At 71.1% G+C, this 114708-nt stretch carries 102 protein-coding genes and 1 tRNA gene (2 of these 103 cut by a window edge); 43 read left to right on the top strand and 60 right to left on the bottom strand.

Going from position 1 to position 114708, the window contains the following annotated elements; translation table 11 throughout:
* Positions 1 to 993, top strand: the final stretch of a protein-coding gene (locus tag ABD371_RS03575; protein ID WP_344472560.1) for a M4 family metallopeptidase. The gene continues 1044 nt to the left of window position 1, outside the view; only the last 993 of its 2037 coding nucleotides appear in the window; its start codon lies off the left edge, out of view; its stop codon occupies positions 991 to 993.
* Positions 994 to 1106: 113 nt separating this feature from the next.
* Positions 1107 to 1649, top strand: a complete 543-nt coding sequence (locus ABD371_RS03570; RefSeq protein WP_344472557.1) for a hypothetical protein — start codon at positions 1107 to 1109, stop codon at positions 1647 to 1649.
* An 18-nt stretch (positions 1650 to 1667) separates the two neighbouring features.
* On the opposite strand, the gene cynR is transcribed toward ABD371_RS03570, so the two are convergent.
* Complete coding sequence (gene cynR, locus ABD371_RS03565) at positions 1668 to 2573, bottom strand: transcriptional regulator CynR (RefSeq protein ID WP_344472554.1); 906 nt, start codon at positions 2571 to 2573, stop codon at positions 1668 to 1670.
* A gap of 124 nt (positions 2574 to 2697) precedes the next feature.
* On the opposite strand from cynR, the gene ABD371_RS03560 reads away from it, so the two are divergent.
* On the top strand, positions 2698 to 3333 hold the full coding sequence (locus tag ABD371_RS03560) for a carbonic anhydrase (RefSeq protein WP_344472551.1): 636 nt from the start codon (positions 2698 to 2700) through the stop codon (positions 3331 to 3333).
* Positions 3330 to 3803, top strand: a complete 474-nt coding sequence (gene cynS / locus ABD371_RS03555) for a cyanase (protein ID WP_344472548.1) — start codon at positions 3330 to 3332, stop codon at positions 3801 to 3803. The genes ABD371_RS03560 and cynS overlap by 4 nt, the downstream gene beginning before the upstream one ends.
* Before the next feature lie 109 nt (positions 3804 to 3912).
* Here the strand turns inward: cynS and glgP are convergent, their stop codons facing one another.
* Complete coding sequence (glgP, locus tag ABD371_RS03550) at positions 3913 to 6576, bottom strand: alpha-glucan family phosphorylase (protein ID WP_344472545.1); 2664 nt, start codon at positions 6574 to 6576, stop codon at positions 3913 to 3915.
* Positions 6577 to 7096: 520 nt separating this feature from the next.
* Between glgP and ABD371_RS03545 the strand changes: the two genes are divergently transcribed.
* From ABD371_RS03545 to glgB, 4 genes are all read left to right on the top strand, one after another.
* A complete protein-coding gene (locus ABD371_RS03545; protein WP_344472542.1) occupies positions 7097 to 9085 on the top strand; it encodes an alpha-1,4-glucan--maltose-1-phosphate maltosyltransferase in 1989 nt (662 codons plus the stop codon).
* Positions 9082 to 10788, top strand: coding sequence for a maltose alpha-D-glucosyltransferase (treS, locus tag ABD371_RS03540; protein WP_344472539.1), 1707 nt, complete (start codon positions 9082 to 9084; stop codon positions 10786 to 10788). The genes ABD371_RS03545 and treS overlap by 4 nt, the downstream gene beginning before the upstream one ends.
* A gap of 217 nt (positions 10789 to 11005) precedes the next feature.
* Positions 11006 to 12409, top strand: a complete 1404-nt coding sequence (locus ABD371_RS03535) for a maltokinase N-terminal cap-like domain-containing protein (protein ID WP_344472536.1) — start codon at positions 11006 to 11008, stop codon at positions 12407 to 12409.
* 59 nt (positions 12410 to 12468) lie between these two features.
* Positions 12469 to 14790, top strand: coding sequence for a 1,4-alpha-glucan branching enzyme (gene glgB / locus ABD371_RS03530; RefSeq protein ID WP_344472534.1), 2322 nt, complete (start codon positions 12469 to 12471; stop codon positions 14788 to 14790).
* Positions 14791 to 14800: 10 nt separating this feature from the next.
* Here the strand turns inward: glgB and ABD371_RS03525 are convergent, their stop codons facing one another.
* Positions 14801 to 17080 (bottom strand): HelD family protein, encoded by a 2280-nt coding sequence (locus tag ABD371_RS03525; RefSeq protein ID WP_344473189.1) that lies wholly within the window; start codon positions 17078 to 17080, stop codon positions 14801 to 14803.
* 486 nt (positions 17081 to 17566) lie between these two features.
* On the opposite strand from ABD371_RS03525, the gene ABD371_RS03520 reads away from it, so the two are divergent.
* On the top strand, positions 17567 to 19423 hold the full coding sequence (locus tag ABD371_RS03520; RefSeq protein ID WP_344472531.1) for a stealth family protein: 1857 nt from the start codon (positions 17567 to 17569) through the stop codon (positions 19421 to 19423).
* Here the strand turns inward: ABD371_RS03520 and ABD371_RS03515 are convergent.
* The 5 genes from ABD371_RS03515 to ABD371_RS03495 form a co-directional block, all read right to left on the bottom strand.
* Positions 19413 to 19754, bottom strand: coding sequence for a thioredoxin family protein (locus ABD371_RS03515; protein ID WP_344472528.1), 342 nt, complete (start codon positions 19752 to 19754; stop codon positions 19413 to 19415). The genes ABD371_RS03520 and ABD371_RS03515 overlap by 11 nt on opposite strands.
* The gene (locus tag ABD371_RS03510; protein WP_344472526.1) at positions 19751 to 20149 is read right to left on the bottom strand and encodes a MerR family transcriptional regulator; all 399 of its coding nucleotides are present in this window, start codon (positions 20147 to 20149) and stop codon (positions 19751 to 19753) included. Before ABD371_RS03510 ends, ABD371_RS03515 begins: the two co-directional genes overlap by 4 nt.
* 90 nt (positions 20150 to 20239) lie before the next feature.
* On the bottom strand, positions 20240 to 21121 hold the full coding sequence (locus tag ABD371_RS03505; RefSeq protein ID WP_344472524.1) for an NAD(P)-dependent oxidoreductase: 882 nt from the start codon (positions 21119 to 21121) through the stop codon (positions 20240 to 20242).
* A gap of 98 nt (positions 21122 to 21219) precedes the next feature.
* Positions 21220 to 21672, bottom strand: a complete 453-nt coding sequence (locus tag ABD371_RS03500; protein WP_344472521.1) for a MarR family transcriptional regulator — start codon at positions 21670 to 21672, stop codon at positions 21220 to 21222.
* Between the two features lie 184 nt (positions 21673 to 21856).
* Positions 21857 to 23257: a cation:dicarboxylate symporter family transporter gene (locus ABD371_RS03495; protein WP_344472520.1), complete on the bottom strand. Its 1401-nt coding sequence runs from the start codon at positions 23255 to 23257 to the stop codon at positions 21857 to 21859.
* Positions 23258 to 23395: 138 nt separating this feature from the next.
* Between ABD371_RS03495 and ABD371_RS03490 the strand changes: the two genes are divergently transcribed.
* The 7 genes from ABD371_RS03490 (at position 23396) to ABD371_RS03460 (ending at position 29731) form a co-directional block, all read left to right on the top strand.
* Positions 23396 to 25078, top strand: coding sequence for a sensor histidine kinase (locus ABD371_RS03490; RefSeq protein ID WP_344472518.1), 1683 nt, complete (start codon positions 23396 to 23398; stop codon positions 25076 to 25078).
* Complete coding sequence (locus tag ABD371_RS03485; RefSeq protein WP_344472517.1) at positions 25075 to 25767, top strand: response regulator; 693 nt, start codon at positions 25075 to 25077, stop codon at positions 25765 to 25767. Before ABD371_RS03490 ends, ABD371_RS03485 begins: the two co-directional genes overlap by 4 nt.
* 149 nt (positions 25768 to 25916) lie before the next feature.
* Positions 25917 to 27278, top strand: coding sequence for an extracellular solute-binding protein (locus ABD371_RS03480; protein ID WP_344472516.1), 1362 nt, complete (start codon positions 25917 to 25919; stop codon positions 27276 to 27278).
* Entirely contained in the window at positions 27275 to 28141 is an 867-nt protein-coding gene (locus tag ABD371_RS03475; RefSeq protein ID WP_344472514.1) for a carbohydrate ABC transporter permease, read from the top strand. Before ABD371_RS03480 ends, ABD371_RS03475 begins: the two co-directional genes overlap by 4 nt.
* On the top strand, positions 28141 to 28965 hold the full coding sequence (locus ABD371_RS03470; protein WP_344472513.1) for a carbohydrate ABC transporter permease: 825 nt from the start codon (positions 28141 to 28143) through the stop codon (positions 28963 to 28965). The genes ABD371_RS03475 and ABD371_RS03470 overlap by 1 nt, the downstream gene beginning before the upstream one ends.
* Positions 28966 to 29097: 132 nt before the next feature.
* Entirely contained in the window at positions 29098 to 29391 is a 294-nt protein-coding gene (locus ABD371_RS03465) for an AbrB/MazE/SpoVT family DNA-binding domain-containing protein (protein WP_344472511.1), read from the top strand.
* A 22-nt stretch (positions 29392 to 29413) separates the two neighbouring features.
* Positions 29414 to 29731 carry a hypothetical protein gene (locus tag ABD371_RS03460; protein WP_344472510.1) on the top strand — a complete coding sequence of 106 codons (318 nt, stop codon included), beginning with the start codon at positions 29414 to 29416 and terminating at the stop codon, positions 29729 to 29731.
* Positions 29732 to 29800: 69 nt separating this feature from the next.
* On the opposite strand, the gene ABD371_RS03455 is transcribed toward ABD371_RS03460, so the two are convergent.
* Positions 29801 to 30826, bottom strand: a complete 1026-nt coding sequence (locus tag ABD371_RS03455; RefSeq protein WP_344472509.1) for an ATP-dependent 6-phosphofructokinase — start codon at positions 30824 to 30826, stop codon at positions 29801 to 29803.
* Positions 30827 to 31133: 307 nt separating this feature from the next.
* On the opposite strand from ABD371_RS03455, the gene pta reads away from it, so the two are divergent.
* From pta to pyk, 3 genes are all read left to right on the top strand, one after another.
* A complete protein-coding gene (pta, locus tag ABD371_RS03450; protein WP_344472507.1) occupies positions 31134 to 33224 on the top strand; it encodes a phosphate acetyltransferase in 2091 nt (696 codons plus the stop codon).
* A gap of 35 nt (positions 33225 to 33259) precedes the next feature.
* Complete coding sequence (locus ABD371_RS03445; protein WP_344472506.1) at positions 33260 to 34480, top strand: acetate kinase; 1221 nt, start codon at positions 33260 to 33262, stop codon at positions 34478 to 34480.
* 74 nt (positions 34481 to 34554) lie between these two features.
* A complete protein-coding gene (pyk, locus tag ABD371_RS03440) occupies positions 34555 to 35979 on the top strand; it encodes a pyruvate kinase (protein WP_190123337.1) in 1425 nt (474 codons plus the stop codon).
* 72 nt (positions 35980 to 36051) lie between these two features.
* Here pyk and ABD371_RS03435 read toward each other — a convergent pair whose 3' ends face one another.
* The 4 genes from ABD371_RS03435 to ABD371_RS03420 all read right to left on the bottom strand — a co-directional run bounded on the left by ABD371_RS03435 (position 36052) and on the right by ABD371_RS03420 (position 40310).
* Positions 36052 to 37374 carry a hypothetical protein gene (locus ABD371_RS03435; RefSeq protein ID WP_344472504.1) on the bottom strand — a complete coding sequence of 441 codons (1323 nt, stop codon included), beginning with the start codon at positions 37372 to 37374 and terminating at the stop codon, positions 36052 to 36054.
* Positions 37364 to 37897, bottom strand: coding sequence for a DUF6114 domain-containing protein (locus tag ABD371_RS03430; protein ID WP_344472502.1), 534 nt, complete (start codon positions 37895 to 37897; stop codon positions 37364 to 37366). The genes ABD371_RS03435 and ABD371_RS03430 overlap by 11 nt, the downstream gene beginning before the upstream one ends.
* A gap of 97 nt (positions 37898 to 37994) precedes the next feature.
* Complete coding sequence (locus tag ABD371_RS03425; RefSeq protein ID WP_344472500.1) at positions 37995 to 38675, bottom strand: DUF6230 family protein; 681 nt, start codon at positions 38673 to 38675, stop codon at positions 37995 to 37997.
* Between the two features lie 657 nt (positions 38676 to 39332).
* Positions 39333 to 40310, bottom strand: coding sequence for a tetratricopeptide repeat protein (locus ABD371_RS03420; RefSeq protein ID WP_344472498.1), 978 nt, complete (start codon positions 40308 to 40310; stop codon positions 39333 to 39335).
* A 268-nt stretch (positions 40311 to 40578) separates the two neighbouring features.
* Here ABD371_RS03420 and ABD371_RS03415 point away from each other — a divergent pair, with 268 nt between their 5' ends.
* On the top strand, positions 40579 to 41229 hold the full coding sequence (locus ABD371_RS03415) for a TetR/AcrR family transcriptional regulator (protein ID WP_344472496.1): 651 nt from the start codon (positions 40579 to 40581) through the stop codon (positions 41227 to 41229).
* Between the two features lie 37 nt (positions 41230 to 41266).
* Here the strand turns inward: ABD371_RS03415 and icmA are convergent, their stop codons facing one another.
* The 4 genes from icmA to ABD371_RS03395 form a co-directional block, all read right to left on the bottom strand.
* Positions 41267 to 42967 carry a coenzyme B12-dependent isobutyryl-CoA mutase large subunit gene (gene icmA, locus ABD371_RS03410; RefSeq protein ID WP_344472494.1) on the bottom strand — a complete coding sequence of 567 codons (1701 nt, stop codon included), beginning with the start codon at positions 42965 to 42967 and terminating at the stop codon, positions 41267 to 41269.
* Positions 42968 to 43084: 117 nt separating this feature from the next.
* Positions 43085 to 43414, bottom strand: coding sequence for a DUF3817 domain-containing protein (locus ABD371_RS03405; protein ID WP_344472493.1), 330 nt, complete (start codon positions 43412 to 43414; stop codon positions 43085 to 43087).
* A 98-nt stretch (positions 43415 to 43512) separates the two neighbouring features.
* Positions 43513 to 44022 carry a MarR family winged helix-turn-helix transcriptional regulator gene (locus ABD371_RS03400; RefSeq protein WP_344472491.1) on the bottom strand — a complete coding sequence of 170 codons (510 nt, stop codon included), beginning with the start codon at positions 44020 to 44022 and terminating at the stop codon, positions 43513 to 43515.
* A 156-nt stretch (positions 44023 to 44178) separates the two neighbouring features.
* Positions 44179 to 44523 carry a DUF3817 domain-containing protein gene (locus ABD371_RS03395; protein ID WP_344472489.1) on the bottom strand — a complete coding sequence of 115 codons (345 nt, stop codon included), beginning with the start codon at positions 44521 to 44523 and terminating at the stop codon, positions 44179 to 44181.
* A gap of 177 nt (positions 44524 to 44700) precedes the next feature.
* Between ABD371_RS03395 and ABD371_RS03390 the strand changes: the two genes are divergently transcribed.
* From ABD371_RS03390 to ABD371_RS03375, 4 genes are all read left to right on the top strand, one after another.
* On the top strand, positions 44701 to 45333 hold the full coding sequence (locus tag ABD371_RS03390; RefSeq protein WP_344473187.1) for an AIM24 family protein: 633 nt from the start codon (positions 44701 to 44703) through the stop codon (positions 45331 to 45333).
* Between the two features lies 1 nt (position 45334).
* Complete coding sequence (locus ABD371_RS03385; protein ID WP_344472487.1) at positions 45335 to 45985, top strand: AIM24 family protein; 651 nt, start codon at positions 45335 to 45337, stop codon at positions 45983 to 45985.
* A complete protein-coding gene (locus ABD371_RS03380; RefSeq protein WP_344472485.1) occupies positions 45982 to 46785 on the top strand; it encodes an AIM24 family protein in 804 nt (267 codons plus the stop codon). The genes ABD371_RS03385 and ABD371_RS03380 overlap by 4 nt, the downstream gene beginning before the upstream one ends.
* 164 nt (positions 46786 to 46949) lie before the next feature.
* Positions 46950 to 47426 (top strand): MarR family winged helix-turn-helix transcriptional regulator, encoded by a 477-nt coding sequence (locus tag ABD371_RS03375; protein ID WP_344472483.1) that lies wholly within the window; start codon positions 46950 to 46952, stop codon positions 47424 to 47426.
* Between the two features lies 1 nt (position 47427).
* Here the strand turns inward: ABD371_RS03375 and ABD371_RS03370 are convergent, their stop codons facing one another.
* Both ABD371_RS03370 and ABD371_RS03365 read right to left on the bottom strand, forming a co-directional pair.
* Positions 47428 to 48885 (bottom strand): sensor histidine kinase, encoded by a 1458-nt coding sequence (locus ABD371_RS03370; RefSeq protein WP_344472481.1) that lies wholly within the window; start codon positions 48883 to 48885, stop codon positions 47428 to 47430.
* Entirely contained in the window at positions 48882 to 49547 is a 666-nt protein-coding gene (locus tag ABD371_RS03365) for a response regulator transcription factor (protein WP_190123324.1), read from the bottom strand. The genes ABD371_RS03370 and ABD371_RS03365 overlap by 4 nt, the downstream gene beginning before the upstream one ends.
* Before the next feature lie 117 nt (positions 49548 to 49664).
* On the opposite strand from ABD371_RS03365, the gene ABD371_RS03360 reads away from it, so the two are divergent.
* On the top strand, positions 49665 to 50411 hold the full coding sequence (locus ABD371_RS03360; RefSeq protein ID WP_344472479.1) for a PepSY domain-containing protein: 747 nt from the start codon (positions 49665 to 49667) through the stop codon (positions 50409 to 50411).
* A gap of 88 nt (positions 50412 to 50499) precedes the next feature.
* On the opposite strand, the gene meaB is transcribed toward ABD371_RS03360, so the two are convergent.
* Positions 50500 to 51456 carry a methylmalonyl Co-A mutase-associated GTPase MeaB gene (gene meaB / locus ABD371_RS03355; RefSeq protein WP_344472477.1) on the bottom strand — a complete coding sequence of 319 codons (957 nt, stop codon included), beginning with the start codon at positions 51454 to 51456 and terminating at the stop codon, positions 50500 to 50502.
* Between the two features lie 158 nt (positions 51457 to 51614).
* Positions 51615 to 52820, bottom strand: coding sequence for an acetyl-CoA C-acetyltransferase (locus ABD371_RS03350; RefSeq protein ID WP_344472474.1), 1206 nt, complete (start codon positions 52818 to 52820; stop codon positions 51615 to 51617).
* 147 nt (positions 52821 to 52967) lie between these two features.
* Between ABD371_RS03350 and mce the strand changes: the two genes are divergently transcribed.
* The 7 genes from mce (at position 52968) to ABD371_RS03315 (ending at position 62763) form a co-directional block, all read left to right on the top strand.
* A complete protein-coding gene (gene mce, locus ABD371_RS03345) occupies positions 52968 to 53396 on the top strand; it encodes a methylmalonyl-CoA epimerase (RefSeq protein WP_190123320.1) in 429 nt (142 codons plus the stop codon).
* Positions 53397 to 53562: 166 nt separating this feature from the next.
* The gene (gene scy, locus ABD371_RS03340) at positions 53563 to 57696 is read left to right on the top strand and encodes a polarized growth protein Scy (protein ID WP_344472471.1); all 4134 of its coding nucleotides are present in this window, start codon (positions 53563 to 53565) and stop codon (positions 57694 to 57696) included.
* A gap of 114 nt (positions 57697 to 57810) precedes the next feature.
* The gene (locus tag ABD371_RS03335) at positions 57811 to 58749 is read left to right on the top strand and encodes a coiled-coil domain-containing protein (RefSeq protein WP_190123318.1); all 939 of its coding nucleotides are present in this window, start codon (positions 57811 to 57813) and stop codon (positions 58747 to 58749) included.
* Positions 58750 to 58864: 115 nt separating this feature from the next.
* On the top strand, positions 58865 to 59884 hold the full coding sequence (locus ABD371_RS03330) for an ABC transporter ATP-binding protein (protein WP_344472468.1): 1020 nt from the start codon (positions 58865 to 58867) through the stop codon (positions 59882 to 59884).
* 3 nt (positions 59885 to 59887) lie between these two features.
* Entirely contained in the window at positions 59888 to 60667 is a 780-nt protein-coding gene (locus ABD371_RS03325; RefSeq protein ID WP_344472466.1) for an ABC transporter permease, read from the top strand.
* Positions 60668 to 60811: 144 nt separating this feature from the next.
* Positions 60812 to 61936 carry an ABC transporter ATP-binding protein gene (locus ABD371_RS03320; protein ID WP_344472464.1) on the top strand — a complete coding sequence of 375 codons (1125 nt, stop codon included), beginning with the start codon at positions 60812 to 60814 and terminating at the stop codon, positions 61934 to 61936.
* Positions 61933 to 62763 carry an ABC transporter permease gene (locus ABD371_RS03315; RefSeq protein ID WP_344472462.1) on the top strand — a complete coding sequence of 277 codons (831 nt, stop codon included), beginning with the start codon at positions 61933 to 61935 and terminating at the stop codon, positions 62761 to 62763. The genes ABD371_RS03320 and ABD371_RS03315 overlap by 4 nt, the downstream gene beginning before the upstream one ends.
* An 18-nt stretch (positions 62764 to 62781) precedes the next feature.
* Here ABD371_RS03315 and ABD371_RS03310 read toward each other — a convergent pair whose 3' ends face one another.
* Positions 62782 to 63111, bottom strand: coding sequence for an ATP/GTP-binding protein (locus ABD371_RS03310; protein WP_190123313.1), 330 nt, complete (start codon positions 63109 to 63111; stop codon positions 62782 to 62784).
* 216 nt (positions 63112 to 63327) lie between these two features.
* Here ABD371_RS03310 and ABD371_RS03305 point away from each other — a divergent pair, with 216 nt between their 5' ends.
* Positions 63328 to 64356 (top strand): LLM class flavin-dependent oxidoreductase, encoded by a 1029-nt coding sequence (locus ABD371_RS03305; protein WP_344472459.1) that lies wholly within the window; start codon positions 63328 to 63330, stop codon positions 64354 to 64356.
* A gap of 94 nt (positions 64357 to 64450) precedes the next feature.
* Here the strand turns inward: ABD371_RS03305 and ABD371_RS03300 are convergent, their stop codons facing one another.
* Positions 64451 to 64843, bottom strand: a complete 393-nt coding sequence (locus ABD371_RS03300; RefSeq protein ID WP_190123311.1) for an SCO5389 family protein — start codon at positions 64841 to 64843, stop codon at positions 64451 to 64453.
* Between the two features lie 306 nt (positions 64844 to 65149).
* On the opposite strand from ABD371_RS03300, the gene nucS reads away from it, so the two are divergent.
* Positions 65150 to 65812: an endonuclease NucS gene (gene nucS, locus ABD371_RS03295; protein ID WP_190123310.1), complete on the top strand. Its 663-nt coding sequence runs from the start codon at positions 65150 to 65152 to the stop codon at positions 65810 to 65812.
* 84 nt (positions 65813 to 65896) lie between these two features.
* Here nucS and ABD371_RS03290 read toward each other — a convergent pair whose 3' ends face one another.
* The 3 genes from ABD371_RS03290 to ABD371_RS03280 all read right to left on the bottom strand — a co-directional run bounded on the left by ABD371_RS03290 (position 65897) and on the right by ABD371_RS03280 (position 70215).
* On the bottom strand, positions 65897 to 68485 hold the full coding sequence (locus tag ABD371_RS03290) for an ATP-binding protein (protein WP_344472456.1): 2589 nt from the start codon (positions 68483 to 68485) through the stop codon (positions 65897 to 65899).
* A gap of 356 nt (positions 68486 to 68841) precedes the next feature.
* Entirely contained in the window at positions 68842 to 69165 is a 324-nt protein-coding gene (locus ABD371_RS03285) for an STAS domain-containing protein (protein WP_190123308.1), read from the bottom strand.
* A gap of 201 nt (positions 69166 to 69366) precedes the next feature.
* Positions 69367 to 70215 carry a 3-hydroxyacyl-CoA dehydrogenase family protein gene (locus ABD371_RS03280; protein ID WP_344472453.1) on the bottom strand — a complete coding sequence of 283 codons (849 nt, stop codon included), beginning with the start codon at positions 70213 to 70215 and terminating at the stop codon, positions 69367 to 69369.
* Between the two features lie 200 nt (positions 70216 to 70415).
* On the opposite strand from ABD371_RS03280, the gene ABD371_RS03275 reads away from it, so the two are divergent.
* Entirely contained in the window at positions 70416 to 70988 is a 573-nt protein-coding gene (locus tag ABD371_RS03275) for a cob(I)yrinic acid a,c-diamide adenosyltransferase (RefSeq protein WP_344472452.1), read from the top strand.
* Between the two features lie 32 nt (positions 70989 to 71020).
* On the opposite strand, the gene ABD371_RS03270 is transcribed toward ABD371_RS03275, so the two are convergent.
* A complete protein-coding gene (locus ABD371_RS03270; protein WP_344472450.1) occupies positions 71021 to 71599 on the bottom strand; it encodes a hypothetical protein in 579 nt (192 codons plus the stop codon).
* 150 nt (positions 71600 to 71749) lie between these two features.
* Here ABD371_RS03270 and ABD371_RS03265 point away from each other — a divergent pair, with 150 nt between their 5' ends.
* The 3 genes from ABD371_RS03265 to ABD371_RS03255 all read left to right on the top strand — a co-directional run bounded on the left by ABD371_RS03265 (position 71750) and on the right by ABD371_RS03255 (position 75699).
* Positions 71750 to 72958, top strand: coding sequence for a sensor histidine kinase (locus ABD371_RS03265; protein WP_344472448.1), 1209 nt, complete (start codon positions 71750 to 71752; stop codon positions 72956 to 72958).
* Positions 72955 to 73647 carry a response regulator gene (locus ABD371_RS03260; protein ID WP_344472446.1) on the top strand — a complete coding sequence of 231 codons (693 nt, stop codon included), beginning with the start codon at positions 72955 to 72957 and terminating at the stop codon, positions 73645 to 73647. Before ABD371_RS03265 ends, ABD371_RS03260 begins: the two co-directional genes overlap by 4 nt.
* Positions 73648 to 73824: 177 nt before the next feature.
* Positions 73825 to 75699 (top strand): glycoside hydrolase family 18 chitinase, encoded by a 1875-nt coding sequence (locus ABD371_RS03255; RefSeq protein WP_465270020.1) that lies wholly within the window; start codon positions 73825 to 73827, stop codon positions 75697 to 75699.
* 169 nt (positions 75700 to 75868) lie between these two features.
* Here the strand turns inward: ABD371_RS03255 and ABD371_RS03250 are convergent, their stop codons facing one another.
* From ABD371_RS03250 to ABD371_RS03125, 26 genes are all read right to left on the bottom strand, one after another.
* Entirely contained in the window at positions 75869 to 76345 is a 477-nt protein-coding gene (locus tag ABD371_RS03250) for a DUF2550 domain-containing protein (RefSeq protein ID WP_344473183.1), read from the bottom strand.
* Positions 76346 to 76475: 130 nt separating this feature from the next.
* Positions 76476 to 76859, bottom strand: a complete 384-nt coding sequence (locus tag ABD371_RS03245) for a F0F1 ATP synthase subunit epsilon (protein WP_190123301.1) — start codon at positions 76857 to 76859, stop codon at positions 76476 to 76478.
* Between the two features lie 231 nt (positions 76860 to 77090).
* Positions 77091 to 78533, bottom strand: a complete 1443-nt coding sequence (atpD, locus tag ABD371_RS03240) for a F0F1 ATP synthase subunit beta (protein WP_344472444.1) — start codon at positions 78531 to 78533, stop codon at positions 77091 to 77093.
* Positions 78533 to 79450: a F0F1 ATP synthase subunit gamma gene (locus tag ABD371_RS03235; protein WP_190123299.1), complete on the bottom strand. Its 918-nt coding sequence runs from the start codon at positions 79448 to 79450 to the stop codon at positions 78533 to 78535. Before ABD371_RS03235 ends, atpD begins: the two co-directional genes overlap by 1 nt.
* 20 nt (positions 79451 to 79470) lie before the next feature.
* A complete protein-coding gene (gene atpA / locus ABD371_RS03230; RefSeq protein ID WP_344472441.1) occupies positions 79471 to 81063 on the bottom strand; it encodes a F0F1 ATP synthase subunit alpha in 1593 nt (530 codons plus the stop codon).
* A gap of 141 nt (positions 81064 to 81204) precedes the next feature.
* Positions 81205 to 82020, bottom strand: a complete 816-nt coding sequence (locus ABD371_RS03225; RefSeq protein WP_344472439.1) for a F0F1 ATP synthase subunit delta — start codon at positions 82018 to 82020, stop codon at positions 81205 to 81207.
* A complete protein-coding gene (locus ABD371_RS03220; RefSeq protein WP_344472437.1) occupies positions 82017 to 82559 on the bottom strand; it encodes a F0F1 ATP synthase subunit B in 543 nt (180 codons plus the stop codon). The genes ABD371_RS03225 and ABD371_RS03220 overlap by 4 nt, the downstream gene beginning before the upstream one ends.
* A 40-nt stretch (positions 82560 to 82599) precedes the next feature.
* Positions 82600 to 82842 (bottom strand): ATP synthase F0 subunit C, encoded by a 243-nt coding sequence (gene atpE / locus ABD371_RS03215; protein WP_344472436.1) that lies wholly within the window; start codon positions 82840 to 82842, stop codon positions 82600 to 82602.
* An 80-nt stretch (positions 82843 to 82922) separates the two neighbouring features.
* Entirely contained in the window at positions 82923 to 83735 is an 813-nt protein-coding gene (gene atpB, locus ABD371_RS03210) for a F0F1 ATP synthase subunit A (RefSeq protein ID WP_190123296.1), read from the bottom strand.
* A 228-nt stretch (positions 83736 to 83963) separates the two neighbouring features.
* Entirely contained in the window at positions 83964 to 84401 is a 438-nt protein-coding gene (locus tag ABD371_RS03205) for a Cg1360 family ATP-synthase-associated protein (protein ID WP_344472433.1), read from the bottom strand.
* A 268-nt stretch (positions 84402 to 84669) separates the two neighbouring features.
* Positions 84670 to 86034, bottom strand: a complete 1365-nt coding sequence (locus ABD371_RS03200) for an MraY family glycosyltransferase (protein WP_344472431.1) — start codon at positions 86032 to 86034, stop codon at positions 84670 to 84672.
* Between the two features lie 107 nt (positions 86035 to 86141).
* Positions 86142 to 87419, bottom strand: a complete 1278-nt coding sequence (locus ABD371_RS03195) for a serine hydroxymethyltransferase (RefSeq protein ID WP_344472429.1) — start codon at positions 87417 to 87419, stop codon at positions 86142 to 86144.
* Between the two features lie 200 nt (positions 87420 to 87619).
* Positions 87620 to 88264, bottom strand: coding sequence for an arsenate reductase/protein-tyrosine-phosphatase family protein (locus ABD371_RS03190; protein WP_344472427.1), 645 nt, complete (start codon positions 88262 to 88264; stop codon positions 87620 to 87622).
* Positions 88261 to 88908 carry an L-threonylcarbamoyladenylate synthase gene (locus tag ABD371_RS03185; protein ID WP_190123291.1) on the bottom strand — a complete coding sequence of 216 codons (648 nt, stop codon included), beginning with the start codon at positions 88906 to 88908 and terminating at the stop codon, positions 88261 to 88263. Before ABD371_RS03185 ends, ABD371_RS03190 begins: the two co-directional genes overlap by 4 nt.
* Positions 88909 to 88942: 34 nt before the next feature.
* Positions 88943 to 89788 (bottom strand): peptide chain release factor N(5)-glutamine methyltransferase, encoded by an 846-nt coding sequence (gene prmC, locus ABD371_RS03180; protein WP_190123290.1) that lies wholly within the window; start codon positions 89786 to 89788, stop codon positions 88943 to 88945.
* Positions 89789 to 89844: 56 nt separating this feature from the next.
* Positions 89845 to 90924: a peptide chain release factor 1 gene (gene prfA / locus ABD371_RS03175; RefSeq protein ID WP_190123289.1), complete on the bottom strand. Its 1080-nt coding sequence runs from the start codon at positions 90922 to 90924 to the stop codon at positions 89845 to 89847.
* A 155-nt stretch (positions 90925 to 91079) separates the two neighbouring features.
* Positions 91080 to 91301 (bottom strand): 50S ribosomal protein L31, encoded by a 222-nt coding sequence (rpmE, locus tag ABD371_RS03170; RefSeq protein ID WP_344472422.1) that lies wholly within the window; start codon positions 91299 to 91301, stop codon positions 91080 to 91082.
* A gap of 149 nt (positions 91302 to 91450) precedes the next feature.
* The gene (locus ABD371_RS03165) at positions 91451 to 92656 is read right to left on the bottom strand and encodes an LCP family protein (RefSeq protein WP_344472420.1); all 1206 of its coding nucleotides are present in this window, start codon (positions 92654 to 92656) and stop codon (positions 91451 to 91453) included.
* A 219-nt stretch (positions 92657 to 92875) separates the two neighbouring features.
* Complete coding sequence (locus ABD371_RS03160) at positions 92876 to 94636, bottom strand: trypsin-like serine protease (RefSeq protein WP_344472418.1); 1761 nt, start codon at positions 94634 to 94636, stop codon at positions 92876 to 92878.
* A gap of 313 nt (positions 94637 to 94949) precedes the next feature.
* Positions 94950 to 97025 carry a transcription termination factor Rho gene (gene rho, locus ABD371_RS03155; protein WP_344472416.1) on the bottom strand — a complete coding sequence of 692 codons (2076 nt, stop codon included), beginning with the start codon at positions 97023 to 97025 and terminating at the stop codon, positions 94950 to 94952.
* Positions 97026 to 97557: 532 nt separating this feature from the next.
* Positions 97558 to 98514 carry a homoserine kinase gene (thrB, locus tag ABD371_RS03150; protein ID WP_344472414.1) on the bottom strand — a complete coding sequence of 319 codons (957 nt, stop codon included), beginning with the start codon at positions 98512 to 98514 and terminating at the stop codon, positions 97558 to 97560.
* 489 nt (positions 98515 to 99003) lie between these two features.
* Complete coding sequence (thrC, locus tag ABD371_RS03145; protein ID WP_190123285.1) at positions 99004 to 100074, bottom strand: threonine synthase; 1071 nt, start codon at positions 100072 to 100074, stop codon at positions 99004 to 99006.
* 7 nt (positions 100075 to 100081) lie between these two features.
* Positions 100082 to 101383, bottom strand: a complete 1302-nt coding sequence (locus ABD371_RS03140) for a homoserine dehydrogenase (RefSeq protein ID WP_344472412.1) — start codon at positions 101381 to 101383, stop codon at positions 100082 to 100084.
* Positions 101384 to 101479: 96 nt separating this feature from the next.
* Positions 101480 to 102871 carry a diaminopimelate decarboxylase gene (lysA, locus tag ABD371_RS03135; RefSeq protein ID WP_344472410.1) on the bottom strand — a complete coding sequence of 464 codons (1392 nt, stop codon included), beginning with the start codon at positions 102869 to 102871 and terminating at the stop codon, positions 101480 to 101482.
* Positions 102872 to 102881: 10 nt separating this feature from the next.
* Complete coding sequence (gene nrtL / locus ABD371_RS03130) at positions 102882 to 103832, bottom strand: ArgS-related anticodon-binding protein NrtL (RefSeq protein WP_344472408.1); 951 nt, start codon at positions 103830 to 103832, stop codon at positions 102882 to 102884.
* Positions 103833 to 103909: 77 nt separating this feature from the next.
* Positions 103910 to 104392 (bottom strand): response regulator, encoded by a 483-nt coding sequence (locus ABD371_RS03125; RefSeq protein WP_344473181.1) that lies wholly within the window; start codon positions 104390 to 104392, stop codon positions 103910 to 103912.
* A gap of 138 nt (positions 104393 to 104530) precedes the next feature.
* On the opposite strand from ABD371_RS03125, the gene ABD371_RS03120 reads away from it, so the two are divergent.
* Positions 104531 to 104602 (top strand) — tRNA-Arg (locus tag ABD371_RS03120).
* Positions 104603 to 104751: 149 nt separating this feature from the next.
* Here the strand turns inward: ABD371_RS03120 and ABD371_RS03115 are convergent.
* From ABD371_RS03115 to ABD371_RS03105, 3 genes are all read right to left on the bottom strand, one after another.
* Entirely contained in the window at positions 104752 to 106245 is a 1494-nt protein-coding gene (locus ABD371_RS03115) for an HNH endonuclease (protein ID WP_344472407.1), read from the bottom strand.
* A 145-nt stretch (positions 106246 to 106390) separates the two neighbouring features.
* Positions 106391 to 107368 carry a quinone oxidoreductase family protein gene (locus tag ABD371_RS03110; protein WP_344472405.1) on the bottom strand — a complete coding sequence of 326 codons (978 nt, stop codon included), beginning with the start codon at positions 107366 to 107368 and terminating at the stop codon, positions 106391 to 106393.
* A gap of 25 nt (positions 107369 to 107393) precedes the next feature.
* Positions 107394 to 108221 carry an enoyl-CoA hydratase-related protein gene (locus tag ABD371_RS03105; protein WP_344472402.1) on the bottom strand — a complete coding sequence of 276 codons (828 nt, stop codon included), beginning with the start codon at positions 108219 to 108221 and terminating at the stop codon, positions 107394 to 107396.
* 77 nt (positions 108222 to 108298) lie between these two features.
* Here ABD371_RS03105 and ABD371_RS03100 point away from each other — a divergent pair, with 77 nt between their 5' ends.
* A complete protein-coding gene (locus ABD371_RS03100; RefSeq protein ID WP_344472399.1) occupies positions 108299 to 109372 on the top strand; it encodes a 3-oxoacyl-[acyl-carrier-protein] synthase III C-terminal domain-containing protein in 1074 nt (357 codons plus the stop codon).
* An 88-nt stretch (positions 109373 to 109460) separates the two neighbouring features.
* On the opposite strand, the gene ABD371_RS35825 is transcribed toward ABD371_RS03100, so the two are convergent.
* From ABD371_RS35825 to ABD371_RS03085, 3 genes are all read right to left on the bottom strand, one after another.
* Positions 109461 to 110276, bottom strand: coding sequence for an AfsR/SARP family transcriptional regulator (locus ABD371_RS35825; protein WP_381732907.1), 816 nt, complete (start codon positions 110274 to 110276; stop codon positions 109461 to 109463).
* Positions 110277 to 110731: 455 nt separating this feature from the next.
* Positions 110732 to 111211 (bottom strand): MarR family winged helix-turn-helix transcriptional regulator, encoded by a 480-nt coding sequence (locus tag ABD371_RS03090; protein WP_344472397.1) that lies wholly within the window; start codon positions 111209 to 111211, stop codon positions 110732 to 110734.
* 44 nt (positions 111212 to 111255) lie between these two features.
* Positions 111256 to 111696 (bottom strand): hotdog fold thioesterase, encoded by a 441-nt coding sequence (locus ABD371_RS03085; RefSeq protein WP_344472395.1) that lies wholly within the window; start codon positions 111694 to 111696, stop codon positions 111256 to 111258.
* A 145-nt stretch (positions 111697 to 111841) separates the two neighbouring features.
* Between ABD371_RS03085 and ABD371_RS03080 the strand changes: the two genes are divergently transcribed.
* Entirely contained in the window at positions 111842 to 112801 is a 960-nt protein-coding gene (locus ABD371_RS03080; RefSeq protein WP_344472393.1) for an aldo/keto reductase, read from the top strand.
* An 8-nt stretch (positions 112802 to 112809) separates the two neighbouring features.
* Positions 112810 to 113502: an MBL fold metallo-hydrolase gene (locus ABD371_RS03075; RefSeq protein WP_344472391.1), complete on the top strand. Its 693-nt coding sequence runs from the start codon at positions 112810 to 112812 to the stop codon at positions 113500 to 113502.
* A gap of 77 nt (positions 113503 to 113579) precedes the next feature.
* Here the strand turns inward: ABD371_RS03075 and ABD371_RS03070 are convergent, their stop codons facing one another.
* On the bottom strand, positions 113580 to 114458 hold the full coding sequence (locus tag ABD371_RS03070) for a helix-turn-helix transcriptional regulator (protein WP_344472389.1): 879 nt from the start codon (positions 114456 to 114458) through the stop codon (positions 113580 to 113582).
* A 57-nt stretch (positions 114459 to 114515) separates the two neighbouring features.
* On the opposite strand from ABD371_RS03070, the gene ABD371_RS03065 reads away from it, so the two are divergent.
* A protein-coding gene (locus tag ABD371_RS03065) for an MFS transporter (RefSeq protein WP_344472387.1) crosses the window boundary here: on the top strand, positions 114516 to 114708 show its 5' portion. The gene runs 1298 nt beyond the window's last position; 193 of the gene's 1491 nt are visible here — the first part of the coding sequence; its start codon is at positions 114516 to 114518; the stop codon falls past the right edge of the window.

Here is a 114708-nt window from a genome sequence, read left to right as displayed (position 1 = left end):
TACGGCGACGGCGCGGGCAACGCCAAGCCGCTCACCTCGATCGACGTGGCCGCGCACGAGATGACGCACGGCATCACCTCGGTGACGGCGGGCCTGGTCTACAGCGGTGAGTCCGGCGGTCTCAACGAGGCGACGTCCGACATCTTCGCGGCGGCCGTGGAGTTCCACGCCAACAACGCGCAGGACCTGGGCGACTACCTCGTCGGCGAGAAGATCGACATCCGGGGCAACGGCACCCCGCTGCGGTACATGGACAAGCCCAGCCGCGACGGCTCCTCCAAGGACGCCTGGTACTCGGGCATCGGCGGCATCGACGTGCACTACTCCTCGGGCCCGGCGAACCACTGGTTCTATCTCGCCTCCGAGGGCAGCGGCGCGAAGACCCTCAACGGCGTGAGCTACGACTCGCCGACCTCCGACGGGCTCCCGGTCACCGCCATCGGCCGCGAGAAGGCCGCGCTGATCTGGTACAAGGCGCTGACCACGAAGTTCACCTCGACCACCAACTACGCCGCCGCGCGCACCGGCACCATCGCGGTGGCGACGGAGCTGTACGGGGCGAACAGCGCCGAGGTCGCGGGCGTCACCAACGCCTGGGCCGGCGTCAATGTCGGCGCCCGTCCCGGCGGCGGCAACCCCGACCCGGGTACCAGCTTCGAGAACACCACGGACGTCTCCATCCCGGACAACGGCGCGGCCGTCACCTCCTCGGTGACCGTCACCGGCGTCGCGGGCAACGCCCCCTCGAACCTGCGCGCGGCCGTGGACATCGTCCACACCTGGCGCGGTGACCTGGTGGTGGATCTGGTCGCACCGGACGGGAGCGTCTACTCGCTGAAGCCGTTCAACTCCTCGGACTCGGCCGACAACGTCCAGGAGACCTATGTGGTCGACGCCTCCTCGGAGGTCGCGAACGGCGTCTGGAGGCTGCGGGTCCAGGACCGGGCCTCGCAGGACACCGGCTATGTGAACAACTTCAAGCTCACCTTCTGATCCTCCGGTTCTCCGGCTCCGCCCGGGAGGGGCTTCGGCCCCTCCCGGGCGGAGCCGCCGCTTGTGCGTAATCACCGTGCGGGCGGCGGTCCTTGTCGGGCAGACTCCCGGGGGTGAGCAACGATCCCGTGTCCCCGGCGAACCCGGCCGCCGAGCACTACACGTACCGCGTCAGGAAGACCCCCGCGGAGCTGACCCTGATCTGGCGCGGCGGGAAGGGCGAGGACCCCGACGAGCTCGCCGTCGACGGCTCGGGACGGCTGCTCGCCTTCCGTGAGACGGCCGCCGCGCGGAAGTACTGCGAGCGCGCCGGCCTCGTCCTGGGCCACGAGGACGAGGCCGAGGACGAGGCCTTCCTCGATCTGGACCCGGCCGCCGAGTGGGCCGCCCGTGGCGGCCCCGTGGCGGAAGTCCTGCTGCTGGACGCCTGGAACCTCTTCACCGATCTCGCCCAGACCCTGCCGGACGGCCCCCGGCTCCCCCCTCGGGACCCGGTCCAGGACAGCGCCTACGACAAGTTCTTCGGTCTCGCGGCGCTCGACCCGGACGGCGGGGACGACGCCTGGAACCCGCGGGAGACGGAGTCCGTGCGCGAGGTTCTGAACGCGGGGCTGCGCCTCTGGGAGACGGCCCTCGCCGACGCGGTGATCCTGTAGCACCGGCCCGGCCCGGCGTCAGGCGGGCAGATAGCCCCGGTCCCGGACCACGTCCTCGACGAGCCGGGTGAAGGCGCGCGCGGCGGCGCTGCGGTAGCCGCTCTCCCGGCGCAGCAGCACGACCGTGCGGGCCGGCAGCGCCGGTTCCAGGGGGATCGGGCTCAGCCGGGGGTGGTCATGGGTGACGGCGTCCGGCAGCACCGTGGCGAGCGGGGTGCGGCGCACGATCTCGATGAGCGCCTGGATCGAGTTCGCCTCCACCATGATGCGCGGGGTGACCCGGTGCCGCGCGAAGTAGGCGTCCGTGTGCCCCCGGGTGGCGAAGTCGCCGCTGAGCAGCGCCAGTTCCCGGTCGGCCACCTCCGCCACGGGCAGCGCCCGCGCCGCCGCCGCTTCGGGGCGGTGCGCTCCGACGACCAGGCTGAGGGTCTCGGTGAACAGGGCGGCGGCGGTGATGCCGGGCAGATGGGAGCCCGCGAAGGCGATCCCGATGTCCAGCTCGTCGGCGAGCAGCCCCGCCTCGACACGGTCCTGGGTCATCTCCTCCACGTCCAGGGTGATGCCGGGGTGGCGGGTGCGCAGCTCGGCGATGAGCGGCCCGATGAGATAGGCGGTGAAGGTCGGGGTCACCGCGAGCCGCAGACTGCCCCGGGAGAGATCGGCGACGTCGAGCACCGCCCGCTCGGCTGCCGCCAGGTCCCGCAGGGCGCGCCGGGCGTACCGCACATATGTCTCACCGGCGTCGGTCAGCCGTACGCTGCGGCCCGTGCGGTCCAGCAGCTGTACGCCCACCGCCCGCTCCAGCTGTTTGATCTGCTGGGACAGGGTGGGCTGGGAGATCCGCAGATCCTCGGCGGCGCGGGTGAAGTTGCCGTGTTCGGCGACGGCGAGCAGATAGCGCAGATGACGCAGTTCCAGGGCCATGGAACCAACCATAGATCAGATCAATAGAAGTCATGGCTATTGCGTCTTGGACGCTATGGACGCAGCTCATGCATGGTGGATTTCGTCAGCCCAACGGGGCCGGCCCCACCGAGAGGAGTGACCCATGCATGACCTCGCCCACGGTCTCGCGCGTTTCCGGCGGGAGGTCTTCCCGGCCAAGGCGGAACTCTTCGCCCGGCTGGCCGCCGTCCACCGGCCGACCACCCTTTTCATCGGCTGCTCCGACGCCCGGGTGGTGCCGGAGCTGATCACCCAGAGCGAGCCGGGCGAGCTGTTCGTCATCCGTACGCCCGGCAATCTGGTCCCCGCCCACTCCCCCGGCGTGGACGGCATCGCCGCCGGGGTGGAGTACGCGGTCGCCGTGCTCGGCGTCTCCGACATCGTCGTCTGCGGGCACTCCGCCTGCGGCGCGATGACCGCCCTGGCCGAGAAGCACGATCTGAGCGGCGCGCCCGCGACCGCCGACTGGCTGCGCCACGCGGACACCTCCCGCGCCCTCGCCGCCACCGGCACCGGCACCGGCACCGCCGCCGCCGAAGACCCGGTGGGCGTCCTGGTGCGGCAGAACGTGCTCGCACAGCTGACCAACCTCACCACCCACCCCTCCGTGGCCCGGGCCCTGGCCAACGCCTCGGTCACCCTCCACGGCTGGGTCTTCGACATCCCCTCCGGCACCGTCGAGCCCCTCGACCGCGCCGGCCGCCCCCACCTCTCCCAGAACGAAGGAATCCCCTCATGATCCACTCGCAGTCCGACCCCACCGCCCGCCAGGCCCTCGCCGTCGCCGCCGTCGACGCCAAGACCCGCAAAGACCTGACCTGGCAGCAGATCGCCGACGTCACCGGCCTCTCCGTCGCCTTCGTCACCGCCGCCCTCCTCGGCCAGCACCCCCTCCCCAAGCCCGCCGCCCTCGCCGTCACCGACCTCCTCGGCCTCGGCCCCGACGCCGCCCTCCTCCTCCAGACCATCCCCACCCGCGGCCCCGCCACCGGCAACGCCCTCCCCACCGACCCCACCATCTACCGCTTCCACGAGATGCTGCTCGTCTACGGCACCACCCTCAAGGCCCTCATCCACGAGCAGTTCGGCGACGGCATCATCAGCGCGATCAACTTCAAGCTCGACGTCCAGAAGACCGCCGACCCCGAGGGCGGCGAGCGCGCCGTCATCACCCTCGACGGCAAGTACCTCCCGACCAGGCCCTTCTGACCCGACCCGCCCACGCCGAGGGCCGGGGGCCGCACGCCCCCGGCCCAGCCGGTCGTTCGCGACAGCGGACGCCTGCGCCCGCGCCGCCGGTGACCGGGGCCGTACCGGCTCACCGGGCCGGTGGCGGGCCCGCCCCCTCTCCGGGGAGGGCGACCAGGCCGAGGTCCGCGCTGGTGGCGAGGAGGGGATGGGTGGGGAGGACGCGGACGGTGTAGCCGAAGGGGCCGGTGCGGTCGAGGGAGAGGGTGCCCTCGAAGAGGCGGCGGCCGTCGAGGTCGGGGCCGCCGGACTCCTTGAGGGGGGAGGTGCGGGCCTCGGCGATGACGTCGTGGCCGTCGACACGGCCGGCCACGGCCTGGACCTCGACGTCCTCGGGGTGGAGGTCGCCGAGGGCGACCCGGGCCCGCAGGGCGAGTGTCGCGCCGAGTTCGGCGGTGACATCGGCGGGGGGCTGTTCCAGGGCCGGCTGTTCCAGGGTCTCGACATGGTCGACGGCGACCTCGGGCCAGGCCGCGCGGACGCGGGACTTCCAGGAGGCGACCTCGCGGGCGGTCTCCGGGTCGAGTGAGCGGTGGGCGCGGGCGGCGGGGGCGTAGAGGTGCTCGACGTACTCCCGGACCATCCGGCCGGCCAGCACTTTGGGGGCGAGGGTGGCCAGGGTCCGGCGGACCATCTCGATCCAGCGGTGGGGCAGCCCGTGGGGGCCCCGCTCGTAGAAGCGCGGTGCGACGCGGTTCTCGATCAGCTCGTAGAGGGCGGCCGCCTCCAGTTCGTCGCGGCGGGTCTCGGCGGTGGCGGAGCCGTCGGCGGTGGGGATCGCCCAGCCGTAGTCGGGTTCGTACCACTCGTCCCACCAGCCGTCGAGCACGGAGAGATTGAGGCCGCCGTTGAGGGCGGACTTCATTCCGCTGGTGCCGCAGGCCTCCAGCGGGCGGAGGGGGTTGTTGAGCCAGACGTCGCAGCCGGGGTAGAGCTTCTGCGCCATGCCCATGCCGTAGTCGGGCAGGAAGACGATCCGGTGCCGCACCCGGGGGTCGTCGGCGAAGCGGACCAGCTCCTGCACGAGGCGTTTGCCGCCGTCGTCGGCGGGGTGCGCCTTGCCCGCCACGACGATCTGCACCGGGCGGGTGGGGTGGAGCAGCAGTTCCCGCAGCCGGTCGGGGTCGCGGAGCATGAGGGTGAGCCGTTTGTACGAGGGGACGCGGCGGGCGAAGCCGATGGTGAGGATGTCGGGGTCGAGGACGCCGTCCACCCAGCCCAGTTCGGCCGCGCCCGCGCCGCGCTGCCGCCAGGAGGCGCGGAGCCGGGAGCGCACCTCGCCGACGAGCTGTTCGCGCAGTTCGCGGCGGAGTTCCCAGATCTCGGTGTCGGGGATCTTCCCCACGGCGTTCCAGAGGTCGGAGCCGCCGACGGTGAGGGCGTCCTCGGCGCGCCCCGCGCCGATCTGGCGCGCGCCGAGGCGGAAGACCTCGGGGGCGATCCAGGTGGGGGCGTGGACGCCGTTGGTGATGGAGGTGATGGGCACTTCTTCGGGGTCGAAGCCGGGCCAGAGGCCGGCGAACATGCCCCGGCTGACGGCTCCGTGGAGGGTGGAGACGCCGTTGGCGCGCTGGGCGAGGCGCAGTCCCATGGCGGCCATGTTGAAGAGGTGGGGTTCGCCGCCGGGGTAGTCCTCCCTGCCGAGGCGGAGGATCTTCTCGACGGGGACGGTGGGGAGTTCGGCGCGTTCGCCGAAGTGGCGGGCGACCAGTTCGCGGTCGAAGCGGTCGATTCCGGCGGGCACGGGGGTGTGGGTGGTGAAGACGGTCCCGGCGCGGACCGCTTCGAGGGCGGCGTCGAACTCCAGTGCGTCAGCGCCCTGGCCGAGTTCGCGGATGCGCTCCAGGCCGAGGAAGCCCGCGTGGCCCTCGTTGGTGTGGAAGACCTCGGGGGCGCGGTGGCCGGTGAGCCGGCAGTACGCCCGGACGGCCCGTACGCCGCCGATGCCCAGCAGCATCTCCTGGAGCAGCCGGTGTTCGCTGCCGCCGCCGTAGAGCCGGTCGGTGACCTCGCGTTCGCCGCTCTCGTTCTCCTCGACGTCGGAGTCGAGCATCAGCAGGGGCACCCGGCCGACCCGGGCGATCCAGATGTGGGCGCGGAGCGCGCGCCCGGCGGGCAGGGCCAGTGAGATCCGGGCGGGGGTGCCGTCCGCCTCCCGCATGAGGGTGACGGGGAGTTCGTTGGGGTCGAGCACCGGATAGTGCTCCAGCTGCCAGCCCTCGGGGGAGAGCGACTGGCGGAAGTAGCCGTGGCGGTAGAGCAGACCGACGCCGATCAGCGGCACACCGAGGTCGCTGGCGGCCTTGAGGTGGTCCCCGGCGAGGATGCCGAGGCCGCCGGAGTACTGCGGGAGGGCGGCGGTGACGCCGAACTCGGGGGAGAAGTAGGCGACGGCGGAGGGGAAGGGCGGGGCGTCGGCGGCGGTGGCCGCCGGGTCGTGGGTCTGGTACCACCTGCGGCCGTGCAGATAGTCGTCCAGGTCGGCGGCGGCGGCGGTCAGCCGGCGCAGAAAGCGCCGGTCCTCGGCGAGTTCGGCCAGCCGGGCGGCGGAGACGGAGCCGAGCAGCCGTACCGGGTCGGCTCCGGCCGCCCGCCATCCGTCGGGGTCGACGGCCTGGAAGAGTTCACGGGTCTCGGGATGCCAGGACCAGCGGAGATTGCGGGCGAGATCGCTGAGTGGGCGGAGTGGCTCGGGGAGGACGGGACGGACGGTGAATCGACGAATGGCCTTCACGGGTCCCACCTTCGCAGGGGAGGCGCGCATCCCAGGGGACGCACGGCGGTGTGCGCGTCTCCGCGTCACCCGGTGAGGAGAAGGACGGGGAGGGGCGGGGAGGGGACGGCGGGTGGCCGGAAGTCGAAGGGGCCTCGCGGGATCCGTTGGACAATCCTTCAATCTCCCGCCCGGTTCGCCGACCGATCCGCCGAAGCCGCCGGCCCGCGAGCCGCCGCCGGACGGGCGGGCGGGCGGGGCGAGGGACGGCTGCGAACGGAGGGACAGGGATGCGCCGCCGCGACGACGAGCCCAGCTGGGGCGCGTAGCGCGTACACCGGGCGCGGGAACGACCGCCCGCGCCCGGTGTCATTCGGCCCAGTCCGCCCGCCGTTTCCGCCCACCCGGGTGACGCGTACGGGAGCGGTCGTGCCTGGCGGGCCGTCAACCGCCGTTCAAGCGGTTACAAATATCGGGTAAACCGTTCAAACAACGACATTCTCCTCACCCTGCCCCACCCGTACAGCCCTCAGGTGAGCCCATGATCGGTCGCATTCCCGTCCTGGACGTCAGCCCTCAAATCGACTGCGGGAGGAGACCCGCCAAAGCGGTCGTCGGCGAGACCTTCCGGGTCGCCGCCACCGTCTTCCGGGAGGGGCACGAGGCCGTCGCCGCCAATGTGGTGCTGCGCGACCCGGGGGGCCGCCCGGGCCCCTGGACCCCGATGCGGGAGGAGGCCCCCGGCACCGACCGCTGGAGCGCGGAGATCACACCGGACGCCGAGGGCCGCTGGAGCTTCGCCGTCGAGGCCTGGAGCGATCCGGTGACGAGCTGGCTCCGGACCGCCCGAATCAAGATCCCGGCGGGCGTCGACACCGCGCTGACGCTCACCGAGGGGGCGCGGCTGTACGAGCGGGCGGCCGAGGGGGTGCCCAAGCGCGACGGCCGCGAGGCGGTGCTCGCCGCCGCCGACGCCCTGCGGGACCCGGCCCGCCCGCCCGCCGCCCGGCTCGCCGCCGCCCTCGCCCCCGACGCGACGGCCGCGCTCGCCCGCCATCCGCTGCGCGAACTGGTCACCGTCTCGCGCCCGTTGCCGCTGCGGGTCGAGCGCCGCCGCGCGCTGTACGGATCCTGGTACGAACTCTTCCCGCGCTCCGAGGGGGCCGTCCTCACCCCGGGCGGACCGCCGGTGTCCGGCACCTTCCGCACCGCCGCCGAGCGGCTGCCCGCCGTCGCCGCCATGGGCTTCGACGTGGTCTATCTGCCGCCCGTCCACCCCATCGGCACCACCTTCCGCAAGGGCCCCGACAACTCCCTCTCGGCCGGCCCCCACGACGTCGGCGTGCCCTGGGCGATCGGCTCCCCGGCGGGCGGCCACGACGCGCTCCACCCCGAACTGGGCTCCTTCGCGGACTTCGACCACTTCGTGGCGACCGCCCGCGCCCTGCGGATGGAGGTCGCCCTCGATTTCGCGCTCCAGTGCTCCCCCGACCACCCCTGGGTGCGCGAGCACCCCGAGTGGTTCCGCCGGCGCGCCGACGGCAGCATCGCCCACGCCGAGAACCCGCCCAAGAAGTACCAGGACATCTATCCGATCGCCTTCGACGAGGACATGCGCGGACTGGTCGGCGAGGCGGTGCGGCTGCTGCGTTTCTGGATGGCGCGGGACGTCCGGATCTTCCGGGTCGACAATCCGCACACCAAACCGGTCGTCTTCTGGGAGCGGGTGATCGCCGAGATCAACCGCGCCGACCCGGACGTGATCTTCCTGGCGGAGGCCTTCACCCGGCCGGCGATGATGCGGGCGCTGGCCGCCGTCGGCTTCCAGCAGTCGTACACCTACTTCACCTGGCGCACCGGCAAGCAGGAGCTGACGGACTACCTCACCGAGCTGGCGGGCGAGTCGGCCTCGTCCATGCGTCCCAACTTCTTCGTGAACACCCCGGACATCCTGCCCGCCCATCTTCAGCACGGCGGCCGTCCCGCCTTCGAGGCGCGCGCGGTGCTGGCCGCCACCCTCTCGCCCAGCTGGGGGATGTACGCCGGGTACGAGCTGTGCGAGAACGCGCCGGCCGGGGCGGGCGGCGAGGACTATCTGCACTCGGAGAAGTACGAGCTGCGCCCGCGCGACTGGGAGGCCGCCGAGCGCGCGGGGCGCACCATCACCCCCCTGATCACCGCTCTCAACCGGATCAGACGGCGCAATCCGGCGCTCCAGCAACTGCGCGACCTCTGCTTCCACCGGACCGACGACGAGTCCGTCATCGCGTATTCAAAGCGCTGCGGCTCGAACACCGTCGTCGTGGTCGTGAACCTCGACCCCCACCACACCCACGAGGCCACGGTCTCGTTGGACATGCCGAGACTCGGTCTCGCCTGGCACGAGACCGCACCGGTGCGCGACGAGCTCACCGGCGAGACCTATCACTGGGGCAGATCCGCGTATGTGCGTCTGAAGCCGGGGCGCTCGCCCGCGCACATCGTGGTTCTGCGACCGTCCCCGCCGATCGGAGGGTCACCCACATCATGATCGTCAATGAACCCGTCCACGACCTGTTCGAGGACACCCCCGCCAAGGACCGCGATCCCGACTGGTTCAAGCGGGCGGTCTTCTACGAAGTCCTCGTGCGGTCCTTCCAGGACAGCAACGGCGACGGCGTCGGAGATCTCAAGGGCATCACCGCCAGGCTCGACTACCTCCAATGGCTGGGCGTCGACTGTCTCTGGCTGCCGCCGTTCTTCAAGTCGCCGCTCCGGGACGGCGGTTACGACGTCTCGGACTACACCTCGGTGCTGCCCGAGTTCGGCGACCTCGCCGACTTCGTGGATTTCGTCGACGCCGCCCACCAGCGCGGCATGCGCGTGATCATCGACTTCGTCATGAACCACACCAGCGATCAGCACGAGTGGTTCCTCCAGTCCCGCAGCAACCCCGACGGGCCCTACGGCGACTACTACGTCTGGGCCGACGACGACAAGCGGTATCCGGAGGCCCGGATCATCTTCGTCGACACGGAGAGCTCCAACTGGACCTTCGACCCGGTGCGCAAGCAGTACTACTGGCACCGCTTCTTCTCGCACCAGCCGGATCTCAACTACGAGAACCCGGCGGTCCAGGAGGAGATCGTCTCGGCGCTGCGCTTCTGGCTGGATCTGGGCATCGACGGCTTCCGGCTGGACGCCGTGCCCTATCTCTACCAGGAGGACGGCACCAACTGCGAGAACCTCCCGGCCACCCACTCCTTCCTCCGCCGGGTCCGCAAGGAGATCGACGCCCACTACCCCGACACCGTGCTCCTCGCCGAGGCCAATCAGTGGCCGGAGGACGTGGTCGACTACTTCGGCGACTTCCGCGCCGACGGCGACGAGTGCCACATGGCGTTCCACTTCCCGGTGATGCCCCGCATCTTCATGGCGGTGCGGCGGGAGTCGCGCCACCCGGTCTCGGAGATCCTCGCCAAGACCCCGACGATCCCCGCCGGCTGTCAGTGGGGGGTCTTCCTGCGCAACCACGACGAGCTGACCCTGGAGATGGTCACCGACGAGGAGCGCGACTACATGTACGCGGAGTACGCCAAGGATCCGCGCATGCGGGCCAATATCGGCATCCGCCGCCGGCTCGCCCCGCTGCTGGACAACGACCGCAATCAGATCGAGCTGTTCACCGCGCTGCTGCTCTCCCTGCCCGGCTCGCCGATCCTCTACTACGGCGACGAGATCGGGATGGGCGACAACATCTGGCTGGGCGACCGGGACGCGGTCCGCACCCCGATGCAGTGGACACCCGACCGGAACGCGGGATTCTCCTCCTGCGACCCCGGACGGCTGTATCTGCCGACCATCATGGACCCCGTCTACGGCTATCAGGTCACCAATGTCGAGGCGTCGATGACCAGCCCCTCGTCACTGCTGCACTGGACCCGGCGGATGATCGAGATCCGTAAGCAGAACCCCGCCTTCGGACTCGGCTCGTACAGCGAACTGCCCTCCTCCAACCCCGCCGTGCTGGCCTTCACCCGGGAGCACAAGGACGACCTGGTGATGTGCGTCCACAACTTCTCGCGGTTCGCCCAGCCCACCGAGCTGGATCTGCGGCAGTTCACCGGCCGTCACCCCGTCGAGCTGATCGGCCAGGTGCGCTTCCCGCCCGTCGGCCAGTGGCCCTATCTGCTCACCCTGGCCGGTCACGGCTTCTACTGGTTCCGCCTCAGGAAGAGCGCCACGACGGCCTGAGGACCGGGCGGGGGGCTTCCGTCCCCCTGCCGGCACGCCCCGGGCCCGGCACCACGGCGGACCCGGGCCGCACCCCCGCACGGGACGGCTCCCACCGTCCCGCACCGGGGGGACTCGCCCGCCATCCCCGCGCGCCGCCGGACAGGAAACGTCACAATCCGGGACACTCTGCGCATTAATCGCAAGAGGCGCACACCCGGGGAAAGGACGCGATCCCATGCCGGAGGCTGCATCCATCCGGACGTCCGCCGGTCTTCTCCCGTCCCTCGCCCCGCTGCTGCACAGCTGGCTGCCGCGCCAGCGCTGGTTCGCCGGCAAGGGACAGCTCGTCACCGGCTTCTCCCTGGTCTCGGCCACCGAGCTGCTGCCGCTCACCGGCCCGGGGCCCGGACTCCTCCATCTGCTGCTCGGCGTCCGCCGCCCCGCCGCCGGGACCTCCGCACGGGACTGCTACCAGCTCCTGCTGGGCGTACGCCACACCCTGCCGCCGCCGCTGGCCCCCGCGCTCATCGGCCGTCCGGCGGACGGACCGCTCGCCGGACGGACCGTGTACGAGGGGCTGCGCGACCCCCGGCTGGCGGAGCTGATCCTGGAGCGGCTGCGGACCCCCGGCAGCTGCGGGGCGCTGCGCTTCGACCGCTTCGACGGCGTCCCGGCCGTCCCCGGCGGGCTGCGGGCCAGACCGCTGGAGGCCGAGCAGTCCAACTCCTCCCTGGTCTACGGGGACGCGTACATCCTCAAGTTCTTCCGGCGCGTCCAGCCCGGCCCCAACCCCGATCTGGAACTGCCGCTGGCGCTGGCCCGGGCCGGCTGCGGCCTGGTGCCGACCCCCGTCGCCTGGTACGAGTCGGCCGACCCGCTGCCGTACACCCTGGGTGTGCTCCAGCCGTTTCTGCGCGGCACCCGGGACGGCTGGGTCCTCGCGCTGGACGCGCTGGCGGCGGGCTCGCCCTTCACCGAGGAGGCCCGGGCGCTGGGCCGGGTCACCGCCGAGGTGCACACCGCGCTCGCGGACGGGCTGCCCACCGTGGAGCTGCGCCGCCCGCACACCGAGCGGCTGGCGCGGGCGATGAACCGCAGGCTGGACGAGGCCGCGCGGGCGGTGCCCGCGCTGGGGCCGTACGCGCCCCGGCTGCGGGCCGCCTTCGACGCGATCGCCGGCCTCGGGCACGCGGGGCGCGGCTGGCGGGCCCAGCGGGTGCACGGCGATCTCCATCTGGGCCAGGCGCTCCACCAGGCCCCGCCGCCGGGCGGCGCGGGCCGGTGGTCGCTGATCGACTTCGAGGGCGAGCCCGCCCGCCCGCTGAACGAGCGCCGCCGGCCGCAGCCCCCGGTCCGGGACATCGCCGGGATACTCCGCTCCTTCGACTACGCGGCCCGCACCCACCGGCCGTGGAACCCGGCCTGGGCCGAGCACTGCCGGGCCGCCTACTGCGAGGGGTACGCCGAGGCAGCGGGCTCCGACCCGCGCGAGGAACCCGAGCTGCTGCGCGCGTACGAGACGGACAAGGCCGTGTACGAGGCCGTCTACGAGGCCCGGCACCGCCCCGACTGGCTGCCGGTGCCGATGGCGGCCATCGACCGGCTCGCCGCCGCGCCGCTCCGACCGACCGCGCGCTGAAGCCGAAGCACGACAAGCGCGCCGGACACCGCCGTACCACCGCACCGCCGAGGAGACCCGTGACCGCCCGCCCCCCGTCCCCCGCCCCCTCCACCGCCGCCACCCGGCGGCCCCGGCCCCGGCCCCGCTCCGGCGGCGGCCGGGAGCCGCGCCCGGAGCCGCGCCCGGCCCGGCCGCTCGAACCGGGCGAGCGGCACCGGCTGCTGAGCGGGGGCCACCACGACCCGCACTCCCTCCTCGGGGCGCACCCCGAGCCCGGCGGCCTGGCGGTACGGGTGCTGCGCCCCAGCGCCCGGGCCGTGACCGTGGTCGCGGACGGAGAAGGGGACGGGGTGCGGGCGCGGCTGTGCGACGAGGGCGACGGGCTCTTCTCCGGGGTGCTGCCGCCGGGGGCCGGCCCCGGCTACCGGCTGCTCGTGGCCTACGGCGAGGAGGGCGAGGACGCACCGGCGGCCGAGGCGCACGACCCGTACCGCTTCCTGCCCGCGCTCGGCGAACTCGATCTGCATCTGATCGGCGAGGGCCGCCACGAGGAGCTGTGGCGCGCGCTGGGCGCGCACCCGATGACCCATCAGGGCGTGGCGGGCACCCGGTTCACCGTATGGGCCCCCAACGCGCTGGGGGTGCGGGTCACCGGCGACTTCACCTACTGGGACGGCACCGGCTTCCCCATGCGGTCGCTGGGCTCCTCGGGGGTGTGGGAGCTGTTCGTGCCGGGGATCGGGGAGGGCACCCTCTACAAGTTCCAGATCATGCGCCCGGACGGCTCGCACACCGTGCGCGCGGACCCGATGGCGCGCCGCACGGAGGTGCCGCCCGCGACCGCCTCCGTGGTGACCGAGTCGCACCATGTGTGGCGGGACCAGGAGTGGATGGCGCACCGGGGCGATCTCCCCGTCCACGAGTCGCCCTTCTCGGTCTACGAGGTGCATCTGGCCTCCTGGCGGCCGGGGCTGGGCTATCGGGAGCTGGCCCGGCAGCTGCCCTCGTACGTGAAGGATCTGGGTTTCACCCATGTGGAGCTGATGCCGGTCACCGAGCACCCCTTCGGCGGCTCCTGGGGGTACCAGGTGACCGGCTTCTACGCGCCCACCTCGCGGATGGGCACCCCGGACGACTTCCGCCACCTGGTCGACGCGCTGCACCGGGCGGGCATCGGCGTGATCATGGACTGGGTGCCGGCCCACTTCCCGCGCGACGACTGGGCGCTCGCCCGCTTCGACGGCCGTCCGCTGTACGAGCCGGAGGACCCCTCCCGGGCCGACCATCCCGACTGGGGGACGCTGGAGTTCGACTACGGCCGCGCGGAGGTGCGCAACTTCCTGGTGGCCAACGCCGTCTACTGGTGCGAGCAGTTCCACATCGACGGGCTGCGGGTGGACGCCGTCGCCTCGATGCTCTATCTGGACTACTCGCGCGAGGAGGGCGGCTGGACGCCCAATGAGCACGGCGGCCGGGAGAATCTGGACGCGGTGGCCTTCCTCCAGGAGATGAACGCCACGGTCTACCGGCGCTGTCCGGGCGTGGTGACGATCGCCGAGGAGTCCACCGCCTGGGACGGGGTCACCCGGGCCACCCACCATGTGGGGCCCGGCGGCTTCGGCGGTCTGGGGTTCGGGCTGAAGTGGAACATGGGGTGGATGCACGACTCGCTGGGGTACGCGGCGCACGAGCCGGTGCACCGCAGATTCCACCACCACGAGATGACCTTCTCGATGGTCTACGCGTACAGCGAGAACTATCTGCTGCCGATCTCGCACGACGAGGTGGTGCACGGAAAGCGGTCGCTGGTGAGCAAGATGCCCGGCGACTGGTGGCAGCGGCGCGCCAATCACCGGGCGTATCTGGGCTTCATGTGGGCTCATCCGGGCAAGCAACTGCTCTTCATGGGGCAGGAGTTCGCCCAGGGTGCGGAGTGGTCGGAGGGGCACGGTCCGGACTGGTGGCTGCTGGATCCGTCCTACGCGGCGGAGCCGGACCACCGGGGCGTCCGGCTGCTGGTCCGCGATCTCAACGCGGTGTACGGGGCGACTCCGGCGCTCTGGCAGCGCGACTGCGTCCCCGAGGGTTTCTCCTGGGTGGCGGGCGACGCCGCCGACGACAATGTCTTCGCCTTTCTGCGCTTCGACGCCTCGGGGGCGCCGGTGCTGTCGGTGAGCAATTTCTCGCCGGTGGTCCGCGAGGAGTACCGGCTCGGTGTGCCGGGCTCCCCCGCCTGCTGGGAGGAGATCCTGAACACCGACGCGGAGCGGTACGGCGGCGGGGGTGTGGGCGGCGGCGCGGATCCGCTGAAGTCGGAGCCGGTGGCGAGCCACGGCCAGGGCACCTCGGTACGGCTGACGCTGCCGCCGCTGGCGACGGTGTGGCTGCGGCCGGTGTGAGGCTGCGGGCTCAGGGCACGAGGACTTCGGGCAGCTCGCCGGTGTGGACGACGGTCAGCCGCTGGGTGGCGCGGGTCAGCGCCACATAGAGGTCGCTGGCCCCGAAGAGCGCGGGCTCCACCACGATGACGGAGTCGAACTCCAGGCCCTTGGCCTGCCGGGGTTCGAGCAGGACGACATCGCGGGTGAGGTCGACCTCGCCCGGGAATGGGGTGAGGGCGGCCAGCCCGCCGTGCAGCCCGGCCGGGGCGATGACCGCGAGCCGTCCGCCCACGCCCTCGCCCCCGTCCTCGTCCTCGCCGCCGGAGCGCTCGCGGGCGACGGCCGCGAGCACCGTTTCGGCGAGCCGGGCGGCCGGCTCGGCGCGCTCGGTGCGGGGCGGGACGCCGGTGGAGCGGACCGAGCGCGGCGGCTCGAAGCCGGGCCGGTTCGCCCGGAGCACGGCGGCGGCCAGCTCCATGATCTCGGCGGGGGTGCGGTAGTTGACGCCGAGTCTGGCGAGCTGCCAGCGGTCGCCGACGTACGGCTGGAGGATCTTCTCCCAGGAGCCGAGCCCGGCGGCGTCCCCGGTCTGGGCCGGGTCGCCGACCAGGGTCATCGACCGGGTCGGGCAGCGGCGCATCAGCAGCCGCCACGCCATCGCGGACAGCTCCTGCGCCTCGTCCACGATGATGTGCCCGAAGGCCCAGGTGCGGTCGGCGGCGGCCCGTTCGGCGGCGCTGCGGTGGTCGGCCTCCTCGTGGCGGTCGGCCATCCGCTCGGCGTCGATGACGTCGTGCGCGGCGAGCAGCTCGGACTCCTCGTCCTCGAACTCATAGGTCTGGGAGCCCTCGGAGAGATCGAGGACGCCCTGTGCGTAGGCGATCCGCTCCTGGCGCTCGGCCTCGGCGGCGGCGAGCTCGGCGCTGTCGTCCGTGCCGAGGAGTTCGGCGGCCTCGTCCAGGAGGGGGACGTCGGCGGCGGTCCACTCGCCGGAGGTACGGCGGATCAGCGCCGCGTCCTGCTCCGGAAGCTGCCGCTCCGGCTCGGCGAGCAGCCCGGCGACGAGCTGTTCGGGGGTGAGGGCGGGCCACAGCTCCTCGATGGCGGCGTGGACGTCGGCGCTGGTGGCGATCTCCTTGCCGACCTGGGCGAGGTCGTCGGGGCCCAGCAGATTGGGCCCGCCGTAGGGGTCCGCGCCGATGCGGTCGGCGAGCTGCCGGGTGAGGGCGTCGATGATCCGGAAGGCGAAGTGCGGGCGGGCGAGGTTGTGCGGCAGTCCGGTGGAGCGGGCGCGGTCGCGGGCCTCGTACGCCATCTCGCGGTGCAGCAGGAGGGTGCCGTACTGCTCATGGTCGATCTCCAGGGCGGCTTCGGGCACCGTCCCGGTGTCCTCGAAGTCGAGGTCGGGCACGGTCTCGGGGAGGGTCTGCCGGTCGGCGACGGCGCGGGCGAGCACCTCGGCCATGGCGGCGCGGCCCTTCACCTCGGCGGCGGCGGGGGTGTCCGTGCCGGTGGCCCGTACGCCGGGGAACAGCTCGGCCGTGGTGGCGAGCAGCACGCCGGTCTCGCCGAGCGAGGGCAGCACCTCGCCGATGTAGCCGAGGAAGGCGGGGTTGGGCCCGACGATGAGGACGGCGCGCCGGGCGAGCTGCTCCCGGTGCGCGTAGAGGAGGTACGCCGCGCGGTGCAGCGCGACGGCCGTCTTGCCGGTGCCCGGGCCGCCCTCGACGACGAGGACGCCGTGGCGCGGGGCGCGGATGACGCGGTCCTGCTCGCCCTGGATGGTCCGGACGATGTCGGCCATCCGCCCGGTGCGGGCCGCCCCGAGCGCGGCGAGGAGGACGGCGTCGCCGCCGGGGTCCTCGTGGCCGGTGCGGGTGGCGTCGCCGAGATCGAGGATCTCGTCGTGGAGCGCGGTGACGGTGCGCCCCTCGGTGGTGATGTGGCGGCGGCGGCGCAGCCCCATCGGCTCGTATCCGGTGGCGAGGTAGAAGGGGCGGGCGACGGGTGCGCGCCAGTCGACGAGAAGAGGGGTCCGCTCCGCGTCGTCCTCCCGGATTCCGATACGGCCGATGTGGTGGCTGGCCCCGTCGCGCAGGTCGAGCCGGCCGAAGCAGAGCCCGGACTCGACGGCGTTGAGCGCGGCGAGGTGCCCCGTGTACTCGGCCATGCTCACATCCCGCTCCACCCGGGCCTGACGGCCGGTGCCGGTCTGCGCGGCCGTGCCGCGCACGGCGTTCTCGACCTGCTCGCGGAGCGCGTCGAGGCGCTGGTGGAGAAGGGAGACGAATTGCTGTTCGCCCTGCAATTCCACGGTTGACAATTCAGCTCCAGAAGCGTTATGGTGTAACCAGTGAGTGTTTCCATGTTCTTTATTCATGCAGACATGGAAACGTTAAATATACTCAGAACGCAGGCCCTTCCGTCAATTCGGTGGGGCTATTTTCATGCCCGCGTGCGGACACTTCGACAGCCCGGCCCAGCGGCCTCGCACCCACACCGGCGAGATCGTCACGCGGTGATAACCGCTCGCGGCGGCGGGCCCGGCAGCCGCCCGCCACTCCCCCGCGCCCCCGGCGGAGCCGCCCTCCCGGCCCTCAACCCGCCTGCGCGAAAGCCATGTTGAGGACGGCGGCCCGAGGGCCTCGCCCGCGCCCCGGCGGCCCGGCGCACGGATCCCGGCCGCGCGGAGCACGAAACCGCTCTACAACCATTCCGGTCCGCCGGGCATCAAAGGTGCGACGGGGTGCCACAGAAGGCCCCGCTATGAACACTTCCATCCCGAAGAGGTCGTATGCGCCACAAAGAGCAGCCAGTGCCGGGAGCCGGGGCAGCCCCGAAGGGCGTCCGCACCGCGGAGCGGCTCGCCCGGAGCAATCCCGAATCGTCCTGGCCGGTCAACGCGTATCGCCGGGCCCTGCCGGTGCGGGTGCGCCGGGGAGTGGCGCGCGTGGTCTCCCGGGAGGTCCGCTCGCAGACCAAGCAGCTGCTCTCCGCCTGGCCGAGCGTCGGCCCCGGGCTGAGCACCGCCCGCGCCGAGCGGGAGATACGGCGGCACCCGCGTCCGCTGCTCGGCGCGGACCGGCGCGTCGGCAGGGTGCGCGGAGTGCCGAAGGTGCTGCTCACCGGTGCCGCCGTCACCCCTCTCCAGGCGCGCAACGACAACGCGGCGGCGGTCTGCGGGGCGCTGGACGGCGCGGGGGTGGACTACTTCTGGGTACGGGGACGGCGCAATGACTCGGCGGTGATCGCCGTACCCGCGAAGGAGCGCGCGCGGGCGTACACGGCGCTCGCCGGGCTCTGCGAGCGGCTGCCCGGCTATGTCTCCGCCATGGACGGCCGCACGGCGACCCCCCGCGAGTCCGCGCCGGGGTTCGCCCCCGCCACCTGGCGGCGGCTGGCGACGGCCGGGGTGATCCGGATGACCTGGTACCACAGCGATCCGACGGGCCGGCTGACGCTCGGCCCCAAGTACGGCTGCGACATCGAGTTCTGGACCGAGGAGGAGGGCCGTCTCCGCGCGCCCCGGCCCCAGCCGGTGGCCGACGAGGTGCCGGTCGCGGACGCCCCCGTCTGGGAGTCCGGGGCGCTCTTCACCCGGCTCGCCGCGCCCGGCGCGGCGCTCCCGCTCGTGCGCACCCGCCGGGAGTTCGCCTCGCCCCGGCCCGACGACATCCGCTTCCCCGTCGACGTCGTCTACACCTGGGTCGACGGACAGGACCCCGAGTGGCTGCGCCGGCGGGAGCTGGCCCAGGGCCGTCCGTACCACGAGGAGGCGGCGAACACCGCCCGGTTCGCCAGCCGTGACGAGCTGCGCTACTCCCTGCGCTCGCTGCGGCAGAACGCGCCCTGGGTGCGCAGGATCTTCCTGGTCACCGACGATCAGACGCCGTCCTGGCTGGACACCTCGGCGGAGGGTCTCACCGTGGTGAGCCACAAGGAGATCTTCACCGACCCCGGTGTGCTGCCGACCTTCAACTCGCACGCGATCGAGAGCCAGCTGCACCACATCGAGGGCCTGTCGGAGCACTTCCTCTACTTCAACGACGACATGTTCCTGGGCCGCCCGGTCACCCCCCAGGACTTCTTCCACGCGAACGGGCTGACCAAGTTCTTCCCCTCGCCCGCCCTGATCCCCATGGGCGCCCCGGGCGACGAGGACGTGCCGGTCTCCGCCGCCGGGAAGAACAACCGGACCGTGCTCGACTCCCGTTTCCACACGGTGATCACGCACAAGATGAAGCACATCCCCTACGCCCTGCGGCGCAGTGTGCTGGCGGAGATAGAGACCGTCTTCGCGGACCGCCACCGGGCCACGGCGGCGGCCCGCTTCCGCAGCCTGGACGATCTGTCGATCGCCTCGTCCTTCCACCACTACTACGCCTACCAGACCTCCCGGGCGGTCCCGGGCCAGGTCAGCTACGCCTATGTCGACCTGGCCCACCCGGACACCGCCCGGCGGCTGGGTCAGCTGCTGGCGCGCCGCAACCGGCAGGCGTTCTGCGTCAACGACACCATCTCCACCGACGAGGAGGTGGAGGGGCAGCGGCAGCTGCTCGAACCCTTCCTGGAGGCGTACTTCCCGGTGCCCAGCCTCTTCGAGCGCGCCCCGGGGACCACCGGGAGCGGGCCGGCTCCGCTCAGCGGCTGAGCGCGGAGTCCAGCTCCTGGAGCAGCCTGCGCCGGGGCCGGGCCCCCACCATCGAGGCCACCGGCTCCCCCGCGCGGAACACCATCAGGGTGGGCGTCGACAGCACCCCGTAGCGCACCGTCGTCTCCGGGTTGGCGTCCACGTCGAGCCGGACCACCTTGAGCCGGCCGGCCTCCTCGCGGGCCACCGCGCCGAGGACCGGGGCCAGCTGGCGGCAGGGTCCGCACCAGTCGGCCGTGAACTGGACCAGCACCGGGAGCGGCGCGTCCAGCACCTCCGTACCGAAGTCCGCGTCCGTCACTCCGGCGACCCCGTCCGTCTTGATCGTCATGTCGTCCCTCCGAATTCGCACCGTGGCACCGGACCGGCGGCGAACTCCGCCTCGGCCCGGGCGAGTTCTGTTCCCACCTGGGCGCGGACCGACCGGAGGCGCTCGATGAGCGCGTCCAGTTCGGCGACCTTGGCCCGGTAGACGGCGAGCGAGGCGGGGCAGGAGTCGCCCGCGGGATGGCCCGCGCGCAGACACTCCACGAACGGACGGGTCTCCTCCAGCTCGAACCCGAAGTCGCGCAGGGTCCGGATCTGCTGGACCAGCAGGAGATCGCCGTCGTCGTAGTCGCGGTAGCCGTTCACCGCGCGCCGCGCGGGCAGCAGCCCGCGTGCCTCGTAGTAGCGCAGGGTCCGGGTGGTGGTCCCGGCCCTTCGCGCCAGCTCGCCGATTCGCATGCCGCCGACCGTAATCCTTGACGTCGGCGTCAAGGCAAGGAAGGAAGGAGGGAGGGAGGACAAGGAAGGGCGGACGGAAGGGACGCCGGGTCAGGGGTTGACGAGCGCCTCGTGCGTGCTGGACCAGTCGTCGGCCGCGTGGCCCAGCGCGATCGCCCGGTCGGTCGTCTTCTTGATGCCCGCCAGCTGGGCGACGTCCAGCCCCCGGGCCTTCGCCGCGTGGAGGATGTGGTCGACGGAGACGGCCATCACACCGAGGTTGGCCTGCGCGCCCGGGTAGGAGCCCGCGTCGATGTTGGCGGCCGAGCCCTCCAGCACCCACGGCAGGATCTGGGTGATGGTGCCCATGTACGGGGCGACGTCGGAGGCCTTCACACCCTCGGACGTGGCCAGCGAGAGCCCGTGCACCAGGCCGGAGATCGCGCCGTAGAAGTAGTCCAGCAGGGAGAGGTCGTAGACGGCGGCCAGGCCCGCGTCCTCGCCGACGTAGACGGACTTTCCGCCGAGCACCTTCAGGGCGGACTCGTGCCGCTCGAAGGACTCGCGGGAGCCCGCGTAGAAGAGCAGCGAGTCGGGGGCGCCGATGGCGACGGTCGGGACCATCACCGCGCCGTCGAGATAGGCGATCGAGTGCTCCGCCGCCCAGGCGGCGGCGGCGCGGGCGCGCTCCGGCAGGTCGGAGGTGACATTGACCAGGACCCGGCCCCGGAGGGCGCCGGCGAGCGGGGCGAGGACCGACTCCGAGGCGTCGTAGTCGAAGACGCAGACGACGACCAGTTCGCCGGCGCGCACGGCCTCCTCCGCGGTCGCGGCGACGGTCGCGCCCCGGGCGGCCAGGGCGTCGCCCTTCCCCGGGGTGCGGTTCCAGACGGTGGTGGGATGGCCCGCCGCGAGGAAGGCGCCGGCCAGGGCGCTGCCCATCGCGCCGAGGCCGATAACGGTGACAGAGGTCTTCTCAGAGGTCGTTGCCATGCCCAACATCGTTTCCTGGCGCACCCGTTGCCACAAGTACCTACTAAAAAGTTAGGTACTTACCAAAAGGTAAGTGTCAGGATCCCGTCCCCGGCCCCTCAGGGGAGATCGCTCCGGCCGCCCAGATTGTCGATCATCCGGCGCAGCACATCGAGCGCGGCGGTGTACTCCTCGGTGCTGATGCCCTCGTGGATCCGCCGGGTGGCCTCGGCCGTCCGGGCCGCCGCCCGGGCGCGGCCGGCCGCTCCCGCCTCCGTCAGGGTCAGCCTGCCCCCTGCGGGCTCGGAGAGCCAGCCCCTGCCCACGAGATCGTCGAAGACTTCGCCGAAGTCGGTGTCCTGGTCGTCGAAGGTGACCAGCCGGTCGGCGAGCGGTCCGCGCTCCCAGTGACCGGGGCGGGCGGCGGCCTGGTTGAGGATCCACCAGTGCGGCTGGGTGAGCCGCTCCTCGGCCAGCCCGGCGCGGATGCGGGCGACGATCGTGCGGTAGGCCTCGCCGCTCCAGTAGCCGATGGGCTGGGCGGCCAACTGCTGTTCCGTGTAGGTCTTCATGGAACGACCGTAGAAACTCAAGCGAGCTTGAGGTCAAGGAGGACGAGGAGGTCAAGGAGACCGAGGAGGTCGAGGAGGTCGAGGGGCGCGGTGCGAAGGCCCCGGAAACGCGGAATCCCGCGCCCGCCCTCCCCAGTGGGGGAAGGGGAGGGAGGCGCGGGTGTCCTGGCGCTCGGGTCCGGCGTCAGACCTTGGCCTTCGCGTCCGTGTCCGCGCGCTGCGAGGGCACGGCCGCGGGCTCGGCGGCGGCAGCGGTGTCCGGAGCCTCGGGGGCGGGCCCGCCGTGTCCGTCGTCCAGCAGAGTCTTCTCGTCGAACGGCAGCCGCCCGGCGAGGACCTCCTCCACCCGCGCCTTGTCGATCTCCTTGGTCCAGGTGCCGACCAGCACGGTCGCCACCGCGTTGCCCGCGAAGTTGGTCAGCGCCCGCGCCTCGCTCATGAAGCGGTCGATACCGACGATCAGACCGACGCCGTCGACCAGCTCGGGGCGGTGCGACTGAAGACCGCCCGCGAGCGTCGCCAGACCGGCGCCCGTGACACCCGCCGCGCCCTTGGAGGCGATGATCATGAAGATCAGCAGCGAGATCTGCTCGGACGCGCTCAGCGGGTCGCCCATCGCGTTGGCGATGAAGAGCGAGGCCATCGTCAGATAGATCGCGGTGCCGTCGAGGTTGAAGGAGTACCCCGTCGGAACGGTGATGCCCACCACCGGCTTGCTGACGCCCATGTGCTCCATCTTGGCGATGAGCCTCGGCAGCGCCGACTCCGACGAGGAGGTGGAGAGGATCAGCAGGAACTCGCGGCCCAGGTACTTCAGCAGCGCGATCAGATTGACCCCGGCGACCAGCTTCAGCAGCGCGCCCAGCACCACGAAGACGAAGAGCGCGCAGGTGACATAGAAGCCGATCATGATGACGGCGAGCGACTTCAGCGCGTCGATGCCGGTCTCGCCCACCACGGCCGCGATCGCGCCGAACGCGCCGATCGGAGCCACCCACATGATCATCGCCAGCACGCGGAAGACCAGCCGCTGGATGTGCCCGATGCCGCGCAGGATCGGCTCGCCCGCCGCGCCCATCGCCTGGAGGGCGAATCCGGCCATCAGCGCGACCAGCAGGGTCTGGAGCACCTCACCGCCGGTGAAGGCGGAGATCATCGTGGTGGGGATGATCCCCAGCAGGAAGTCCACGGTGGACTCGCCGCCCGCGCCCTCGGCGGCCTTGCCGCCGGCCTCACGGGTGGCCTCGGTGATCTGGAGACCGGAACCCGGCTCCACGAAGTTGCCCACCAGCAGACCGATCGCGAGCGCGACGGTCGACATCACCAGGAAGTAGCCCAGCGCCAGCCCGCCGACCGCGCCGACCTTCGCGGCCTTGCGCACCGATCCGATGCCCAGCACGATCGTGCAGAAGATGACCGGCGAGATCATCATCTTGATGAGATTGACGAACCCTGTGCCGATGGGCTTCAGCTCGACGGCGACTCCCGGTGCCACGAAGCCCACGGTGATGCCGAGCACCACCGCCGCGATGACGGCGATGTACAGATAGTGCGTACGGTCCCTTCTGCCTGCCTCAGCAGCCACGGGGTCCCTCCTCAAACAAAAAAGTGAAAACCGCTCCACGTCCCATATGGATTTCCGCGACTATCCATCACGCTTGTGACCCCGGTCACCCTTACGTGCGTTTCGTTCATACGAAACGCGACAGGCAGACTGTCAGCCATGCGCATACCCCGCCCCCGCAGCCTCGCGGGACAGCTCTTCGCGATGCAGGTCGTCCTGGTCGCCGCGGTCGTGGCGGGCTGCGCCCTCTTCGCCTATCTCACCGACCGCGCCCAGGCCGAGGAGACCGCCCGGCTCCAGACCATCGCGACCGCGACCGCCGTCGCCCGCTCCCCCTGGGTGATCTCCGCGGCCGGCTCCGCCGACCCCTCCCGGGCACTCCAGCCGTACGCGGAGGGGCTGCGCCGCGCCGCCGGCGTCAACTTCGTCGTGGTGATGTCCCCGGACGGCACCCGCTGGACCCACCCCGAGACCGAGGAGATCGGCCGCGAGTATCTGGGCCACACCGAGCAGGCGCTGCGCGGCGAGACCTACAGCGAGAAGCACCTCGGGGTGCTCGGCCCCTCCATCCGCACGGTGGTCCCGGTCTACTCCGACGGCGAGGTGGTCGGCCTGGTCAGCGCGGGCATCACCATCCAGCGGATCAGCGAGCAAATGCGCAAGCAGGTCGCCGCGCTGCTCGCGACGGCGGGCGGGGCGCTGGCGCTCGGCGGCGCGGGCACCTATGTGATCAACGCCCGGCTGCGGCGGCACACCCACGGGATGAACGCGACCGAGCTGAGCCGGATGCACGACTACCACGAGGCCGCGCTGCACGCCGTGCGCGAGGGGCTGCTGATGCTCGACGGGCGGCGCAGGATCGCCCTGGTCAACGACGGCGCGCGGGAGCTGCTGGGCCTGGACGGCGCGGCCGTCGGCCGCCCGGTGGCCGATCTCGGGCTGCCCGCGCCGCTGACCGGGGCGCTGCTGGCCTCCGAGCCCCGGGTGGACGAGGTGTATCTGACCGCCGACCGGGTCGTCGTCGTCAACACCAGCCCGGTGGTCGGCGGCGAGCACCGGGGCACGGTGGTGACCCTGCGCGACCACACCGAACTCCAGTCGCTCTCCGGGGAGCTGGACTCGGAGCGCAAGTTCAGCGAGGCGCTGCGCTCCCAGGCCCACGAGGCGGCGAACCGGCTGCACACCGTGGTCTCGCTGATCGAGCTGGGCCGTACCGACGAGGCCGTCGACTTCGCCACGGCGGAACTGGAGCTGGCCCAGGTGCTGACCGACCGGGTCGTCGGCGCGGTCGGCGAACCGGTCCTGGCGGCGCTGCTGCTGGGGAAGGCCGCGCAGGCCAATGAGCGGGGGGTGGAGCTGGTGCTCGCGGAGGACAGCAGGATCGACGACGGGGTGCTTCCCCCCTCGCTGCCGGCCCGGGACCTGGTGACGATCCTCGGCAATCTCATCGACAACGCGGTGGACGCGACGGCGCGCGACACCGTCGGCCCGGGCCCCTGCGCCCGGGGCGGCGTCCCCGCCCGGGGGCGGGTCACCGTCACCGCCCGCGCCGACCGGGACGAGCTGCTGATCCGGGTCCACGACACGGGCGCGGGCGTCGATCCGGACCGGGCCGAGACGGTGTTCAGCCGGGGCTGGTCCACCCGGGGCGCGGGCCGGGGCCTCGGCCTCGCCCTGGTCCGGCAGGCGGTGCACCGGAGCCGGGGCACGGTGGTGCTGGGCCGGGGCCCGGACGGCGGCGCGGAGTTCACCGTACGGCTGCCCCTGAACACGGCGAGTCCCGGCACCGGCCCCCAGACCACTCGTACCCCGACCCCGACCAGCGCGAAGGCCCCCGAATGAGCACCGACGCCGACTCCCTCAGAGTGCTGGTGGTCGAGGACGACCCCGTCGCCGCCGACGCGCACGCCCTCTATGTCAGCCGTATCGGCGGTTTCCGCGTCGCCGGGGTCGCCAACTCCCGCGCCGAGGCGGTCCGGGTGCTGGAGCGGACCCGGGTCGATCTGCTGCTGCTCGATCTGTATCTCCCCGACGGCCACGGGCTGCATCTGCTGCGGTCGCTGCGCGCTGCCGGGCATCCGGCGGACGTCATCGCCGTCACCTCGGCCCGCGATCTGGCGATCGTGCGCGAGGGCGTCTCGCTGGGGGTGGTGCAGTACGTCCTGAAGCCCTTCACCTTCGCCACGCTCCGGGACCGGCTCGCCCGGTACGCGGAGTTCCGCGCGGCGGCGGGCGAGGCCAGCGGCCAGGACGAGGTGGACCGGGCGCTCGGGGCGCTGCGCGCGCCGCAGGGCGGGGCGCTGCCCAAGGGGCTGAGCGGTCCGACGCTGGAGGCGGTGACCCGTTCGCTGCGGGACACGGCGGCCGGGCTCACGGCGGCGGAGGCCGGGGCGGCGGTCGGCATCTCCCGTATCACCGCCCGCCGTTATCTGGAACACCTGGTCACCGAGGGCCGGGCGGCGCGGAGTCCGCAGTACGGGCAGATCGGTCGGCCGGAGCTTCAGTACCGCTGGATTCCCGCCAACCACTGACCGCCGCCGGGGAGTTGGGGCGCGCACGCCTGCCCGATGGACGTACGACCGTGCCCCGCGCGGGGGATTGACCCTCCCGGCGGCCGGTCCTACGGTCGCACGGCAGCCCGCTCAGCGAGCCGGTGTCCGGCTCGGAGGAGGTCGTGCCCGTGCGTCCCACCGCCCCGCTGATCCTCGCCCTCTCGTTCACCCTCGCGGCGACCGCCGCGCTGGCCGGCTGCGGCAGCGGCTCCGGCGGCGGCCCCGAGACCGTGAAGGTGGTCTACAAGCGCTCCACGGACAACGCGAACCGTTTCATGGACCGCCATCTGGAGTCGGTGAAGCGGCAGTTCGAGAAGGCGCACCCGGGCCGGAAGGTGAAGCTGGTCCCGGTCCAGGCCCCGGACGACGACTACGCCGCCAAGACCCAGCAGATGATGCGCTCCCCCAGGACCGCGCCGGATCTGGTGTACGAGGACACCTTCCGGCTCGGCGCGGACATCGAGGCCGGTCATCTCAAGCCGCTGGACGACCGGGTGGCGCGGTGGAAGGAGTGGGGGCGGTTCGCGGAGCGCGCGAAGGATTCGGTCCGGGGCGCGGACGGCCACATCTACGGGGTGCCGGACGGCACCGACACCCGCGGCCTCTGGTTCGACAAGGCGGTCTTCGCGCGGGCGGGGCTGCCCGCCGACTGGCGGCCGGGGAGCTGGGCCGAGCTGCTGGACGCGGCCCGTACCGTCAAGCGGAAGGTCCCCGGCGTCATCCCGCTCAATGTCTACACCGGCAGGGCTCCCGGCGAGGCGGCGGTGATGCAGGGCTTCGAGATGCTGCTGTACGGCACCGGGGCCGATCCGCTGCTCGATCCCCGTACCCGGAAGTGGGTGACCGGCGGCCGGGGCTTCACCGACGCCCTCGAATTCGTCCGCACGGTGTACGCGGAGAAGCTCGGCCCCGACCCCTCGGACGCCCTCGATCCGCACATCGCCACCCGGGTCGCCACCGAGTGGCTCCCCCGGGGGAAGCTCGCGATCGCGCTCGACGGCTCCTGGCTGGGCCAGCACTGGTCCGGCGAGGGCGCGGCCCGCTGGCCCGGGTGGAGCGGCGCGCTGGGCCGGGCCGCGATGCCCACCCAGTACGGGCAGTCCCCCGGCAAGGTGTCGATGTCCGGCGGCTGGGCCTGGTCGGTCCCCGCCAAGGCCGCCAACCCCGATCTGGCGTTCGCGTTCGTCGAGACGCTCCAGACCCGGGCCAACGCGACCCGCTGGTGCGTGGTCGGCGCGCAGATCGCGGTACGCGAGGACGTGGCGGCCGATCCGGAGTATCTGGCCTCCATGCCCGGCGTCGGCTTCTTCACCGGGCTCGTCCGCCACACGCACTACCGGCCGGCGCTCCCCGTCTATCCGCAGGTCTCCTCGGCGATCGGGGAGGCGATGGAGCGGGTGACGACGGGGGACGCCACTGCGGCCGGGGCGGCGAGAGCGTACGACGAACGGCTGCGCACCATCGCCGACGGCGCGGTCACCGGCGGGTGAGCGCCCGGACGGAACACACGCGCCGCTGGGCGCCGATCGCCCCCGCCACCGCTCTGCTGCTGCTCTTCCTCGCCGGGCCGATCGGCTACTGCGTCTGGATCGCCTTCACCGACGCCCGGCTGACGGGCGCTTCCGACGCCGGTTTCGTCGGCCTGGACAACTTCCGCCGGGCCTTCGCCGACGACGGGTTCCGCAACGCCGTCGCCCTCACCCTCGTCTTCACCTTCGTCTCCGCCGTGATCGGGCAGAACACCCTGGGGCTGGCGCTGGCCGGGCTGATGCGGGCGGCCTCCCGGCCCGTGCGCACCGTCACCGGGGCGCTGGTGATCGCGGCCTGGGTGGTGCCGGAGATCGTCGCCGCCTTTCTGCTCTACACCTTCTTCCGCCGGGAAGGAACGCTCAACGCGGTGCTGGACCAGCTGGGGCTGCCCGCCCAGAACTGGCTGTACACTCTGCCGATCCTCGCGGTCTCCTTCGCCAATGTCTGGCGCGGCACCGCCTTCTCGATGCTGATCTACTCGGCGGCGCTGGCCGGGGTCGACCGCGATGTGGTCGAGGCCGCGAAGGTCGACGGCGCGGGCCCGGTGCGCCGGCTCCGGCACATCACCCTGCCGATGATCCGCCGCTCGATCGGCACCAATCTGATGCTGAACACCCTCTCCACCCTGTCGGTCTTCGGCCTGATCTGGGCGATGACCCGAGGCGGCCCCGGCGGTCGCAGCGAGACCCTTCCGGTCTTCATGTACGACCAGGCCTTCCTGAAGAGCCTCATCGGCTACGGCACGGCGGTGGCCCTGCTCCTGCTGCTCGTGGGAGCGCTCTTCTCCCTGCTCTATCTGCGGCTCCTGAAGGCCGAGGTCTGATGCGCCGACCCTCGACCACCCGCCTCGCCGCCGACGCCGCCCTCCTCCTCACCGCCGCCGCCTTCGCCCTCCCTCTGGTGTGGCTGCTCCTCGCCTCGGTCGACCCCTCCGCCGACTCCCGCGTCCGCGCCCCCTCCTCCGTCACCACCGGCCACTTCACCGCCGTCCTCACCGACGAGATCACCTTCACCCCCATGCTCAACAGCCTCCTGCTGTGCGGCGGCGCCACCCTCGTCTCGACGCTCTGCGCGGCCCTCGCCGCCTACCCCCTCTCCCGCCACCGCTCCCGCTGGGGCCGCGCCTATCTCCTCACCATCCTCTTCACCACCTGCCTCCCCATCACCGCGATCATGGTCCCGGTCTACGGCCTCTTCGTTCAGGTCAACCTGATCGACACCATGCACGGGACGGCCCTCTTCCTCGCCGCCGCCCAACTCCCCTTCTCCATCTGGCTCATGAAGAACTTCATGGACTCGGTGCCTGTCGCCCTGGAGGAGGCCGCCCGCACGGACGGCGCGTCCGGCCCGCAGATCCTGCTCCGGGTGGTGCTGCCACTGATGGGCCCCGGGCTGACGGTCGTCACCGTCTACACCTTCATCCAGCTCTGGGGAAACTTCTTCGTCCCCTTCATGCTGCTCCTGACCCCCGATCAACTCCCGGCCTCCGTCACCGTCTTCACCTTCTTCGGCAACCACGGGACCGTGGTGTACGGGCAACTGGCCGCCTTCTCGCTGCTCTACTCCACCCCCGCGCTCCTCCTCTACCTGCTGATCGCCCGCCGCCTCGGCAACGGGTTCGCCCTGGGCGGGGCGGTCAAGGGCTGAGCGGTCCGTGCACCTACTACCCCCGATGGTAGACTGTGAGAAAGTAGGAATGTTGGAGAGTCGAAAATTAACTAAATCCTGGGTAGTCTGGTAGCAGGAAAGACATGGAAAGGTGACAGTGGGAGGACATCCATGGCTACGGCTACGTTCCAGACTCGCCTGCGCGACAAGGGTCAGCTGACACTGCCCGCGCGCGTGCGCGAAGCGCTGGGGGTCTCCCCAGGTGACGAGCTTGAGTTCGAGGTCAACGACGCCGGCGTCGTCGAGATCCACGGGCTGAGAAAGATCCGCTCCGACCAGGCCTGGTTCTGGCGGAAGGAGTGGCAGGACGGCGAGCGCCTGGCCGACGAGGACATCGCCGCCGGGCGTACCACCGTCCACGAGGACGCGGACGCCATGTTCGCGCATCTCAACGCAGACGACTGACCCCTAGCTCCAGGAGGCCCGATTGCCGACGTTTGCAACGACTGCCCACTTCAAGCGCGACTTCAAGAGGCTCAGCCCTGAGGAGAAGAAGCGCTTCGAGTATGTCATCCAGAACAGGTTCGTTCCGGATGTGGCAAGGGGGCAGTTCCGGCCCGGCCTCCGGGTCAAGCCTGTACAGGGTGTCCATGTCCCTGAGGGCGAGAGCCCCATCATGGAGATGACCTGGGCGCCGGACGGGCGCGCCACCTGGCAGTTCGGGACCGCGGTCCGTGAGGGTGAGCCGCACGTCGTATGGCGTCGGGTCGGGGGGCACGAGATTTTCGTTCCCGGGCCCGCCTGAGGAAGCGGACAGCCCGCCACCGTTGTCACGGTGGCGGGCTGCTCTGCGCTCGGCGCGGCGGCCGGTGGCTCAGAAGACCGACTCGGCCTCGTACATCCGCTCCGTCGGGACGGTCTTGAGACGGGTCACCGCGTCCGCCAGCGGCACCATCACGACGTCGGTGCCGCGCAGGGAGGTCATCCTGCCGAAGTCGCCGCGGTGGGCGGCCTCGACGGCGTGCCAGCCGAAGCGGGTGGCGAGGACGCGGTCGTAGGCGGTGGGGACGCCGCCGCGCTGGACGTGGCCGAGGATGACGGGTTTGGCTTCTTTGCCGAGGCGGTGTTCGAGTTCGGAGGCGAGGCGGTTGCCGATGCCCTGGAAGCGCTCGTGGCCGTACTGGTCGATCTCGCCCTTGCCGTACTCCATGGAGCCCTCGGCGGGGTGGGCGCCTTCGGCGACGCAGATGACGGCGAACTTCTTGCCGCGGGAGAAGCGCTCCTCGACCATTTTGACGAGGTCTTCGACCTGGAAGGGGCGCTCGGGGAGGCAGATGCCGTGGGCGCCGCCGGCCATGCCGGACTCCAGGGCGATCCAGCCGGCGTGGCGGCCCATGACCTCGACGACCATGACGCGCTGGTGGGACTCGGCGGTGGTCTTGAGGCGGTCTATGGCCTCGGTGGCGACGGTGACGGCGGTGTCGAAGCCGAAGGTGCGGTCGGTCGCGGAGATGTCGTTGTCGATGGTCTTGGGGACGCCGACGACGGGCATCCCGGCGTCCGCGAGCATCCGGGAGGCGGTGAGGGTGCCCTCGCCGCCGATGGGGATGAGGACGTCGATGCCGTAGCGGCGCTGGAGCTCGCCGCAGTTCTCGGCGGCCTCGCGGAGGCGGTTGCGCTCCAGACGGGCCGAGCCGAGGATGGTGCCGCCGCGGGCGAGGATGCCGCTGACCGCGTTGAGGTCGAGGGGGCGGTAGTGGCCGTCGAGCAGCCCCTTGAAACCGTCCTCGAATCCGATGACCTCGTCGCCGTGACCCGTCAGGGCCCGGTGCACGACCGACCGGATCACTGCGTTCAGTCCGGGGCAGTCGCCCCCTGCGGTGAGAACTCCGATACGCATCGTGCTGTGTCTCCTGCTCCTCGGGTGGTACACGTGACCCTGGCGTCAATTGTTCCATGGGCCGTGTGGGGCTGCGCTCCCGCCCGCCGGGGTGCGGACGCGGGATGGCGCGGGGCCCGGTCGCCCCAAGGGCACAGGGCTCACCGGCCCCACCCGGCCCGGCAGGCGCATTAGCCACCGCCAGAGGTATTGTCAAGAGGTAAAGCCGCCGTCCAGCGGTTTTTTTGTACGGCCTTTTGTACGAGCTGTCACCGGGCAGCTGTCGGACAACAGGGACTGTTGAGCGAACACGGACAGGAGAGCACGCGTGACGCGCAGCGTGTACGTGACCGGCATCGACCGCGGGGACGGCCGGCAGGTCGTCGAGCTGGGAGTCATGGAACTCCTCACCCGCCAGGTGGACAGGGTGGGCGTCTTCCGCCCGCTGGTGCACGACGGTCCCGACCGGCTCTTCGAGCTGCTGAGGGCGCGCTACCGGCTGACCCAGGACCCGGCGTCCGTGTACGGCCTCGACTATCACGAGGCCTCCGCGCTCCAGGCCGAGAAGGGCACCGACGAGCTGGTCTCCCGGCTGGTCGACCGCTTCCACCAGGTGGCACGGGAGTACGAGGTGGTGCTGGTGCTCGGCACCGACTTCGCGCACACCCAGCTCCCCGACGAGCTGGCGCTGAACGCCCGGCTCGCCAATGAGTTCGGCGCGTCCGTGATCCCGGTGGTCGGCGGCAAGGGCCAGACCGCCGAGTCGGTACGGGCCGAGGCCCGCAACGCGCACCGCGCCTACGAGGCGCTCGGGGCGAATGTGCTCGCCATGGTGGTCAACCGGGTCGCCCCCGGGGACCGCGCGGTCATATCCGAGCGGCTCGCGGCCCGCCTCCCCGTGCCCTGTTACGTACTGCCCGACGAGCCCGCGCTCGCCGCGCCCACGGTCTCCCAGATCACCCACGCGCTGGGCGGCACCGTGCTGCTCGGCGACGACTCGGGCCTGGCCCGGGACGCCCTCGACTTCGTCTTCGGCGGCGCGATGCTGCCGAACGTCCTCAAGGCGCTGACCCCCGGCTGCATGCTGATCACCCCGGGCGACCGCGCCGACCTGGTGGTCGGCGCGCTGGCCGCCCACTCGGCGGGCACCCCGCCGATCGCCGGGCTGCTGCTCACCCTCGACGAGCGCCCGAGCGAGGAGATCCTCACCCTGGCCTCCCGGCTCGCCCCCGGCACCCCCGTGATCTCGGTGCCCACCACCAGCTGGCCGACGGCCGCCGAGCTGTTCGGCCTGGAGGGCAAACTCAACGCCTCCACCCCGCGCAAGGCGGAGACCGCCCTCGGGCTCTTCGAGCGCCATGTCGACACCGGCGAGCTGCTCGCCCGGCTGGCGGTGGTCCGCAGCGGCCATGTCACCCCGATGATGTTCGAGCACGAGCTGCTGGAGCAGGCCCGCGCCGACCGCCGCCGGGTGGTGCTCCCGGAGGGCACGGAGGAGCGGGTGCTCTGGGCGGCCGATGTGCTCATCCGCCGCGACGTCTGCGACCTGACCCTCCTCGGCGACGTCGAGACGATCCGCAAGAAGGCCGCCGACCTCGGCATCGACCTCAGCGCCGCCCAGCTCATCGACCCGAACACCTCCGAGCTGCGCCAGGGCTTCGCCGAGCGGTACGCCCAGCTCCGCGCCCACAAGGGCGTCACCACGGAGCTGGCGTACGACGTGGTCGCGGACGTGAACTACTTCGGCACCCTGATGGTCGAGGAGGGCTTCGCGGACGGCATGGTCTCCGGCTCGGTGCACTCCACGGCGGCCACCATCCGGCCGGCCTTCGAGATCATCAAGACCCGGGCGGACGCCGCGATCGTCTCCTCCGTCTTCTTCATGTGCCTCGCCGACAAGGTGCTGGTGTACGGGGACTGCGCGGTCAACCCGGACCCCAACGCCGCACAGCTCGCGGACATCGCCGTGCAGTCGGCGGCGACCGCCGCCCGCTTCGGTGTGGAGCCCCGGATCGCGATGCTCTCGTACTCCACCGGCACCTCCGGCTCCGGCGCGGACGTCGACAAGGTGCGGGAGGCGACCGAGCTGGTGCGCGGCTCGCACCCGGAGCTGCGGATCGAGGGTCCGATCCAGTACGACGCGGCGGTGGAGCCCACCGTGGCCGCGACCAAGCTGCCGGAGTCGGAGGTGGCGGGACGGGCGACCGTGCTGATCTTCCCCGACCTGAACACCGGCAACAACACCTACAAGGCCGTGCAGCGCTCGGCCGGCGCGGTGGCGGTGGGGCCGGTGCTCCAGGGCCTGCGCAAGCCGGTGAACGACCTGTCCCGGGGCGCGCTGGTGAGCGACATCGTGAACACCGTAGCGATCACCGCGATCCAGGCCCAGCCGCAGGCCGCGCCCGCCCCCTCCGCCTGACCCGCCCCTCATCCACGAAAGACACAGAAGGCCCCATGACAGCGACCCGAGTCCTCGTCCTCAACTCCGGCTCCTCCTCGGTGAAGTACCAGCTCCTCGACATGCGCGGCGGTGCCCGGCTGGCGGTGGGCCTGGTCGAGCGGATCGGTGAGGAGACCTCCCGGCTGGTGCACACCCCGCTGCTCGGGGACGCCGGCGGCAAGCGGGAGCGTACGGCTCCGATCGCCGACCACGGGGCCGCGCTGAAGGCGGTCGCCGAGGAGCTGGCCGCCGACGGCCTGGGCCTGGACTCGCCGCAGCTGGCGGCGATCGGCCACCGGGTGGTCCACGGCGGGCTGAGGTTCACCGAGCCGACGGTGATCGACGAGGAGGTGCTCGCGGAGGTGGAGCGGCTGGTGCCGCTCGCCCCGCTGCACAACCCGGCGAACATCACCGGCATCCGCACCGCCCGGGCGCTGCGGCCCGATCTGCCGCAGGTCGCGGTCTTCGACACCGCCTTCCACACGACGATGCCGGAGTCGGCGGCGCGCTACGCCATCGACACGGAGACCGCCGACAAGCACCTGATCCGGCGCTACGGCTTCCACGGCACCTCGCACGCCTATGTCGCGCGGGAGACGGCCCGGCTGCTGGGCAAGGCCCCCGAGGACGTCAATGTGATCGTCCTGCACCTCGGCAACGGCGCGTCCGCCTCGGCGGTGGCCGGCGGGCGGTGCGTGGACACCTCCATGGGGCTCACCCCGCTGGAGGGGCTGGTCATGGGCACCCGCTCCGGCGACATCGACCCGGCGGTGACATTCCATCTGATGCGGGTGGCGGGGATGTCCACTGATGACATCGACGTACTGCTGAACAAGAAGAGCGGTCTGGTCGGTCTCTGCGGCGACAATGACATGCGGGAGATCCGCCGCCGGATCGACGCGGGCGACGAGCGGGCACAGCTCGCTTTCGACATTTATATACACCGTTTGAAGAAATACATCGGCGCGTACTACGCGGTCCTCGGCCGGGTGGACGCGATCGCGTTCACCGCCGGGGTCGGCGAGAACGCGGCACCGGTGCGCGAGGCCGCGGTGTCCGGGCTCGAAGAGCTGGGCCTGGCTCTGGACAGCGGACTCAACGCGGAGCGGTCGGACGGGGCACGGCTCGTCTCGACGCCGTACGCGAGGGTCGCGGTGGCGGTGGTTCCCACGGACGAGGAGCTGGAGATCGCGCGCCAGACCTTTGCGCTGGTCTCCGAAAATGCACTCGGCTGAGCGGGGTCCCGCCCACTTGTACATTCCGCCGGCCGGAATATTCCGACTCGAAACAAACCGATAGGATCCGCCTTATGCGCCGTTCCAAAATCGTCTGCACACTGGGCCCCGCCGTCGACTCGTATGAGCAGCTGAAGACGCTCATCGAGGCCGGAATGAATGTGGCCCGCTTCAACATGAGCCATGGCTCCCACGGGGAGCACGAGGCGCGGTACCACCGCGTCCGCAAGGCCTCCGCGGACACCGGCCGCGCGGTGGGCGTCCTCGCCGACCTCCAGGGTCCGAAGATCCGCCTGGAGACCTTCGCCGAGGGTCCCGTGGAGCTGATCCGCGGCGACGAGTTCACCATCACCACCGAGGACGTGGCGGGTGACAAGTCGATCTGCGGCACCACGTACAAGGGTCTGCCCGGCGATGTCTCCAAGGGCGACCAGATCCTGATCAACGACGGCAACGTCGAGCTGCGCGTGGTCGAGGTCGTCGGCCCCCGGGTGAAGACGATCGTGGTCGAGGGCGGTGTGATCTCCGACCACAAGGGCATCAACCTGCCCGGCGCGGCGGTCAACGTCCCGGCGCTCTCCGAGAAGGACATCGAGGACCTGCGCTTCGCCCTGCGGATGGGCTGCGACATGGTCGCGCTCTCCTTCGTGCGCGACGCCCACGACATCAAGGACGTCCACAAGGTGATGGACGAGGTGGGCATCCGTGTCCCCGTCATCGCCAAGGTGGAGAAGCCGCAGGCCGTCGCCCACATGGAAGACGTCGTGATGGCGTTCGACGGTGTGATGGTGGCCCGTGGCGACCTCGCGGTGGAGTACCCGCTGGAGAAGGTCCCGATGGTGCAGAAGCGCCTCGTCGAGCTGTGCCGCCGGAACGCCAAGCCGGTGATCGTGGCGACCCAGATGATGGAGTCGATGATCACCAACTCGCGTCCGACGCGCGCCGAGGCCTCCGACGTGGCGAACGCGATCCTGGACGGCGCGGACGCGGTGATGCTCTCCGCCGAGTCCTCGGTGGGCGCCTACCCGATCGAGACCGTCAAGACGATGTCGAAGATCGTGACGGCCGCCGAGAACGAGCTGATGTCCAAGGGCCTCCAGCCCCTGGTCGCCGGCAAGAAGCCGCGCACCCAGGGCGGTTCCGTCGCCCGTGCGGCCTGCGAGATCGCGGACTTCCTGGACGGCAAGGCCCTGGTCGCCTTCACCAAGTCCGGTGACACGGCCCGCCGTCTCTCCCGCTACCGCGCGTGTCAGCCCATCCTCGCCTTCACCACCGAGGAGTCGACCCGCAACCAGCTCTCCCTGAGCTGGGGCGTCGAGGCGTTCGTCGTTCCGCACGTGGCCAACACCGACGCCATGGTGGACCTGGTCGACGCCGAGCTGCACAAGCTCCAGCGCTACAACGACGGCGACACCATGATCATGACCGCCGGCTCGCCCCCCGGCGTCCCGGGCACGACCAACATGGTCCGGGTGCACCACCTGGGCAACGAGGCGTAGTCCTCCGTACCATTCGCTGTCGGCCGCGGGCCGTGCGTCCCTCTGTACGAGGGAGCACGGCCCGCGGCCGTTTCAGTCCTGGGCCGTGTCCTCGGTGAGATGGTTGCGCAGCCCCGGCACCGAGAGCGTGCCGCCGAACTGGCCCGCCTGCGTCACCCTGGCGTCGGTGAAGAAGGCGAACGGGAGGTTCACCGGGGGCGGGGTGCGGGGGGTGAAGGTGACCGGGATCAGACCAAAGAGATTGCCCTTCATCTCCTCGGTGTACATCGTCACGGTCGCCTCGCGGATGGTCGAGGTGGAGCCCCGGCGGGCCCGGGCGTGGATGGTGGTGCCCTCGGGGCCCTTCACCAGCTGGTGGAGATCCCTGATGTCCACGCCGGTCGCGGTGAACTTCAGCGCCTTCTTGATCTTGCCGCCGCCGGTCCGCACCTCCACGATGCCGTGGTAGTTCAGACCGGTCAGGGTGAGCAGTGAGCTCTCCAGCACCCAGGGGTCGTCCGGGAGCAGCGGGCGGCCGGGTTCGAGCTCCGCGGCGGCGAGCGCCTCGGGGTCGGGGGTGGGACAGGGGAAGCGGGGCTTGGCCCCTTCGGGGATGGAGTCGTCCTTCTTGGGGTCGAGGCCCTTGGCGTCCTCGTCGAGTTCCTCGACGGCCGCGCCCGCCTTCGCCGCCGCGCTCTCGATGGCCTCTCGGGGCGTTCCGGCCGGGGCGCTCGACGCGGGCTTCGCCGACGGTGTGGCCGTGGGAGCGGTCGTGGGGTCGGTCTCCTCCGGCCGTCCGGCGGCGGCGGGCTTCTCGGGCTCGGCGCTCCCGGGGTGCGAGGGGGCCGGCGGCGTCTTCTCGCCGGCGCCGTCGAGGAGGTCCTTGAGCGCGTCGCCCAGTCCCAGCGGGTCCAGCGGATTGCCGGTCTTCTCCCCGTCGGCGTCGGAGTCCGGCTCGGAGTCCGGCTCGGGCTCCGGTTCGGTCTCCGGTTCGGTGGACTTCTCGGGGGCCGTGGAGCGTACGGCGGAGGGAGCCTCGCCCGGCGCGCTCTCCGCCGACCGGCTCCGGGCCGGGGTCGGAGCCAGGGTCTGGGTCGGGGTCTGGGTCGAGGAGGGGGACGGCGAGGGGCTCGCGGAGGCTTTGGGCGACTCGGATCCGGACGGCTCGTCGGAGCGGGTCACACAGGGGCCGGGGGCGTAGGGGATCTCCTTGTCCTCCGCGATCGCCGGCCGGGGAGTGAGGCTGATGCCCATCAGTACGGCGGTCGGCATCGCGGCCAGGGCCATCGCCTTGCCCGCCGGCCCGTGGAGCCTGGACAGCAGGGACTTCCTGGGGGCCGCGTGCCGGGGCCCCCTTCCGGCCGGCCGGTCCCCGTCGGCCCCGGTGTCCGTCAGCGGTGCGGCATCACCCTGCACGGTTCCTCCCGCCGTTGGCTTCGGTGGTGGTCTCGGGTGCACTCGCGCCGGGAAGGTCCCATCCCGTGCCGGCGTCTCTCGCCTCCCCGGACGCCGGTTGGCCGGAGGGCACGGGCAGCGGTTTCCCGGGCGCCCACGAGATCGAGAGCGCGCCGCCGACGAGCGACAGCAGGAAACCGACGACGAATCCGCCCAGATTGGCGATGGGGATCGAGATCAGGGCGAGCAGAATCGACGCCACTCCCGCGAACACCCGCACGATGTGGTGGAACCACATCGTCAGCCCGAGCGTGACGAGCAGCACGCCGATGATCAGCGATCCGGCGCCGGCGGTGGTGGACATGGAGAGGGTCAGATTGCCGAGCTTCATGCTCGCGTACGGGAAGTAGGCGATCGGGACGCCACCGAGCTGCGTGAACACCCCTGCCCAGAAGGGGCGTTGTCCCCGCCAGTCGCGGAACCGCCGCCGGAGGACGCGAAGGACGTGCTCGTTCTGCCCCGTGGCCATGGACTCGGCGTTCATGGAAAACAGCTCCCTGGAACTGGTGTTGCCGCGTGAGGAGTTGATCGGGTGGGCGGAGAACGGGGAGCGCTCCCGCCCACCCGGGACGGGGTCGCCGTCAGAAGCACTCGACCCCGTCGCCGCTGCCGCGCAGAAGCCGCATGTTCAGATCCTTCAGTTCAAAGGTTCCGGCCGTGGTCGCCCATGCCTTCTGCTCGACGTCCCACAGCTCGGCGCGCTCGGCCTGCTGGGCGAAGCCGTTCTCCAGGATCCGGTCGTCGCTCTTGACCGCGGGACCCTTGCCGGTGGTGGGGCCCGGATCGCTCTCCAGGTTGTCCGTGTCCTTGGCCGCGACGCCGATGTCGATGTTGTGGAACTTGGCGTTCGCGTCCAGCTGGGAGATGTCCAGATAGAGATTGCCCGCGACGACGGGACGGTCCTGCTCGGTGCCGGCCTTCAGCTTGAGGGTGATCTTGCCGAGTAAGGGCACATCGGTCACCACCGACTGACACATGCCCTCGATCCTGGCCCTCTTGAACGCGGAGATGGCCACCGGATGCTGGACGAGCCGCTCGCCCTCCATCTCCTCGTAGCCGACGTCGACTCCGCCGTACTGGGCGAAGCCCCGCCCGTCGAGGTAATCGGCCGTCACCTTGAACTCCTGGCCCGACACAGCGAAGGACGCCGCCAGCGCCCCCTGTGACAGACCGATGCCGATCGCGGCCGTAGCGGCCACGCTCGGCACCATGACCAGGGCGAATCGCTTCCATCTCGTTCCGCCACGAGCCACAGACTCCATGACTTTCCTCCTTCTCGGACGTACATCTCCGGTCCGGAACACTGACGCGGTCCGTCCGGGGATGGGAGAAGTGCTACGTCCTCGGGAAGGAGAGCGCCCGCGCTTTCGGCCATGTTCGGCAGTCTGAACACCGGCGATCACCCCCGAGCGACAACCACTGGCCGCGCCTGACGCATCACGCACGGCACATATCGGACAGGTCCCGCCGCTGGGACGGGAACCCCCCTGTCCACGGTCGGCGTCGCTGCGCCGGCCGACCCGGTGGGGACCCAAGATCGCGGCGCGGCTGGGTGCCGGGCCGGCGCGTTGTTGGACCGAGCGTCGCCGATCGTGGTCCATTCGGGGCCGAGGCACAAGAGGGGTCATTACTCACTGGTAACGGGCCGGTAACCACGCCGTCGACGACGAGCGTCGAGCAGCCACACAGGGTGGAGCCGAGTGTGTCAGCAGAAGGGGTAAATGCCGTCGATAAACGGACAGAAGAAAGGACTTGATTTACTGCGAGTAACAGGCATCGGAATTACCAAGTTTCGGCAAAGAGCGATCGCGTTCAGGCATCATCGCCGAAACGGCGGTGGCACACCCTCGGTGCCACCGCCGCAAATCACTGCATTCCCGGCGGAACGGAACGCCCGATCCGGAACTCCGGAATATGGCTCAGAACAGCACCCTCGCGAGCGCCGAACGCGCCGACGACACTCGCGGATCGTCGGGGCCGATCACCTCGAACAGCTCCAGCAGCCGCACCCGCGCCGCGTCCCGGTCGTCGCCCGCCGTGCGGCGGACCGTCTCCACGAGCCGGCCGAAGGCGTCCTCGACATGGCCGCCGACCAGATCCAGATCGGCGGCGGCGAGCTGCGCGGTCACATCGGCCGGCTTCTCTGCGGCCTCCTGGCGCACCCGCTGCGGGTCGAGTCCCCCGACCCGGCCCAGCAGTTGGGCCTGGGCGAGGCCGAGCTTGGCCTCGGTGTTGGCGGGGTCGTCGGAGAGCACATTGCGGTACGCCTGGACCGCGCCGGCGAAGTCGCCCGCGTCCAGGGCCTGTACGGCGGCCTCCAGCAGGGCGTCGTACGGACCGGCCGGGGGCTCCTGGGCGACCGCGCCCTCCGGGGCCGCACCCGCCTCGGGGTCGACGGCGACACCGGTGAGACCGAAGCGCTCCTCGGCGACCTGGATCAGCTGGTCGAGCGTCTGACGGATCTGCTGCTCGGGGGCCGCGCCCTGGAAGAGCGGCAGCGCCTGCCCGGCGACCACCGCGAAGACCGCCGGGATCCCCTGGATGCCGAACTGCTGCATCAGCATCTGGTTGGCGTCGACATCGACCTTGGCCAGCACGAAGCGGCCGTTGTACTCCTGGGCCAGGCGCTCGAGCAGCGGGCTGAGCTGCTTGCAGGGCTGACACCACTCGGCCCAGAAGTCGAGGACGACCGGGACCTCGGCGGAGCGCTGGAGCACCTCGCTCTCGAAGCCCGCCTCATCGACGTCGATCACAAGGCTCGCGGGGGAGACGGCGACGGCGCCGCCCTGGCGGGCGGCCTCGGCACGGGCCTGCTCGGCCTTGACCTTGGCCTCTCCGGCCGCCTTCACTGCGGCGAGGTCGACGACGCCGCTCATGGACATGTTCCTAGGCTGCATGAGTACATCCTCCCCCTTCCGCGCGCGCATGGGAAAAGTGCGGCCGGTAAGACCGTGACAACGGCGCTTCCGGTGCTCGTCCCCCGAGTGTTTCCTCGTGCGGGTGGTTCATCGGCGCGGGGTCCCCACCCCGCGCCCGTGGTCGTCGCTCACCCCCTGAGGGGTTTCGCTACGGGCCGTAGCGTAACTCCGCGAACCCTCCCGGTGTGAGATTCCTCCGGTGAACTGGCTCACAGCGAAAGGCCTACCCGCCGGTATGGTCGCCGTCATGTCCAAGCAGCCCACTCGTCCGGACGTCGCCGCCGACGCCGTGCGCACCGGCCCCCGGGGACGGCCCCGCAGCGCCGAGGCCGACTGCGCGATCCTCGAAGCCACCCGGGCGGCCCTGGTCGAGCTGGGGTGGTCCAAGCTGACGATGGGCGATGTGGCGACCCGGGCCAAGGTCGCCAAGACGACGCTCTACCGCCGCTGGGCGGGGAAGAGCGAACTCGTGGTCGACGCCGTCGCCGATCTCTTCGACGAACTCGAACTGCCGGATCTGGGCAGTCTCAAGGCCGATGTCGAGTGTGTGGTGCTCAGATTCGCGGCGCTGCTGGAGCGGCCGGAGACGCGCACGGCGCTGATGGCGGTGGTCGCCGAGGGCACCCGTGACGAGGCCCTGCGCGGCCGGATCCGCTCGGCGATCGTGGACCGGCAGAAGGGGCTGGTGCTCCAGGGGCGGGCCCGGGCGCAGGCCAGGGGCGAGCTGCCGTACGAGGACGATCCGGCGACGGCGGCGCGCAACGCCGATCTGATCTTCGACGTGATCGCCGGGGCGGTCGTCCACCGGACGCTGGTCAGCGCGGAGCCGGTGGACGCGGCCTGGGCCCGCTGCTTCACCAGGCTGCTGCTGTCGGGCCTGGCCTCGCTGCGGAACTGACCCGGCCCCGGACCGAACCCGGGCCCGGGGCGTACGGTCAGAAGCCCGGCGGCTCCGTGTAGGTGCCCCACTCCTCCCGCAGCGCACCGCAGATCTCCCCGAGGGTCGCCTCCGCGCGCACCGCCGCCAGCATCGGGGCGATCATGTTCGAGCCGTCCCTGGCCGCCACGAGCATCGCGTCCAGCGAGACGCGCACGGCCTCGTCGTCGCGGCGGGCCCTGCGGTCCGCCAGCTCCCGCACCTGCTCGCGCTCGACCTCGTGGCTGACCCGGAGGATCTCCAGATCGCCGGTGACCGAGCCGTGGTGGACATTGACGCCGACGACCCGCTTCTCGTCCTTCTCCAGCGCCCGCTGATAGCGGAACGCGGACTCGGCGATCTCACCGGTGAACCAGCCGTCCTCGATGCCGCGCAGGATCCCCGAGGTCATGGGCCCCACCGGGTGCCGCCCGTCGGGGTGGGCCCGCAGGCCGCGCTCCCTGATCCGGTCGAAGATCCGCTCGGCGTCGGCCTCGATCCGGTCGGTGAGCTGCTCGACGTACCAGGAGCCGCCGAGCGGGTCGGCGACATTGGCGACGCCGGTCTCCTCCATCAGCACCTGCTGGGTGCGCAGGGCGATCTCCGCCGCCTGCTCGCTGGGGAGGGCGAGGGTCTCGTCCAGGGCGTTGGTGTGCAGCGAGTTGGTGCCGCCGAGCACCGCGGAGAGCGCCTCGACCGCCGTGCGGACGACGTTGTTGTAGGGCTGCTGCGCGGTCAGCGAGACGCCCGCGGTCTGGGTGTGGAAGCGGAGCCACTGGGCCTTGTCGCTCTTCGCGCCGTACACCTCGCGCATCCAGCGGGCCCAGATCCGGCGGGCGGCCCGGAATTTGGCGATCTCCTCGAAGAAGTCGAGGTGGGCGTCGAAGAAGAAGGAGAGCCCGGAGGCGAAGTCGTCCACGTCCATGCCCCGGCTGAGCCCCAGCTCGACATAGCCGAAGCCGTCGGCGAGCGTGTACGCCAGCTCCTGCGCGGCCGTCGCCCCGGCCTCGCGGATGTGGTAGCCGGAGACGGAGAGCGGCTTGTACGCGGGGATGGCGCGCGCGCAGTGCTCCATCAGGTCGCCGATGAGACGCAGATGGGGCTCGGGCTGGAAGAGCCACTCCTTCTGCGCGATGTACTCCTTGAAGATGTCGGTCTGGAGCGTGCCGTTGAGCACGGCGGGGTCCACGCCCTGGCGCTCGGCGGCGACCAGATACATGCAGAAGACGGGGACCGCCGGGCCGCTGATCGTCATGGAGGTGGTGACTTCGCCGAGCGGGATGTCCTTGAAGAGGACCTCCATGTCGGCGGCGGAGTCGATGGCGACCCCGCAGTGGCCGACCTCGCCGAGGGAGCGGTCCTCGTCGGAGTCCCGGCCCATGAGGGTCGGCATGTCGAAGGCGACGGAGAGCCCACCGCCGCCGGCGGCCAGGATCATCTTGTAGCGCTCATTGGTCTGCTCGGCGTTGCCGAAGCCGGCGAACTGCCGGATGGTCCAGGTACGGCCCCGGTAGCCGGTCGGGTGCAGCCCCCGGGTGTACGGGTACTCGCCGGGCCAGCCGATGCGCTCGAAGCCCTCGTACACATCGCCCGGCCTGGGGCCGTAGACGGGGTCGACCGCGTCCCCCGAGAGCGTCGAGAAGTCCGCCTCCCGCTTGCGTGCCTTGTCGTAGCGGGCCTGCCAGCGTCGGCGGCCGGCCTCCATCGCTTCAGCGTCCATACATTGAATTTACTAGGACGTCCTAGTAAATGTCGATGGACCACGCCTTCGAGAAGGGGACGGGACACACGAAACCGCCGCGAGCCGTGCGCTCGCGGCGGTCGGGGGGCGTACGGGCTAGGCCTCCGCCTTGACGGCGTTGTCACCGTCGGTGATCAGGGCGCGGGCCTCGCGGGTGATCTTCGGCTCGACGAAGAAGGACGCGACGGGGATGCAGCCGGCCGCCAGGACCCACAGCAGCTTGCCGAACGACCACTTCGCCTTGGAGCCCAGGTCGAAGGCGAAGACCACGTAGACGATGAAGAGCACACCGTGGATCTGCGAGATCATCATGGTGTCGCCGGTCTCGAAGCCGTACTTCATGACGATGGCGACGGTGAAGACGAGCAGCCAGACGGCGGTGATGTACGCCATCACCCGGTAGCGGGTCAGCACGGTTTGTTTCATGCTCCGAGCGTAACGGGGCGTAGGTACCGCTCCGCGCGCGGGGCGGGCCGGGGAGCCCTCGCCGGACTCCCCCGGATCTCCCCGGAACCGCGCCGCGGCTACCGCTCCTCGAAGTCCTGGGCCGAGATCCGCAGCGGGCGCAGCAGGGCGAAGATCTCCGCGCACTCCTCGGCGTCGTACGCGCCGAGGCCGAAGTCCATCTCCATGAGGTCCTTGGTGGCCGACTCGACCACTTCGCGCCCCTTGGGGGTGATGGAGGCGAGGGTGCCCCGGCCGTCGTTGGGGTTGGGCCGCTTGTCGACGAGCCCCGACCTGACCAGCCGGTCCACGGTGTTGGTGACCGAGGTGGGATGGACCATCAGCCGCTCGCCGATCTTGGACATCGGCAGCTCACCGGCTTTCGAGAAGGTGAGCAGCACCAGTGCCTCGTAGCGCGCGAACGTCAGCCCGTACCGCTTGACGACTGCGTCGACCTGGGAGAGCAGGATCTGGTGCGCGCGCATGATCGAGGTGATGGCGGCCATGGAGGGGACGGGCCCCCAGCGCCGCCGCCACAGCTCGTCGGCGCGGGCGATGGGGTCGAATGGGAGGCTGAGCGGCTTGGACACGCCACGACCCTACCTACGAGTGGTCACTTGTCGATCAGTTCTGTCTCACTTGCTGGTCTTCCCCGGCCGGCCGGGGATCGCGCGGGGATACGCGAACGGGCGCGCGGCGGGCGATGCCCGTGCCGCGCGCCCGTTCGTACCGGGGCCCGAGAGGCCCTACGCGCCGACCTTGCCCACGCTGCGGGCGCGCGAGGCGATCACCGCGTCGTCGGCGGCCCGCTTCAGCTTGCGCTCGGCGACGAAGCCGCCGAAGGGGAGCACGGAGAGGATGAAGTACAGCGCCGCCGTCTTCAGCTCCCACTTGGTGCGGTTCCAGGCGTCCAGCCAGAACAGCACGTAGATGACGAAGAGAATGCCGTGGATCATGCCCAGCGCCGGGACCGCGTTGAACTCGGTCGTGCGCTTCAGCACCGAGGCGATCATCAGCAGGATGAAGGAGACGGCCTCCGGGGCGGAGACCAGGCGGAGTCGGTGGAGGGAGGAGGCGGTCTTGATGTCCACGAAAGGCACCTTCGGTGGGGCGGTGGGAGAGGATCTTGTGAACACGCTCACAAGCGCCCGCCCATTGTGGCAGCCTCCTTTGCCAAGCCTTTGTCCGGGGTGCGGTCCGGGGTGCGCGTCCGGGACCGTCGGCCCTGTCCCGGTGTCGGTGGAGCCGGTTACCGTCGCTGGATGGCAATGTTCCGGCTCCAGGGGAGCAAGGTGCTCGCGGTCGGCATGACCGGCGACGCCGTCAAAGCGAAGAACGGGTCGATGGTCGCCTACGACGGCCGGATGGACTTCAAGAAGCTCTCCGGCGGCGGTGAGGGCATCCGGGGGATGGTCACCCGCCGGATCACCGGCGAGCAGATGACCCTGATGGAGGTGAAGGGCGAGGGCACCTGCTACTTCGCGGACCGGGCCTCGGAGATCAACCTCGTGGCGCTGCACGGCGACAAGCTGTACGTCGAGTCCAGCAATCTGCTCTGCGCCGAGTCCTCGCTGCGCACCGGCACCAGCTTCACGGGGCTGCGCGGCGGCGCGAGCGGCACCGGGCTCTTCACCACCACCGTCGAGGGCAGCGGCCAGGTGGCGATCATGTCCGACGGCCCGGCCGTGGTGCTGCGGGTGAGCCCTCAGTACCCGCTCTCCGTGGACCCCGGCGCGTATGTCGCCCATCAGGGTGGTCTGCGGCAGACCTTTCAGTCCGGTGTGAGCTTCCGCACGCTGCTGGGCGAGGGCGGCGGCGAGGCGTTCCAGATCCGTTTCGAGGGCGACGGACTCGTCTATGTGCAGCCGAGTGAGCGCAACACCGTCGGCGGGGAGGTCTGAGATGCCGTTCCGTGAGATCAATTCCCGGATGGTCGAGGCGACGCTCGTCCCGGGGCAGCGGATGTTCAGCCAGCGCGGCGCGATGCTCGCGTACCGGGGCGAGGTGTCCTTCACCCCGAACGTCCAGGGCGGTCAGGGCGGTCTGGCCTCGCTGATCGGCCGCCGGGTGGCGGGCGAGGCGACCCCGCTGATGACGGTGGAGGGGCAGGGCACGGTCCTCTTCGGGCACGGCGGGCATCACATCCAGCTCATCGGCCTGACCGGGGACACGCTCTTCGTGGAGGCGGACCGGCTGCTCGCCTTCGACGGGACGCTGGAGCAGGGGACGATGTTCCTGGGCTCGCAGGGCGGGGTGATGGGCATGGTGCGCGGCCAGGTGAGCGGCCAGGGGCTCTTCACCACCACGCTGCGCGGCCACGGCTCGGTCGCGGTGATGGCGCACGGCGGGGTGGTCGAGCTGCCGATCCACCCGGGGCGTCCGGTCCATGTGGACCCCCAGGCGTATGTGGCCCACCACGGCGACGTACGGAACAAGCTCTCCACCGCGCTCGGCTGGCGGGACATGGTGGGGCGGGGCTCGGGCGAGGCGTTCCAGCTGGAGCTGAGCGGCAGTGGCGCGGTGTACGTCCAGGCATCGGAGGAGAAGCTGTGAGCACGCCCGTGGTGTTTGACCCGATGACCCTGCCGAGTGACGACAACGTCAACCCGTACACCTTCTGTGTGGAGTTGAAGGGCGGCCAGTGGTTCCTCCAGAAGGGGAAGATGATCGCCTACTACGGGCGGATCGACTTCAACGGCATCGGCCACGGCCGGCTGGACCGGCTGCTGCGGACCTCGTTCCACTCGCCGCTGCACGCGAGCGACTGGGTGGTGGCCGAGGGCAGCGGGGGGAAGATGCTGCTCGCGGACCGGGCGTTCGATGTGAACTCGTACGACCTGGAGGACGGGAATCTGACGATCCGGTCCGGGAATCTCCTCGCCTATCAGCCGACCCTGGCGCTGAAGCAGTCGATCGTGCCGGGCTTTCTCACCCTGATCGGCACGGGGAAGTTCGTGGCCGCGTCGAACGGTCCGGTGGTCTTCATGGAGCCGCCGCTGCGGGTGGATCCGCAGGCGCTGGTGGGGTGGGCGGACTGCCCGTCCCCCTGCCATCACTACGACCACGGCTACATGACCGGGGTGATGGGCGGGCTGCGGGCGATGACGGGGCTGGGCGGGGCCTCCGGCGAGGAGCACCAGTTCGAGTTCGTGGGCGCGGGGACGGTACTGCTCCAGTCGACGGAGGCGCTGCTTCCGGAGACGGCCACGGGAGCGCCGCCGGAACAGGCCGGGGTGCCGGGCGGCCATGGCGGCTCGGGCGGCGGCGCACCCGCGGGCGGCTCGGGTCAACACGGCTCCAACCCGCGTCTCCCAGGTCAGCTGGGGGATCTCCAGCGCCGCTTCGGCCTGTGAGCGGTAGTCTGCGGAGTGTGACGTCGAACGTCTGCGCCCCTGGGTCCTGATCCCTCGGACAGGTCCCGGGCCGTCGGGCGGCTCCGGAGTGCGAGTGCCCCGCGTCACATTTCCCGAGATCCGAAACTTCGTCCGTATTTCAACTTCTTAGGTAGAATCCATATATGGAGACCGAGACGGCCACGCGCTGGCTGAGCGATGACGAACAGTGCACCTGGCGTACCCATCTGGACGTCAGCAGGCTGTTGATGCACCAGCTGGAGAAGGATCTCCAGCCGTTCGGCCTGACCAACAACGACTACGAGATCCTGGTGAATCTGTCGGAGTCGGAGGACCAGCGCATGCGGATGAGCGATCTCGCCGCGGCCACGCTCCAGTCCAAGAGCCGGCTCTCGCACCAGATCACCCGCATGGAGAACACCGGACTGGTCCGGCGCGAGAACTGCGAGTCGGACCGGCGCGGGCTCTACGCGGTACTCACCGACGAGGGCATGGCGACCATGCGCAAGGTGGCCCCGCACCACGTCGGCTCCGTGCGCAAGCACTTCATCGACCTGATGACCCCGGAGGCGCTCGCCGCCCTGCGGGCCTCCCTCGCCCCGGTCGCCGACCACCTCCGGGGCAAGCGCGGCAAGATCTGAGCTAGCTCGCGGCGGGCAGGCGCAGCTCGAAGAGCGCGCCGCCCGTCGCCGCGCGGCCGACGGTGAGGCTGCCGCCGTGCCGCTCGGCCACATCGCGGGCGATGGCCAGGCCGAGCCCGGCCCCGCCCTCGTCACGGCTGCGCGCGTCGTCGAGCCGGACGAACCGCTCGAAGATCCGCTCCCGCTCGGCCTCCGGCACGCCCTCGCCGTCGTCGGCGACCGCGAGCACCACGTACCGCCCGTCCCTGCGGACCGAGGCGGTGACCTCGGCCTCGGCGTGGCGCTGGGCGTTGTCCAGCAGATTGCCGAGGACGCGCGCCAGCTGGGAGCGGGAGCCGTCCACATCGAGTCCGGCGTCGGCGGTCTCCACCGTCAGGGCCACCCGGTCGCCCGCCGCCCCCGAGGCCGTCCGCTGGGACGTCTCCTCGCGCACCAGCGCACTCAGGTCGACCCGGGCCAGCCCGGGCCGCTCCCCCGCGTCCAGCCGGGCCAGCAGCAGCAGATCGGCGGCGAGCTGCTGGAGCCGTACGGTGTCCTCGACCGCGCCCGGCACATCGAGCAGCTCCGGGTGGGCCGCGCCGACCTCCAGCTGGGTGCGGAGCGAGGCGATCGGGCTGCGCAGCTCGTGGGAGGCGTCCGCGACGAAGCGCCGCTGGCGCTCCTCGGAGGCCTCCAGCGCGGCGAGCGTCTCATTGGTCGTCCGGGCCAGCCGGGCCACCTCGTCCCGGGAGCCGGGCTCGGGCACCCGCCGGGAGAGGTCCGCCGAGGCGGTGATGGCCGCCATCTCACGGCGGATCCCCTCGACGGGGGCCAGCGCGCGCCGGGTCACCAGCCAGGTCACGGAGCCGACGATCAGCAGCAGCAGCGGGAGGCCGATCAGCATGGCGTCGCGGACGGTGGCCACCGCGCCCTCCTCGGTGGCCAGCGGCGCGCCCGCGTGGACGGTGGCGGTGACGCCCTCGTCGTCGGTCGCCTCGACGGCGGCGAAGCGGTACGAGGCGGTGTCGCCGTGCACGGTGGCGCTGCCGCCGGTGAAGACGGGCCGCTCGGCGGAGACCCGGCCGGGCTCCGGCTCCTCGTCGGACCGGTCGTCCTCGCCGTTCTCGTCGGTGCGGTCCTCGTCGGGGTCCTCGCTGCGGCCGTCGTCCTGCTCGCAGGGCTCCTTGGTCACCTTGGGGCTGCCGGTGCCGGAGATCTTCTCCAGCCCCTCGCTGGCGGCGATCAGACAGCCGTTCTCGGCCACGATCTGCACGGGCCGCTCGTCGCCGTCGGAGAGGTCGGGGGCGCGGCCGAGGGCGAAGCGGGAGGCGGTCTCCCGCGCGGTGACCTCGGCCTGGAGGTCGGCCGCGCCGGTGAGATGGTTCCGCAGCAGCAGCAGGACGGAGAGCCCCGCCGCGATCAGCGCGACGGCGACGACGAGGGTCGCGCCGATGGAGGCCTTGGCCCGTACGGATCTCACGCTCCGGCCACCAGCCGGTAGCCGGCTCCGCGCACGGTCTGGATGCGGGGCGCGCCCAGTTTGCGGCGCAGGGCGCTGATGTAGACCTCGATGATGTTGGGGTCGCCGTCGAAGGCGAAGTCCCAGACGTGTTCGAGGATCTGGGCCTTGCTGACGACGTCCCCGGCGCGCACGGCGAGCTGTTCGAGGACGGCGAACTCCTTCGCGGTGAGGGCGACCTCGTCCTCGCCCCGGAAGACGCGGCGGGCGGCGGTCTCGATCCTCAGATCCCCGACGGTGAGCACCGGGGAGGCCCCGGCCCGGCCCCTGCGGCGCAGCAGCGCCTTGATCCTGGCGACCAGGACGACGTAGGAGAAGGGCTTGGTCAGATAGTCGTCGGCCCCGGTGTCGAGCCCCTCGGCCTCGTCGTACTCGCCGTCCTTGGCGGTGAGCATGAGGATGGGGACGTCGTCGCCCGCGGCGCGCAGGGCGGCGCAGACCCGGTAGCCGTTCATGCCCGGGAGCATGATGTCGAGGACCACGAGGTCGTAGTCCCCCTCGGAGGCCCGGTGGAGCCCTTCGAGCCCGTCGTGGACCACGTCCACGGCGTACCCCTCGGCCGTCAGTCCCCCGGCGAGGGAGAGTGCGAGCCGCTTCTCGTCCTCCACGATCAACAAGCGCATGTGCTCAGGGTCGCAAACCGAAGCTGAAGATCCCTTCAGGCGGCTTCAGGTTGTGTTCAGCATCCCCCGGCCAGATTGGTGTCCGTCAGCGCCGCTCCAGCCGAAAAGGAACCCCTCATGAAGCGCAAGATCCTCGTAGCCGTCGCCGCACTCGCCCTGGTGGGCGGTGGCGCCTTCACCGCAGTGGCCGCGTCGGGCGACGACGACAAGGCCGTCCCCGCGTCGAAGATCTCGGTGACGGACGCGGTGAACTCGGCGCTGAAGAAGCAGCCCGGTGTGGTCGAGTCGGCCGGCCGTGACGACGACGGCGACGGCGCGTGGGAGGTCGAGATCGTGGACGCCAAGGGTCTCGGGCACGAGATCCGGGTGGACGCGAAGAGCGCCGAGGCCTCGGTGGAGAAGGACGACGACGATGACCGGGACGACGACCGCGACGACCGCGACGACGACCGGCGCGAGGGCGACGCCGCCGTCGGCGATGCCACGGTCAGCGCCCAGCAGGCCGTCTCGGCGGCGCTGTCCTTCCGGCCGGGCGCGGTGACGGAGGTCGAGTTCGACGACGGTCACTGGGCGATAGAGGTCCGCGCCGAGGACGGCAAGGAGCACGACGTCCGGGTGGACGCGAAGACGGCCAAGGCCTCGGTGGAGAAGGACGACGACCACGGCGACAAGGGCGCCGGCCGGGACGGCGACCGGGACGGCCGCGACGATCTGGCGGGCGACCGGGCGGACGACGCCGACGACCGGAACGACGACCGCGACGACCGGGACGACCGCGACGGCACGGACACCGACGACCGGGCCGACGACGCGGACGACCGGAACGACGACGGCGACCGCGACGAGGACCGCGCGGACGGCTGATCGCCCCCGCACCCTGTCCCCACGGGCGCGCCACGGCCCGGCCGGATCCTTCGAGGACCCGGCCGGGCCGTCGCCGTACCCCCGGCGGTCAGGACTCGGTCAGCCCCGCCACCAGCTCGTCGGCCGCGCGGTAGGGGTCCAGCTCGCCCGCGACGATGCGCCGCGCCAGCTCGTCCAGCCGGCGGTCGCCGTGGAGATCGCCGATGCGTTCGCGGAGCGCGGTGACCGCGATGGTCTCCACCTCGCCCGCGGCCCGGCGGGCCCGGCGCGTCTGGAGCGCGCCGCTCTCCTCCATCCAGGCGCGGTGCTTCTCCAGGGCCTCGACCACCTCGTCGGTGCCCTCACCGCGCGATGCCACCGTCCGCACGATCGGCGGCCGCCAGTCCCCGGGGGCGCGGGCCTCGCCCAGCCCCAGCATGTGGTTCAGCTCGCGGGCCGTCGCGTCCGCGCCGTCGCGGTCCGCCTTGTTGACGACATAGACGTCGCCGATCTCCAGGATTCCCGCCTTCGCGGCCTGGATGCCGTCGCCCATGCCGGGCGCGAGCAGCACCACGGAGGTGTCCGCCTGGGCGGCGATCTCCACCTCGGACTGGCCCACCCCGACCGTCTCCACGAGGATCACCTCGCACCCCGCCGCGTCCAGGACGCGGATCGCCTGCGGGGCGGCCCACGCCAGACCGCCCAGATGCCCCCGGGTGGCCATGGAGCGGATGTAGACGCCCGGGTCGGAGGCGTGCTCCGACATCCGGACCCGGTCGCCCAGCAGCGCCCCGCCGGAGAACGGCGAGGACGGGTCGACGGCGAGCACCCCGACCCGGCGGCCCGCCCTGCGGTACGCGGTGACCAGGGCCGAGGTGGAGGTCGACTTGCCGACGCCGGGCGAGCCGGTCAGGCCGACCACGTACGCCCCTCCGGTCAGCGGGGCGAGCGCCGCCATCACCTCGCGCAGCTGCGGTGACGCCCCCTCCACCAGGGAGATCAGCCGGGCGACCGCCCGGGGCCTGCCTTCCCTGGCCTGGGCGACCAGCTGGGGGACGTCTGCCATCTCACCGCTCCTAGGGAGTGTCTTCAAAGTAGCGCCGTCCTCCCGTAGGGAGGGTCTGGCGGGGTCTGGTGCTCCCCCTGGGCCTTCGGCCAGGGGGAGGGCGTGCCGGGGCACGACGGACAGGCGGGACTTTGAAGACACGACCTTGGTCGTGGCCGTCAGCCGGCCGAGGGAACGCGGAGGATCAGCGCGTCGCCCTGGCCGCCGCCGCCGCACAGCGCCGCCGCGCCCACTCCGCCGCCCCGGCGCTTCAGCTCCAGCGCCAAGTGGAGCACGAGCCGGGCCCCGGACATGCCGATCGGATGGCCGAGAGCGATCGCTCCGCCGTTGACGTTCACTCTTTCGCTGGACACCCCGAGATCCTTCATTGACTGCGCGGAGACCGCGGCGAAAGCCTCGTTGATCTCGATGAGATCGAGGTCGCCGACGCCGATGCCCTCCTTGCCGAGGGCGTGCAGGATCGCGTTGGACGGCTGCGACTGAAGGGAGTTGTCGGGGCCGGCGACATTGCCGTGCGCACCGATCTCGGCGATCCACTCCAGGCCCAGTTCCTCGGCCCTGGCGCGGCTCATCACCACGACGGCCGCCGCGCCGTCGGAGATCTGCGAGGCGGTGCCAGCGGTGATCGTGCCGTCGGCGGAGAAGGCCGGACGCAGCCCGGCCAGCGACTCCGCCGTGGTCTCGGGCCTGATGCCCTCGTCCTCGGTGACGAGGACCGGCTCGCCCCGGCGCTGCGGGATCTCCACGGGGGTGATCTCCGCCGCGAAGATCCCGTTCTTCCGCGCGGCGGCGGCCCGCTGGTGGGAGAGCGCGCCGATGGCGTCCTGCTCGGCGCGGGCGATGCCGAGCCGGGTGTTGTGCCGCTCCGTCGACTCGCCCATGGCGATGTTCTCGAAGGCGTCGGTGAGCCCGTCGTGGGCCATCGAGTCGAGCATCTCGATCGCCCCGTACTTGTGGCCCTGGCGCGACTTCGGCAGCAGATGCGGCGCGTTGGTCATCGACTCCTGGCCGCCGGCGACGACCACGTCGAACTCGCCGGCCCGGATCAGCTGGTCCGCCAGGGCGATGGCGTCCAGCCCGGAGAGACAGACCTTGTTGACGGTGAGCGCGGGGACGGACATCGGGATGCCCGCCTTGACGGCCGCCTGGCGGGCCGGCATCTGCCCGCCCCCGGCCTGGAGCACCTGGCCCATGATCACGTACTGCACCTGGCCGGGGGCGATGCCGGCCCGCTCCACCGCCGCGGCGATGGCGAATCCGCCCAGGTCGGAGCCGGAGAAGGAAGCGAGCGAACCGAGGAGCCGTCCCATCGGCGTCCTGGCTCCCGCGACGATCACTGAGGTGGTGCCGGTCGTTCCTGACATCAGACACGATCCCCTTCCGGCCCGGGGGCCGAGGAGTGAACGAGGGTTTACCTCAAATGTACTGAGCGGTCCGGCCGGGGGTCATCGGGCGGTCGGTGTGATCGCGCGCACGTTGCGTAACGGGCCCATCGGCGCTGGACTGTAGGGATGCTGACGCGAATCGACCACATCGGGATCGCCTGTCACGACCTTGACACAACTGTCGAGTTCTACCGGACCACCTATGGATTCGAGGTCTTCCACGCCGAGGTCAACGAGGAGCAGGGCGTGCGGGAGGCCATGCTGAAGATCAACGAGACCTCCGACGGGGGCGCGTCCTACATCCAGCTGCTCCAGCCCCTCACCGAGGACTCACCCGTCGGGAAGTGGCTGGCCAAGAACGGGGAAGGAGTTCATCACATCGCCTTCGGCACCGCCGACGTGGACGCCGAGGCGGACGCCGTCCGGGAGAAGGGTGTACGGGTCCTCTACGACAGCCCGAGGGCCGGTTCCATGGGATCGCGCATCACCTTCCTGCACCCCAAGGACTGCCACGGCGTCCTCACCGAACTCGTCACCTCCGCAACGGACCACTGACCTGAGGATTCCCGGCCCGGTAGAGTGGGCGATTCCGGGCCGGGGCCGGTCGGGGTCGCACCGCGGCCTCTCATGTTGATCTGTCACCATTCCCCGGGGAGCCGTTCGCGAGCGGACGGCGCTTGTGTGGAGTCAGTTGCGACCAGGGGACGGATGGGACCGCGCAGTGCGGGGCTACGAACACCAGGAGAGCCACCGAGCTGACGACGACCACCTCTCGCGGTTCGAAGCCGAGATGGACCGGCTGAAGACCGACCGGGAGAAGGCCGTCCAGCATGCCGAGGACCTCGGCTACCAGGTCGAGGTATTGCGCGCCAAGCTGCACGAGGCGCGCCGCAACCTCGCCTCCCGTCCCGCGTACGACAGCGCCGACCTCGGCTATCAGGCCGATCAGCTGCTCCGTAACGCCCAGGTGCAGGCCGACCAGCTGCGCCAGGACGCGGAGCGCGAGCTGCGCGAGGCCCGGGCCCAGACCCAGCGCATCCTCCAGGAGCACGCCGAGCACCAGGCCAGGCTCCAGGCGGAGCTGCACGCCGAGGCCAATCAGCGCCGGCAGCGCCTCGACCAGGAGCTGGCCGAGCGCCGCCACACGGTCGAGGCCCATGTCAACGAGAACGTCGCCTGGGCCGAGCAGTTGCGCGCCCGCACCGAGTCGCAGGCCCGCAGACTCCTCGACGAGTCCCGCGCCGAGGCGGAGCAGTCCCTCGCCCAGGCCCGCGCCGAGGCCAAGCGCTCCGCCGACGAGGCCCGCCGCCGGGTCGGCGCCGAGACCGAGGCCGCCCGCGCCGAGGCCGAGTCGGTCCTGCTGCGCGCCCGCAAGGACGCCGAGCGGCTGCTCAACGCCGCCTCCGGCCAGGCGCAGGAGGCCGCCGCCCACGCCGAGCAGCTGCGCACCTCCACCACCGCCGAGGCCGAGACCGCCCGCCAGCAGGCGACCGAGCTGAACCGGGCCGCCGAACAGCGGATCCAGGAGGCCGAGGAGCGGCTGCGGGAGGCGCGCGCGGAGGCCGAGAAGGTCCTGGGCCAGGCCAAGGAGTCCGCCGCCCGCCAGCTCGCCTCCGCCGAGTCCGCCAACGAGCAGCGCACCCGCACCGCCAAGGCGGAGATCGCCCGGCTGGTCGCCGAGGCCACCACCGACTCCGAGTCGCTCAAGGCCGAGGCGGAGCAACTCCTCGAGGACGCGAAGGCGGAGGCCGAGAAGCAGCTCACCGCCGCCGCCGAGAAGGCCCGCACCGTCGCGGCCGAGGACTCCGCCGCCCAGCTGGCCAAGGCCGCCCGGGCCGCCGAGGAGATCCTCACCAAGGCGTCCGACGACGCCCGGGAGACCACCCGCAAGGCCGGCGAGGAGGCCGAGCGGATCCGCCGCGAGGCCGACGCGGAGGCCGACCGGCTGCGCGGCGAGGCCGCCGAACAGGCCGACCAGCTCAAGGGCGCGGCCAAGGACGACACCGCCGAGTACCGCGCCAGGACCGCCGAACTCCAGGAGGAGGCGCGGCGGCTGCGCGGCGAGGCGGAGCAGCTGCGGGCCGAGGCGGTCGCCGAGGGCGAGCGGCTCGGCACCGAGGCACGCCGGGAGGCCGTCCAGCAGATCGAGGAGGCCGCCAGCACCGCCGAGGAGCTGCTGACCAAGGCCCGTACCGACGCCGACGAGCTGCGCTCCTCCGCGACCACCGACAGCGAGCGGGTGCGCGCCGAGGCGATCGAGCGCTCCACCGCGCTGCGCCGGCAGGCCGAGGAGACCCTTGAGCGCACCCGCGCCGAGGCCGACCGGCTGCGCGAGGAGGCGCTGGAGCAGGCGGAGGAGGTGGCCGAGGCCGCCGAGCGCGCCGCCGCCGAGCTGCGCGAGGAGACCGCGCGGACCCTGGCGTCCCGTCAGGAGGAGTCCGCCCAGGAGCTGTCACGGCTCGCGGCCGAGGCCGAGGCCCGGCTGACGGCCGCCGAGGAGAGCCTCGCCGACGCGCGCGCCGCGAGCGAGCGGATCCGGCGCGAGGCCGCCGAGGAGAGCGAGCGGCTGCGCACCGAGACGGGCGAGCGGAACCGGAACCTCCAGGCGCAGGCCGACGAGGAGGCCGAGCGGCTGCGCACCGAGGCCGCGGGCGATGCCGCCGCGGCCCGCGCGGAGGCGGAGAACGTCGCCGTACGGCTGCGCAGCGAAGCCTCCAACGAGGCGGAGCGGCTCAAGAGCGAGGCCCAGGAGACCGCCGACCGGCTGCGTGCCGAGGCCGCCGCCGCCGCCGACCGGGTGGGGGCGGAGGCCGCCGAGGCGCTGGCCGCCGCCCAGGAGGAGGCCGTGCGCCGCCGCCGGGAGGCCGAGGGGATCCTCGAATCGGCGCGCGCCGAGGCCGATCAGGAGCGGGAGCGGGTCGGCGAGGAGAGCGAGGAGCTGCTCGCCTCCGCCCGCCGGCGGGTCGAGGAGGCCCAGGCCGAGGCGCACCGGCTGGTGACGGAGGCCGACGGCCGCGCCACCGAGCTGGTGGCCGCCGCCGAGCTGAACGCCAAGCAGGTGCGGGAGTCGGTCGCCGGGCTGCACGAGCAGGCCGAGCAGGAGATCACCGGGCTGCGCTCGGCCGCGGAGCACGCGGCCGAGCGGACCCGGAGCGAGGCGCAGGAGGAGGCGGACCGCGTCCGCGCCGACGCGCACGCCGAGCGGGAGCGGGCCGCCGAGGACGCGGCGAGCCTGCGGGCCAGGGCGCAGGAGGAGACCGAGGCGGCGAACGCGCTCGCCGAGCGGACCGTCGCCGAGGCCGTCGCGGAGACCGACCGGCTGCGCTCGGACACCTCCGACTACGCCCAGCGGATGCGTACGGAGGCGTCCGACGCGGTCGCCTCCGCCGAGCAGGACGCCGCCCGCACCCGGGCGGACGCCCGGGACGACGCCAACCGGATCCGTTCGGAGGCGGCGGCCCAGGCGGACCGGCTCGTCGGCGAGGCCACGAGCGAGGGCGAGCTGATCCGTACCGAGGCCCAGCAGGTGCTGGACGAGGCGCGGCAGGCCGCCGACAAGCGGCGCTCCGACGCCGCCGCCCAGGCGGACCAGCTGATCGGCGAGGCGAGCGCCGAGGCCGAGCGGCTGGCGTCCGACGCGCGGAGCGAGACGGAACGTCTGGTGACCGAGGCGATCGAGGAGGCCGAGCGGAGCCGGACGGAGAGCGAGCGGATCCTGGACGAGGCGCGGCAGGCCGCCGACAAGCGGCGCTCCGACGCCGCCGCCCAGGCCGACGAGCTGATCGGCGAGGCGAGCGCCGAGGCCGAGCGGCTGGGCTCCGACGCGCGGAGCGAGGCCGAGCGGCTGGTGGCGGACGCCACCGCGGACGCCGCGCGGAGCCGGGCGGAGGCGACCGAGGACGCGGAGCGGATGCGCGCGGAGGCCACCGAGGCGGTGGCCTCGGCCCAGCAGGCGTCCGAGCGGATCAGGTCCGAGGCGCGGCAGGTCAAGACGGACGCCGAGGCGGCGGCCGAGCGGCTGGCAGCCGATGCCCGCGCGGCCTCCGAGCGCACCGTGGACGAGGCGCGGGAGGCGGCGGCCAAGAGCCGCCGGGACGCGGCCGAGCAGGCGGACCAGCTGGTGAACAAGGCTCAGGAGGAGGCGCTGCGCTCCGCCCTGGAGGCAGAGGAGCAGGCGGACGCCATGGTGGGCGCGGCCCGCCAGGAGGCCGAGCGGCTGGTCGCGGAGGCGACCATCGAGGGCAACTCCCTGGTGGAGAAGTCCCGTACCGACGCCGATGAGCTGTTGGTCGGCGCGCGCCGGGACGCCACCGCCATAAGGGAGCGCGGCGACGAGATGCGCGCCCGGGTGGAGTCCGAGGTGGAGGAGTTGCACGAGCGGGCCCGCCGGGAGACCGCGGAGCAGATGCGGACGACCGGCGAGCGGGTCGACCATCTGGTGAAGGCGGCGACCCAGCAGCGCGACGAGGCCGAGGAGAAGGCCAAGCAGCTGGTGGCCGACGCGAACTCGGAGGCGAGCCGGGTCCGTATCTCCGCGGTCAAGCGGGCGGAGGGGCTGCTGAAGGAGGCCGAGCAGAAGAAGGCCGGACTGACCCGCGAGGGCGAGCAGATCAAGGCGGAGGCCGTGGCCGAGGCCGAGCGCGCGGTGACGGACGGAAAGCGCGAGTTGGAGGTGCTGGTGCGGCGGCGCGAGGACATTCAGGCCGAGATTTCCCGGGTCCAGGACGTGCTGGAGGCCCTCGGCTTTGAAGCTCCGCCGGTCGGCGGCAAGCCGTCCGGCGGCCCGTCGGGCGGCGTCAAAGCCGGTGCCGCTGCTGGGGTTACACGTTCCAGCGGCAAGTCCTCCGACGGCTAGCCACTCAAAAGGCTGGACATTCTCCAGATCAAACCCGCATCCACTCGATGACACGCCGCTTAGGCCCCTAGGATTCCAACTATCACCTCACCGGTCTCATTCGACAGGAACCCCATGAGCGACACTTCCTCCCCCTTCGGCTTCGAGCTCGTGCGGCGTGGTTACGACCGCGGCCAGGTGGACGACCGCATTACCAAGCTCGTCGCCGACCGTGATAGCGCTCTCTCCCGAATCACCTCTCTCGAAAAGCGCATCGAAGAACTCCACCTGGAGACGCAGAACGCCCAGGCGCAGGTCTCCGACGCCGAGCCCTCGTACGCCGGCCTCGGTGCGCGTGTCGAGAAGATCCTGCGGCTCGCCGAGGAGGAGGCGAAGGACCTGCGCGAGGAGGCCCGCCGCGCCGCCGAGCAGCACCGCGAGCTGGCCGAGTCCGCCGCCCAGCAGGTGCGCAACGACGCCGAGTCGTTCGCCGCCGAGCGGAAGGCGAAGGCGGAGGACGACGGCGTCAACATCGTCGACAAGGCGAAGGGCGAGGCCCAGCAGCTGCGCAGCGAGGCGCAGAAGGACGCGCAGTCCAAGCGCGAGGAGGCCGACGCGCTCTTCGAGGAGACCCGTGCCAAGGCCGCCCAGGCCGCCGCGGACTTCGAGACCAACCTCGCCAAGCGCCGGGAGCAGTCCGAGCGGGACCTGGCCTCGCGTCAGGCGAAGGCCGAGAAGCGTCTCGCGGAGATCGAGCACCGCGCCGAGCAGCTGCGCCTGGAGGCCGAGAAGCTGCGTACGGACGCGGAGCGCCGGGCCCGTCAGACGGTGGAGACGGCCCAGCGTCAGTCCGAGGACATCGTGGCGGACGCCAACGCCAAGGCCGACCGGATCCGCAGCGAATCGGAGCGCGAGCTGGCGGCGCTCACCAACCGCCGCGACTCGATCAACGCGCAGCTGACCAACGTTCGCGAGATGCTGGCCACGCTGACGGGTGCCGCGGTCGCCGCCGCCGGCTCCCCCGCCGACGACGAGCCGATCTCCCGGGGGGTCCCGGCCCAGCAGTCCCGCTGACTCCCCGTCCGGATGTGCGACTCCTCCCCCTCCGGGGAGCGTGCGGGTCAAAGAATGCGTCAAGCCCCCTGCCGTTCAAGTGGCGGGGGGCTTCGCGCGCCCTTAGCGTGGCCGCATGATCGAGCTTGAGGGCCTCTCCAAGCGATTCGGCGCGAAGGTCGCCGTCGACCGTCTGTCGTTTCAGGTCAGGCCGGGGGTGGTGACCGGGTTCCTCGGTCCGAACGGCGCGGGCAAGTCCACCACGATGCGGATGATGCTCGATCTGGACAATCCGACCAGTGGCAGCGTACGGATCGACGGCAGGCACTACCGGGAGCTGGCGGAGCCGCTGAAGTACATCGGCGCGCTGCTCGACGCGAAGGCGATGCACGGCGGGCGGAGCGCGTACAACAATCTGCTCTGTCTCGCCCAGGCGAATCGCATCCCCTCCTCCCGGGTCTCGGAAGTGCTGGACATCGTCGGACTCACGGCGGTGGCGCGGAAGAAATCGAAGGGATTTTCGCTCGGCATGGGCCAGCGGCTGGGAATCGCCTCCGCGCTGCTCGGCGATCCGGAGATCCTCATGTTCGACGAGCCGGTGAACGGGCTGGACCCGGAGGGAATTCACTGGATCCGCAATCTGATGAAGCAGCTCGCCGCCGAGGGGCGGACGATCTTCGTTTCCTCGCACCTGATGAGCGAAATGGCGCTCACGGCGGATCACTTGATCGTGATCGGGCAGGGCCGGCTGCTGGCGGACACCTCGATGGCGGCATTCATCCAGGAGAACTCGCGCAGCTACGCGCGGGTGCGCTCGCCGCAGCCGGAGCGGCTGCGGGATCTGCTGCACACGGCGGGGTTCACCCCCGTGGAGGCGGCGGGCGGCGCGCTGGAGATCGACGGCGCGACGACCGAGCGGCTCGGCGAGCTGGCGGCGGAGCACGGTGTCGTCCTGCATGAGCTGAGCGCCCAGCGGGCCTCGCTGGAGGAGGCGTTCATGCAGATGACGGCGGGTTCGGTGGAGTACCACGCACACGGTACGAGCGATCCGGGGCGGTCCGCGCCGCCGGGCCCCCGCTGGGGCGAGGGGCCGCCGGCGGACACGGGCCCCCGCTGGGGCACCGGCGGCAGCGGCAGCGGCACGGAGGGAGTCTGAGCCATGGCCTCACTGCCCGCGGTCCTCCAGTCGGAGTGGACCAAGATCCGTACGGTGTCCTCCACGCTCTGGACGCTGGCCGCCGCCTTCCTGGTGACGGTCGCCGTGAGCGCGGCGCTCTGCGCGCTCTTCCGGTCCACCTTCGACGATCTCTCCCCGGCTCAGCGGCTCACCTTCGATCCGACGCTCGCGAGCTTCTCCGGGATGACGCTCGGCCAGCTGGCGATGGTGGTCTTCGGGGTGCTGGTGGTGGGCACCGAGTACAGCTCCGGGATGATCCGCACCTCGCTCGCCGCCGTGCCGCAGCGCGGCACCTTCCTCTTCGGCAAGCTGGCGGTGGCCACGGTCCTGGCGCTGGCGGTGGGCATGGCGACGAGTTTCGCCTCCTTCTTCCTCGGCCAGGCGCTGCTGGGCGAGCACCGCACGACGCTCGGCGCGGAGAACGTGCTGCGCGCGGTGGTCGGCGGCGGCCTCTACATGGGGCTGATCGCGCTCTTCTCGATGGCGGTGGCGACGATGCTGCGCAGCTCGATGCTGTCGCTCGGCATTCTGATGCCGTTCTTCTTCCTGGTCTCGCAGATCCTGGCGGCGGTGCCGAAGGCCAAGACGGTCGCCCGGTACTTCCCCGACCAGGCCGGCGCGCGGATCATGCAGGTGGTGCCGGACGCGCTGGGCGGCACCAAAGTCCCGTACGGCCCCTGGGAGGGGCTGGGGATCATGCTGATCTGGGTGCTGGTGGCGCTCGCCGGGGGGTACGCGGTGCTGAAGCGCCGCGACGCGTAGAGACCCGCCCATACCCCCGGGAACGTGATCGAAAAGTTACCGAGTGGCTGGAACTATACGAACCTCGATATCCTCCTCTCTCTTACGGGGGTGTGCGGCCGACCGGCCGGAGCCCCGATGACGAGAAGTCGATGGGGCTGGAGAATGATCGAGGCAGTCGGCCTGACGAAGCGCTACGGCGCCAAGACGGCCGTGTACAACCTTTCCTTCCAGGTGAGGCCCGGCGCGGTGACCGGATTCCTCGGCCCCAACGGTGCCGGCAAGTCCACCACCATGCGGATGATCCTGGGGCTCGACGCCCCGACCGAGGGCAAGGTCACGATCGGGGGCCTGCCCTTCCGGCAGACCCCGAACGCGCCCCGCCAGGTCGGCGCGCTGCTCGACGCCAAGGCCGTCCACGGCGGGCGCAGCGCCCGCAACCACCTGCTGTCGCTGGCGCAGCTCTCCGGGATCCCGGCCCGCCGGGTGGACGAGGTGCTCGGCGTCGTCGGTCTCCAGGACGTGGCGCGCAAGCGCTCGAAGGGCTTCTCGCTCGGCATGGGCCAGCGGCTCGGCATAGCGGCGGCCCTCCTCGGCGACCCCCAGGTGCTGCTCTTCGACGAGCCGGTCAACGGTCTCGACCCCGAGGGCATCCTCTGGGTCCGCAATCTGATGAAGCGGCTCGCCGCCGAGGGCCGTACGGTCTTCGTCTCCTCGCACCTGATGAGCGAGATGGCCCTCACCGCCGACCATCTGATCGTGATCGGCCGCGGGCAGCTGCTCGCGGACATGAGCGTCACGGACTTCATCTCGACCAACTCGGCCGACTTCGCCCGGGTGCGCACCCCGGACGACGAGCCGCAGTCGCGCGACAAGCTGTCCGCCGCGCTCTCCGGGGCAGGCGCCCAGGTGCTGACCGAGCCGGACGGCGCGCTGCGGGTGACCGGGCTGCCGCTGCCCCGGATCAGCGATCTGGCGCACGGTTCGGACGTCCGCCTCTGGGAGCTGTCCCCGCACCGGGCCTCGCTGGAGGAGGCGTACATGCGGATGACGCAGGGCGCGGTCGACTACCGCTCGTCCGTCGACCAGAAGGCGGGGCTGACGCAGCAGCCGCAGCCCGGGTTCGGGGCGCCGCAGCAGCGGATCCCCGAGGTGCCGCAGCAGGGCTTCTACGCCCCGCCGCCGCCCGGGTCCGAGGCCAACCCCTACGCGGGCGCTCCGGCGGCCGCGCAGGCCGCGCCGCCCGCCGCCGCCCCCGCCGACCTGACCAAGCCCGAGGACCCCCGATGACCACCCCCTACCAGCAGCAGGGCGCTCCCGTCGCCTCGTACTCCTCGCCGATCCCGGTCCGCAAGGCCCACCTCGGGGACGCGCTCGCCTCCGAGTGGACCAAGATCCGTTCGGTGCGGTCGACGATCTGGACGCTGAGCGTCATGGCCGTGCTGATCGTCGGCATCGGCCTGCTGATCGCGGTGGCGCTGAACGGCGCCGACGCCGACATCGCCAATGAGCAGGTGCTCTTCTTCGGCTTCTTCGGGGTGCTCCTCGCCAGCGTCTGCGTGATAACGCTCGGCGTGCTCACCGTCGCCTCGGAGTACGGGACCGGGATGATCCGGACCACGCTGACGGCCTGCCCCTCGCGGAGCCGGGTGCTGACCGCGAAGGCGCTCGTCTTCTTCCTGGTCGTCTTCGTCTCCACCCTGGTGCTCACGCTGGTGGTCGGCGCGCTCCAGGTGTCGATCCTCGACGGCGCGAAGGCCCCCACCAACGAGGAGTGGTTCCGCTCCACCTTCGGTGTGAGCTTCTTCCTCGCCTCCCTCGGTCTGCTCTCGCTCGCCGTGGGTGTGCTGATCCGGCACTCGGCGGGAGCCATCACCGCCATGATCGGCGTGGTGCTGCTGCCGATGGTGGTGGCGATGTTCCTGGCCGTGGAGTCCCTGGCGAAGGTCCAGGAAGCGCTCTTCGACTACTCGATCCCCAACCAGCTCGGCGTGCTCTACACCGACGCCGGTGTCGACTCCGGCCCGCAGGGCTGGGAGCCGGTGTGGATCATGGCCGGAGTGGCCGCCGCCGCGCTGGCCGGCGCGTACGCGGTGCTGAACTCGCGCGACGTCTGAGAGACCGCTCCGCCCCGGTCAGTGCCTGGGCGCGTTACGGGACCGCTGCACCCTCGTGGTGCGGCGGTCCTTCGCGTTCCAGCAGGCCTTGTGCCAGTGCCTGCGGTCGTCCACTCCCCCGTGCTCCGGCCAGGCCACCACATGCGGAACGCTCGCCGGGATCTCCTGGTCGCAGCCCGGGCAGCGATAGCGCTTGCCCTGGGCGCTCGCCCCGGCGACATGGCGCAGCGACCACTCCTCGCCCTGCCAGGACTCGGTGAGGCCGAACCCGCCGTAGCGGTCGCCCGGTTCACCGGACTGCGGGGAGAGCTTGTCGCCGCCCTTGGGGCGGTTGCGGCGCGGGGACACGAGTACACCTCACGGGGCAAGTGGGACGTTTCCTTCTCGACCAGCCTAGGGCCTGGGCAAGCGGGTACACGTCCGGTGTGCCACGGGAGGGCCGCTCCTGACGGGGCGGTTACCGGAAAATCGCAAGAACTTTACGAGAGGCCGTGCCCCTGGCACGTGTCGGGCGTTGATGCCGGTGGGGGGAGTGACGCGTCGGCCGCAAGGAGGCAGAAGGCTATGCGCGTGGGAACGTTCGTACTGGCGGCGCAATTTCCGGGCCAGGGACAGGGAGAGGCACTGCATCGGGCGGTGCGCTCCGCCGAGGTGGCGGAGGAGTCGGGGCTCGACGCGGTGTGGCTCGCCGAGCATCATTTCGTGCCGTACGGCGTGTGCCCGTCGGCGGTGACGCTCGCCGCGCTGCTGCTCGGCCGCACCCGGCGGATCAGGGTGGGCACGGCGGTGAGCGTGCTGCCCACCGCGCACCCGGTGGCACTCGGCGAGCAGGCGGCGCTGCTGCATCTGACCAGCGGGGGGAGATTCTCGCTGGGGGTGGGCCGGGGCGGGCCCTGGGTCGATCTGGAGGTCTTCGGAGCCGGTCTCGCGGCCTATGAGACGGGGTTCGCGGACTCGCTGGACCTGCTGCTGGACTGGTTGCGGCGGCCCTCCGTCGCCGGCCGCTCGCAGCGGTACTCCTTCCGCGAAGTGCCCGTGGTGCCCCGGCCGGACGAGCTGATCGGCGGGCCCGAGCGCCCCGAGGTGATCGTGGCGTGCACCTCGCCCGGGAGTGTGCGCCTCGCCGGTGAGCGGGGGCTGCCGATGCTGCTCGGCATGCACTGCGGCGACGAGGAGAAGGCCGAGATGGTCGCCCTGTGGCGGCGGAGCGCCCTGGCGGCGGGCCGTGCGCCGGAGGAGGTCGCGACGGCCGGTCATGTGTCGGCGGGAGTGGCCCAGATCGGCCGCAGCGCGGCGGAGGCGGGCGAGACGCTGCTGAAGTCGATGCCCGGCTGGTTCCGGCAGGGCCTGGACGCGCATATGACGGTCGACGGCCGGGCGCGGGTGATGCGCGACCCCGTCGCCTATACGGAGCTGCTCTGCCGGCTCCACCCGGTGGGCCCGCCGCGCCTCGCCGCCGACCGGCTGGCGGCGACCGCCGAGCGCACCGGCATCCGGCGGTTCGCGCTGCTCACCGAGGGCTCGGGCGATCTCACGGCGACGGAGGAGAACGTCCGGCGGCTGGGCGAGGATGTGCTCCCGCTGCTGGGCTGAGCCGCCCCGGGAGCCGACCCGGACCGCCGGGCCGGCTCCCGGGCGCACCGCCGTCAGTCGCGCCTCCCGCGACCCGGAGCGGCGACCCAAGTCCTCAGCAGTCGCGCAGTTCGGGCGACTGGTTGAGCAGCTGCCCGCGTACCGAGGTGAAGCGGGCCAGTCGCTCGTCCACCGAGGAGTCCAGCGGGAACACCGCGACGCGGTGGCAGTTCTGGAAAGCGAGCCGTACTCCGAAGTGCCGTTGCAGCGCGCCGCGAATCGCGTCACTCGCGAGCGCGCGCAGCAGTTGGCCACGTGCCTGCTCGTCCGGCGGAGGCGTCTGGTTGTCGGCGAAGTCGCCGCCGTCGACCTTCAGCTGTGCCACCAGCGAACTGATCATCTCCCATGCGTAGGGCAGGGAGGTCCGGACGCAGTCGACGAAATCTGCTTCGTCGACCTCGCCTCGCTCGGCCTGCTCCAACAGCGCCGGTGAGACGTCGAGCGACATGGGTACTCCTCTCGCGACCCCGGGACCGGGGCCTTACGGGCGGGGAAGAAGGCACGCCGAAAACACCCAAAACGCCATCATGTGCATGACGTACAACGACGCAGAGTGCGCAGCCGACGACCTCCCGCATCCACGGTAAGTGCGCGATCCATGGCGCACCAGGAGATTGAGCGGACAACCGGCCAGAAAGGAACAGGTACAAGCTGGACGGGCCAGAGGGTCTCCGTCAGGCGCGGTGGTCGCCCACAGCGGGAGTGCGTAGGGAGAATCGCGCGCGGGGGTCTGCGTCGAGTAGCGTTGCCGACCATGCGCCTTGTCATCGCCCGCTGCTCCGTGGACTACGCGGGACGGCTCACCGCCCATCTGCCCTCAGCCCTCCGCCTGATCCTCATCAAGGCGGACGGCAGCGTCTCCATCCACGCGGATGACCGGGCGTACAAACCACTGAACTGGATGTCCCCGCCCTGCACGCTCAAGGAGGGCGACGGCAGCGTCTGGACGGTCGTCAACAAGGCCGGCGAGAAGCTGATCATCACCATGGAGGAGGTCGTCCATGACTCCTCGCACGAGCTGGGGGTGGACCCCGGGCTCATCAAGGACGGCGTGGAGGCGCACCTTCAGGAACTGCTCGCCGACCGGATCGAGACCCTGGGCGAGGGGTACAGCCTGATCCGCCGGGAGTACCCGACGGCGATCGGCCCGGTGGACATCCTGTGCCGGGACTCGGACGGCGGCACGGTCGCGGTGGAGATCAAGCGGCGTGGCGAGATCGACGGCGTGGAGCAGCTGACCCGCTATCTGGAGCTGCTGAACCGCGATCCCCATCTCGCCCCCGTGAAGGGCCTGTTCGCGGCTCAGGAGATCAAGCCGCAGGCGCGGGTGCTGGCGACGGACCGGGGCATCGGCTGTGTGGTGCTCGACTACAACGCGCTGCGGGGCATCGAGGACGACAAGCTCAGACTGTTCTGAGCCCGCCCGCGCGAAGACGCGGCGGACGGAAGTGGCCGACGGCCCCGGAGGCATCGCCCCGGGGCCGTCGGCGTACCCGGAGGCTCAGGCGACCGGGGCGGAGGGGGTCCCGGCGGGGGTCGGTGCGATCGGCGCGCTGCCGGTGGTCTGGGTGCCGTCGTCGTCGGTGGCCGTGGGGGTGGGCGCGGGCGTCGTCGGCCTGGTGGTCTTGGTCGGCCGTATGGTCGGGGTGGGCCTGGCGGTGGGGGTGACCGTGGCCGTGGGCACGGTGGTCGGGCCGCCCGTGCCGGTCGGGCTGCCGGTGCCGGTGGTCGACGCCGGGGCGCTGGGCCGGGTGGTGGGCGCGTCCGAGGTGCTCTGGCCCGGCCGCGGGGTGGTGCCGGCCGTGGGGGTGGTGGTGGCCGACGCGGACGGCGTCCCCGTCACGGGTACGGCGCTGCCCCGGGGGACGGCCGTCGCGCCGGTGGTGGCGGCCGGGACCGCGCCGGGGACGCTGGGCCGGCGCTCGCCGGGGTCGGTGGCGGGTTCGTCCGCCTCCAGACCGCCGGGGGGCTCCTCCTCCTCGACCGACTGGCCGTTGCCGACCTTGCCGCCGCTCGGCGGCTCCTTCTCGTCCGAGACCGCGCCGAGGGTGACGGCGGTGCCCAGGACGGCCACGAGCAGCGCGCCCGCGGCGGCGGCGACCAGATTGCGGCGGGTGCCGAGCAGCACGCGCCTGCGGCGGGCCCAGGCGCTCTGTCCGGGCGGCGGCTGGTACGGGACGAAGGTCCGGGGCACCTCCACGGTCCCGGAGACCACCGGGAAGGGGCGGGTGCCCGGGGCGGCGGCGGCGCGGTCCGCCCCGGCGACTCCGGCTCCGGCTCCGGCTCCGGCTCCCGCTCCCGTTCCGGGCGGCAGCGCGGCCATCGCGGGCGGCGAGGAGAGCGCCGGACGGGTGGCGGGCACCCGGGCGGTGGGGGCCTCGGCGGAGCCGGTGAGGGAGGCCGAGGGCACCCGTCCGTTCTCCCGGTCGTCGACGAGGGTCAGCGCCCGGCGTCCGGCGACCGTGCCGCTCTTGTCGGCGAGCACTCCGCGCATGCCGATCGAGGTCTCCAGCTCGGCGCGCGCCCGGTCCAGCCGGTCGGTGCTGAGCGCCAGGATGCCCAGCTCATGGTGGAAGTAGGCCTCCTCGGCCACTTCGCCCGCCTTGCGGGCGGCTTCGGAGCCGGTCCGCAGGACGCGTTCCCACGCGCCCCAGTGGAGTCCGGCGGCGAAGGCGGGCGCGGCGCCGCGGGCGAGCAGCACGGCGGCGCTCGGGTGCCCGCTCCCGTCGCTGGTGACCAGGGCGGTGAGCGCGGCCACGACGGCGTCCGCCTCGGCGCAGGCCCGCTCGGGGGTGACGGAGGGGTGTCCGACCCACCAGGTGTAGTGCTGGGCGGCGGTGTGGGCGTGGGCGGCGGACTCCTCCGCGTACCCCTTCTCGACCAGCTGGGCGCGGACGCCGGCCGCGAGCCGGTAGCGGACGCCGACCGGGGAGAGGAGGCCGCAGTCCATCAGCTCGCCGATCGCGGCGTCGGCGTGGGTGTCGCCGACGAGGGCGGGCAGCTGCGCCTGGTGGGGCACCTCGCCGCCGAGCGCGACGGCGAGGCGCAGGGTCTGCCGGGCGGCCTCGCCGAGCCGGGAGGCGAGCAGTGGCGCGGGGGCCGCGCCCTGTCCCAGGGTGGGCAGGGCGACCTCGGTCCCGTCGACGCCCTCCGGGGGCGCGAACGCCTCGAAGGCGTCGGGGTCCTCGCGCAGCCGCTCGCGGAGTTCGTCGCGCTGCCGCAGCAGCGCGCCGGCCTGGACGAAGCGCAGCGGCAGGCCCTCGGACTCGAACCAGAGGTCTCCGGCCCAGTTGGCCTCGTCCTCGGCGAGCGGGCGGTCCACGGAGCGGCGCAGCAGCTCCAGGGAGGCGCTGCGGCCGAGTCCGGTGAGGACGACCTCTTCGAGGTGGGCGTCGGCGGCGGGTTCGGGGGCGTCGGGGAGGGCGGCGAGCAGGAAGGCGCACTCGGGGGCCGAGTCGAGCAGCTCGCCGAGGGCCGCGCCGCCGAACTCCAGGTCGTCCAGGACGACGATCGCGCCGATGTCGGCGATCCGCTCGGGGAGTTGGGCGCGGCCGGGGCGGTGGCGCGGGGAGCGGTGGACGGCCGCGAAGAGTTCGTACAGCAGGTCGGTGGCGGTGCGGTGGCGGCCGTTGAGCCGGACGACTCCGTCGGGCGCGAGGTCGGCGCACTCCTCGGCGACGAGGTCGAGCAGGGCGGTACGGCCGGAGCCGGCGGGCCCGGTGACGCGCAGGGAGCGGCCCCGGGCGAGGAGTCGGGTGATCCGCTCGCGCTCCTCGTCGCGCTCCAGCAGCGCCGGCCGGGGCGCGGCGGGTCCCGCGGGTGCGGGCGGCTGGGCGGCGCGCTGGTGTTCGGCGCGCTCGGCCGCGGTGCGGCGGACGGGCGGCGCGGGGTGGTCGGCGGCGTCGGGCACGCTGGGCGGGCAGGGTTCTATCTCGCTGCCGTCGACGGGGTTGACGGTGAGCAGGAAGTCACCGGCGACGATCCGCACGGTACGGGCGAGCGGCGGCGCGGACTGTCCGAAGTCGGGCGCGCCGGGCTCGCGCGACGGCCGCTTCGGCCCCGCGCCCTCGCCGAAACTGTCGTGGTCCATGGTCCAAGCCCCCAGATGCGCTTCGCATAGGTTCGTCCCCGCCGGGGCTCGGTGGGAGCCCGTGGCGGAGCCTCGCGCGAAGGCCCCTCCCGAGTCTCTCCGCGCGCCCGGACGCCGCTTCGGTCCGGTGCTCCTGCCGCGTGGGTCGCCCGAAGCGGTGTGTCGCGAGTGACTCGTCGGAGCGTCCCGTACGGCGGCAGACGAACGAAACCCTAGACGCTGGCAGGGTATCCCTGATGCGGCGGGGTGCCGGCCCGTCCGCGACGTCACGGCTTCATGAGAATTGTGAGGTCGCGAACGGGCGGGTACGAGGTGGGCGGAGGCGGCCCGGGACGGGCCGGGACGGCCCGGGGCGGTCAGACCCGGGGCAGCGACTCGGCGGCGAGACCGCCCTCGATGGCGAGGATGCGGTGCAGCCGGGTGGCCACCAGCAGCCGCTGCATCTGCGGCGGCACACCGCGCAGTACGAGCCTTCTGCCGCAGCGGCCTGCCCGGCGGTGGGCGCCCATGATGACGCCGAGCCCGGTGGCGTCCCAGGAGTCGAGGCCGGTCAGATCGAGCACCAGGTCGCCGTCTCCGTCGTCGACCGCCGAGTGCAGGACCGTACGGGCGTCCGCCGCGCTGCGGACGTCGAGGCGGCCCCCGACGACCAGCTCGACTTGGTCGCCCCTGATGTGCATATGCGCTCCCCGAGAGTGCTTCAGTGCCCAGTGGATGTGTGATGGGCCGCGTCGGTGCGACGGCCCGCGCAGGCTGTCGCACTTCTTCTTGCCTCAACTGACGGCCTGAAGGGCACCTCAGTTGCTGTTTGTAAGCGAACCGATACCGAAATCACTCCGTAGGGTGATACCGGCGGACGCCGGAGGGCCTTCACCGGCCGCTCAGTAGGTGTAGAAGCCCTGCCCGCTCTTGCGGCCGATGTCCCCGGCGTCCACCATCCGGCGCATCAGCTCCGGCGCGGCGAACTTGGTGTCCTGGGACTCGGTGTAGATGTTCCCGGTGGCGTGGAGCAGGATGTCGACCCCGGTGAGATCGGCGGTGGCGAGCGGGCCCATGGCGTGGCCGAAGCCCAGCCGGCAGGCGGTGTCGATGTCCTCGGCGGAGGCCACGCCCGACTCGTAGAGCTTGGCGGCCTCGACGACCAGCGCCGAGATGAGCCGGGTGGTGACGAAGCCGGCGACATCGCGGTTGACGACGACGACGGTCTTGCCGACCGACTCGGCGAACTCCTTCGCGGTGGCGAGGGTTTCGTCGCTGGTGCGGTGGCCCCGGACCAGTTCGCACAGCTGCATCATCGGCACCGGCGAGAAGAAGTGCGCGCCGACGACCCGCTCCGGACGGTCCGTCACCGCGGCGATCTTGGTGATCGGGATGGCGGAGGTGTTGGAGGCGAGCACCGCGTCCTCGCGGACGATGCGGTCGAGCGCGCGGAAGATCTCGTGCTTGACCTCGAGCTTCTCGAACACCGCCTCGACGACGACGTCGGCGTCCGCGACGGCGTCCAGATCGGTGGTGGTGGTGATCCGGGCCAACGCGGCGTCGGCGTCGGCCGCTTCCATTCTGCCCTTGGCGACGAAACGGTCCCAGGAGTTCTTGATGGTGTCGGTGCCGCGGGTCAGGGCCTCGTCGGTGATGTCGCGCAGAACGACGTCCCAGCCCGCCTGGGCCGAGACCTGAGCGATTCCGGAACCCATGAGTCCGGCTCCGATGACGGCGAGCTTCCTGGCCACAGCGACACCCCTTAACGACTGTTTACATTTCGCCTCTCGGCCGGAGATTAGCGGCCGGAAGGGGTCAAGTGGCGGCTAAGAGATGCGCGTCACGTCTCACATGACGGACATCACATCGGGAGGAGCGCCGGGGGGCGCGCCGGGCCGGTCGGGGCGGGGGGTTGTGCCGGGCCGGGGGCGGGTCTCACTACGCTGGCCCCATGGTCAATCTGACGCGCATCTACACCCGTACCGGCGACCAGGGCACCACGGCGCTCGGTGACATGAGCCGGACCGCCAAGACCGATCTGCGGATCTCCGCGTACGCCGACGCCAATGAGGCGAATGCCGTGCTCGGCACGGCGGTCGCGCTCGGCGGGCTGGCGGACGAGGTGGTCGAGGTCCTCGTCCGGATCCAGAACGATCTCTTCGACGTGGGCGCGGACCTCTCCACGCCGGTGGTGGCGGAGCCGAAGTACCCGCCGCTGCGGGTCGAGCAGTTCTACATCGACCGGCTGGAGGCCGACTGCGACCGCTTCCTGGAGGAGTTGGAGAAGCTCCGCAGCTTCATCCTCCCCGGCGGCACCCCGGGAGCGGCCCTGCTCCACCAGGCCTGCACGGTGGTGCGGCGGGCGGAGCGCTCGACCTGGGCGGCGCTGGAGGTGCACGGGGAGACGATGAACCCGCTGACCGCCACGTATCTCAACCGCCTCTCGGACCTGCTCTTCATCCTCGCGCGGACGGCGAACAAGGAGACGGGCGACGTGCTCTGGGTGCCCGGCGGCGAGCGCTGAGCCACTGACGGCGGCGGGCTCGCGGGCAGGCGCTAGCGGCGCTCCACCCGGACGGGCTCGCGGTCCTCGGCCCCCTCGCCGGGGTCGCGGCGGGGCCAGACCAGGTAGGACAGCGCGATCAGTCCGTGAATGCCCGTCACCTTCCACGCCTGGCCGATCCAGCCCTCCAGCGAGCCCGAGCGGCTCGCGTCGCCCACGTACCAGATCGCCAGCAGGAGCAGTCCGGTCGCCACCGCCGCGCCGATCAGGGTGCCGAGCCAGACCTTGCCCTCGTGGGCGGCGCGCGCCATTCCGTACCGGGGCGGCTGGAGCGGGGGCGGCGCGCCGCCGAAGCGGTGGGCGGCGTGGCCGTCGAGCCAGCGGACCGTGCGATGGCCGTGGCCCACGGTGTAGCCGATGTAGAGCGCCGCGAGGCCGTGCGTCCAGCTCGGCTCGGCGCCGTTCTTCAGGTCCACCGCCGTGGCGATGAGCAGCACGACCTCCAGCAGCGGCTCGCACAGCAGCAGGGCAGCGCCCAGCCGGGGCATCTTCAGCGCGTACCGCGCGCCCAGTCCGGCGGCCAGCAGCACCCAGAAGCCCACCTCGCAGACGATGATCAGCGTGACGATCACGGGACTTCTCCTCTCTCCTCCCCCAGGCTTTCGCACCCCGGGCCGCCCGGCGTCGTCGGCAGTGAGGAGAGTGGACTGCATACTTCGATGTACTCGCAGCTCAGCCCGGTCGGGGAGGCCCTGGGAACGATGGCCGTGTTGGATGGACGAGTGACCTTTCCCCGCCCCCACCGCGACGACGCCGTCATGATCGCCGCCGCCTTCCTCGGCGGTGTGCTGCTGTGGTCCCTCGGCGTCTACAACGAACCGGGCAGCGATCTCCTGCCGGCCTGGGCCGCCCTGGTGCCGCTGGCGGTGATCAGCGTCCAGGAGCTGTTCCGCAGATCGATGCCGCTCACCACGCTGCTGGTCGGCACGGCGGTTCTGATCGCCGACCAGTTCACGGTCGGGAACCTCTTCACGGTGCTGCTCTTCACCGACAGCGTGTACGTGGCGGTGGCGTACGGCTCCCCCGCCGTCGCCCGCCGGGTCCCGGTGATCGCCGGGCTGCTCTCGGTCGCCGCCGCCATCAGTCTGCTGGTGTTCTTCCGGAACCCCACCGCGCTCTTCCTCGGTGTGATCGTCGGGATGGTCGTGCTCAGCCCGGCCATCACCGGGGCGGTCGTCCGCAACCACCGGGAGGCGGCCGACGCGGCGCGGCTGCGGGCCGAGCAGACCGCGCTGCTCGCCGAGATGGACCGGGTCCAGGCGGTGACCGCCGAGCGCGGGCGGATGGCGCGCGAGCTGCACGACGTGGTCGCCAACCATCTCTCCGCGATCGCCATCCACTCCACGGCCGCGCTCTCGCTGAACGACCCCGGGACCTCCCGGGAGGCGCTCGGGGTCATCCGGGAGAACAGCGTCGCCGGGCTCGCGGAGATGCGGCGGCTCATCGGGCTGTTGCGGGACCGGGCCCAGGACGACCGGCCGGCCGCCGCGCCCACGCTCGCCGGGGTGGAGTCGCTGATCGACCAGTTCCGCGCCAACGGCACGGCCAGCGGACTGACCTTCGCCCTGGACGACCGGCGCGAGGAGGGCGTGACCCTGCCCGCGCCGGTGGAGCTGGCGGCCTATCGGATCGTGCAGGAGTCCCTGACCAACGCGCTCAAGCACGCCGAGCCCGGCGAGGTGCGCATCGCCATCGGCCACGGCGGGGGCCGGGCGCTGACCGTGACGGTCACCAGCCCCTTCGGCCGCCGTCCGGGCCCGCGCGCGCCCGGCTCGGGGGCCGGTCTGGTGGGCATGCGGGAGCGGGTGGCCCTGCTGTCGGGCGGGATGGAGGCGGGCCCGGTGGCCGGCCCCGCCGACGGGCCCGAGAAGATCTGGTGCGTACGGGCCGTGCTGCCCGTGCGGGACGAGAGCGAGGAGTACTCCGCATGACATCGGAAGTACGCCATTCAGGGGACGCGGCGCAGACGGGGCGCGTACGTGTACTGGTCGCGGAAGACCAGAGCGCTGTACGTGCGGGGCTGGTGCTCATTCTGCGCAGCTCGGCGGAGATCGAGGTCGTCGGCGAGGCGGCGGACGGCGAGGAGGCCGTGCGGATGGCCCGGGAGATCCGCCCGGACCTGGTGCTGATGGACCTTCAGATGCCCCGCCTCGACGGGGTGTCGGCGACCCGGCAGATCGTCTCCGAGAGGCTCGCGGACGTTCTGGTGCTGACCACATTCGATCTGGACGAGTACATCTTCGGCGCGCTACGGGCCGGGGCCTCGGGCTTTCTGCTGAAGAACACCGAGGCCGCCGACCTGCTGGCGGCGGTGCGCACGGTGGCGCGCGGCGAGGGGCTGATCTCCCCGGCGGTCACCCGCCGGCTGATCGCGGAATTCGCCGCGCCGCACCGGGTGCGCTCCCCCGACGCGCCTGACCCCGCGATTCTCGACGCGCTCACCCGGCGCGAGCGCGAGGTGCTGCACTGTCTGGGCGAGGGGCTGTCGAACGCCGAGATCGCGGTACGGCTGAGGATGGCCGAGGCCACGGTGAAGACCCATGTCAGCCGCTTGCTGGGGAAGCTGGATCTGCGCAGCAGGGTGCAAGCGGCGGTACTGGCGCAGGAATTGGGGATCTGAGGGGGATCCGACGGGCTGTTCCACGCCAGCATGCCGCCTTTGGTCTGGACCTATTGACGATTGGTCCAGACCTTCCTACTCTCACCGCTACGCACGCTGCGGTGAGCCACGCGGAGTGCGGAGCGCACGGCACGGCACGGTCCCACCCCACTGTCAGGACCTCCTCAAGGAGTACCCGTGAGCACTCAGCCCCCACCCTCGCACGGCCTCAGACGACCCGCCCCACCGGGAGCGAGGCTCTCCGTCCGATCGAAGATCATCGCGTCGCTGACCGCGCTGATCCTCCCGCTGGCCGCTCTGGTCGGCCTCGCCACCCCCGCCCAGGCCGCCACGTCCGCCACCGCGACGTACGCCAAGGCCTCCGACTGGGGCAATGGCTTCGAGGGCAAGTGGAGCATCAAGAACACCGGCACCACGGCCATCAGCGCCTGGACCGTCGAGTGGGACTTTCCCGCCGGCACCCGGGTGACGTCCGCCTGGGACGCCGATGTGACCAACGTCGGCAACCGCTGGACCGCCAAGAGCAAGTCCTGGGCCGGCGCGCTGGCCCCCGGCGCCACGGTCACCTTCGGCTTCAACGGCACCGGCACCGGAGCCCCGTCCAACTGTAAGCTCAACGGCGGCTCCTGCGACGGGGGCACGGTCCCCGGCGACGACCCGCCGAGCGCCCCCGGCACCCCCACCTCCAGCAATGTCACCGAGACCGGTGTGACGCTGGCCTGGACCGCCGCGACCGACGACAAGGGCGTCAAGAACTACGACGTCTACCGTGACGGCACCAAGGTCCACACGACCACCGGCCTCACCTTCGCGGACACCGGCCTGACCAAGGCCACCGACTACTCGTACACCGTGCAGGCCCGCGACACCGCGGACCAGCTCGGACCGCTCAGCGGCGCGCACCAGGTCCGCACCAGCGGCACCGTGAACCCCGGCTCCAAGATCAAGATGGGGTACTTCACCCAGTGGGGCGTCTACGGACGCAACTTCCACATCAAGAACCTGGACACCTCCGGGACCGCCGCGAAGATCACCCACATCAACTACGCCTTCGGCAACGTCCAGGGCGGCAAGTGCACGATCGGCGACTCCTACGCCGACTACGAGAAGGCCTACACCGCCGACCAGTCCGTCGACGGCGTCGCCGACACCTGGGACCAGCCGCTGCGCGGCAACTTCAACCAGCTCCGCGAGCTGAAGAAGAAGTACCCGCACATCAAGGTGCTGTTCTCGTTCGGCGGCTGGACCTGGTCCGGCGGCTTCACCCAGGCCATGACCAACCCCACCGCCTTCGCCGAGTCCTGCTACCAGCTGGTCGAGGACCCGCGGTGGGCCGATGTGTTCGACGGCATCGACCTGGACTGGGAGTACCCGAACGCCTGTGGTCTGACCTGCGACAGCAGCGGGCCGGCCGCCATCAAGAACATGATGCAGGCCTTCCGCGCCAAGTTCGGCCCGAACAACCTGCTCACCGCCGCCATCACCGCCGACGCCTCCAACGGCGGCAAAATCGACAAGGCGGACTACGCGGGCGCCGCACAGTACATCGACTGGTACAACGTGATGACGTACGACTTCTTCGGCGCCTGGGCCGCCAAGGGCCCGACGGCACCGCACTCGCCGCTCACGGCCTACCCCGGCATCCCGCAGGACGGCTTCAACTCCGCGGCGGCGATCAACAAGCTCAAGGCCGGCGGCATCCCGGCCAGCAAGCTGCTGCTCGGCGTCGGCTTCTACGGCCGGGGATGGACGGGCGTCACCCAGGACACCCCGGGCGGCACCGCGACCGGTCCGGCCACGGGCACCTACGAGCCCGGCTTCGAGGACTACAAGGTCCTGAAGAACACCTGCCCGGCCACGGGCACCATCGGCGGCACCGCCTACGCCAAGTGCGGCAGCAACTGGTGGAGCTACGACACCCCGTCCACGCTCACCAGCAAGATGAGCTGGGTCAAGAGCCAGAACCTCGGCGGCACCTTCGCCTGGGACTTCAGCGGCGACACCACCAACGGTGAGCTGATCACCGCGATCAACAACGGTCTGCAGCCCTGACCCCGGAACGCGCACAACGGCGGGCACCCGCCCGTGAGTGATCGACACCGGGCTTGACCGGAGCCGGTGGCACAGAGAAGGGGCCGGGGAGATCCCCCGGCCCCTTCGTGCGTCGTACGGTCGTGACGACCGGTCGTCACGGCGGGACGGCCGTCACGGCGAGACGGCCTCAGGCCACATTCACCCGCTGGCCGGGGGGCGCGGCCTCCAGCCAGGCGAGGAAACCGGTCAGCGCGTCCTCGCTCATTGCCAGCTCCAGCCGGACGCCCCGGTGCAGACAGCCGAGCACCACCGCGTCGGAGAGCAGAGCCAGCTCCTCCTCGCCCTCGGGGGTGCGGCGGGCCACCACCTCGATCGCGGAGCGCTCCAGGATCCGGCGCGGCCGGGGGGCGTACGAGAAGACCCGGAACCACATGACCTGGTCACCGCTGTAGCGGGCCACTCCGTAGACCCAGCCCTTGCCGTTGGAGGGCTCGGCGGCGGACTCGGGACCGGCGTCGGGGTCCTCGGGGAGATTCCATCGCAGGGAGCAGTCGAACGTACCGCCGGAGCGCTGGATCAGACGTCTGCGCAACCCGAAGACGAACAGCGCGATCCCCACCAGGGCGACCAGCGCCAGGACGCTCACCAGCACCGCGAGGAACATGTCCATCGACCTCCTCGCATCGTCCTCGTCCCCAAACGCCGTTCGACAAACACCTGCATTGCCTCAGCCGCGGTCCGGTCTGGAGTCTCCAGTCCGGGCCGCGGCTGAGGGTGACGACTGTCGGCGGGTGCTAGCGCACCGCCACCGCGCGCAGTCGGACATCGGCGCGACGCTCGGCGGCGGCGTCCGAATCCGACTTGGCGCGCTCCAGCGCACGCTCGGCGCGCTGGGCATCGATCTCGTCGGCCAGCTCGGCGATCTCCGCCACCAGCGACAGCTTGTTGTCGGCGAAGGAGATGAAACCGCCGTGCACAGCGACGACGACCGTGCCGGCTCCCTCGGGGGAGCTGGTACGGATGGTCACCGGGCCCGACTCCAGCACACCGAGCAGCGGCTGGTGACCGGGCATGACGCCGATGTCGCCGGATGCGGTGCGTGCGACGACCAGGGTGGCCTCACCGGACCAGACCTTACGGTCCGCGGCGACCAGCTCGACATGCAGCTCAGCAGCCAAGAGGGGCTCCTCGGGTCACCACCCGGCGATGATGCCGGGTGTTGGGTCAAAGTCTAATGGGGCGCCGGACGCCGAAGCGCCGGGGCCCGTCCTCCGGCATTTCGCTGCCGGAGCCCCCGGTCCCGTCCGGCCGCGTCGAAGGCGGCCGGCCGGGTTCCGGGATTCACAGGAGGGGCGTACGCGGGGGGCGGGGCGGAATCCGTCCCGCCCCCCGCGCCCGAGTCCGAAGACTCAGGAAACGCCCAGCTCCTTGGCGTTGGCCTTGAGGTCCTCAATGCCACCGCACATGAAGAACGCCTGCTCGGGGAAGTGGTCGTACTCTCCGTCGCAGATCGCGTTGAACGCGGCGATCGACTCGTCGAGCGGCACGTCCGAGCCGTCCACACCGGTGAACTGCTTGGCGACGTGGGTGTTCTGCGACAGGAATCGCTCCACCCGGCGGGCACGGTGGACAGCGATCTTGTCCTCCTCGCCCAGCTCGTCGATGCCGAGGATCGCGATGATGTCCTGGAGGTCCTTGTACTTCTGCAGGATCCCCTTGACGCGCGTGGCGGCGTCGTAGTGCTCCTGCGCGATGTAGCGCGGGTCCAGGATGCGGGACGTGGAGTCCAGCGGGTCCACGGCCGGGTAGATGCCCTTCTCGGAGATCGGACGGGAGAGAACCGTCGTCGCGTCGAGGTGGGCGAAGGTGGTGGCCGGGGCCGGGTCGGTCAGGTCGTCCGCGGGGACGTAGATCGCCTGCATCGAGGTGATCGAGTGACCGCGCGTCGAGGTGATGCGCTCCTGGAGGATACCCATCTCGTCCGCCAGGTTCGGCTGGTAACCCACCGCGGAGGGCATACGGCCGAGCAGGGTGGACACCTCGGAACCGGCCTGGGTGTACCGGAAGATGTTGTCGATGAAGAAGAGAACGTCCTGCTTCTTCACGTCGCGGAAGTACTCCGCCATCGTCAGGCCGGCCAGGGCGACGCGCAGACGGGTGCCCGGGGGCTCGTCCATCTGGCCGAAGACGAGCGCCGTCTTGTCGATGACGCCCGACTCGCTCATCTCGTCGATGAGGTCGTTGCCCTCACGGGTGCGCTCACCGACACCGGCGAACACCGACACACCGTCGTGGTTGTTGGCCACACGGTAGATCATTTCCTGGATCAGCACGGTCTTGCCGACACCGGCACCACCGAACAGACCGATCTTTCCACCCTTGACGTACGGGGTGAGAAGGTCGATGACCTTGATGCCGGTCTCGAACATCTCGGTCTTCGACTCGAGCTGGTCGAAGCTCGGCGCCGTGCGGTGGATCGGCCAGCGCTCGGTGACGTCCTTGTTCGTCTCGGGGTGGTTCAGAACCTCGCCGAGGGTGTTGAACACCTTGCCCTTGGTGAAGTCACCGACGGGCACCGTGATGCCCGCGCCGGTGTTGGTCACCGTGGCCTGGCGGACCAGACCGTCGGTGGGCTGCATCGAGATCGCGCGGACCACACCCTCACCGAGGTGCTGGGCGACCTCAAGGGTCAGAACCTTGAGCTTGCCGTCCTCGGCCGGGTCGGCCACCTCGACGGTCAGCGCGTTGTAGATCTCCGGCATCGCGTCGACGGGGAATTCCACGTCGACGACCGGGCCGATGACCCGGGCGACGCGGCCCGTGGCAACGGCCGTCTCAACTGTCGTCGTCATTACTTGTCACTCCCCGCGGTCGCGTCGGCCAGGGCACTGGCTCCACCGACGATCTCGCTGATTTCCTGGGTGATTTCGGCCTGGCGGGCCGCGTTGGCAAGCCGGGAGAGGCTCTTGATCAGCTCCCCGGCGTTGTCGGTCGCCGACTTCATCGCGCGGCGGGTGGCGGCGTGCTTGGAAGCAGCGGCCTGAAGCAGCGCGTTGTAGATCCGGCTCTCGACGTAGCGCGGCAGCAGGGCGTCGAGGACGTCCTCCGCCGACGGCTCGAAGTCGAACAGCGGAAGGATCTCGCCCTTGGTACCACTGTCCTCGGCGGCCGCCTCAAGGCTGAGCGGCAGCAGCCGGTTCTGCACCGGCGTCTGCGTCAGCATCGAGATGAACTCGGTGAAGACGATGTGGAGCTCGTCCACGCCGCCCTCGGCCGTGTCCTGCTGGACCGCCGCGATCAGCGGAGCCGCGACCTTCTTGGCGTCCGCGTAGGTCGGGTTGTCGGTGAACCCGGACCACGACTCCACGACCTTGCGCTCGCGGAAGTTGTAGTACGAGACACCCTTGCGGCCGACGATGTAGCTGTCGACCTCCTTGCCCTCGCTCCGGAGCCGCTCGTTGAGCTGCTCCGCCGCCTTGATGGCGTTGGCCGAGTAGCCGCCGGCCAGACCGCGGTCGCTCGTGACGAGCAGAACCGCGGCACGGACCGGAGTCTCGGCCTCAGTGGTGAGCGGGTGCTTGGTGTTCGACCCGGTCGCGACCGCGGTCACCGCGCGGGTGAGCTCGGTCGCGTACGGAGTGGATGCCACCACCTGGCGCTGCGCCTTGACGATGCGCGAGGCGGCGATCATCTCCATCGCCTTGGTGATCTTCTTGGTCGCGGTGACGGATTTGATGCGACGCTTGTAGACCCGGAGCTGGGCTCCCATGAGTCAGGTCCCTTCCGTCGTCACTTGGCCGAGCTGACCGGCGCGTCTTCGCCCAGAAGCTTGCCGTCCGAGGTCTCGAACTGACGCTTGAAGGCGGCGATCACATCGGCGATGGCCGTCAGGGTGTCGTCCGACATCTTCGCGCCCTCGGCGATGCTGGTCAGCAGTTCCTTGCGCTCGCGGCGCATGTGCTCCAGCAGCTCGGACTCGAAGCGGCGGATGTCCTCGACCGGGACGTCGTCCATCTTGCCGGTGGTGCCGGCCCAGACGGAGACGACCTGCTCCTCGACGGGCATGGGCTGGTACTGAGCCTGCTTGAGCAGCTCGACCATGCGCTTGCCGCGCTCCATCTGCGCCTTGGAGGCCGCGTCCAGGTCGGAACCGAAGGCGGCGAACGCCTCCAGCTCGCGGTACTGGGCGAGGTCCACGCGCAGACGGCCGGAGACCTGTCGCATCGCCTTGTGCTGGGCGGAGCCACCGACGCGGGAGACCGAGATACCGACGTTCAGCGCCGGGCGCTGGCCCGCGTTGAACAGGTCGGACTCCAGGAAGCACTGGCCGTCGGTGATGGAGATGACGTTGGTCGGGATGAACGCCGAGACGTCGTTGGCCTTGGTCTCGACGATCGGCAGACCGGTCATCGAACCCGCGCCCATCTCGTCGGAGAGCTTCGCGCAGCGCTCCAGCAGACGGGAGTGCAGGTAGAAGACGTCGCCCGGGTAGGCCTCACGGCCCGGCGGGCGGCGCAGCAGCAGCGACACGGCGCGGTAGGCGTCGGCCTGCTTCGACAGGTCGTCGAAGATGATCAGGACGTGCTTGCCGGCGTACATCCAGTGCTGGCCGATGGCCGAGCCGGTGTACGGCGCCAGGTACTTGAAGCCGGCCGGGTCGGACGCCGGGGCGGCGACGATGGTCGTGTACTCCAGGGCGCCGGCCTCCTCCAGCGCACCGCGCACGGACGCGATGGTGGAGCCCTTCTGGCCGATGGCGACGTAGATGCAGCGCACCTGCTTGTTCACGTCGCCCGAGCGCCAGTTGTCGCGCTGGTTGATGATCGTGTCGACGGCCAGGGCGGTCTTGCCGGTCTGGCGGTCGCCGATGATCAGCTGACGCTGACCGCGGCCGATCGGCACCATCGCGTCGACGGCCTTGTAGCCGGTCTGCATCGGCTCGTGGACCGACTTACGGACCATGACGCCGGGGGCCTGCAGTTCGAGGGCGCGGCGTCCCTCGGTCTCGATCTCGCCGAGGCCGTCGATCGGGTTGCCGAGCGGGTCGACGACGCGACCCAGGTAGCCCTCGCCGACGGCGACGGACAGGACCTCGCCGGTACGGGTGACCGGCTGTCCCTCCTCGATGCCGCTGAACTCGCCGAGGACGATCGCACCGATCTCCCGCTCCTCAAGGTTGAGGGCGAGTCCAAGGGTGCCGTCTTCGAACTTCAGCAGCTCGTTCGCCATGGCCGAGGGCAGTCCCTCGACCTTGGCGATACCGTCGCCGGCCACGCTGACCGTACCGACCTCCTCGCGCGAGGCCGCGTCCGGCTTGTACGACTGGACAAAGTTCTCCAGCGCGTCCCGGATCTCCTCCGGCCGGATCGTGAGCTCCGCCATCTGGGTTCCCTGCTCTCCTTGTTGGGCCCGAAGTTTCTTAAGGGGGTCTGGGGGCCGACCCCCAGGAATCTTCTGCAATCTCTGCACGGCCCAACCGGGCCGCTGGTACTGCTCTGCCTGTTTGTTCAGTTGATGGCGGCGTCAGCCGGCCATGCGGCGGGTCGCCTCTTCGAGACGCTCCGCGATCGTGCCGTCGATGAGCTCGTCACCGACCCGCACCGAGATCCCGCCGAGGACCTCGGGGTCCACGTCCAGGTTCAGATGCATCTGCCGGCCGTACACCGTGGCGAGGACGGCGCCGAGGCGCTGCTTCTGCCGGTCGGTGAGGGGCACGGCGGACGTGACGACCGCGACCATCCGGTCCCGGCGCGCCGCGGCGAGCTTGGACAGGGAGTCGAGTCCCGCTTCCAGGCTACGTCCACGGGGCGCGGTGACGAGACGGACGACCAGACGCTCGGTGACCGGGTTGGCCCGGCCGCCCAGCAGGCTGCGCAGCAGCTCCGCCTTGGCGGCCTTGGTGGCCGAGCGGTCGGTGAGCGCGGAACGCAGACCCGGGCTGGAGTCGACGATCCGGCCGAACCGGAACAGCTCGTCCTCGACGTCGTCGAGCGATCCCGACTTCTGGGCGGCGGTGAGGTCGGCGGTGGACGCCAGTTCCTCAAGACCGTCGACCAGGTCGCGGGAGCGCGACCAGCGAGCACGCACCGTGCCGGAGACCAGATCGGCGGTCTCGCCGCCCACCTGGCCGCTCAGCAGCCGGCCCGCCAGCTCGGCCTTGGCCTCGCCGGGCTGCGCCGGGTCGGTCAGGACCCGACGCAGCGAGACCTCGCGGTCGAGCAGCGCGGTGACGGACGCCAGCTCCTCGGCGAGCTTCGCCGCGTCGACGGACGTGTTGTCCGTCAGCGCGTCGAGGGCCTCGCGTGCGGCAGCCAGTGCCTCACGGCTCGCGCCGTTCATCGGGTCGCCTCGGCCTTCTCCTCGAGCTCGTCGAGGAAGCGGTCGATGGTGCGGCTCTGGCGGGCGTGGTCCTCGAGGGACTCACCGACGAGCTTGCCGGCCAGGTCGGTGGCGAGCTTGCCCACGTCCTGGCGGAGCGCGGCGGACGCCGCCTTGCGGTCGGCCTCGATCTGGGCGTGACCGGCCGCGATGATCTCCTCACGCTGCCGCTGGCCCTCGGCCTTCATCTCCGCGATGATCGCGGTGCCCTGCTCGGTCGCCTCCTGGCGCAGCCGGGCGGCCTCGTGACGGGCTTCGGCGAGCTGGGCCTTGTACTGCTCCAGTACGCTCTCGGCCTCGGTCTTCGCCTCGTCGGCCTTCTCGATGCCGCCTTCGATGGCTTCCCGACGCTCTTCCAGAACCTTGTTGATGTTCGGGAGGAGCTTCTTCGAGAGGAAGAAGAAGACGATGGCGAACGCGATCAGGCCGATGATGAGCTCGTCGAGATGCGGGAGAAGCGGAGGCTGCTCCTCCACCGCCGCAAGGTTGAACGGGATCACATCAGTGCCTTCCGTGAAAAGAGATGGGCTGTCGATCGGCTTACTTGAAGACGAAGCCCATGACGATGCCGATGAGGGCGAGCGCCTCACAGAAGGCGAAACCCATGATCTGGTTGGTACGGATCAGACCGGCGGCCTCGGGCTGACGGGCGAGGGCCTGGGTACCGTTACCGAAGATGATGCCGACGCCGATGCCGGGGCCGATCGCGGCGAGGCCGTAGCCGACAGCGTTGACGTTGCCGGAGACGGCGTTCTCGGCGGCGAGGGTCTGGAGAGCGGACATGCCGGTTCTTCCTTCTCTTTCAATGTCCCGATGGGGGTTGGCCATCGGTCGACTGCGGGTCTTGAGGGGGTGAGGCTGGCTCAGTGGTGCTCGGAGAGCGCGCCCTGGATGTAGCTGGAGGCCAGGAGCACGAAGACGTACGCCTGGACGGCCTGGATGAAGAGCTCGAAGACGAGCATCGCCAGGACCATGACGAACGAGGCACCGGCGTAGACGAAGCCGATGCTGTTCATCAGGTAGTAGGTCGCCAGGGTGAACATCACGATCAGCATGTGTCCGGCGAACATGTTCGCGAAAAGTCGGACAGCGTGCGTGAACGGGCGGATGATCAGGTTGGAGAAGAACTCCAGGACCATCACCAGGGGAAGGATCGCTCCCAGGTTCTTGTCATAGCCGAGAATGTTCTTCCAGCCGCCTGCGAAGCCGTGCTTCTTGAAGGTCAGGCTGATCCACAGGACATAGACGATCAGGGCGAGACCGGCCGGGAAGGCGATCAGCGACGTGACCGGGAACTGGGCGAACGGAATGATCGACCAGAGATTCAGGATCCATACGAAGAAGAACAGCGACACCATCAGCGGGACGTATTTCTCGCCGTCCTTCTTGCCGATGATCTCGTAGACAACGCCGCGGCGGACGAAGTCGTACCCGGCCTCGCCAACCATCTGCAGCTTGCCCGGCACGAGCTTCGGCTTGCTGAAAGCGGCCCAGAAGAAGCCGACGATCAGGAAAGAGCCGAGAAATGCCAGCAGCATCGGCTTGGTGAACTCGAAGCCCGACACCGTGACGATGGGCTCGTACATGAACGTGTGCAGGCCCGGCGCTGGGAACCCGCACCCGGTGAAGATCTGACAGTTCGGGTCGAAGGCGAGCATCTGGGGGTCAGCACTCACCGCGGGCTCCTTCAGCGTGGCGCATGGGTACGGCAACCTCGTTGTGTCGGCGCGGCGCGCAGCCGCGGTTCGGCACTGGACTGGTGTTACGGATGTGAGGGCGGCTGGCGGGCATGGAGCCTCGCGAATGAGCAGGCGTCAGCTCAGATGCCCGCGCCCGCTGTGCCGCAGTAGTTGGCACCGGACGATAGCAGGATCGCGAACGGCTCTTTATACCGGCCCTACCCTTCACGACGGAGAGCCCGTCTTCTGGGCCTTTTCGGCCTTCGAAGACTCGGGTTCGACGTACATGATCTTGGCCTTCATGTAGTACCTGGCCTGGGCCGCGACCCAGACGATGGTCGCCGCGAGCAACGAGAAGGCGAAGGCCTTGAAGTCGAACAGGGTGGTGCCCTTGAGCAGGGCCATCAGCATGAAGAGCAGCAGCAGCTGCGCCATGTAGAGCATCAGCCCCATGGCCTGGAACAAGTGCGGGAGTGACTTGGCCGTCCGCTGAAGGACCACCATGCCGATTCCCATGAAGCCGATGACCACCAGCGTGCCGATGATCGCGCCGAGCGCTCCCTTGCCACCGGCGAGCACAGCGCTGACCACGGTGGCGATGACGCCTGTGGCGGCTGGGGGCACGGCGATGTGAAGGAATGTGCGGGCGTCGTTTGACGGCATGGCGGCAGCTCCGCTTCCTGGAGGAATGGCAGTGGTGTGTCGTCATGGACGAGCGTAATCCGGATCCGAGTCGAGTCCTCGGGGCCAACAGACCGTCGCACCACGGTCTTTCGGCTCTGTCGCCGGTTCTCGTGAACGGTATCACAAACTATTTGATGAGGTCTTTACCCAGGCGTGTGCCACCTATCACACATGAGAGCTAATGCGCCCGTCTGTGCACGGAATCGGCACAGACTTGTGTGGTATTGCACAGGGAAAGCGGGAAACGTCAGCCGCGGGTTCCGGCCTTCCTCCGGTCGGAGGTCCGTGAGCGCGAACCGAGCGCGGTCGCCCCATTGACGCCCGACTGAGCCTGTGCATGCTCCGGAGTACCGGAGGGTGCCGCCGGAGCCTCAGAGGCGCCCTCAGGCGCGCCCTGGGGCGCTTCCTCGGGGGCGTCCGGGGCCGGCGGGGCAGCGACGATTTTGCGCCGCCGGTACCGGGGCGGGACGAACGACTCGGCCCAGCGCGGGGCGCGCGGGGTGAACCTCGGCAGCAACAGCAGCACCAGCCCCACCGCGCTCATGCCCACGATCACGATCACGATCCACAGGGAGGCCGAGTGGACGGAGTAGCCGACCACTCCGAACGCGATCAGCGCCGACCAGAAGTACATGATCAGCACCGCACGGCTGTGGGAGTGACCGATCTGGAGCAGCCGGTGGTGCAGATGCCCCCGGTCGGCCGCGAACGGCGACTTCCCGTTCCAGGTGCGGCGCACGATCGCCAGGATCAGGTCGGCGAGCGGGATGGCGATGATCGTCAGCGGCAGCAGCAGCGGGATGAAGACCGGCAGGGCCGCGTGGGTGCCCTCGCGGTCGCCGCCCTCGAAGAGCTTCAGGACGTCCATGTCGACCTGGCCGGTGATCGAGATGGCGGCGGCGGCGAGCACCAGACCGATCAGCATCGATCCGGAGTCGCCCATAAAGATCCGTGCGGGGTGCATGTTGTGTGGCAGGAAGCCCAGGCACATGCCCATCAGGATGGCCGTGAAGAGCGTCGCCGGGGCGGCCGCCTCGATGCCGTGGCTCACCGAGAGCCGGTAGGCGTAGAGGAAGAACGCGGCGGCGGCGATGCAGACCATGCCGGCGGCCAGACCGTCCAGACCGTCGACGAAGTTCACCGCGTTGATCGTGATCACGACCAGGGCGACGGTGAGCAGGGTGCCCTGCCCGTCGCTCAGGGAGACCATGCCGACGCCGGGGACCGGAATCCACAGGATCGTCAGACCCTGCATGACCATCACACCGGCGGCGATCATCTGGCCGCCGAGTTTGATCAGGGCATCGATCTCGAATTTGTCGTCGAGTACACCGATGATCCAGATCAGGGCCGCGCCGGAGAGGAGCGCGCGCGGCTCGCTCGACACCTCGAAGACGCTGTTCAGATTCTGCAGATGGTCGGCGACCAGCAGCCCCGCGCAGAGACCGAAGAACATGGCGATGCCACCGAGCCGCGGAGTCGGTTCTCGGTGTACGTCGCGAGCGCGGATCTCCGGCATCGCGCCGGTCGCGATCGCGAACTTTCGCACCGGTCCGGTCAGCAGATAGGTCACCGCAGCCGTGACACAGAGCGTCAGCAGATAATCACGCACGGGCTGCCCCACAGGAATCGCCGGCCATCTAAGCCCCACACCCTAACTGCGGTGGCCCACATGGTTGAGGACAAACGGGTGCCGAGGAACGGTTCCGCAGATTTCGGCTACCCCTGATAGGGCGGAAATCTACCGGCAAGCTCGTGGACTTCTGTACGTACCCTCCGCGACGGCCCGTCCGGCTCGCGGACGGCCAGGGTGAACAGGGCGGCAATTTCGGCCATCTCCCGCTCCCCCATGCCCTGGGTGGTCAGCGCGGCCGTGCCGAGCCGGATGCCCCGGCCCCCGCCCCGCGGCAGCGCGCAGGTGTCCAGGACCAGGCCGGCGGCGGCGAGCCGGGTCCGGGCCGTGTGGCCGTCCAGGCCGAGCGGGGCCGGGTCCGCGCCGATCAGATGGGTGTCGGTGCCCCCGGTGAGCACCGCGAAGCCCTCGGCCTCCAGCGCGCCGGCCAGCACCCTGGCGTTGGCGACGACCTGGTGCGCGTAGGCCGCGAAGGCCGGGGTGGCGGCCTCGCCGAAGGCGACCGCCTTGGCGGCGACGGCGTTCATCTGCGCGCCGCCCTGGGTGAAGGGGAAGACCGCCCGGTCGATCCGCTCGGCCAGCCGCGCCCCGCAGAGGATCATCCCGCCGCGCGGGCCGCGCAGCACCTTGTGGGTGGTGGCGCAGACCACGTCGGCGTACGGGACCGGGCTGGGGGCCGCGCCGCCCGCGATCAGCCCCATCGGATGGGCGGCGTCCACGATCAGATACGCGTCGACCTCGTCGGCGATGTCCCGGAAGAGGGCGTAGTCCGGATGGCGGGGGTAGGAGATCGAGCCACAGACGATCGCCCGGGGGCGGTGCTCGCGGGCGAGGGCGCGGACCTGGTCGTAGTCGATCAGACCGGTCCGGGGGTCGAGGCCGTGGCCGACGAAGTCGAACCAGCGCCCGGAGAAGTTCGCGGGCGAGCCGTGGGTGAGATGGCCGCCGTGCGCGAGGCCCGTCGCCAGGACCGTGTCACCGGGCCTGAGAAGGGCCGCGTACGCCGCCAGGACGGCGGAGGAGCCGGAGTGCGGCTGGACGTTCGCGTGGCCCGCTCCGAAGAGCGCGGTGGCCCTCTCACGGGCGATGCGCTCGGCGGCGTCGACCAGCTCGCAGCCGCCGTGGTGGCGGGCGCCCGGATAGCCCTCCGCGTACTTGTTGGCCAGCGGGGAGCCGAGGGCGGCGAGGACCGCGGGGGAGGTGAAGTTCTCGGCCGCGATCAGCTGGAGGGTGTCGCCCTGGCGGGCGGCCTCGCCGAGGACGAGGTCGGCGATCTCGGGGTCCTGGCGGCGGAGGGCGGGGAGGTCTGCGTAGGTGGGGATGGGGGTGGCGGGGGCGGTGGGGGGTGCGGTGGTGACGGGCATGGGGGGCTCCGTGCCTCGCGGGGGCGCTGCTCTCCAATGTAGGCCGGGGGTTGTGGGGGCGCCCGCCCGTGCGCTGTGCGGGTCTCCTGCCGGGGCTCCGCCCCGGACCCCGCTCCTCAATCTCCCCCTGGCTTCGCCGGGGGGACCCCCGGAGGGGCTTGGATTGAGGTCACCCAGCGGGGCTGATTCCGGCCTTCTGGTCAGCGGCAGGTGTTGGCGGGGAGGCCGGTGAGGGCGGTGACGACGGGGTCGAGGGCTTGGTTGATCTCGTCGCCGATGGAGCGGAAGAAGGTGATGGGGGCGCCGTAGGGGTCGTAGACCTCGTCCGCGTCGGGGCTGGGGGCGAGGAGCCAGCCGCGGAGGGCGGCGGCGGCGCGGACCAGGGCGCGGGCGCGCTCGACGACGCCCTCGTCGCCGGCGTCGGGGAGGGTGGCCGGGTCGATCGCGCGGACCAGCCGGGTGAACTCCTTCAGGGTGAAGGTGCGCAGCCCCGCCGAGTGGCCCATGGAGATCACCTGGGCGCGGTGGTCGCGGGTGGCGGTGAGGACGAGGTCGGCGCGGATCACATGCTCGTCCAGCAGCTCACGTCCCACGAAGCCGCTCGCGTCCGCGCCGAAGTCGGCGAGGACGAGTTCGGCGTTGGCCTCCATGGGCGCGCCCTCGTGGCCCCAGGTCCCGGCGCTCTCCACGATCAGCCCGCTGGTCACCAGGTCGCCGATGCGGTGCTGGAGGGCATGGCGGGTCAGCCGCTCGGTGATCGGCGAGCGGCAGACGTTGCCGGTGCTGACGTGGAGGATCCGGAAGCAGTCGTCCGTGCCTATGCCACGCCCCTCTGGGACGATCAAGGGGCCACCTCGAGGTCGGGCACGACCTTGCGCAGCTCGTCCGCGTCGAGCGCGCCCGCTCGCAGCAGGACCGGGACGTCGCCGGTGACATCGACGATCGAGGAGGGGACGATGCCCGGGGTGGGGCCGCCGTCGAGGTAGACGGAGATGGAGTCGCCGAGCATCTCCTGGGCGGCGTCGCAGTCCTCGGGCGAGCGGTGCCCGGTGAGGTTGGCGGAGGAGACGGCCATCGGGCCGGTCTCGGTGAGCAGCTCGATCGCGACGGGGTGCAGGGGCATCCGGATGGCGACGGTCCCCCGGGTGTCGCCCAGGTCCCACTGGAGGGAGGGCTGGTGCCGGGCGACCAGGGTGAGCGGGCCGGGCCAGAAGGCGTCGACCAGCTCCCAGGCCTGCTCGGAGAAGTCGGTGACGAGCCCGTGGAGGGTGTTCGGGGAGCCGATGAGGACGGGGGTGGGCATATTGCGGCCCCGGCCCTTGGCGGCGAGCAGGTCGGCCACGGCCTCGGAGGTGAAGGCGTCCGCGCCGACCCCGTAGACGGTGTCGGTGGGCAGCACGACCAGCTCACCGCGGCGTACCGCCGACACCGCCTCGCGCAGGCCGGTCGCGCGGTCGCTCGCGTCGTTGCAGTCGTATCGCCGAGCCATCAGTGAGCCTCCTCGTACACGTACACGGTCGTCGTCACGGCATCGCCTTGCGGGCGGTGGCGAAGCGCGGGCGCTTGTTCAGATCGGGGTGGTCGGCGGCGTCCGCCCAGCCGGACTCCTCGCTGAAGATCCACGGGACCTGGCCGCCCTGGGTGTCGGCGTGCTCGATGACGACGAGGCCGCCGGGGCGGAGCAGCCGGTGGGCGGTGCGCTCGATGCCGCGGATGGTGTCGAGGCCGTCCTCGCCGGAGAAGAGGGCCATCTCGGGGTCGTGGTCGCGGGCCTCGGGGGCGACGTACTCCCACTCGGTGAGCGGGATGTACGGCGGGTTGGAGATCACCAGGTCGACCTGGCCGTCCAGCTCGGGCAGGGCGGTGAGGGCGTTGCCCTGGTGGACGGTGACCCGGGAGCCCTGGGCGTTCTTGCGGGCCCAGCCGAGGGCGTCGTCGGACAGCTCCACGGCGTGCACCCGGGAGCGCGGGACCTCCTGGGCCATGGCGAGGGCGATGGCCCCCGAGCCCGTGCAGAGGTCGACGATGAGCGGTTCGACGACGTCCATGGCGCGTACGGCGTCTATGGCCCAGCCGACGACCGACTCGGTCTCGGGGCGGGGCACGAAGACGCCGGGGCCGACCTGGAGCTCCAGATAGCGGAAGAAGGCGCGTCCGGTGATGTGCTGGAGCGGCTCGCGCGCCTCGCGGCGGGCGATGGCCTCCCAGTAGCGGGCGTCGAAGTCGGCGTCCTTGACGGTGTGCAGCGCGCCCCGCTTCACCCCGTGGATGAAGGCGGCCAGCTCCTCCGCGTCGAAACGCGGTGACGGCACGCCGGCGTCGGCCAGCCGCTGGGTGGCCTGGGCCACCTCGGCAAGCAGCAGATTCACTGGTCCTCCACCCGGTTCGTACGGGGCTCGCTGGGGCTACTGCGCGGGGCTTTCGGTTACTGCGCTGCGGCGAGCTTGGCGGCGGAGTCCGCGTCCACGCAGGCCTGGATCACGGCATCGAGGTCGCCGTCGAGCACCTGGTCCAAGTTGTACGCCTTGAAGCCGACCCGGTGGTCCGAAATGCGGTTCTCGGGGAAGTTGTACGTACGGATCTTCTCGGAGCGGTCGACGGTGCGCACCTGGCTGCGGCGGGCGTCGGCGGCCTTGCTCTCGGCCTCTTCCTGGGCCGCGGCGAGCAGCCTGGAGCGCAGGATGCGCATGGCCTGCTCCTTGTTCTGGAGCTGGCTCTTCTCGTTCTGGCAGGAGGCGACGACACCGGTGGGGAGGTGCGTGATGCGGACGGCGGAGTCGGTCGTGTTGACGGACTGGCCGCCGGGCCCGGAGGAGCGGTAGACGTCGATACGGAGATCGTTGGCGTTGATCTCCACCTCGATCTCCTCGGCCTCGGGGGTGACGAGCACACCGGCGGCGGAGGTGTGGATACGGCCCTGGGACTCGGTGGCGGGCACGCGCTGCACGCGGTGCACCCCGCCCTCGTACTTCAGCCGGGCCCAGACGCCCTGGCCGGGCTCGGTGGCGCCCTGGCCGCCCTTGGTCTTCACGGCGACCTGGACGTCCTTGTAGCCGCCCAGCTCGGACTCGGTGGCGTCGATGATCTCGGTCTTCCAGCCGACGCGCTCGGCGTAGCGCAGATACATCCGCAGCAGGTCGCCGGCGAACAGGGCGGACTCGTCGCCGCCCGCTCCGGCCTTGACCTCGAGGATGACGTCCTTGTCGTCGCTGGGGTCGCGCGGTACGAGGAGGAGGCGCAGCTTCTCGGTCAGTTCCTCGCGCTGCTTCTCCAGCTCCTTCACCTCGGCGGCGAAGTCCGGGTCGGCGGCGGCGAACTCGCGAGCGGTCTCGATGTCCTCGCCGGTCTGCTTCCAGGAGCGGTACGTGCCGACGATCGGGGTCAGCTCGGCGTAGCGCTTGTTGAGCTTCCGCGCGTTCGCCTGGTCGGCGTGGACGGAAGGGTCGGCGAGCTTCTTCTCAAGGTCGGCGTGCTCGCCGATCAGTTCCTCGACCGCCTCGAACATCGGTGCTCCTGGTGTCGTGCGGGGTTTCTGCGGGACGGCGGTGTGCTTACCCGGGGTGGCTGGTTTCCGGGGGTGACCCTGAGGCCCCCGGCGACAAAAACACCGGTCCCGGCCGCCCGTGGAGTGGGCGGCCGAGGACCGGTGCTGTCAGCTCGCTACTTCTTGGCGGCCGAGGCCTTGCCGAAGCGCGCCTCGAAGCGGGCCACGCGGCCACCGGTGTCAAGGATCTTCTGCTTGCCCGTGTAGAACGGGTGGCACTCGGAGCAGACCTCGGCACGGATGGTGCCGCTGTCGATGGTGCTGCGAGTGGTGAACGACGCGCCACAGGTGCAGCTGACCTGGGTCTCGACGTACTGGGGGTGGATGTCGCGCTTCAAGGTGTCTCCTAGTTTCGGGAGGGCTCCGGGTCGCTACGGGCGGATTGCGCGTGCGTGAACCGGGGCCGACGTACCAGTCTGCCAGGACTGGCCGTATCTCCCAAAACCGGGGGGACGGCGTGGGTATTCCCCGGGTCGTCCGCGGGGCTCTATCCGGCGGCCTCGCCGCTCCCGGGCGGGGTGCCCGCCTTCTGGGTGGCCTTCCGGGTCGCCTCGGGGGCGGTGTCCGGAGTGGCGCCCTTGACGAGGGTGCCCGCCACGCCCTTGTCGCCCGCGGAGTCCTTCAGCGCGTCGGCGGGGATGGGCCGGTCCTGGCCGATCGCGGTCCAGACCTGCTGGGCCGCGCCCCGGAGGGGGATCACCCGGTTGGGATCGATCGGGTCGTACTCCACCGGAAGGGTCACCATCCGGACGTCGGAGGGGCCGAGCCCGGTGAGGCCCTGGGCGAAGGTCATCAGCTCGGGCACCGAGTCCAGCTCGGAATCGGGGGTGATCGCCTTGGTGGCGGTGTCGGCGATGTCGAGCAGCTTGGTGGGGTTGGTGAGTACGCCGACCTCCTTCACCTGGGCGAGAAAGGCCTTCATGAACGCCTGCTGGAGCTGGATCCGGCCGAGGTCGCTGCCGTCGCCCACGCTCTTGCGCGTCCGCACCAGGCCGAGGGACTGCTCGCCGTCGAGAGTGTGGGGGCCGGGGGCGAGGTTGAGCCCGCTCTTCGCGTCCTTGATCGGCACGGTGGTGGTGATGTCGACTCCGCCGAGGGCGTCGATGAGCCGTTTGAAGCCGGTGAAATCGACCTCGATGTAGTGGTCCATGCGGATGCCGGACATCCGTTCGACCGTCTTCACGGCGCAGGCGGGGCCGCCGACCTCGTACGCGGTGTTGAACATGGCCCGGTTCTCGGCCGGGACGGTCCTGCCGTCGTCGTCGACGCAGCTGGGGCGGGTGATGAGAGTGTCGCGCGGGATGGAGACCACGCTGGCCTTCTTCCGGCCGTCGTGCAGATGGACGATCATCGCGGTGTCGGCGCGTGCGCCGCCCTCGTCCCCGCCGTACCCGGCGTTGGCCCCGGAGCGGGAGTCCGAGCCGAGGAGAAGGATGTCCAGGGAGCCGTTGTCGATGTCCTGGGGCCGGTCGGTGCCGAGCCGGGCGTTGATGTCGACGCCGTCGATGTTGCCGTTGAGCTTGAGGTACACGTATCCGAGTCCGGAGCCTCCGACGAGGAGCAGCCCGGCGAGGGTCCATACGGTGATGGCCCCGGCTCTGCGCCCGGTGGACGGCTTCTTGCGCCGTCTGCCCCGGCCGCCGTCCCGGCCGCCGTTTATTCGGCCGGTGCCACCGCTGCTCTGGTCGCCCATGGTCTCCTCGGTTCCTGCGCTCTCCGCTTCCCTCCGGCGGGAGCCGGGACGGCACGATGGTCCGTCCTGTCAATTCTTGCTCCGCCACTGGGGAGACCGCTCGGGGAGCGAAAGGGTTGCACGCCCGGCTGAGAAGCGGCTGAGAAAACGGCGGTGCCCACCGTGCGCGGGGCACGGTGGGCACGGGCCGGGGCTCTGAAGCCGCCGGAGGGCTGGGTCTCAGCCGAGGAGGCTGTGGCCCTGGAGGCCGCTCGCGTACTGGGCGCGCTTGCCCAGGACCGCCGGGGAGCGGCCGGTGCCCGGGTAGAGCCAGAGCTTGCCCTTCATGTCACGAGCGAGCAGGTCGGCGCGGCCGTCGCCGTCGACATCACCGGTGGTGGCGAGGGCGTTGAGGCCACTGTGGGTGCCGATCTGGACACGGGCCGAGAAGGGCTTCTTCGGGTCGCCGGTGCCCTGGTGGAGGTACATCTTGCCGCCGAAGACATGACCCAGGACATCGGGCCTGCCGTCGCCGGTGAAGTCTCCGTGGCCCCGGACCATGGTGTAGTCGCCCCAGCCGGAGCCGATCCGCACCGAGGGGGCGAGAGCGCCGTCGCCCTTGCCCGGATAGAGGTAGGCCGTGCCCTTGGCCGTGACGACCACGATGTCCGGGAGGTCGTCGCCGGTGAGGTCGCCGGGGACCAGGATCTGCCGGTGGGTGCGCCAGCCGGTGGAGAGCAGCCGGGGCTGCCCGCCGCCCTGCGACCAGTACGCCTCGCCGGTGTTCGTCCGGTGGACGAGGTCCTGGCGGCCGTCGCGGTTCAGATCGGCCTGGACCAGCAGATTCACGCCCCGGAAGTCGCCGAGGTCCTTGCCCTTGACGAGGCTCTTGCCCTTCCTGGTCCAGGCGTGGAGCCGGTCCCCGGAGCGGGCCAGCAGATCGGCGTACTGGTCGCCGCTCCAGCTGGTGTCGTACATCCGGTCCCGGATCGCCGCCTGGAAGGTGCTCACCTTGGCGTAGACGCCGTACTTGCCCTTGGCGGAGCAGTCCGCGTCGCCCCAGGAGACGATGCCGGCCATCCGGCCGCCGGCCACCAGCGGGCCGCCGGAGTCGCCGTTGCAGGTGGTCTCGGTGGTGCTGTCCTTGCCGGTCGGGGCGCGGCCGGCGCAGTACATGTCGCCCTTGAAGAACTCCCAGCCGTACGCCCGCTCGCAGTTGGCGTCGGACTGGGCGTCGGCGTCGGCGACCTTGAGCCGGTCGGAGCCCTTGGCCCGGTCGTGGGAGGCGGTGAGGCCCCAGCCGTACACCTTGCCGTCGGTGCCGGCCTTGTAGCGGGCGCTCTCGCCGGGCTTCACCAGCTGGAGGGGCTTGGCCCGGACCGGGGAGTTCAGGGTGAGTACGGCGACATCGGCCTCCAGCGTGTAGTCGTCGTACGCCGGGTGGTGCCACTGCCGGACCGCGCCGCGGGCCTCGCCGCCGTGGAGATTGAGGATCGGCTTGCCCTGGGAGTCCTTGCGGCCGGTGGGGGTGGCCGCCCGGTCGGCGCCGGTGACGATCACGCCGGTGCCCTTCCAGTCCACGTCCTTGACGCAGTGGGCGGCCGTGACGACCTTGGTGGGCGCGACGACCGCGCCGCCGCAGGAGTAGCCGAAGCCCCGCGCGCCCTTGAAGTAGAGCTGGGCCATCCAGGGGGCGGAGGTGATCGGCGCGGGCTTGCCGCCGATGATCCGGGCGCTGGGGCCCGGCGAGGGCTTCGCGGCGGAGCCCGGGGCCGGGGTCTTGCCCCTGGGGCGCGGGCCGCCGGGCGTCGTCCCGATGGTCTTCAGCACTTCGGCGATCCGGTCGTGCAGCTCCCGCTCGCTCGGTCCGCCCGCGGGGAGCGGGGCGGCGGGCGCGGCGGGCGGCACCGGGGCGGCGGCCGGGCGGGGCGTCGAGCCGGGCTGGGCGGCCTGCGCGCCGGAGGCCATCAGCCCGGTGCCGGCCAGGGCCAGCACGGTCACGGCCGCGGGTATCTCAAGTCTCGTCCGGCGTACGCGCCGGCTGCCTCGGGTGCGCTGGGGCACTCGGTAACCACCTCGGGATGTGAGTCGGGCCGGCGGGCGCGGGCCTGTTGGCCATCGGCCCCCACGGCTCCCCCACCTGAGGAGGTAGATCGTATTGCGCCACCGCGGCCGGATGGCGGGCGGGGTGCGGCTCCCCCAACCCCGGCCCCCGGGCCCGGACATGCGACCGCCCCGTCACCGAAGGGGTGACGGGGCGGTGCCGCTGAGCGGCTCGGTGCGCGACCGGCGGAGAACCGGTGTTGACGGAGCGTCAGTCGTTGGATCCGGAAGGCGTGGTCTTCTGGATCTGGAGCAGGAACTCCGCGTTCGACTTCGTCTGCTTCATCTTGTCCAGCAGCAGCTCGATCGCCTGCTGCTGGTCGAGCGCGTGCAGCACCCGGCGCAGCTTCCAGACGATGGCCAGCTCGTCGGCCCCGAGCAGGATCTCCTCCTTGCGGGTGCTGGACGCGTCGACGTCCACCGCGGGGAAGATGCGCTTGTCGGAGAGCTTCCGGTCGAGCTTGAGCTCCATGTTGCCGGTGCCCTTGAACTCCTCGAAGATCACCTCGTCCATGCGCGAGCCGGTGTCGACCAGCGCGGTGGCCAGGATGGTCAGCGAGCCGCCGTCCTCGATGTTGCGCGCGGCACCGAAGAAGCGCTTCGGCGGGTAGAGCGCGGTCGAGTCGACACCACCGGACAGGATGCGTCCGGAGGCGGGGGCCGCGAGGTTGTACGCACGGCCCAGACGGGTGATGGAGTCCAGCAGGACGACGACGTCGTGGCCCAGCTCCACCAGGCGCTTGGCGCGCTCGATCGCCAGCTCGGCGACGGTGGTGTGGTCCTCGGCCGGGCGGTCGAAGGTCGAGGAGATGACCTCGCCCTTCACCGACCGCTGCATGTCGGTGACCTCTTCCGGACGCTCGTCGACGAGGACGACCATCAGGTGGCACTCGGGGCTGTTGACCGTGATCGCGTTGGCGATCGCCTGGAGGATCATGGTCTTGCCGGTCTTCGGCGGGGCCACGATCAGTCCGCGCTGGCCCTTGCCGATCGGCGACACGAGGTCGATGATCCGGGTGGTCAGCACGCCGGGGTCGGTCTCCAGACGGAGCCGGTCCTGCGGGTAGAGCGGGGTCAGCTTGTTGAACTCGGGGCGACCGCGGCCGGATTCGGCCGCCATGCCGTTCGCCGAGTCCAGCCGGACGAGCGCGTTGAACTTCTCGCGGCGCTCGCCGTCCTTGGGCTGACGGACCGCGCCGGTGACGTGGTCGCCCTTGCGCAGGCCGTTCTTGCGGACCTGGGCGAGGGAGACGTACACGTCGTTGGGGCCCGGGAGGTAGCCCGAGGTCCGGATGAACGCGTAGTTGTCGAGGATGTCGAGGATGCCCGCGACGGGGATCAGCACATCGTCGTCGGCGACCTGCGGCTCGTTGCTGACGAACTCCTCGCGGCCACCACGACGGCCGCGACGGTCGCGGTAGCGGCCACGACGGCCGCGACGGCCGCCCTCGAAGTCGTCGTCGTCCAGCTGCTGCTGGCTGACGCCGCTGCTCTGCTGCTGACGCTGGCCGCCCTGCTGCTGGCGCTGACCGCCCTGCTGCTGGTCGTCGCCCTTGCCCCGGCGGTCGCCGCCGCGGTCGCGGTCACCGCGGTCACCGCGGTCACGCTCACCGCGCTCGCGGTCGCCCCGCTCGCCGCGGTCGCGCTGACGCTCACGGCGGTCGCCGCGCTGGCCCCGGTCACGGCGGCCCTCGCCGTCCTGACCGGAGGCGGATCCGGCGGTCTCGGCCTTGGCGTCCGGCTGGGCCTCGGCCTTCTCCTTGACGTCGACGGCCGCCTCGGTCCGGGCCTCGGCCTGGACCTCGGGGCTGCCGGCCTGCGCGGTGGCGCGGCGACGGCGGCGCTCACCGGCCGGCTGGTCGTCGCTGGCCGGCTGGCCGGGGATGTCGATCTGCTGCTGTGCGGCGGCCTTCTCGGCGGCCGGGGCGGGCTCGGCGGCGGGCGCCTCGCTCGTCCGCGCCTTGGCGGCGGTGCGGCGCTTGGGCTTGGTCTCGGCCTCGGCGGTCTTGGCGGCGGCTCCCGCCGTCGCGGCCTTGGCGGTGGAGGTGCCGCCGCCGGCCTGCGCCTCCTTGATGACCTCGATCAGCTGGCTCTTGCGCATCCGCGCGGTGCCCCTGATGCCGAGGCCGGACGCGACCTGCTGCAGCTCGGCCAGGACCATGCCCTCAAGGCCGGTGCCGGAACGGCGGCGCCGTGCGGTGGTGCCGGAGGCAGCACCTGCGGCGGGCGCGGAGGTGTCGACGCTGCTGTCGGCGCTCGCGCCCATCAGATCGGTGGTGTCGCTCACGAAGGGTCCTTCCCTGGAGCGGACGTCGGCCTTCTGGCTCGGCGACCGGTTGTGCTGTCCGACGGCGGTCTCTGTGCGGACCGTGTCGGGGCGGTGGTCCCCGCCGGATGTGGTGCGGCGGAGAGTCAGATACATGCAATCCCGGCCCGAGGTCCCCCTGCTCGGCCCGCTGTGTGGCGGAGCGGGAGGTGTCGTGCCGGTTCCGGAGCGTGCTCAAAACTGCTCAGGCAGGCTGCTCAGGCAGTTGGGGAGGCTCCCGGAAGAATTGGGTGGTCCCGAATCGGGACACGAAGCTCGAAGCCATAAAGGCTTCGGCTGCAACTTGAGGTTAACACTACCGGCTCCAACAAACATTCCCCCTCTCCATAACCGGCAATCTCGTGTCACGGGGAATCACCGCTGACGGTGAATCCCCGCGCATCACCGCGCAGTGATGCGCATCTACTGCGTATCGGCCCGTATCACCGGCTTTCGCCGGGCCCGGCGGGAGCGTGCCGGGCCGATACGACCCGCCCCCGCCGTAAATATCGGACTATCGTGCGGGCGCGTCGCCGCCGTGAACGGCGGCTCCACTCGGCGCGAGCGGCATGACGCTCGCGCCCGCGGTGTCGAAGGCGAGCCGATTGGCCGCCCATCCGTCGCCGGCCAGTCGCGCGACCTTGTCGGCCACGCCCTCGTCGGCGAGCGCGAGCACGGTCGGGCCCGCGCCGGAGATGACCGCCGGTACGCCGTCGGCGCGGAGCCGGTTGACGAGGTCGACGCTCTGCGGCATCGCCGGGGCGCGGTACTCCTGGTGGAGCCGGTCCTCCGTGGCGGGCAGCAGCAGCTCGGGACGCCTGGTCAGAGCCTCGACGAGCAAGGCGGCGCGACCGGCGTTGGCGGCGGCGTCCACATGGGGGACGGTACGCGGCAGAAGACCGCGGGCCGTCTCCGTGAGCACCGGCTTCTCGGGTACGAAGACCACCGGGACGACGGATCCGGCGGGCTCCATCCTGATGGCGCGGGCGGCTCCCGACTCGGTCCAGGCCAGGGTGAAGCCGCCCAGCAGACAGGCGGCGACATTGTCCGGATGCCCCTCGATCTCGGTGGCGAGTTCCAGCAGGGCGGTGTCGTCCAGCCGGGCGTCACCTCCTATCGTCACCGCGCGGGCGGCGACGATGCCGGCGCAGATGGCCGCCGACGAGGATCCGAGGCCCCGGCCGTGCGGAATGCGGTTGGCACAGACGACTTCCAGCCCGCGCGGCTGACCGCCGAGCAGGTCGAAAGCCGTCCTCAGGGACCGTACGAGCAGGTGATTCTCATCGCGGGGCAGCGTGGAAGCGCCCTCACCGGCGATGTCGATGTGCAGACCGGAGTCCGCGACCCGGACGACGACATCGTCGTAGAGCCCCAGGGACAGCCCGAGGGCGTCGAAGCCCGGGCCGAGATTGGCACTGGTGGCGGGCACGCGCACTCGGACGGCGGCGGCGCGGAACGCTGGACCGGCCATCGCTCGAAGACACTCCTTGATTCTGACTGCGAGACGTTCTGATGTTCTGCGTTCTGGCGTTTGACTGAGGGGTGTTGGCGGCTTGGGGGGTGTGACGACTCGGTGGGGTACGAGGTGTGCCGGATTCGCTCTGCGGGGTGCGGGATGTGGGATTCGAGGGGAATGCACACCCGAGGGCCATCACGGCGGCCGCACCGCGCACAAGCGGCGGGGCGGGTTCGGGTACAGCCTATCGAAGGAAGGTTCTGTGGCGACATAGGGCGCACAGGCGGCGCACGATGCGTGTCGCAAGCCTCCTGTGCCTCTACATGCGCCGTTGCCCTGCTTGGCGCGGTTTTCGGCGGGGTATGGGTGATCGCCGCGCCGGACCGCCCGGCGGAGGCTCCCCCCGGCGGGGCCCCCTCGGCCCCGGGCCGAGGCAAGGGGTACGCCGCGAGATCCGGCGTACCCCTTGCCCTCCCAACCTGCCAACCGATTCCCTCGGGACGGTTACGCCAGACCCAGCCGCTCGGCCGCCGCCGCGGCGTCGACCGGGACGGTGACCGGCTGCGGTGCGCCCGCGACGGCCCAGTCCGGGTCCTTCAGACCGTTTCCGGTGACCGTGCAGACGATCCGCTGGCCCGGGTCGACCTTGCCCGCCTCGGCGGCCTTGAGCAGACCGGCGACGGACGCGGCGGAGGCGGGCTCGACGAAGACGCCCTCCTGGGAGGCCAACAGACGGTAGGCGCGCAGGATCTCACGGTCCGTCACCTCGTCGATGAGACCGCCCGACTCGTCCCGCGCGGCGAGCGCCTGCTGCCAGGAGGCCGGGTTGCCGATCCGGATGGCGGTGGCGATGGTCGAGGGGTCCTTGACGACCTCGCCCCGGACGATCGGCGCGGAGCCGGAGGCCTGGAACCCCCACATGCGCGGCGTACGAGTGGAGAGGCCGTCGGCCGCGTACTCCCGGTAACCCTTCCAGTACGCGGTGATGTTGCCGGCGTTGCCGACGGGGAGCACATGGATGTCGGGGGCGTCGCCGAGCGCGTCCACGATCTCGAAGGAGGCCGTCTTCTGTCCCTCGATCCGGTACGGGTTCACCGAGTTGACCAGCGCCACCGGATAGTTCTCGGACAGACTTCTGGCCAGATTCAGGCAGTCGTCGAAGTTGCCGTCGACCTGGAGGATCTTCGAGCCGTAGACGAGCGCCTGGCCCATCTTGCCCAGGGCGATCTTGCCCTGGGGCACCAGGACCGCGCAGACCATCCCGGCGCGCACCGCGTAGGCGGCGGCCGAGGCGGAGGTGTTGCCGGTGGAGGCGCAGATGACGGCCTGCGCGCCCTCCTCCTTGGCCCGGGTGATCGCCATGGTCATGCCACGGTCCTTGAAGGACCCGGTGGGGTTGGCGCCCTCGACCTTGAGATGCACCTCGCAGCCCGTGCGCTCGGAGAGGACCTGAGCGGGTACGAGAGGCGTGCCGCCCTCGCCGAGTGTGACGACGGGCGTCGTCTCCGTGACCGGCAGACGGTCCCGGTACTCCTCGATGATGCCGCGCCACTGATGGGTGCCCTGGCTGGTCATGGGTCCTTTACTCCCCTTCAACACGCATGATGCTGGCGACACCGCGCACGGTGTCGAGCTCGCGCAGCGCCTCGACGGTCCCGGAGAGGGCCGCGTCGGGCGCGCGGTGGGTGACGACCACGAGCGATGCCTCGCCGCCGCCATCTGGACGACTCTGCTGGCGCACCGTGTCGATGGATACGCCGTGCTCGGCGAAGACCGTCGCGACCTGGGCGAGTACGCCAGGCTTGTCGGCCACGTCGAGACTGATGTGGTACCGCGTGACCACGTCGCCCATGGGGCTCACGGGCAGTCGGCTGTACGCGGACTCGCCCGGTCCGGTGGATCCGGCGAGCTTGTTGCGGCAGACGGCGACCAGGTCGCCGAGTACCGCGGACGCGGTCGGCGAGCCGCCCGCGCCGGGTCCGTAGAACATCAGCTGCCCGGCGGCCTCCGCTTCCACGAAGACGGCGTTGTACGCCTCGCGGACGGAGGCGAGCGGGTGGCTGAGCGGGATCATCGCGGGGTGCACCCTGGCCGTGACCGACTTGCCGTCGGCGGCGCGCTCGCAGATGGCGAGCAGCTTCACGGTGCAGCCCATGCGCCGGGCGGAGGCCATGTCGGCGGCGGTGACCTCGGTGAGGCCCTCGCGGTAGACGTCGTCCAGCCGGACCCGGGTGTGGAAGGCGATCCCGGCGAGGATGGCGGCCTTGGCGGCGGCGTCGAAGCCCTCGACGTCGGCGGTGGGGTCGGCCTCCGCGTAACCGAGGGCGGTCGCCTCGTCCAGCGCCTCGGAGTATCCGGCGCCGGAGTTGTCCATCCGGTCGAGGATGAAGTTGGTGGTGCCGTTGACGATGCCGAGGACCCGGTTGACCTTGTCGCCGGCGAGGGACTCGCGCAGCGGCCTGATCAGCGGGATGGCACCGGCGACGGCGGCCTCGAAGTAGAGGTCGCGGCCGTGCTGCTCGGCGGCGGCGTAGAGGGTCGTGCCGTCCTCGGCGAGCAGCGCCTTGTTGGCGGAGACCACGGAGGCGCCGTGCTCGAAGGCGGTGGTGATGAGGGTGCGGGCGGGCTCGATGCCGCCGATGACCTCGATGACGACGTCGATGTCGCCGCGTTTGACGAGCGCGGTGGCATCGGTGGTGACGAGCGCCGGGTCGATCCCCTCACGGACCTTCGAGGGCCGCCGCACGGCCACTCCGGCCAGCTCCACCGGCGCGCCGATGCGCGCGGCGAGGTCGTCGGCGTGCGTCGTCATGATGCGCGCCACCTCTGAGCCGACCACTCCACAGCCCAGCAGCGCCACCTTCAGCGGACGCGTACGCATCATCCGACCTCGCTTCTCACGACTTCAAGGGTGGGACCAGTCTCACCTACCGGACGAGAGTTTCTATCCCCCGTCCGGCATGCGAGACATCTATCTCAATTAACCGACGTCCAGACGCAGGAGATCTTCCTCCGTCTCACGCCGGACGATCACTCGCGCCGAGCCGTCCCCGACGGCCACGACGGGCGGCCTCAGCGCGTGGTTGTAGTTGCTGGCCATGGAGCGGCAGTACGCGCCGGTCGCGGGCACGGCGATCAGATCGCCGGGTGCGAGGTCGGCGGGGAGGAACGCGTCCTTGACCACGATGTCACCGCTCTCGCAGTGCTTGCCGACGACACGGGAGAGCATCGGGGGCGCGTCGGAGGCCCGGGAGACCAGGGCGACGCTGTATTCGGCGTCGTACAGCGCGGTCCGGATGTTGTCGGACATCCCGCCGTCGACGCTGACGTACGTCCGCAGCCCCTCCAGGGGCTTGATCGTGCCCACCTCGTACAGCGTGAAGGCGGTGGGGCCGACGATGGCCCGGCCGGGCTCGACGGAGAGACGCGGGGGGCGCAGCCCGGCGGCCTCGCACTCGCGGACGACGATCTCGTTGAGCGCCTTGGCGATGTGACGCGGTTCACGCGGGTCGTCGTCGGGGGTGTACGCGATGCCGAGGCCGCCGCCGAGGTCGATCTCGGGCAGTTCGACGCCGTGCTCGTCGCGGATCTCCTTGAGCAGCCCGATGACGCGGTGGGCCGCCACCTCGAAGCCGGAGGTGTCGAAGATCTGCGAGCCGATGTGGGAGTGGACGCCGATGAGCTCCAGCCCTTCGAGGCCCAGTGCGCGGCGGACGGCCTCGGCGGCCTGCCCGCCCGCCAGCGGGATGCCGAACTTCTGGTCCTCGTGGGCGGTGGCGATGAACTCGTGGGTGTGCGCCTCCACCCCGACGGTGACCCTGATCAGCACGCGCTGCCGCCTGCCGAGGCCGCGCGCGATGTGGGCGACGCGGACGATCTCCTGGAAGGAGTCGAGCACGATCCGTCCGACGCCGGCGCGGACGGCGCGCTCGATCTCCTCGGGGGACTTGTTGTTGCCGTGGAAGGCGATGTTCTCCGGGGGCATTCCGGCGTCCAGCGCGCAGGTCAGCTCGCCGCCCGAGCAGACGTCGAGGTTGAGCCCCTCCTCGTGGAGCCAGCGCACCACGGCCCGGCTGAGGAAGGCCTTGCCCGCGTAGAAGACGTCGGCGTCCTCGCCGAAGGCGTCGGCCCAGGCGCGGCAGCGGGCCCGGAAGTCCGCCTCGTCCAGGAAGTAGGCCGGGGTGCCGAACTCCTCCGCCAGCCGGGTCACTTCGAGGCCTCCGACGCTCACGACCCCGTCCTCGCCCCGGGTCACGGTCCTGGCCCAGACCTTGCCGTCGAGGTGGTTCAGATCGGCGGGCGGGGCGGAGTAGTGCCCCTCGGGGAGCACATCGGCGTAGCGGGGCCCGGCGGGGTGGGCGGAACGGCTCATGGTGTCTCTCTCACAGATGTTCGGGTGCGCTGATGCCGAGCAGGGACAGGCCGCCGGCCAGCACCGTCCCGGCGGCTTCGGCGAGCGCGAGCCGGGAGCGGTGGGCGGCCGCGGGTTTCTCGTCACCGCGGGGCAGCACGGTGTGCTGAAAGCCCAGCACGGCGTCGGCCGTGGCCTCCAGATGCCGGGCCAGCCGGTCGGGCGCGCCGAGCCGCGCGGCCGACGCGAGCACACCGGGGTGGTCCGCGATCAGGCCCGCCAGCGGGGTGTCGACATCCTCCGCGGGCTCGGCCCCGAAGCCGAGCCGCTCGGCGTTCCGGGCGAGGGCGCGGGTGCGGGAGTACGCGTAGCGGACCGTGAAGAGAGGGTTGCTCTCGTGCTGGCGCAGCAGCTGCCTCCCCACGCGCGGCCGGTCGTGCGCCGCGACGGAGAGCAGCCCCCAGCGCACCGCGTCGGTCCCGAGCGCCGGGTCGTACGGGGGCGCGGGGACCGGGTCGGGGCCCGTGACCGTTGTGTCCAGGCCCTGGGTGCGAAGCAGCCGGGCGGTGGTGCGGTGCCAGAGGCGGGCGCGGGTTTCCCGCTCCCCCTCTTCCCCTTCCGCGTCCTCCCCGGCCTCCGCCAGGTGTCCGTACCGCGTGCCCCGCTCCAGGACCTCGCGGACGAGGGCCTGCTGCGAGCCCTCCCCCAGAGTGATGTTGAGAAAGCCCGGCCCCGTGATCTCAATCGCCGCGATGGCCGGATCCCGCTCCATCCGCTCCCGCAGCAGCTCCGCCACCGCCCTCGGCGACCGCCCGGCGGCCCCAGCGAGCCGAAGCGCGATATTCGTGGCGTAGTCCCCGCATCCCCCGGGCCCCGGCCGGCCCACGGAAACACTCTCCGGCGCGGGAGCCGGCAGCACACCGTCCTCCACCGCACGGCACACGGCGTGCAGCACGGTTCGGGAGAGCTCTGCTGGTGTCACGGCACAAGCCTAGGCGAGAAAGGGCCCCCTTCTGCGAACCCATTTCCTCATCCCACCCTCGGCGGGCCCTCGCCCGGTCAGCCCCGGCTGCTCCCCGCCCGCCCCGCCCCATGCCTCCCGTCCAGCGACGGCGGCCCCTCCCGGCGCATCAGCTGCCCCACAAGACGCACCAGCACAGCGGGTTCAAACGGCTTGGCCAAAAACGCGTCCACCCCCGCCGCGATCCCGCTCTCCACCTCGTACGCCGTACACGCACTGATGATCGCCACCGGCAGATGACTCGTCACCGGATCCGCCCGCAACCGCGCCGCCGTCCGCAGCCCGTCGAGCCTCGGCATCACCACATCCAGCGTGATCACATCGGGCCGCACCTGCTGAACCACTTCCAGGCACTCGGCACCATCAGCCGCGGTCACGACCTCGAAGCCCTCCAGCTCAAGGTTGACCCTGATCAATTGCCGAATGACCCTGTTGTCATCGACAACGAGCACACGGCCGGACGCGCCTGACACATTTCGAGAGTAGGTCCCCCGCCACTGCTGCGTCCGGGTTTTGCCCACTTCCACCCCGTGCGAGCGACACCCCCCACCTCCTCCCCGCCCTCCCCCACCCCTGAAATCCCTGTTCAGGGCAGCCGCCACGAGCTGGTAGTGTTCTACCCGTCACCGCACAGGGCACCAGCCCGGCGGAGACAGTGCGCCCCCGTAGCTCAGGGGATAGAGCAACGGCCTCCGGAGCCGTGTGCGCAGGTTCGAATCCTGCCGGGGGCACTCGCCGATCAAACGCCGAAAGGCCTACTTGATCCGTGCGGATGCCGAGAGAAGAGGGCGGGAGTCAGTCTCACTGACTCCCGCCCTCTCGTTTTTCGCGCTGGTCGCGACAGCCTGGTCTTCGACGTGGATGAGCGGGATCGGGTTGTTCACCAGTTGCCGAGGCACAGATCCCGGTGGTAGGCGACGCACTCCGGGTCGATCCGGTGCTCGGGAAGGATCCTGAGTTCCCACTTCGCCTCGCGGGTCGCCGTCATGCGCACCGACCAGTCCTCGTCGATGTAAATGCCGAACTTGTCGAATTGTTTGTGGTGGTTGGGGCAGAGGCAGAGCAGATTCTCCAGGGCGTCGACACCGAGGTGCGGGCTGCCGAGGCCCTGAATGTGAGCAGCCTCGCTGTAGAGACCGTCCCGCGTCTCCAGCGGCTCGCCGCACACCTGGCAGGCATGCTTGTGGAGATCCTTCACCAGGGCCGGCAGGTCCCGGTCGCGGATGGGCTCGGAGCCCGTCCTGGGGCGGCGGCCGACGGGGGCGGGGCCGGACGGGTCGTTCCCGGCCAGGCCGCCGGCGCTCGTGTAGCCGCCGAGGCCGGTCCGCTCGAGCAGTGCCGCCCTGTCCAGATCGGTGTCGGTGAGATGGGTGGAGAACAGCAGGGCGACCGCGTTGGCGCGGCTGCGAGCCTTCTTCAGTTGTGTGGCCGCTTCGTGGCTGAAGCCGGCCCGGGCCTTGATCATGCGCAGGGCGGCGGGCGAAGGCTTGAAGCTGTCGTCCGTCACCCCTTCCACCTCCCACAGCCCGCTGGTGCGAAGGTGCCAGAACGGGTACTCGGGCGTCCTGCGGTCACCTTCACCGCCGAACTCCTCCAGCAGGGAGCCGACTCCCTTTTCGAACTCGCTCCAGGAGGCGAGCCGTTCCCCTGTCGCCGTCAGCCGCCCGATGGTCCAGAGCAGAGCGAGCGGCTTGTGGCGGGCCGGGCCCTGCGGCCTGGTATTGGTCTTGAGGGTGCTGATCGCCCGCAGCAGGTCGTCACGGCTGAGACTGGGCCTGGGCCTGGGTGCCGCCGGGCGTTGGGCCGGAATGCTCGGCCGCTTCCTGCCCAGGAGGTCGTGGATGCGAAGCGCCTTTTCACCCGTCTGGCGAGTGAGCGACTGGACATGTTCCTTGTCCCAGCCGAGCGTCTTCGTGACCTCCCGGGCCGGCAGGGTGAACTCCACGACCTCGTCGACCGCGATCATGTATTCCCAGGGTCGCTTCTTCCCGTCCAGTTCCCAGATCTCCTCGGCCAGGGCCGCGTTCCGAAAAGCCAGGACGACCGTGGCGCGGGCGATGACGGACCCTTGGGAGATGAACAGCACCTCGTCACCGGGCCGGGTGCTGTCGATCGCCTTGTTCTTGGCGTGCCCTTCCACCGCCGCGCGCGTCGATCCCCAGAACCGGGCGGGGCGGCCCCGGAACAAAGCCCGCAGCTCTTCCGCCTCCTCCCCCAGCAACTCCCCGTATCGGGGTTGGGTGATGTCGATGCCCTTCTCGATCGAGTGGGCGTAGTGCTTCGGGCCTCGAAGAGCTGGACCCCCGATCGGCTGCAACAGCCACTGGCTCTCGGTGTCCGCACGGTGCTTCTCGGTGTTCGCCTGCTGTGTCATGCAGTCCCTCCCTGTAGTGATCACATTAGTCACACCGTCTGACAATGCGGAGGCTTGGAGATCGACTCAGCAGCGAGGCCTCGGGGCGGTCTTCACGGCTGCCCCGAGTTCACCGGGCCGGCTTCTGCTCGCGGGCCCAGGACTGTCAGCGCACGCGCAGCACATACTTCCCCGTGCCCGCCCTCGATTCCAGGATGTCGTGCGCCTTGGCCGCCTCCGCGAGGGGGAGTTCGGTGACGTCGACGCGGAGGTCGCCGGTGGCGGTGGTGGTGAGGGCTTGGTGGAGGCGGTCGCGGATGAGGGTGGGGCGGGCGTGGGCGAGGGCGCCGAGGTTGTAGCCGGTGATGGATTTGGAGGCGGCCCAGAGGGTGTCGCCGGGGAAGGAGGTGTCGTGGTCGGAGGCGTCGCCGAAGATGACGCAGCGGCCGAGGGGGGCGAGGAGGTCGAGGGCTGAGGCGCGGAGGGGGCCGCCGATGGAGTCGAGGAGGATGTCGACGCCGAGGCCGTGGGTGGCGTCGGGGATGCCTTGGGCGAGCTGGTCGGGGGTGAAGACGCGGTCGTAGCCGAGGCCGAGGGCGTAGTCGGTCTTGTCGGGGCTGCCGGTCACGCCGTAGACGGCGCTCGCGCCCATGCGGCGGGCGAGCTGGGCGACGATCGCGCCGACTCCGCCGGCGGGGGCGGTGACGAGGACGGTCTCGCCGACGCGGAGGCGGGCGGCGTCCTCCAGGAGGCCCATGGCGACGGGGGCGTTGCAGGGGAGGGCGGCGGCGAGCAGCGGGGGGAGGTCGGTGGCGGGGCCGTCGAGGGGGGCGGTCCAGTCGGCGCGGGTGACGACGGTCTCGGCGTATCCGCCGCCGGCGAGGGTGAGGGCGGCGACTCGGCGGCCGATGGTCGGGCCGGTGACGCCGGGGCCGAGGGCGGCCACGGTGCCGGAGACTTCGAGGCCCGGTACGTGGGGCACGCCGATCTTGAATTGACCGCGCCGGAACATGACTTCCGCGAAGTTGACGCCCGCGTACTCGACGTCGATGGCGACCTCGCCGGGACCGGGCCGGGGGGTGTCCAGTTCGACATGGGTCAGCACGTCGGAGGTGCCGTACTCGTTGACCTGTACTGCCTTCATGGTCTGCTCCTTCACGAACAGCGGGTCAGTCGGTGGGGAGGGGCCGGAACGCGGGCTTGCGGCGCTTGCGGAGGGCGGTCATCGCCTCGGGGAAGTCGGGTCGCCGAAAGGATTCGGACATGAGGGTGACGGACTCGGCCGCGGCGGTCGCGCAGTCGGTGTCCAGGCCGCCCCAGACCTGGTGCCTGATGACGGCGAGGGAGGCCGGGGAGCAGCCTTCGGCGAGCTGTTCGGCGTAGTCGACGGCCTGGGCCAGCACCTCCTGACGGGGGGCGGTCCGCTGTACGAGGCCGATGCGGAGGGCTTCGGCGGCGTCGACAGGGCGGGCGGAGAGCAGCAGGTCCAGGGCGTGGGGGACGCCGATCAGCCGGGGCAGCAGCCAGGCGGCGCCGTACTCGGCGATCAGGCCGAAGCGGCTGAAGACGGTGGAGAGCTGGGCGCCTTCGGCCATGAAGCGGATGTCGGCGTACAGGGCGTGGACCAGGCCGAGGCCGGCGGCGCTGCCGTTGATGGCGGCGATGAGGGGTTTGCGCAGGGTCAGGGGAAGGTGCGGCGGGTGTCCGAGGGCGGCGAGGAGTTCCTCCTGGGCGGTGGCGCCGGTGAGTTCGGCGAGCAGCCCGGGGGTGGCTCCGGAGCAGAAGCTGCCGCCTTCGCCGGTGATCACCACGGCGCGTACGGCGGGGTCGGCGTCGGCTTCGGCGAGGGCGTCGTAGTACGCCCGGAACATCGCCAGGTCCATGCCGTTGCGGCGCTCGGGCCGGGCGAAGGCGATGGTGCGGACCGCGCCCCGGGCGGTGACCGAGATTCCCCGGGTGTCGGGGCGGGCGGAGGTCGTGGAGAGGCGTTCCGACACAGCATTCCCCCTTATGTAAGTACACTGTCTCGCATCAGCATACTGTCACATGAGCGAGGGGATCGAGGGAGAGCCTTATGCGACTACGGGCACCAATGGGCCTGTCGGGACTGAGTACATGGATCCCTCCGGAGCGCCAGAGCGCGCGGGAGGCGGTGGCGCTCGGGCTGATCGAGGAGGAGACGGCGGGGGAACTCGGCTATGACCGGCTCCCCGTCGCGGATCTCTCCGCGCCGGAGATGGCGGTGCTCGCGGGGCGGGCCGCGCTGGAGGCGGCGGGCGAGGGGCCCACCGGGCTGGTGCTGCACTCCTGGATGCACTACCAGGGCCACGATCTGTGGTCCGCGCCGCACTACATCGCCGATCGGCTCGGCCTGGGCGACGCCCTGCCCCTCGGCATCCAGCAGGTCTGCAACGGCGGAGCGGCGGCCGTGGAGACCGCGATCGCCCGGCTGCTGGCGGAGCCCGCTCTCGGCCGCGCCCTGGTGACGACCGCCGACCGGTTCGCCGAGCCGGGCTTCGACCGCTGGCGCGGCGACTACGGCATCGCGTACGGGGACGGCGCGACCGCGCTCGTGGTCCACCCGCTGGACCGCGACACCGGCGCGGAAAGCGGCACGGAAAGCGGTACGGGAGAGGGCGCGGGCGGCTCCGCCGATCTGACGCTGTACGCGATCGCGACCGTGGCGGCGCCGGCGCTGGAGCGTATGCACCGTGGCGGGGATCCTTTCAGCGCCGCCGCCCGCTCCATCAGTTCGCGGGTGGACATGCGCCGTACGAAGAAGGCGTTCCTGGCGGCGGAGGGCATGGAGGCGTTCACCCGGGCGAGCGGCGACCGGCTGCGCCGGGTGGTACGGACCTGTCTGGCCGACGCGGGGCTCGACGCCGCCGACCCGCGGTTGCGGTACGTGGTGATGCCGAGGCTGGGCCGCAAGACGATCGATCTGGCCTATCGCCCGGCGCTTTCGGAGCTGACCCCGGCGGAGATCCTGGCCACCGGCCGGGACACCGGCCATCTGGGGGCCGGGGACGCCGCGGCGGGGCTCGCCGAACTGCACCACGACAAGATGCTGGAGCCCGGCGAACGGGCCCTGGTGATCAGCGCGGGAGCCGGGTTCACCTGGTCGTGCCTGCTGGTCGGCAAGGCCTGACCGGCCCGCCGGCCGGACGGCTCGCCGGCCGGACGGCCGGACGCTGTCGGGCAGCCGCCTCCGCGGCTGCCCGACAGCGCGGCCTCGTTCAGCTGGCGACCGCCTGACCGCGGCGGTCGCCGCTGCCTCGCAGTTCCAGCGAGGGATCACCACTGAGCATCGACTGTTCCAGCGCGGCGAGGAACGGTGAGGGCTCCAGGCCCAGTTCCATCACCAGCTGGGCCCTGAGTCCGCGCAGCACCGACAGCGCCTCCGCCCTGCGCCCGCACCGGTAGAGCGCGAGCATGAGATGCGCGTGGAGCTTCTCGTTCAGCGGATGAGCCGCGGTCAGCGCGAACAGCTCGGCCACAAGGTCGTGATGACCTCCGAGCTGGAGTTCCGCGTAGATCCGGTGCTCCTGCGTGGTGAGCCTGCACTCCTCCATACGAGCGATCTGCGCGCACAGCAGCCGGCTGCCGTCCACATTGACCAGGGCCGGGCCCCGCCACAGATCCAGTGCCGTCCGGAGCAGGGCCGACGCCTCGGCGTTGTCCCCGGCACGAATGGCCATCCGCCCGGCACGATCGAGCCGTTCATACTCCGTGATATCCAGCGTGATTCGCTTGGTGAAAAGCATGTAACCGCCGCCCACGGTTACAAGAATTTCATTCGCCACATCCACTAAAGGAAGGTTCGTGGCCTCAGCAATCACTCTGCGGATTTGCCCTACATAAGTCTGTAGAGTAGTCATTGCCGTGCGCGGCGGATCGCCGTCCCACAGCTCTTCGAAGAAACATCCGTTCGCTACTGCGTGATCTGCGTGCGTTACCAGCAGACCGAGCACTTGGCGACACTTCGGAGATATAGAAATTGGTTTCTGATCGCTGTTTAGTGCGACCAGTGGGCCAAGAGCACGTAACTGCAATTTGATCCCCCCGCCTGGTTAAGGCAGGCCCCCGCGATGAGCCGGGCGTCTGCCTACAAGTCAGCGCCGCGAGCATAGCAGAGCAGTGGTACAGACCACGATAAATTGCCAATCGGGAAGACCGGGGGTCCCCATTGGCGCACCCGGCGGCGACACCACTCGAAGCGGAAGCAAAGCCTCGGTCAAGCCGGAGGTCGGAAACGGCTCGTAGAGCCCATAACCACCCTGGGCCACAACGGGATCCGGAGGAAAGGACGGGCGGCCCCGAGTGGTTCGGGAAGGATGCGGAAGGGAGAGGGTGACACGATTCACTTTCGCGACGGTGAAACGTTCATCCGGTAGCCGCCCAAACCGAGGGGGAAGCTTTGCGAAAGATTGATGGATGACTGCGTGATACGCCATTCCGGGCGGTGCCGCCTTTGGCGCGCGCCGAATTTGCGTCGGCCGGGAAAGTTTTAGGAGTAGGTCTCCAGAGTGGAGATCGAGCGCTCAAGGAAATCTTCGAACTGCCGGCGCTCGGCCGGAGTGAAGGCCGCTCCGAGCGCCCCTTCCACACGGCGGGCGACTTTGTCCGCCTCGGCGAGGACAGCGCGGCCTTCGGGCGTGGCCGCATTGACCACGACTTTCTGGTGAAGAGGAGAGGGATGGCGCTCGATCAGACCGTCCCGCTCCAGATTGGCGAGCACGGTGGCCATGGTCTGTGGTGTCACCATGCACTCGCGGGCCAGCTGCGCGGCGGACATTCCGTCGGATGCCGTCAGCAGCAGCAGGACCGCGTACTGCGGCACGGTGAGGCCGAACTCCCGCAGCACATGGGTCTTCCGGGTGATCAGGGCCTGCTCGGCCCGCTTGATCACATGCCCGAGCCGGCCCGCGGCGACGCCCGCCGTGATCGGGTTCGTACCGCCGCCGTGCCCCGCTGCCGTGTCCGCCATGTCAGTAGTCTCCCATATGACAGGCCTCGCAGCGGGGGAAGGGCTCAGACGCCCGACGCGCGCCGCCTGGCCGGGGGCACCGCGCAGGTCAGCCGGGCCGTGCAGGTGCGGCGGCCCTGCTCGTCGCTGATGACGATCTCGTAGGTGGCCGTACCGCCGCCCACATGCAGTGGCCGGCAGACGCCGGTCACCACTCCCCGGCGCACCGCCCGGTGGTGGGTGCAGGAGAGCTCCAGCCCCACGATGATCCGGTCGGGGCCCGCGTGCACCCAGGCGGCGAGCGAGCCGAGGGTCTCGGCGAAGGCCGCGTTGGCCCCGCCGTGCATGATGCCGATCGGCTGGCGGTTGCCCGCGACCGGCATGGTGCCCATGACCAGATCGGGTTCGCAGGCGGTGATCTCGATGCCCAGCCGGTTCACCAACTGCTCGTCCACATAGGCCGGCAGGACCGGCACCGGTCCGAGTGTCGCGGGAGTCTCCGCCATGACGTTCTCTCCTGTCGGATCGTCGGGGCCTTCGGGATCCGCGAGGCCCGCGGGTCTCCGGACCGCCCCACTTCGGCGAAGTCAAAGTAGACTGCCTTGTGGCAGAGTACTGCTACACGACGCCATCAGAAAGAGAGAACCGCGCATGCGCACCACCACGTTGGCCGGGTCGGGGGCCGAGTTCGGCGTCGTAGGGCTGGGTTGTATGGGCATGTCCTGGGGGTACGACCAGCTCGGCCGGGACGACGACATCTCCGTGTCCGTCATCCACCGCGCGATCGACCTGGGTTGTGTGCTGATCGACACCGCCGACCAGTACGGTCCCTTCACCAACGAGGAGTTGGTGGGCCGAGCGCTGCGGGGCCGCCGGGACGAGGTCGTGCTCGCGACCAAGGGCGGGCTCGTCGTGGACGATCCGGAGACCTTCGCCAGCCACCGCGACGGCCGCCCCGAGCACATGCGCAAGGCGCTCGAGGAGAGTCTGCGCCGTCTGGGCACCGACCATGTGGATCTGTACCAGCTGCACCGGATCGACCCGGACGTGCCGGTGGAGGAGACCTGGGGCGCGATGGCGGAGTTCGTCGAGGAGGGCAAGGCCGGTGCGATCGGTCTCTCCGAGGCCTCCGTCGCGGAGATCCGCCGCGCCCAGGCCGTGCACCCGGTGGCCAGCGTCCAGACCGAGCTGTCGCTGTGGAGCCGCGAGCCGCTCCAGGACGGGGTGTTCGCACACTGCGCCGAGCAGGGCATCGCCTTCATCTCCTACTCGCCGCTGGGCCGGGGCTTCCTCTCCGGGAAGGTCTCCTCGTCCGGCGATCTCCCGGAGGTCGACGGCCGGCACCGCACCCCCCGCTTCCAGCCCGAGGCGATCGCCGCCAATCAGGCCGTCGTCGAGCCGGCCCACCGGATCGCCGAGCGGCTCGGGGTCACCGTCCCCCAGGTGTCGCTGGCCTGGGTGCTGGCCCAGGGCGAGAACGTCGCGGTCATACCCGGCACCAAGACCCTCCGCTATCTGGAGGAGAACGCCGGGGCCGCCGATCTCGTACTGCCGAAGGACGCGCTGGACGAGCTCGACGCGCTGCCCGCCCCGGTCGGAACCCGCTACTAGGAGCCGTCATGCTCGTCCTGGGCTTCCCGGCCGGCTCGTTCGAGACCAACGCGTATGTCATCGCCCCCGGTCCCGGCAGCGGCTGTCTGATCATCGATCCCGGCCAGCGGTCCGCCGACGGACTGCATGAGCTGATCACCCGTCACCGGCTGGAGCCGGAGGCGGTGCTGATCACGCACGGCCACATGGACCACACCTGGGACGCGGTGCCGGTGAGCCGGCGCTACGGGGTGCCGGTCCACATCCATCCGCAGGACCGGTTCATGCTCGCCGCCCCGGCGCGCGGGCTGCCCGCCAACTTCCCCGGGGAGCTGCTCGAGGGCCACCCGTGCGCCGAGCCCGCCGACGTACGCCTGTTCGGTACGGGCGAAGAGGGCGGCAGCGGGGACGGGAGCGGGAGCAGGGACGGGGAGTCCCTCGTGGCGGCCGGGCTGACCGTGTCCGCCCACCATGTCGGCGGCCACACCCCCGGCTCAGTGGTCTTCCACTGCGCGTACGAGGGCGAATCCGTGCTCTTCACCGGGGACGCCCTCTTCGCCGGCGCGCTCGGCCGGACCGACGGCCCCGGCGGCGACGCCCGTGCGCTGCGGAACTCCCTGGCCCGGGTCTGCGGCCCGATGGCCGACGCCACCGCGCTGTGCACCGGTCACGGCGGGACGTCCACACTCGGCCGCGAACGACGGGTGCACGCCTTCCTCTGACACACACGGCACACGCACACGGCGCACGGCACACGCACAGACGAGGGGACCGCCCAAGGCGGTCCCCTCCGCGTTTCTCAGCCCGCCTCCACCAGCGAGATCCGCTCCTGCCTGGCGTCCCGGGCGAGCAGCTCCGCGAGCTTCTGCTCGGTGCCCGTGCCGGGCTGCGCGGTGTGCAGGATCAGCCGCACATCGGGCCGGTCGGGGAGGTGGAGCGTGGAGTGCTCGAAGGTCAGCAGGCCGGCCCGGGGATGGCTGATGGCCTTGACGCCCCGGATGGGCACGGCGACGTCGTGCAGCGCCCACAACTCGGCGAACTCGGGGCTGGTTTCGAGCAGTTCCCCGGCGAGCTTGTCGAAGCCCGGGTCGTCCGGGAAGCGCGCCGCGTCCCGGCGGAACTCCGCGACCAGGCTCCGCGCCAGATCGGCCCAGTCCTGGATGCGTCCCCGGTAGTGCTCGCTGCAGAAGAACGCCACCAGGCAGTTGCGGTCCTCGGGGGTGAAGCCGAAGACGGACTGCGCCGCGCGGTTCATCACCGAGACGTTCCAGTACCGGTCGACCACATGCGCCGGGCTGGGCATCCAGCTCTCCACCAGCCGGATCAGCCGGTCCGCCGCCGGGACCTCGCGCAGCGCCGTCTCCGGCGGGTTCAACCCCGCCAGCCGGTACAGGTGGTCGCGCTCCTGGGGCAGCAGGCGCAGCGCGCCGCAGACCGCGTCCAGCACCTGGCTCGACACGGAGATGTTCCGGCCCTGCTCCAGCTGGATGTACCAGGAGGTGCCGATGCCCGCGAGCACCGCGACCTCCTCGCGCCGCAGGCCGGGGGTGCGCCGACGGCCGCCGGGCGCGAGGCCGACCTCCTCGGGCGAGAGCCTCGCCCGACGGGTGCGCAGAAACTCCCGCAACTCCTCGCGCCGACGGGCGCCCGGTGCCGGCATGCCCTGGGTGGTCTTCACAGTGACAGGATAAGTGGAGGCTCCCCACAAACGATATAGAGCCGCGAGTCTGTCAGCATGTCGACGAAATCCGCCGAGGCCGAGGGTTCGGCCCGCTTCTCAACCCGGCAGTGGCTGGTCATCACCCTGCTCTGCGGTACCCAGTTCATGCTGGCCCTGGACTTCTCCATCCTCAGTGTCTCGCTGCCGGAGATCGGCGAGGATCTCGGGTTCGGGATCAAGGATCTGCAATGGATCGTGACCGCCTTCG

The sequence above is a fragment of the Streptomyces amakusaensis genome (genome assembly GCF_039532665.1).
Lineage (GTDB): Bacteria > Actinomycetota > Actinomycetes > Streptomycetales > Streptomycetaceae > Streptomyces > Streptomyces amakusaensis.
Note: the sequence above shows the minus strand (reverse complement) of the source record. Positions and strands in the feature narration are given on the sequence as shown.

Coding starts and splice junctions, on each gene's coding strand:
- ABD371_RS03100 (WP_344472399.1), top strand. CDS start 108,299: ATGCGACTACGGGCACCAATGGGCCTGTCGGGACTGAGTACATGGATC.
- ABD371_RS03445 (WP_344472506.1), top strand. CDS start 33,260: ATGACAGCGACCCGAGTCCTCGTCCTCAACTCCGGCTCCTCCTCGGTG.
- ABD371_RS03375 (WP_344472483.1), top strand. CDS start 46,950: ATGGAGACCGAGACGGCCACGCGCTGGCTGAGCGATGACGAACAGTGC.
- cynS (WP_344472548.1), top strand. CDS start 3,330: ATGATCCACTCGCAGTCCGACCCCACCGCCCGCCAGGCCCTCGCCGTC.
- thrC (WP_190123285.1), bottom strand. CDS start 100,074: ATGACCAGCCAGGGCACCCATCAGTGGCGCGGCATCATCGAGGAGTAC.
- ABD371_RS03225 (WP_344472439.1), bottom strand. CDS start 82,020: ATGAACGGCGCGAGCCGTGAGGCACTGGCTGCCGCACGCGAGGCCCTC.
- lysA (WP_344472410.1), bottom strand. CDS start 102,871: ATGAGCCGTTCCGCCCACCCCGCCGGGCCCCGCTACGCCGATGTGCTC.
- meaB (WP_344472477.1), bottom strand. CDS start 51,456: ATGGCAGACGTCCCCCAGCTGGTCGCCCAGGCCAGGGAAGGCAGGCCC.
- atpD (WP_344472444.1), bottom strand. CDS start 78,533: ATGACGACGACAGTTGAGACGGCCGTTGCCACGGGCCGCGTCGCCCGG.
- ABD371_RS03205 (WP_344472433.1), bottom strand. CDS start 84,401: ATGCCGTCAAACGACGCCCGCACATTCCTTCACATCGCCGTGCCCCCA.
- ABD371_RS03250 (WP_344473183.1), bottom strand. CDS start 76,345: ATGTTCCTCGCGGTGCTGGTGAGCGTCCTGGCGCTGGTCGCCCTGGTG.
- treS (WP_344472539.1), top strand. CDS start 9,082: ATGATCGTCAATGAACCCGTCCACGACCTGTTCGAGGACACCCCCGCC.
- ABD371_RS03420 (WP_344472498.1), bottom strand. CDS start 40,310: ATGCAGCCTAGGAACATGTCCATGAGCGGCGTCGTCGACCTCGCCGCA.
- ABD371_RS03365 (WP_190123324.1), bottom strand. CDS start 49,547: ATGCGCTTGTTGATCGTGGAGGACGAGAAGCGGCTCGCACTCTCCCTC.
- ABD371_RS03315 (WP_344472462.1), top strand. CDS start 61,933: ATGACCACCCCCTACCAGCAGCAGGGCGCTCCCGTCGCCTCGTACTCC.
- ABD371_RS03425 (WP_344472500.1), bottom strand. CDS start 38,675: ATGGAGTCTGTGGCTCGTGGCGGAACGAGATGGAAGCGATTCGCCCTG.
- ABD371_RS03115 (WP_344472407.1), bottom strand. CDS start 106,245: ATGACACAGCAGGCGAACACCGAGAAGCACCGTGCGGACACCGAGAGC.
- ABD371_RS03085 (WP_344472395.1), bottom strand. CDS start 111,696: ATGGCGGAGACTCCCGCGACACTCGGACCGGTGCCGGTCCTGCCGGCC.
- ABD371_RS03305 (WP_344472459.1), top strand. CDS start 63,328: ATGCGCGTGGGAACGTTCGTACTGGCGGCGCAATTTCCGGGCCAGGGA.
- ABD371_RS03490 (WP_344472518.1), top strand. CDS start 23,396: ATGCGCATACCCCGCCCCCGCAGCCTCGCGGGACAGCTCTTCGCGATG.
- ABD371_RS03465 (WP_344472511.1), top strand. CDS start 29,098: ATGGCTACGGCTACGTTCCAGACTCGCCTGCGCGACAAGGGTCAGCTG.
- atpE (WP_344472436.1), bottom strand. CDS start 82,842: ATGTCCGCTCTCCAGACCCTCGCCGCCGAGAACGCCGTCTCCGGCAAC.
- ABD371_RS03390 (WP_344473187.1), top strand. CDS start 44,701: ATGTTCCGGCTCCAGGGGAGCAAGGTGCTCGCGGTCGGCATGACCGGC.
- ABD371_RS03235 (WP_190123299.1), bottom strand. CDS start 79,450: ATGGGAGCCCAGCTCCGGGTCTACAAGCGTCGCATCAAATCCGTCACC.
- pyk (WP_190123337.1), top strand. CDS start 34,555: ATGCGCCGTTCCAAAATCGTCTGCACACTGGGCCCCGCCGTCGACTCG.
- ABD371_RS03260 (WP_344472446.1), top strand. CDS start 72,955: ATGACATCGGAAGTACGCCATTCAGGGGACGCGGCGCAGACGGGGCGC.
- ABD371_RS03320 (WP_344472464.1), top strand. CDS start 60,812: ATGATCGAGGCAGTCGGCCTGACGAAGCGCTACGGCGCCAAGACGGCC.
- ABD371_RS03470 (WP_344472513.1), top strand. CDS start 28,141: ATGCGCCGACCCTCGACCACCCGCCTCGCCGCCGACGCCGCCCTCCTC.
- cynR (WP_344472554.1), bottom strand. CDS start 2,573: ATGGCCCTGGAACTGCGTCATCTGCGCTATCTGCTCGCCGTCGCCGAA.
- ABD371_RS03430 (WP_344472502.1), bottom strand. CDS start 37,897: ATGAACGCCGAGTCCATGGCCACGGGGCAGAACGAGCACGTCCTTCGC.
- mce (WP_190123320.1), top strand. CDS start 52,968: ATGCTGACGCGAATCGACCACATCGGGATCGCCTGTCACGACCTTGAC.
- ABD371_RS03505 (WP_344472524.1), bottom strand. CDS start 21,121: ATGGCAACGACCTCTGAGAAGACCTCTGTCACCGTTATCGGCCTCGGC.
- ABD371_RS03300 (WP_190123311.1), bottom strand. CDS start 64,843: ATGTCGCTCGACGTCTCACCGGCGCTGTTGGAGCAGGCCGAGCGAGGC.
- ABD371_RS03535 (WP_344472536.1), top strand. CDS start 11,006: ATGCCGGAGGCTGCATCCATCCGGACGTCCGCCGGTCTTCTCCCGTCC.
- ABD371_RS03415 (WP_344472496.1), top strand. CDS start 40,579: ATGTCCAAGCAGCCCACTCGTCCGGACGTCGCCGCCGACGCCGTGCGC.
- ABD371_RS03350 (WP_344472474.1), bottom strand. CDS start 52,820: ATGTCAGGAACGACCGGCACCACCTCAGTGATCGTCGCGGGAGCCAGG.
- ABD371_RS03545 (WP_344472542.1), top strand. CDS start 7,097: ATGATCGGTCGCATTCCCGTCCTGGACGTCAGCCCTCAAATCGACTGC.
- ABD371_RS03510 (WP_344472526.1), bottom strand. CDS start 20,149: ATGCGAATCGGCGAGCTGGCGCGAAGGGCCGGGACCACCACCCGGACC.
- ABD371_RS03330 (WP_344472468.1), top strand. CDS start 58,865: ATGATCGAGCTTGAGGGCCTCTCCAAGCGATTCGGCGCGAAGGTCGCC.
- ABD371_RS03500 (WP_344472521.1), bottom strand. CDS start 21,672: ATGAAGACCTACACGGAACAGCAGTTGGCCGCCCAGCCCATCGGCTAC.
- ABD371_RS03075 (WP_344472391.1), top strand. CDS start 112,810: ATGCTCGTCCTGGGCTTCCCGGCCGGCTCGTTCGAGACCAACGCGTAT.
- ABD371_RS03285 (WP_190123308.1), bottom strand. CDS start 69,165: ATGCACATCAGGGGCGACCAAGTCGAGCTGGTCGTCGGGGGCCGCCTC.
- ABD371_RS03520 (WP_344472531.1), top strand. CDS start 17,567: ATGCGCCACAAAGAGCAGCCAGTGCCGGGAGCCGGGGCAGCCCCGAAG.
- ABD371_RS03325 (WP_344472466.1), top strand. CDS start 59,888: ATGGCCTCACTGCCCGCGGTCCTCCAGTCGGAGTGGACCAAGATCCGT.
- ABD371_RS03140 (WP_344472412.1), bottom strand. CDS start 101,383: ATGATGCGTACGCGTCCGCTGAAGGTGGCGCTGCTGGGCTGTGGAGTG.
- ABD371_RS03185 (WP_190123291.1), bottom strand. CDS start 88,908: ATGGCTCGGCGATACGACTGCAACGACGCGAGCGACCGCGCGACCGGC.
- ABD371_RS03515 (WP_344472528.1), bottom strand. CDS start 19,754: ATGACGATCAAGACGGACGGGGTCGCCGGAGTGACGGACGCGGACTTC.
- nucS (WP_190123310.1), top strand. CDS start 65,150: ATGCGCCTTGTCATCGCCCGCTGCTCCGTGGACTACGCGGGACGGCTC.
- ABD371_RS03195 (WP_344472429.1), bottom strand. CDS start 87,419: ATGCCCGTCACCACCGCACCCCCCACCGCCCCCGCCACCCCCATCCCC.
- icmA (WP_344472494.1), bottom strand. CDS start 42,967: ATGGACGCTGAAGCGATGGAGGCCGGCCGCCGACGCTGGCAGGCCCGC.
- prfA (WP_190123289.1), bottom strand. CDS start 90,924: ATGTTCGAGGCGGTCGAGGAACTGATCGGCGAGCACGCCGACCTTGAG.
- ABD371_RS03275 (WP_344472452.1), top strand. CDS start 70,416: ATGGTCAATCTGACGCGCATCTACACCCGTACCGGCGACCAGGGCACC.
- ABD371_RS03290 (WP_344472456.1), bottom strand. CDS start 68,485: ATGGACCACGACAGTTTCGGCGAGGGCGCGGGGCCGAAGCGGCCGTCG.
- ABD371_RS03405 (WP_344472493.1), bottom strand. CDS start 43,414: ATGAAACAAACCGTGCTGACCCGCTACCGGGTGATGGCGTACATCACC.
- thrB (WP_344472414.1), bottom strand. CDS start 98,514: ATGGCCGGTCCAGCGTTCCGCGCCGCCGCCGTCCGAGTGCGCGTGCCC.
- ABD371_RS03165 (WP_344472420.1), bottom strand. CDS start 92,656: ATGGGCGACCAGAGCAGCGGTGGCACCGGCCGAATAAACGGCGGCCGG.
- ABD371_RS03110 (WP_344472405.1), bottom strand. CDS start 107,368: ATGAAGGCAGTACAGGTCAACGAGTACGGCACCTCCGACGTGCTGACC.
- ABD371_RS03080 (WP_344472393.1), top strand. CDS start 111,842: ATGCGCACCACCACGTTGGCCGGGTCGGGGGCCGAGTTCGGCGTCGTA.
- ABD371_RS03090 (WP_344472397.1), bottom strand. CDS start 111,211: ATGGCGGACACGGCAGCGGGGCACGGCGGCGGTACGAACCCGATCACG.
- ABD371_RS03385 (WP_344472487.1), top strand. CDS start 45,335: ATGCCGTTCCGTGAGATCAATTCCCGGATGGTCGAGGCGACGCTCGTC.
- ABD371_RS03560 (WP_344472551.1), top strand. CDS start 2,698: ATGCATGACCTCGCCCACGGTCTCGCGCGTTTCCGGCGGGAGGTCTTC.
- ABD371_RS03455 (WP_344472509.1), bottom strand. CDS start 30,826: ATGCGTATCGGAGTTCTCACCGCAGGGGGCGACTGCCCCGGACTGAAC.
- atpA (WP_344472441.1), bottom strand. CDS start 81,063: ATGGCGGAGCTCACGATCCGGCCGGAGGAGATCCGGGACGCGCTGGAG.
- ABD371_RS03335 (WP_190123318.1), top strand. CDS start 57,811: ATGAGCGACACTTCCTCCCCCTTCGGCTTCGAGCTCGTGCGGCGTGGT.
- ABD371_RS03485 (WP_344472517.1), top strand. CDS start 25,075: ATGAGCACCGACGCCGACTCCCTCAGAGTGCTGGTGGTCGAGGACGAC.
- ABD371_RS03360 (WP_344472479.1), top strand. CDS start 49,665: ATGAAGCGCAAGATCCTCGTAGCCGTCGCCGCACTCGCCCTGGTGGGC.